Source organism: [Clostridium] innocuum, assembly GCA_012317185.1.
Taxonomy (GTDB): domain Bacteria; phylum Bacillota_I; class Bacilli_A; order Erysipelotrichales; family Erysipelotrichaceae; genus Clostridium_AQ; species Clostridium_AQ innocuum.
Window position 1 is genome coordinate 403701 of the sequence record CP048838.1, and the last position, 115343, is coordinate 519043.

Annotated in this window: 103 protein-coding genes, 3 rRNA genes, 5 pseudogenes and 1 riboswitch (1 of these 112 only partly in view); of the genes and pseudogenes, 83 read left to right on the forward strand and 28 right to left on the reverse strand. The window is 43.7% G+C overall.

The features are described from left to right. Nucleotides 1-153 precede the first annotated feature (153 nt). Together G4D54_02045 and G4D54_02050 are read right to left on the reverse strand one after the other, a co-directional pair. On the reverse strand, nt 154-846 hold the full coding sequence (locus G4D54_02045; GenBank protein QJA01283.1) for an RDD family protein: 693 nt from the start codon (nt 844-846) through the stop codon (nt 154-156). Between the two features lie 11 nt (nt 847-857). Beyond that, complete coding sequence (locus G4D54_02050; GenBank protein QJA01284.1) at nt 858-2771, reverse strand: PRD domain-containing protein; 1914 nt, start codon at nt 2769-2771, stop codon at nt 858-860. A 657-nt stretch (nt 2772-3428) separates the two neighbouring features. On the opposite strand from G4D54_02050, the gene G4D54_02055 reads away from it, so the two are divergent. Further along, complete coding sequence (locus tag G4D54_02055) at nt 3429-4301, forward strand: YitT family protein (GenBank protein ID QJA01285.1); 873 nt, start codon at nt 3429-3431, stop codon at nt 4299-4301. Nucleotides 4302-4564: 263 nt separating this feature from the next. Here G4D54_02055 and G4D54_02060 read toward each other — a convergent pair. The 6 genes and pseudogenes from G4D54_02060 to G4D54_02085 form a co-directional block, all read right to left on the reverse strand. After that, nucleotides 4565-5335: pseudogene (locus G4D54_02060) on the reverse strand (hypothetical protein). Nucleotides 5336-5634: 299 nt separating this feature from the next. Continuing rightward, complete coding sequence (locus tag G4D54_02065; protein QJA01286.1) at nt 5635-5955, reverse strand: ATP-binding protein; 321 nt, start codon at nt 5953-5955, stop codon at nt 5635-5637. Nucleotides 5956-6384: 429 nt separating this feature from the next. Next, nucleotides 6385-6561 (reverse strand): hypothetical protein, encoded by a 177-nt coding sequence (locus tag G4D54_02070; protein ID QJA01287.1) that lies wholly within the window; start codon nt 6559-6561, stop codon nt 6385-6387. 229 nt (nt 6562-6790) lie between these two features. Next, nucleotides 6791-6940 carry a hypothetical protein gene (locus tag G4D54_02075; GenBank protein ID QJA01288.1) on the reverse strand — a complete coding sequence of 50 codons (150 nt, stop codon included), beginning with the start codon at nt 6938-6940 and terminating at the stop codon, nt 6791-6793. Nucleotides 6941-7220: 280 nt separating this feature from the next. Continuing rightward, nucleotides 7221-8051, reverse strand: coding sequence for a Cof-type HAD-IIB family hydrolase (locus G4D54_02080; protein QJA01289.1), 831 nt, complete (start codon nt 8049-8051; stop codon nt 7221-7223). Then, nucleotides 8048-9976 (reverse strand): transcription antiterminator, encoded by a 1929-nt coding sequence (locus tag G4D54_02085; protein QJA01290.1) that lies wholly within the window; start codon nt 9974-9976, stop codon nt 8048-8050. Before G4D54_02085 ends, G4D54_02080 begins: the two co-directional genes overlap by 4 nt. Nucleotides 9977-10314: 338 nt before the next feature. Between G4D54_02085 and G4D54_02090 the strand changes: the two genes are divergently transcribed. From G4D54_02090 to G4D54_02115, 6 genes are all read left to right on the forward strand, one after another. Continuing rightward, nucleotides 10315-10629: a PTS sugar transporter subunit IIB gene (locus G4D54_02090; GenBank protein QJA01291.1), complete on the forward strand. Its 315-nt coding sequence runs from the start codon at nt 10315-10317 to the stop codon at nt 10627-10629. Between the two features lie 113 nt (nt 10630-10742). Further along, nucleotides 10743-11996, forward strand: coding sequence for a PTS sugar transporter subunit IIC (locus G4D54_02095; protein ID QJA01292.1), 1254 nt, complete (start codon nt 10743-10745; stop codon nt 11994-11996). Between the two features lie 14 nt (nt 11997-12010). Next, nucleotides 12011-12349 (forward strand): PTS lactose/cellobiose transporter subunit IIA, encoded by a 339-nt coding sequence (locus tag G4D54_02100; protein QJA01293.1) that lies wholly within the window; start codon nt 12011-12013, stop codon nt 12347-12349. Nucleotides 12350-12360: 11 nt separating this feature from the next. Continuing rightward, a complete protein-coding gene (locus tag G4D54_02105; GenBank protein ID QJA01294.1) occupies nt 12361-13800 on the forward strand; it encodes a glycoside hydrolase family 1 protein in 1440 nt (479 codons plus the stop codon). Nucleotides 13801-13932: 132 nt separating this feature from the next. Continuing rightward, nucleotides 13933-14589: a hypothetical protein gene (locus G4D54_02110; GenBank protein QJA01295.1), complete on the forward strand. Its 657-nt coding sequence runs from the start codon at nt 13933-13935 to the stop codon at nt 14587-14589. Next, the gene (locus G4D54_02115) at nt 14586-16031 is read left to right on the forward strand and encodes a glycoside hydrolase family 1 protein (GenBank protein ID QJA01296.1); all 1446 of its coding nucleotides are present in this window, start codon (nt 14586-14588) and stop codon (nt 16029-16031) included. The genes G4D54_02110 and G4D54_02115 overlap by 4 nt, the downstream gene beginning before the upstream one ends. Nucleotides 16032-16321: 290 nt before the next feature. Here G4D54_02115 and G4D54_02120 read toward each other — a convergent pair whose 3' ends face one another. Beyond that, nucleotides 16322-17572 (reverse strand): AAA family ATPase, encoded by a 1251-nt coding sequence (locus G4D54_02120; protein QJA01297.1) that lies wholly within the window; start codon nt 17570-17572, stop codon nt 16322-16324. A gap of 331 nt (nt 17573-17903) precedes the next feature. Between G4D54_02120 and G4D54_02125 the strand changes: the two genes are divergently transcribed. The 21 genes and pseudogenes from G4D54_02125 (at nt 17904) to G4D54_02225 (ending at nt 38893) form a co-directional block, all read left to right on the forward strand. Next, the gene (locus G4D54_02125) at nt 17904-18932 is read left to right on the forward strand and encodes a uroporphyrinogen decarboxylase (GenBank protein ID QJA01298.1); all 1029 of its coding nucleotides are present in this window, start codon (nt 17904-17906) and stop codon (nt 18930-18932) included. Next, a complete protein-coding gene (locus G4D54_02130) occupies nt 18922-20010 on the forward strand; it encodes a hypothetical protein (protein QJA01299.1) in 1089 nt (362 codons plus the stop codon). Before G4D54_02125 ends, G4D54_02130 begins: the two co-directional genes overlap by 11 nt. Next, a complete protein-coding gene (locus G4D54_02135) occupies nt 20003-20638 on the forward strand; it encodes a cobalamin-binding protein (GenBank protein QJA01300.1) in 636 nt (211 codons plus the stop codon). The genes G4D54_02130 and G4D54_02135 overlap by 8 nt, the downstream gene beginning before the upstream one ends. Then, entirely contained in the window at nt 20635-22095 is a 1461-nt protein-coding gene (locus tag G4D54_02140; protein ID QJA01301.1) for a DUF4445 domain-containing protein, read from the forward strand. Before G4D54_02135 ends, G4D54_02140 begins: the two co-directional genes overlap by 4 nt. A 56-nt stretch (nt 22096-22151) precedes the next feature. Then, nucleotides 22152-22991: a helix-turn-helix transcriptional regulator gene (locus G4D54_02145; GenBank protein QJA01302.1), complete on the forward strand. Its 840-nt coding sequence runs from the start codon at nt 22152-22154 to the stop codon at nt 22989-22991. 249 nt (nt 22992-23240) lie between these two features. Continuing rightward, the gene (locus G4D54_02150) at nt 23241-25331 is read left to right on the forward strand and encodes a PTS sugar transporter subunit IIC/EAL domain-containing protein (protein ID QJA01303.1); all 2091 of its coding nucleotides are present in this window, start codon (nt 23241-23243) and stop codon (nt 25329-25331) included. A gap of 432 nt (nt 25332-25763) precedes the next feature. Continuing rightward, nucleotides 25764-26786 carry a Gfo/Idh/MocA family oxidoreductase gene (locus G4D54_02155; GenBank protein QJA01304.1) on the forward strand — a complete coding sequence of 341 codons (1023 nt, stop codon included), beginning with the start codon at nt 25764-25766 and terminating at the stop codon, nt 26784-26786. A gap of 35 nt (nt 26787-26821) precedes the next feature. Then, nucleotides 26822-27298: a PTS sugar transporter subunit IIB gene (locus tag G4D54_02160; GenBank protein ID QJA01305.1), complete on the forward strand. Its 477-nt coding sequence runs from the start codon at nt 26822-26824 to the stop codon at nt 27296-27298. Nucleotides 27299-27320: 22 nt separating this feature from the next. Further along, complete coding sequence (locus G4D54_02165; GenBank protein ID QJA01306.1) at nt 27321-28085, forward strand: PTS sugar transporter subunit IIC; 765 nt, start codon at nt 27321-27323, stop codon at nt 28083-28085. A 3-nt stretch (nt 28086-28088) separates the two neighbouring features. Further along, complete coding sequence (locus tag G4D54_02170) at nt 28089-28910, forward strand: PTS system mannose/fructose/sorbose family transporter subunit IID (protein QJA01307.1); 822 nt, start codon at nt 28089-28091, stop codon at nt 28908-28910. Nucleotides 28911-29015: 105 nt separating this feature from the next. After that, nucleotides 29016-29429, forward strand: a complete 414-nt coding sequence (locus G4D54_02175; GenBank protein QJA01308.1) for a PTS sugar transporter subunit IIA — start codon at nt 29016-29018, stop codon at nt 29427-29429. Between the two features lie 19 nt (nt 29430-29448). Then, nucleotides 29449-29850: a hypothetical protein gene (locus G4D54_02180; GenBank protein QJA01309.1), complete on the forward strand. Its 402-nt coding sequence runs from the start codon at nt 29449-29451 to the stop codon at nt 29848-29850. Between the two features lie 15 nt (nt 29851-29865). Next, nucleotides 29866-30516 carry an HAD family phosphatase gene (locus G4D54_02185; protein ID QJA01310.1) on the forward strand — a complete coding sequence of 217 codons (651 nt, stop codon included), beginning with the start codon at nt 29866-29868 and terminating at the stop codon, nt 30514-30516. Between the two features lie 204 nt (nt 30517-30720). Next, nucleotides 30721-31614 carry a MurR/RpiR family transcriptional regulator gene (locus G4D54_02190; protein QJA01311.1) on the forward strand — a complete coding sequence of 298 codons (894 nt, stop codon included), beginning with the start codon at nt 30721-30723 and terminating at the stop codon, nt 31612-31614. A 427-nt stretch (nt 31615-32041) separates the two neighbouring features. Then, nucleotides 32042-32460, forward strand: a pseudogene (locus G4D54_02195) (type III toxin-antitoxin system ToxN/AbiQ family toxin). A gap of 281 nt (nt 32461-32741) precedes the next feature. Next, nucleotides 32742-33449, forward strand: a complete 708-nt coding sequence (locus G4D54_02200; GenBank protein ID QJA01312.1) for a response regulator transcription factor — start codon at nt 32742-32744, stop codon at nt 33447-33449. Next, nucleotides 33446-34675: a GHKL domain-containing protein gene (locus G4D54_02205; protein ID QJA01313.1), complete on the forward strand. Its 1230-nt coding sequence runs from the start codon at nt 33446-33448 to the stop codon at nt 34673-34675. Before G4D54_02200 ends, G4D54_02205 begins: the two co-directional genes overlap by 4 nt. A 57-nt stretch (nt 34676-34732) precedes the next feature. After that, a complete protein-coding gene (locus tag G4D54_02210) occupies nt 34733-35422 on the forward strand; it encodes a hypothetical protein (protein QJA01314.1) in 690 nt (229 codons plus the stop codon). A 255-nt stretch (nt 35423-35677) separates the two neighbouring features. Then, a complete protein-coding gene (locus tag G4D54_02215; protein ID QJA01315.1) occupies nt 35678-36352 on the forward strand; it encodes a response regulator transcription factor in 675 nt (224 codons plus the stop codon). Then, nucleotides 36349-37755 (forward strand): HAMP domain-containing histidine kinase, encoded by a 1407-nt coding sequence (locus G4D54_02220; GenBank protein QJA01316.1) that lies wholly within the window; start codon nt 36349-36351, stop codon nt 37753-37755. Before G4D54_02215 ends, G4D54_02220 begins: the two co-directional genes overlap by 4 nt. A gap of 73 nt (nt 37756-37828) precedes the next feature. Next, nucleotides 37829-38893: a peptidase gene (locus G4D54_02225; GenBank protein QJA01317.1), complete on the forward strand. Its 1065-nt coding sequence runs from the start codon at nt 37829-37831 to the stop codon at nt 38891-38893. A gap of 174 nt (nt 38894-39067) precedes the next feature. On the opposite strand, the gene G4D54_02230 is transcribed toward G4D54_02225, so the two are convergent. Then, entirely contained in the window at nt 39068-39730 is a 663-nt protein-coding gene (locus tag G4D54_02230; protein ID QJA01318.1) for a transcriptional regulator, read from the reverse strand. Next, entirely contained in the window at nt 39711-41228 is a 1518-nt protein-coding gene (locus G4D54_02235; GenBank protein ID QJA01319.1) for a DUF1538 domain-containing protein, read from the reverse strand. Before G4D54_02235 ends, G4D54_02230 begins: the two co-directional genes overlap by 20 nt. Before the next feature lie 303 nt (nt 41229-41531). Continuing rightward, nucleotides 41532-41632: riboswitch (purine riboswitch) on the forward strand. A 65-nt stretch (nt 41633-41697) separates the two neighbouring features. Between G4D54_02235 and G4D54_02240 the strand changes: the two genes are divergently transcribed. From G4D54_02240 to G4D54_02280, 9 genes are read left to right on the forward strand one after another with little or no spacing between them, the layout of a single operon-like run. After that, nucleotides 41698-43008, forward strand: coding sequence for a purine permease (locus tag G4D54_02240; protein QJA01320.1), 1311 nt, complete (start codon nt 41698-41700; stop codon nt 43006-43008). Between the two features lies 1 nt (nt 43009). Beyond that, entirely contained in the window at nt 43010-43513 is a 504-nt protein-coding gene (locus tag G4D54_02245; GenBank protein ID QJA01321.1) for a hypothetical protein, read from the forward strand. Between the two features lie 3 nt (nt 43514-43516). Beyond that, nucleotides 43517-44521 (forward strand): ABC transporter substrate-binding protein, encoded by a 1005-nt coding sequence (locus tag G4D54_02250; GenBank protein ID QJA01322.1) that lies wholly within the window; start codon nt 43517-43519, stop codon nt 44519-44521. A 1-nt stretch (nt 44522) separates the two neighbouring features. Next, nucleotides 44523-45491 (forward strand): iron ABC transporter permease, encoded by a 969-nt coding sequence (locus tag G4D54_02255; GenBank protein QJA01323.1) that lies wholly within the window; start codon nt 44523-44525, stop codon nt 45489-45491. Further along, nucleotides 45488-46306 (forward strand): ABC transporter ATP-binding protein, encoded by an 819-nt coding sequence (locus G4D54_02260; GenBank protein ID QJA01324.1) that lies wholly within the window; start codon nt 45488-45490, stop codon nt 46304-46306. The genes G4D54_02255 and G4D54_02260 overlap by 4 nt, the downstream gene beginning before the upstream one ends. After that, on the forward strand, nt 46263-47036 hold the full coding sequence (locus tag G4D54_02265; GenBank protein QJA01325.1) for a 4-hydroxybenzoyl-CoA reductase: 774 nt from the start codon (nt 46263-46265) through the stop codon (nt 47034-47036). Before G4D54_02260 ends, G4D54_02265 begins: the two co-directional genes overlap by 44 nt. Continuing rightward, on the forward strand, nt 47033-47494 hold the full coding sequence (locus G4D54_02270) for a 2Fe-2S iron-sulfur cluster binding domain-containing protein (GenBank protein QJA01326.1): 462 nt from the start codon (nt 47033-47035) through the stop codon (nt 47492-47494). The genes G4D54_02265 and G4D54_02270 overlap by 4 nt, the downstream gene beginning before the upstream one ends. Further along, nucleotides 47491-49767 carry a molybdopterin-dependent oxidoreductase gene (locus G4D54_02275; GenBank protein QJA01327.1) on the forward strand — a complete coding sequence of 759 codons (2277 nt, stop codon included), beginning with the start codon at nt 47491-47493 and terminating at the stop codon, nt 49765-49767. The genes G4D54_02270 and G4D54_02275 overlap by 4 nt, the downstream gene beginning before the upstream one ends. Then, on the forward strand, nt 49757-50305 hold the full coding sequence (locus tag G4D54_02280; protein ID QJA01328.1) for a nucleotidyltransferase family protein: 549 nt from the start codon (nt 49757-49759) through the stop codon (nt 50303-50305). Before G4D54_02275 ends, G4D54_02280 begins: the two co-directional genes overlap by 11 nt. A 209-nt stretch (nt 50306-50514) precedes the next feature. Here the strand turns inward: G4D54_02280 and G4D54_02285 are convergent, their stop codons facing one another. Further along, nucleotides 50515-50769, reverse strand: a complete 255-nt coding sequence (locus tag G4D54_02285; GenBank protein QJA05138.1) for a hypothetical protein — start codon at nt 50767-50769, stop codon at nt 50515-50517. Nucleotides 50770-50970: 201 nt separating this feature from the next. Here G4D54_02285 and G4D54_02290 point away from each other — a divergent pair, with 201 nt between their 5' ends. The 15 genes from G4D54_02290 (at nt 50971) to msrA (ending at nt 64297) form a co-directional block, all read left to right on the forward strand. After that, complete coding sequence (locus G4D54_02290) at nt 50971-51630, forward strand: uracil-DNA glycosylase (protein QJA01329.1); 660 nt, start codon at nt 50971-50973, stop codon at nt 51628-51630. Then, a complete protein-coding gene (locus G4D54_02295; protein QJA01330.1) occupies nt 51627-52865 on the forward strand; it encodes a bifunctional folylpolyglutamate synthase/dihydrofolate synthase in 1239 nt (412 codons plus the stop codon). Before G4D54_02290 ends, G4D54_02295 begins: the two co-directional genes overlap by 4 nt. A gap of 97 nt (nt 52866-52962) precedes the next feature. Next, entirely contained in the window at nt 52963-53778 is an 816-nt protein-coding gene (locus tag G4D54_02300; GenBank protein QJA01331.1) for a MurR/RpiR family transcriptional regulator, read from the forward strand. Nucleotides 53779-54111: 333 nt separating this feature from the next. Further along, nucleotides 54112-54609, forward strand: a complete 498-nt coding sequence (locus tag G4D54_02305) for a hypothetical protein (protein QJA01332.1) — start codon at nt 54112-54114, stop codon at nt 54607-54609. 49 nt (nt 54610-54658) lie between these two features. Then, a complete protein-coding gene (locus tag G4D54_02310; protein QJA01333.1) occupies nt 54659-55396 on the forward strand; it encodes an SIS domain-containing protein in 738 nt (245 codons plus the stop codon). Next, nucleotides 55393-56100 (forward strand): N-acetylmannosamine-6-phosphate 2-epimerase, encoded by a 708-nt coding sequence (locus G4D54_02315; GenBank protein ID QJA01334.1) that lies wholly within the window; start codon nt 55393-55395, stop codon nt 56098-56100. The genes G4D54_02310 and G4D54_02315 overlap by 4 nt, the downstream gene beginning before the upstream one ends. A gap of 13 nt (nt 56101-56113) precedes the next feature. Then, nucleotides 56114-57277, forward strand: coding sequence for a putative C-S lyase (locus tag G4D54_02320; protein QJA01335.1), 1164 nt, complete (start codon nt 56114-56116; stop codon nt 57275-57277). A gap of 19 nt (nt 57278-57296) precedes the next feature. Continuing rightward, nucleotides 57297-57692, forward strand: coding sequence for a PTS fructose transporter subunit IIA (locus tag G4D54_02325; protein ID QJA01336.1), 396 nt, complete (start codon nt 57297-57299; stop codon nt 57690-57692). 23 nt (nt 57693-57715) lie between these two features. Beyond that, nucleotides 57716-58192 carry a PTS sugar transporter subunit IIB gene (locus tag G4D54_02330; GenBank protein QJA01337.1) on the forward strand — a complete coding sequence of 159 codons (477 nt, stop codon included), beginning with the start codon at nt 57716-57718 and terminating at the stop codon, nt 58190-58192. A gap of 18 nt (nt 58193-58210) precedes the next feature. Further along, the gene (locus G4D54_02335) at nt 58211-58963 is read left to right on the forward strand and encodes a PTS sugar transporter subunit IIC (GenBank protein ID QJA01338.1); all 753 of its coding nucleotides are present in this window, start codon (nt 58211-58213) and stop codon (nt 58961-58963) included. Between the two features lie 14 nt (nt 58964-58977). Then, nucleotides 58978-59796 carry a PTS system mannose/fructose/sorbose family transporter subunit IID gene (locus tag G4D54_02340; GenBank protein QJA01339.1) on the forward strand — a complete coding sequence of 273 codons (819 nt, stop codon included), beginning with the start codon at nt 58978-58980 and terminating at the stop codon, nt 59794-59796. A 147-nt stretch (nt 59797-59943) separates the two neighbouring features. Continuing rightward, nucleotides 59944-60657: a GntR family transcriptional regulator gene (locus G4D54_02345; GenBank protein QJA01340.1), complete on the forward strand. Its 714-nt coding sequence runs from the start codon at nt 59944-59946 to the stop codon at nt 60655-60657. A 62-nt stretch (nt 60658-60719) separates the two neighbouring features. Beyond that, nucleotides 60720-62522, forward strand: coding sequence for a DNA helicase RecQ (gene recQ / locus G4D54_02350; protein ID QJA01341.1), 1803 nt, complete (start codon nt 60720-60722; stop codon nt 62520-62522). A gap of 188 nt (nt 62523-62710) precedes the next feature. Next, nucleotides 62711-63625, forward strand: a complete 915-nt coding sequence (locus G4D54_02355; protein ID QJA01342.1) for a carbohydrate kinase — start codon at nt 62711-62713, stop codon at nt 63623-63625. A 165-nt stretch (nt 63626-63790) separates the two neighbouring features. Then, the gene (gene msrA, locus G4D54_02360; protein ID QJA01343.1) at nt 63791-64297 is read left to right on the forward strand and encodes a peptide-methionine (S)-S-oxide reductase MsrA; all 507 of its coding nucleotides are present in this window, start codon (nt 63791-63793) and stop codon (nt 64295-64297) included. A gap of 136 nt (nt 64298-64433) precedes the next feature. On the opposite strand, the gene G4D54_02365 is transcribed toward msrA, so the two are convergent. Then, a complete protein-coding gene (locus tag G4D54_02365; GenBank protein QJA01344.1) occupies nt 64434-64982 on the reverse strand; it encodes a folate family ECF transporter S component in 549 nt (182 codons plus the stop codon). Nucleotides 64983-65499: 517 nt separating this feature from the next. Between G4D54_02365 and pta the strand changes: the two genes are divergently transcribed. The 8 genes from pta to G4D54_02405 all read left to right on the forward strand — a co-directional run bounded on the left by pta (nt 65500) and on the right by G4D54_02405 (nt 74757). Then, nucleotides 65500-66474: a phosphate acetyltransferase gene (gene pta / locus G4D54_02370; protein QJA01345.1), complete on the forward strand. Its 975-nt coding sequence runs from the start codon at nt 65500-65502 to the stop codon at nt 66472-66474. 264 nt (nt 66475-66738) lie between these two features. After that, nucleotides 66739-66993, forward strand: coding sequence for a DUF2007 domain-containing protein (locus tag G4D54_02375; GenBank protein QJA01346.1), 255 nt, complete (start codon nt 66739-66741; stop codon nt 66991-66993). A 232-nt stretch (nt 66994-67225) separates the two neighbouring features. After that, nucleotides 67226-68317 (forward strand): patatin-like phospholipase family protein, encoded by a 1092-nt coding sequence (locus G4D54_02380; protein ID QJA05139.1) that lies wholly within the window; start codon nt 67226-67228, stop codon nt 68315-68317. A gap of 87 nt (nt 68318-68404) precedes the next feature. Further along, complete coding sequence (locus tag G4D54_02385) at nt 68405-69343, forward strand: collagen-like protein (protein QJA01347.1); 939 nt, start codon at nt 68405-68407, stop codon at nt 69341-69343. A gap of 33 nt (nt 69344-69376) precedes the next feature. Further along, nucleotides 69377-70447 (forward strand): glycosyltransferase, encoded by a 1071-nt coding sequence (locus tag G4D54_02390; GenBank protein QJA01348.1) that lies wholly within the window; start codon nt 69377-69379, stop codon nt 70445-70447. A 213-nt stretch (nt 70448-70660) separates the two neighbouring features. After that, nucleotides 70661-71089, forward strand: a complete 429-nt coding sequence (locus G4D54_02395; GenBank protein QJA01349.1) for a MarR family transcriptional regulator — start codon at nt 70661-70663, stop codon at nt 71087-71089. A 52-nt stretch (nt 71090-71141) separates the two neighbouring features. Continuing rightward, the gene (locus G4D54_02400) at nt 71142-72878 is read left to right on the forward strand and encodes an ABC transporter ATP-binding protein (GenBank protein QJA01350.1); all 1737 of its coding nucleotides are present in this window, start codon (nt 71142-71144) and stop codon (nt 72876-72878) included. Further along, on the forward strand, nt 72868-74757 hold the full coding sequence (locus G4D54_02405) for an ABC transporter ATP-binding protein (protein QJA01351.1): 1890 nt from the start codon (nt 72868-72870) through the stop codon (nt 74755-74757). The genes G4D54_02400 and G4D54_02405 overlap by 11 nt, the downstream gene beginning before the upstream one ends. A 116-nt stretch (nt 74758-74873) precedes the next feature. Here the strand turns inward: G4D54_02405 and G4D54_02410 are convergent, their stop codons facing one another. Next, complete coding sequence (locus tag G4D54_02410; protein QJA01352.1) at nt 74874-75188, reverse strand: hypothetical protein; 315 nt, start codon at nt 75186-75188, stop codon at nt 74874-74876. A gap of 124 nt (nt 75189-75312) precedes the next feature. On the opposite strand from G4D54_02410, the gene G4D54_02415 reads away from it, so the two are divergent. Next, complete coding sequence (locus tag G4D54_02415; protein ID QJA01353.1) at nt 75313-75723, forward strand: (deoxy)nucleoside triphosphate pyrophosphohydrolase; 411 nt, start codon at nt 75313-75315, stop codon at nt 75721-75723. On the opposite strand, the gene G4D54_02420 is transcribed toward G4D54_02415, so the two are convergent. From G4D54_02420 to G4D54_02430, 3 genes are all read right to left on the reverse strand, one after another. Next, a complete protein-coding gene (locus G4D54_02420; protein QJA01354.1) occupies nt 75704-76678 on the reverse strand; it encodes an HNH endonuclease in 975 nt (324 codons plus the stop codon). The two genes, G4D54_02415 and G4D54_02420, sit on opposite strands and share 20 nt — an antisense overlap. Before the next feature lies 1 nt (nt 76679). Further along, a complete protein-coding gene (locus G4D54_02425) occupies nt 76680-76904 on the reverse strand; it encodes a helix-turn-helix transcriptional regulator (GenBank protein ID QJA01355.1) in 225 nt (74 codons plus the stop codon). A 222-nt stretch (nt 76905-77126) separates the two neighbouring features. Then, entirely contained in the window at nt 77127-77279 is a 153-nt protein-coding gene (locus tag G4D54_02430) for a hypothetical protein (GenBank protein ID QJA01356.1), read from the reverse strand. A gap of 563 nt (nt 77280-77842) precedes the next feature. Here G4D54_02430 and G4D54_02435 point away from each other — a divergent pair. From G4D54_02435 to G4D54_02445, 3 genes are all read left to right on the forward strand, one after another. Beyond that, a complete protein-coding gene (locus tag G4D54_02435) occupies nt 77843-78844 on the forward strand; it encodes a YHYH domain-containing protein (protein ID QJA01357.1) in 1002 nt (333 codons plus the stop codon). Between the two features lie 138 nt (nt 78845-78982). Then, nucleotides 78983-79891 (forward strand): hypothetical protein, encoded by a 909-nt coding sequence (locus G4D54_02440; GenBank protein QJA01358.1) that lies wholly within the window; start codon nt 78983-78985, stop codon nt 79889-79891. Beyond that, complete coding sequence (locus tag G4D54_02445; GenBank protein ID QJA01359.1) at nt 79872-80276, forward strand: hypothetical protein; 405 nt, start codon at nt 79872-79874, stop codon at nt 80274-80276. The genes G4D54_02440 and G4D54_02445 overlap by 20 nt, the downstream gene beginning before the upstream one ends. Nucleotides 80277-80642: 366 nt before the next feature. Here G4D54_02445 and G4D54_02450 read toward each other — a convergent pair. Then, nucleotides 80643-81616: pseudogene (locus G4D54_02450) on the reverse strand (WYL domain-containing protein). Nucleotides 81617-81798: 182 nt separating this feature from the next. Here G4D54_02450 and G4D54_02455 point away from each other — a divergent pair. From G4D54_02455 to G4D54_02500, 10 genes and pseudogenes are all read left to right on the forward strand, one after another. Beyond that, entirely contained in the window at nt 81799-82134 is a 336-nt protein-coding gene (locus G4D54_02455; GenBank protein ID QJA01360.1) for a hypothetical protein, read from the forward strand. A gap of 12 nt (nt 82135-82146) precedes the next feature. Then, a pseudogene (locus tag G4D54_02460) lies at nt 82147-82613 on the forward strand (hypothetical protein). A 55-nt stretch (nt 82614-82668) separates the two neighbouring features. Then, on the forward strand, nt 82669-84150 hold the full coding sequence (locus tag G4D54_02465; protein QJA01361.1) for a TIGR02677 family protein: 1482 nt from the start codon (nt 82669-82671) through the stop codon (nt 84148-84150). Beyond that, a complete protein-coding gene (locus tag G4D54_02470; GenBank protein QJA01362.1) occupies nt 84147-85277 on the forward strand; it encodes a TIGR02678 family protein in 1131 nt (376 codons plus the stop codon). The genes G4D54_02465 and G4D54_02470 overlap by 4 nt, the downstream gene beginning before the upstream one ends. After that, nucleotides 85274-89309, forward strand: a pseudogene (locus G4D54_02475) (TIGR02680 family protein). Before G4D54_02470 ends, G4D54_02475 begins: the two are co-directional and overlap by 4 nt. Next, entirely contained in the window at nt 89306-90589 is a 1284-nt protein-coding gene (locus G4D54_02480) for a DUF2399 domain-containing protein (GenBank protein QJA01363.1), read from the forward strand. The pseudogene G4D54_02475 and the gene G4D54_02480 overlap by 4 nt, the downstream one beginning before the upstream one ends. Nucleotides 90590-91128: 539 nt before the next feature. Next, nucleotides 91129-92679, forward strand: a 16S ribosomal RNA gene (locus G4D54_02485). 222 nt (nt 92680-92901) lie between these two features. After that, nucleotides 92902-95810: ribosomal RNA gene (locus G4D54_02490) — 23S ribosomal RNA — on the forward strand. A 67-nt stretch (nt 95811-95877) separates the two neighbouring features. Further along, nucleotides 95878-95991, forward strand: a 5S ribosomal RNA gene (gene rrf, locus G4D54_02495). Together the 16S, 23S and 5S rRNA genes form the textbook arrangement of a ribosomal RNA operon. Nucleotides 95992-96276: 285 nt before the next feature. Further along, nucleotides 96277-96462, forward strand: a complete 186-nt coding sequence (locus G4D54_02500) for a hypothetical protein (protein ID QJA01364.1) — start codon at nt 96277-96279, stop codon at nt 96460-96462. Between the two features lie 688 nt (nt 96463-97150). On the opposite strand, the gene G4D54_02505 is transcribed toward G4D54_02500, so the two are convergent. The 8 genes from G4D54_02505 to G4D54_02540 all read right to left on the reverse strand — a co-directional run bounded on the left by G4D54_02505 (nt 97151) and on the right by G4D54_02540 (nt 103360). Next, the gene (locus tag G4D54_02505) at nt 97151-99193 is read right to left on the reverse strand and encodes an ABC transporter permease (GenBank protein QJA01365.1); all 2043 of its coding nucleotides are present in this window, start codon (nt 99191-99193) and stop codon (nt 97151-97153) included. Continuing rightward, nucleotides 99183-99950 (reverse strand): ABC transporter ATP-binding protein, encoded by a 768-nt coding sequence (locus tag G4D54_02510; GenBank protein QJA01366.1) that lies wholly within the window; start codon nt 99948-99950, stop codon nt 99183-99185. Before G4D54_02510 ends, G4D54_02505 begins: the two co-directional genes overlap by 11 nt. Next, nucleotides 99947-100153 carry a hypothetical protein gene (locus G4D54_02515; GenBank protein ID QJA01367.1) on the reverse strand — a complete coding sequence of 69 codons (207 nt, stop codon included), beginning with the start codon at nt 100151-100153 and terminating at the stop codon, nt 99947-99949. Before G4D54_02515 ends, G4D54_02510 begins: the two co-directional genes overlap by 4 nt. 164 nt (nt 100154-100317) lie before the next feature. Beyond that, nucleotides 100318-101331: a HAMP domain-containing histidine kinase gene (locus G4D54_02520; protein QJA01368.1), complete on the reverse strand. Its 1014-nt coding sequence runs from the start codon at nt 101329-101331 to the stop codon at nt 100318-100320. Then, nucleotides 101321-101995 carry a response regulator transcription factor gene (locus G4D54_02525; protein ID QJA01369.1) on the reverse strand — a complete coding sequence of 225 codons (675 nt, stop codon included), beginning with the start codon at nt 101993-101995 and terminating at the stop codon, nt 101321-101323. The genes G4D54_02520 and G4D54_02525 overlap by 11 nt, the downstream gene beginning before the upstream one ends. 81 nt (nt 101996-102076) lie before the next feature. Further along, complete coding sequence (locus tag G4D54_02530; protein ID QJA01370.1) at nt 102077-102295, reverse strand: hypothetical protein; 219 nt, start codon at nt 102293-102295, stop codon at nt 102077-102079. A 44-nt stretch (nt 102296-102339) separates the two neighbouring features. Next, on the reverse strand, nt 102340-102579 hold the full coding sequence (locus G4D54_02535) for a hypothetical protein (protein ID QJA01371.1): 240 nt from the start codon (nt 102577-102579) through the stop codon (nt 102340-102342). Between the two features lie 196 nt (nt 102580-102775). Beyond that, complete coding sequence (locus G4D54_02540) at nt 102776-103360, reverse strand: helix-turn-helix domain-containing protein (protein QJA01372.1); 585 nt, start codon at nt 103358-103360, stop codon at nt 102776-102778. A gap of 146 nt (nt 103361-103506) precedes the next feature. Between G4D54_02540 and G4D54_02545 the strand changes: the two genes are divergently transcribed. The 3 genes from G4D54_02545 to G4D54_02555 are packed head-to-tail and all read left to right on the forward strand — an operon-like array spanning nt 103507 to nt 105460. After that, nucleotides 103507-104757 (forward strand): DNA polymerase IV, encoded by a 1251-nt coding sequence (locus tag G4D54_02545; GenBank protein ID QJA01373.1) that lies wholly within the window; start codon nt 103507-103509, stop codon nt 104755-104757. Nucleotides 104758-104765: 8 nt separating this feature from the next. Beyond that, entirely contained in the window at nt 104766-105032 is a 267-nt protein-coding gene (locus G4D54_02550) for a hypothetical protein (protein ID QJA01374.1), read from the forward strand. 50 nt (nt 105033-105082) lie between these two features. Then, complete coding sequence (locus tag G4D54_02555; protein QJA01375.1) at nt 105083-105460, forward strand: VOC family protein; 378 nt, start codon at nt 105083-105085, stop codon at nt 105458-105460. A gap of 98 nt (nt 105461-105558) precedes the next feature. Here G4D54_02555 and G4D54_02560 read toward each other — a convergent pair whose 3' ends face one another. Next, nucleotides 105559-105735, reverse strand: coding sequence for a hypothetical protein (locus tag G4D54_02560; protein ID QJA01376.1), 177 nt, complete (start codon nt 105733-105735; stop codon nt 105559-105561). A gap of 177 nt (nt 105736-105912) precedes the next feature. Here G4D54_02560 and G4D54_02565 point away from each other — a divergent pair, with 177 nt between their 5' ends. Continuing rightward, nucleotides 105913-107844 (forward strand): ATP-dependent Clp protease ATP-binding subunit, encoded by a 1932-nt coding sequence (locus tag G4D54_02565; protein QJA01377.1) that lies wholly within the window; start codon nt 105913-105915, stop codon nt 107842-107844. A gap of 361 nt (nt 107845-108205) precedes the next feature. Here the strand turns inward: G4D54_02565 and G4D54_02570 are convergent, their stop codons facing one another. Next, a complete protein-coding gene (locus G4D54_02570) occupies nt 108206-109294 on the reverse strand; it encodes a LacI family transcriptional regulator (protein QJA01378.1) in 1089 nt (362 codons plus the stop codon). 310 nt (nt 109295-109604) lie between these two features. Here G4D54_02570 and G4D54_02575 point away from each other — a divergent pair, with 310 nt between their 5' ends. The 5 genes from G4D54_02575 to G4D54_02595 all read left to right on the forward strand — a co-directional run. Beyond that, nucleotides 109605-111050 carry an NAD(P)/FAD-dependent oxidoreductase gene (locus G4D54_02575; protein QJA01379.1) on the forward strand — a complete coding sequence of 482 codons (1446 nt, stop codon included), beginning with the start codon at nt 109605-109607 and terminating at the stop codon, nt 111048-111050. Beyond that, complete coding sequence (locus tag G4D54_02580; protein QJA01380.1) at nt 111047-112309, forward strand: FAD-dependent oxidoreductase; 1263 nt, start codon at nt 111047-111049, stop codon at nt 112307-112309. The genes G4D54_02575 and G4D54_02580 overlap by 4 nt, the downstream gene beginning before the upstream one ends. Before the next feature lie 3 nt (nt 112310-112312). Continuing rightward, nucleotides 112313-112663: a DUF1667 domain-containing protein gene (locus G4D54_02585; protein QJA01381.1), complete on the forward strand. Its 351-nt coding sequence runs from the start codon at nt 112313-112315 to the stop codon at nt 112661-112663. A gap of 617 nt (nt 112664-113280) precedes the next feature. After that, a complete protein-coding gene (gene mgtE / locus G4D54_02590; GenBank protein ID QJA01382.1) occupies nt 113281-114621 on the forward strand; it encodes a magnesium transporter in 1341 nt (446 codons plus the stop codon). Nucleotides 114622-114666: 45 nt separating this feature from the next. Beyond that, nucleotides 114667-115343, forward strand: partial view of an SDR family NAD(P)-dependent oxidoreductase gene (locus G4D54_02595; protein QJA01383.1) — the 5' portion only. Its footprint extends 76 nt past the window's final position; 677 of the gene's 753 nt are visible here — the first part of the coding sequence; its start codon is at nt 114667-114669; its stop codon lies off the right edge, out of view.

The following is a 115343-nucleotide window of genomic DNA, read 5'->3' on the forward strand; positions in this document are numbered from 1 at the left end:
TGAAAAAGCAGCGAAAAGCAGGATATCAAAGAAGGGGCAAAGAAGCGGAGAAAAGAAGGATATCGAAGTATAGGACTAAAAAAACAGAAAAGGATTTTAGAGTGAAAAATTAAGAAAAAACAGGGATTCTCATCCCTGTCGACAGTGCTGCGGCTATAAAGCATGGTAGTCGGATACATCTTCTTTTTGAAGCATATATACTTTTGTTTTACCGAGATAATCATGAAGCATACGGCGGTCGTAATTTGTCAGGGTGATGATAAAAGATAAAAATGTCATGAAATAGGTAATGTAGCCAAAGGAAGCGGGATAATCAATTTTGGCAGTCAGAACGATCAGCTGCACGACATAGGTGGTCGTGAAGGCCGCAAGCTCAAGGAAGGTCATCCCAATGACATTTCTCATAAATAAAGCTTTGGCTGTAGCTTTTGAATTATCCATCATTACGATTTTATAATTTAATAAACGCTTTGCGGGTGTCTGTCCCGGCCATATTTTTAATGGTATATACACATAATAAAACGTATAGAATAAGAATACAAAGAATGTGATAATATATGCCCAATGCAACGGAATGCCAGCCAGTATTTGTGTAGTATTCGTCGAGCCGGTGAGGGAAGCTTGGATGATGACCAATGGAATTACGCAGAATATATTGGCAAGCATGAAATCCATCAGATACCCGAAAAATCTTCTGATATTCGACACGGGAGAATGCTCTGTATCTTTTACAAGGGTATCCTGCTTTTTCAATAATGCAATGCTTAAACGATCAATGAGCCCCAGCTTCTTTTCTCTGTAATGTTTTGTTGGTTTCTTATTATTTTCAGTGATTTTCGCAATCATAATATCTCTCCTCACTCCACGATACGTGCAATAAAGTCATTATAATCATGACTTTCTAAAAGTGTCGCAAACCGATTGGCATCACTCACTGCATTGCTCAGCCAGTCAAAGAACAGCTTCAGCATATAGCGGTCTGCATCATTGATCGCGAGCAGTATGACCAGCTTTACTTCAAAAGGTCCCCATGGAATCGGATTCTTCAAAATAGCAACGGATATGTTGGATTTAATGCTCATTACATTGAAGCTATGCGGTACGGCAAAGCTGTAGGCAAAGGAGGTTGCGGACATGGATTCTCTTTTCAAGACAGATTCCTTGAATCCATCCGGTATATAACCGGATGCCTGCAAATTATCACACATATAATTGATTACGTCCTCATGCGTCGCTATATCAACATCTGTATAGAAGAATCGTGGTTCTATCATACCGGATATACCTTCTTCAAACTCTTTCTGAAAATGCTTCTTATCCAATAGGTTCAGCGCCTGGAAAATACGGCTTTCGTCCTCTAAATTGATAAACAATGAAATTTGAATCGTGGCGATATCCAGATCATGCTGCAGGGGGAGCGTTGTCAGTATCAGATCAGGCCGTGCATTAAGAATTGTTTTCTGTTCGAAGAAGTTCAGACATTCCACGATGGCCATTCGCTCACCGAACCGATTTTCTACTTTTTTGACGCACATATTGCTTAATGCCTGATCGTGTGGATAAATCATAATAACCCGGTATTTTCCCGACAGGTTCGCACGCTCGAAGGCAGCACCGAGATGCAGCGATAGAAAACCTATTTCGTTTTCACCGATCACCTCATTTAATTGCTCTTCCAGATACCGGGCAACACGTATTCCCATTTCAAATACCAGAGGATATTTACGTTTGATCTCCTGCAGATATACATTGGATACATCATGTTTTCTTATCTGGCGTTCCATGAGTGACTGCATGTGCATTTTTAAACCGATACGCAAATCACTGTCTTGTGCGAAATCAATATCAAAATCATCATGAATAACTTCTAACATGCCGTCGATAATATCATCACTTGTTAAGCTATCATGAAATTCATGAACCAGATCCTTTGAGTAACTGGTTCCTTTCTTTCCCATCAATAACAATGCAAGCAGCGCGATTTCATCCTCAACTATTTCTATACGTATCTTCTTGGCTGTATTCTGAAAAAATTCACGTGCTATCTCATATTCCTGACTTTTCTTTAATTCTTCATAATTGCGTTCCGTATGTATATAGTTATGTCGTAAAATTCGTTCGATTGCGATTCCCACATGAACCATCAGCATCGGAAATGCCATTTCACGTACATGGAAATTGTATTTGTTAAACGTTTCTTCAAGTGTATCCTTAACAATCAGTAAATCGAAATCATTATACAATGCCGCAAGGTTATTCAAATTCAGAAAATTACCCTGTGTTTCCTCGGCTAATAAATCTTTATACAGCTTGCGCTTGCTCTCTTCATCACCTTCTAAATGGATAAAGTTCTTAGAGCGTACCAATCTTAACTGCTCATAAGGCTCAATCATTCTTTTTATACGTTTAATATCATTATCAATCGAATATTCACTAACAAATACCTGATCCTGTAAATTGGTGATGCTTAGTTCATTTCGCTGAAATAGAAGCTGCTGTATGATATATATACATCGTTCCTGCGGTGTCTGTGCGATTGGCTGTTCGATTTCAATGTTCAGCGTCCGAAGAATTTCCTGATTCAAATGATATCCATAGCGAAGATTGGACTCAATCAATGCATTCTCATAATAACGATTAATGGAATCAATGTCTGAGCGTATGGTACGATCTGATACATTTAGAAGCTTGGACAATTCTTTACCTGTAATCCAATCGTTAGAGTCATTCATCATCATGATGATTTTTTCCTGTCTTTTATTTAGTCCCATGTTGTCAATCCTCTCTAAATAGTATTATATAGAATAATCTTCAGGAAGTAATTAACATTTTTTCCTAACTCTTAGGAAGTTTTGCGAATTGGTTATTGAAATTTTCTTTTTTACACAGGAGCAGAGGGAAAAGAGAAGCGTTATTCTTTTCTTTAAGTACAACTGGTCTTTCTGTATAGTCAGGGCTGAGACTGCTGTCGTAGCAGTATAGCTGAATAGGAGATATGCTTTTTTCCTCTAATACTATGATAAAGAGTGTCATAATGGATAGGCTAAGTCACAGTACCTAAAATACGCTATGCGGTGCTCCTGCGATAAAGGATTTTATGCGGCTCTGTTTGAAAAGAAGGTCATGCCTGCATAAGGGATAAACAGAAGGATGTTATTCCTCAGGTCTGTATGCCATGCATTTAAAATATTGAAGGAACTCTGCTACAAGCATTTGATCTATTTCTGTAACCCGCATTCAAGGTTATCAATATCCTGTTGATTAGCTGCAATATGTCATATTCAGGAAAAGATTCGGTTCGTGTGCGATGAAGCGGCCTGTCACATGCGGCAGAAGAATGCATTTTTCCTACCGCCTAGGAAACCCTTTTAGCCACTCTCAAATGAAAAGGAATTATAATAATGTAGAAATTAAAGAGGGGATCGTTTATGTTAACACATTCATTGAAGAACAAAAAAGTACGTTATCTATTCAGCTGTATCGCAGTTGTTATCTCAGCATTATTGCAGGCATATGTCATTCAGGTTTTTATTACACCGAGTAATCTATTGAGCAGCGGTTTTACCGGCGTTGCTATTTTGATTGATAAAATAGCTGCTTTATATGGCTGTCATATTTCAACCTCCATCGCTATCCTGATGTTAAATATTCCGGTGGCACTGATTTGTTTTAAAAGCATCAGTAAAAAATTCACCATACTTTCTACCATTCAATTTGTTTTAGCTTCTGTATTTTTAAACTTCTGTCGTTTTCAGCCGCTCTTTCATGACCTGGTGCTGAATGTTGTTTTCGGAGGATTCTTGTATGGTCTTTGTGTTGTCATCGCTTTAAAGGGAAGCGCGTCAACGGGAGGGACGGATTTCATCGCTCTTTATGTTTCCAATAAAATCGGCAGGTCTATTTGGGAACAGGTTTTTATCTTTAATGCTTTGATATTATGCATATTCGGATTTATGTTTGGATGGCTGTACGCAGGATACTCCATTGTTTTTCAGTTTATTACAACAAAAACGATTTCTACATTTCACCATCGCTATGAGCGTGTAACCATGCAAATTACGACAACCTTACCTGAGCTTGTTATTGATCTGTATGTTGATCACTATCGTCACGGGATTTCCTGTATACAAGGGTATGGCGGGTATAGTAAAAAGAAAATGTATCTGCTGCATACCGTCGTTTCCTCATATGAAGTTGCTGATATTGCGAATCTGTTGCGAGAGGCAGATCCGAGGATTATTATTAATGTATTGAATACGGAGGAGTTTTACGGAAGCTTTTATATGGCTCCTATGGAATAGAAATGGTCAGATATATCGAATGATTAGGAAAAAGCAAACAGCACGAAAGACGAATAAATATCATGAAAGCTACATAAAAATCCTTAAAGATAGATAAAAGATATGAATACAAGCATAGAAATTAGAAGCAATCAAACATAATATAAAATAACTTAAATAGAGAAAAGAGCGGTTCTACGACTATATTCATATCTCAAAAAGCAGCTCATTCATAATTTTTTCAGCTTAATATCACATAGGGCAAGACTGTATTCTCTGACTGCTTATGCACATAGGCGGTAAATACGGCTTTTCTTTTCTCCTTGTTCAATCAGGCAGCCATCAAGGACCATCTGTTTCAGGAGTCTTTTGGTTGTAGATTCAGCGAGATTTAGCAGCTTTCTGGCTTCCCGGTTGGAAATACAGCCATGTTCGCGGACATACTCTTTAATTAGCTGCCGTCGTTCTTCGGATAATGGATTTTTATTGGCTTTTTATCGGCTTTTTTTCTTCTTTACGAAATAAATTTACACGGAAGGTATCTCCTATTTCTGTAAATTCGGGAGTACGCAGCTGATATTCTTCTGCTCTTTTAATGATGCGACGTATTCCTGTACCCCATCCTTCTATAAGCTCCATGCGGCTGAATACTTCCGCAATCGCTTTATTTCTTATTTTTGAACGACCATTCACAGCTTCCTTCAGAGTTAATCCGCCATACAGCATACCGGGGGAAGTGATTTCTAAGCGATCGTCATACAACGCGACTTGAACGCAGGAGGAATCCATAAAGCTGCGATGACACTGTGCGTTAATAATCATTTCGCGGATAGCCCCAACCGGTAGTTCGTATCTTTCTTTACGCAACAGCCCGTTAATTTCAGCGCTTCGATTAATATGTCTGAGTACAAAGCGATAAGCTTCTTCAATCTGTTCATACAGGGGTCCGGAATATTCCTTTTTATCAAGAAATTCATCACGATCATTCCCCTTGAATAACGCACATTGTATTTTTGCAAATCTAAAATAATCGCTTGTAAGCAAAATAAAGGAATTGGCGGCCAGCAGCTGATTTCCGCTTTTCTTCAGAAGCTTCCAGTTCAGAAGGTGTTCTACTGTAATTACTGGAATACTTCTTTTTTCTTCCGATGAATCTATAGCGGACTTCATATATTTATGTATATCCTGACAAAGCTTATCTATGGCCTCTTTTGTTACTTCATAGCCATTGCAGATTTGTTCATCCCATGAAGCATACGTTCCTTCCAGCTCCAGCTCTTTGAGCTTGACAGCATCTGCTTGGCGTGAAGTTCCTGCCACACGGATATAAGTGCCGTTTTCCTTGCCTGTATGTTTAAGGACGGTTGGTTCCGGCATATATTTCAACTATAACAATGCATTTACCCTCTATTGTTTGGAAGCTGATATCCGACACTATTTGTGGTTCACAGCTATCCGAAACAGCATTCGCTATGGAATCTATATTCTGAAACACGGAATCCTTATCCACACCAATTTCAGAACGGCTGGAGTCGTCAATTCTGATAATGAGTGTTCCACCACTCGTATTTGTGAAGGCAATCATAGTTTTTATGTATGTTTCACTGCGCTTCGGCAGAGCTGCTTTATATTCCATATGTTTAGATTCACCCTGCATAATTTCTTCTATCGTCATAATAGACCTCACTTTCATATGATAAAAAAATTAAATAATATACAGATGAAAGCTGTGCCGGCTTTTTAAATGAGGCCTTTCTGATAAATTGAAATATGATGTATGTTCATGTCAGAACTTCCTCTTGGTTTTATATATTGTAACATGAATTATCCATGCATTGGGAACATGTTGAAAGCTTATCTTCATTTTTTACATATTAGGGGGTGTTACAGTTTGATTTAGGGATATAATTTGGGGCAAAGAGTCTTAGTCCTTTCGCTTATATAAGGTCTGGCAGACTGTGAAATCATATACAAGCTGCTTATCATGGGTACAATAGAGGTAGCAAAATATTCTAGTAAAGGAAGCGGGCAATACTCTTTTTCCATTCACAAAAGAAAAAAAGAAGCACACGGCTTCCTCTAAGGGACTTTGCATTCAGATGGTTCAGCGAACCAGTGAAATCACGAGGATTATGACACCCAGCACAACCGCACTGATCAGTACATTGCGGAATGTAAAGAAGTCATACGTATAGTTTCCTGTATCCTGTTCCATTTCTTTCTTTTCCCTCAAATTATGTTCTTCAACGCCATTTGGCGGTGAAAGCTTCTCCTCATTCATGGTATCTCACCCCTTACATGCAAAATCTCTTTCCTTTTGTTCCTGCAATCACATTATAGCATAAGTGACTGCTTTTGTATTAAAACTCATAAAATCGTAAGAAACGTTAAGAATTTTTGTCCAAAAGAAGAAATCTCCACCGTGATGCCCGGATGAACAGCACCAGCAGAGAATCTTACAGTTTGGATACGGAAAAGTTTACCACGATTTATGCAGGAAATCAACAAGATCAGAACAGATAGGTACTGAAAATAAATGCCAGCATGATTCCCGCCATAATTAGAATTTTTCGCATACTGATAATCTGTCTGCAGATTGCGCAGTTTTTCAGAATCATCGGTTTTGTCGGTTGCTGTCTCATCAGATTTCTGCTCGTCATACTCTTTATCTCCTTCAGCCTGTATCCTGCTCTTCCATTATATATTAACACAGTGAGCGGGTTCATCGGCTTATGTTACCAAAGTGTAATGGAACTGTAAGAAATACCTGTTCCTATAATATAAACGAAGGAAACAGAGAAAAAGTTTCAAAGTATTTGAGAAAATTATAATTATATGGTTTTTCAATTTTTTGTAGGTGTTTATCTATTTATATTGTACGGCATTTAACTATAATTAGCAATACTTTCAGAAAAAAAAGCAAACTTTATGTTCAGCTTGCTAAATAAGTTTCAATTTTTTCATACAGTTATAAATTCCATCCTCTTTGCTGGTCGTGGTAAACATGTCACTGATCAGCTTCAGCTCTTCACAGGCATTTCCCATCGCCACACCTAAATTGCAATGCCGTATCATTTCCGCATCATTCAAGCTGTCTCCAATCGCTATGGAGGCTTCCAGTGGAATTTCAAAGTGAGACAGCAGACAATCGATACCGGTCGCTTTTGTGATAGCATGATGGTATATCTCACCATTTATACATCCCTCATGAAAACCATGGTGAATGTGCTTCAGCTGTGCGGGAAGCTGTCTGTCAAATTCCTGCAAAAGGGAATCCTCGTTGATAAAGGTTGCGATTTTCATGATTTGCAGGGTGTCTGTTTCCTTTACCTCTTGAAGTGGATGCATGCGGACCGCTGCCATATACTGTCTTGCCAGCTCACTGTTGTCTTCCATGCATCTTTGAAACAGTGAATGAAAGAAGTCATATCCAATAGGGTCAAGAAAAGAAGTACGGCTGCCTTCCAGATTAAATCCGATAGCATGGGCTTGCAGTAAATACATCATGTGAAGTACCAGCTCCTGCGAAAACGGCTTATAAAAAAGGACTTTGCCATGACTCTCTACCATAGCACCGCAGGAATAAATACAGCCGTCAAACGGGATAGCCTGTATTTCATCATCCACCTCCGGCTTGGGGCGTCCTGTCGCAAGGCAGACCCTGTGTCCGTTTGCCTGTGCCTGTGCAATCGCTATTCTGCTGGATTCCTGTATACCGATTTCATGATCCAGCAGCGTACCGTCGATATCGAGAAAAATACATGCTTTCATGCGGCTTCCTCTTCCTGATAGGAAATACTTGCGCACATCATATGCTCAAATTGTTCAAAGGAAGTGCATTCCTTCATCCGTTCCATAACATCCTCCTTACTGAACAGGTCCACCAGTGCCTCGTAGAGATCATGGAAAATCTGTTTGTCAATTTTGTTCAATGCGACAAGCAGAACCACATGGACGATATGGTTATCCCATTGGATACCTTTTTGAGAAATTGCAATGCCGATGCACGTTTTCAGTGCCTCCATTTCCATTGAGTGTGGAATAGCGATATTGCCGAAGGCAGTGGAAGCGGCTGTTTCGCGAATCATGACACTGGTTAGAAATCCTTCATTGACATATTCCAGTTCTTCCATGCTTTTGCACAGCAATGGCAGCACGTCATCTCTGTTCGGGGTGTCTTCATTCGCCAGAAACAAAGAGGAGGAGAAAAAGTCGTGAAATTTCTTTTTCAGAATATAGTTCTTCTTATTTGTACGATAGCGGTCTATGGTATTCTGGATATCCATCCGGCTGTTTGGATTTGGAAAGGGCGGTATCAGACATACCTCCTTATGCAGCGGACATTTTAAGGGTATGGTGGTCAGCAGCATATCGTAATGCTGATGCTTCAACTCATGCTCATAGGAAATCGTCTTGCGTATATTGATCTGATTCCCAAAATCTATCAGCAGCTTATTGTAAATCGAGGCTGTCATATTCATATAGTCCGGACACAGCAGGATACACTGTATTTTTCCGTCATTGGTTTTCTGGCGTTCGATATCCGCACCGATATGAAGGGCAAGGAAGGTAACCTCATCCTCATTGATATCCACATGAAAGCGCTGCATCAGCTCCATAGCGATAAAAATGGCGATATCATAAACTGTCGGACAGCTGGACTTAATAGCATCCACCATGGGATTCTTTGTGTAGGTATCATTGCGGACACGAAGCAGAAGATTTTTTAAATGCAATGCAAAGGGCGTAAGAAAGGTTTCATGATTCAAATCGATGTAATAGCTGTCATTCACCTTTTGAATGATATCTCTGGTTAATGCGAGAATATCCTCGCCAACCAGCTTTTTCAGACTATCCTCAGAGCTTGGCAGTGAATAATTTGCATTTGTCTTAAACAGCATATAGACCTCAAACTGTTCATTGCGGTTAAAGCTGATGGACAATGCCTCCTCCAGACGGGAGCACAGCTCCTCGACTAGTGCACGTTCATTTTCGCTTTCGATGAGAAAGTCGCAGTCTCTTGTTTCAACAAAATTTCCTTCCTTTACACGGTCGATGATAATGGCGAAGTGCAGTAACAGATTAACGAAGGAAAAATCATTGATATAATAGTTATATTTCTGGAAGGTGGAGCGGATGATCATGGAGACCTGTTCCACCGGGAATTCAGGAAAGCTGCTGGTGATGATATTGGCATCCATGAATTGCTGATCTGTTTCCTCATACATAACATAGCTGACAAGTCTGCGCTTGTCTTTTTCACTGCCGTGCAGGCGAACCTCTTCATTTTCACATGTGAATTCAATATGAAAATTCGCAAATGCCTTGTTCATCTTCGCGATATCCGCTTTAATGGTGGAATAGCTGACATATAGGGCATCGCAGAGGTCATACAGATCCATGTGGGAGGAATGCTCCAGCATAATATGCTTCACAATGTAAAAACCGCGCTCCAGACTGGTCTGTGGAATACTTTCCTCTTTTACAGATAAAAGCTCCTTTGCCTGTGCTGCTTGAACGGTATATCCCTGCTTGCTGGAAAGGATCACCTTCTGATTGCCGAGCAGATTGATTTCATTGACATAATTTTTTACAGACCGCGTGGAAATTGATAAAGCGGCGGCCAGCTGCCGACTGGTAACCGCTGTAGCGTGATGTAGCAGAAATTGCAGCAGCTCAACGTGTTTTTTCTTCATGATACCAACTCCCCTTGCAAAGACACTTGTTATATCTATTATAATTTACCCGCAAACACTGTACAACCAGAAGATTTCACCACATGGTGCAAATGTTCATTCTCAGACATTGAATCAGCTGTAAATAATTAAGTTTCGATTAAAAGGTCTGTTTTTTTTATTATGCAGCAGTGTTTTTTTGCCTGTCTATATTATAAAGAAACAAAACAAGGAGTTTACATCCTTCAGGGAAAAGCTTGCACCATGCGGTGCAAAACGTAAGTTGAGAAGCACGTGAATTTTAAAGATAATATGGGTGTACAAGGTACAGCGCTCATAAAAAGCGGAAAGGAGTCATTATGGACAAGATGTTCATCATGCTGTGCTGCGGAGCCGGGATGTCCAGTGGTTTTCTGGCAAATCAGGCACGCAAGGCAGCAAAAAAACGCAAGCTGGACACAACGATTGAAGCACGGTCCCATACAGATGTCAGCGGCTATCTGTCAAGCATCAGTATACTTATGCTGGGACCGCATTACGGAGGAGAGCTGCCGAAATGGAAATCACTCTGTGACCCGTATCATGTTCCGGTTGTTGTCATTCCACAGGATATTTATGCACAGCTCAACGGAGATGCACTGATTCAGCTGGCACTGGATACACTGGGGAAATAAAAAAGCTAAGATGGCACTCTTAGCTTGAAGAAAATCACGCGTTTGTTTAATGATTTCCTCATGATTATTATATAGGGTTCATGGGGAAAAGGAAAGACTGAGGAGAAAGAAAAATGAAAAAGTTTATGAACTGGCTTTCTACAGTGTTTGCTCCAAAGATGAATGAAATCTGCAGCAAGCCCTGGATTGCCGCCGTATCATCATCCATGCAGAAAATCATACCGTTTATTTTAACGGGTTCTGTCATCTACTTCTACAACGTATTCCATTCCTACCTGCCTGCACTTCCGGATCTTGGCATGATTGCCGATTACAGCTTCGGACTGATTTCTTTGATTCTGGCATTCGTAGTCGGACAGCAGTGTATGGAAAAGCTGAATCATCCGTTCTACCTGACCAACTGCGGTATCGTTTCCATGGCAGTCTTCATGATGTTCATCATTCCGGGAACAGATGAAGCAGGAAATATGGTCATTCAGGGAGGACGTCTGGGTGCTACCGGTATTGCTGTCGGTATCGTAGCCGGACTGTTTACATCCATTATCTTCAATCTGTATTCCAAGCTGCATGTACTGGAGGATTCCACATCCATTCCGGATTTCGTTGTCGGCTGGATCAATTACATACTGCCTACCCTGATTACGCTTGGTCTGGGTATGGTTCTGACAAAATATTGTAATTTCGACATATTTGAAATCGTTTTATGGATTTTCTCACCACTGGCAGGCTTTGCACAGACCATGCCCGGTTTCATACTCTGCTGCTTTATTCCTGCTGTTTTGTACAGTATGGGTATTTCCTCCTGGCTGTTTGGCGCGGTTACAACACCGATCTTCCTTGCCGGTATTCAGGAAAATATCAATATGGTGGCACAGGGACTTCCTGCTACGAATATCGCGACGAGTGAGACGGTGTTTACGGCGGCTCTTGTTACCATGGGCGGTATGGGGGCAACGCTTGCGCTGAATGTGCTCATGTGCTTCTCAAAATCAAAGCAGCTGAAAACACTGGGAAGAATCTTCATCGGGCCAAGTATTTTCAACATCAATGAACCAATCATGTTCGGTGCGCCTGTTGTCTTCAATCCGCTGCTGATGCTGCCGATGTGGCTGAATTCCATCGTTGGACCTGCTATCGTCTATATTGTTATGAGCCTTGGATGGCTGAACATTCCGGCAACACTGAATCAGGTAGGACAGGTGCCTGTACCGGTTTCCACCGTTATGATTACACAGGATATGCGTGGTATTTTATGGGCAGTTGTATTGTTTGTTGTCTACTTTGCAATCTGGTACCCGTTCTTCAAGGTATTTGAAAAACAAAAGCTAGCAGAAGAAGCACAGGAAAACGCTCCTTCTCAGAACTAAAGGGGGATTAACCTATGGATATTATGGAAAATGAGCTTGTCAATGTTGCTATGCAGATTATTCTGCATGCAGGTGATGCCCGGCTGCGGGTTGAGGATGCATTGGCACAGGCAAAGCAGTTTCACTTCGATGAGGCGAAACAGAAAATTGCAGAGGCGGAGGAATGTATTCATCAAGCACATGTCGCACAGACCGAGGTGATTCAGAATGAAACAAGAGGAAAAACCTATGAACCCTGTCTGCTGTTTGCACATGCACAGGATACGCTGATGACAATTATGTCAGAGCTTAATCTGGCAAAGGAATTGATTGCATTTTTTGAAATCATGAATAAGAAAATAGAAGAAAAATAGGAGGCTGAACCATGTCAAAGGGATTTCCGAATAATTTTTTATGGGGTGCTGCTACCAGTGCCTATCAGGTAGAGGGTGCTGCCTATGAGGATGGCAAGAAAGCCAGCCAGCAGGATATCATCAATAAAGAGAATTATACAAAGCGCGGCTTTGCTACTGCGGATATTGCCAGTGACCAATATCATCATTACAAGGAAGATGTAGCCCTGATGAAGGAAATGGGCTTTACGACCTATCGTTTCTCCATTGCCTGGTCACGCGTATTTCCTGATGGAGTTGGAGAAGTAAACGAAGCGGGTATTCAGTATTACCGCAATCTGATTGATGAACTGCTGGCCAACGGTATAGAGCCGATTGTTACGCTGTATCATTATGATTTGCCATGGGCACTTGTGGAAAAATATAACGGATGGCTGAGCAGAGAGGTAGTAAAGGATTTTGCATACTTTGCCCGCTATGTCATCAATGAATTTAAGGACAAGGTGAAATACTGGACGACTATCAATGAGCAAAGCATCATCGTTCAATACTGGACACAGAAATGCTACATACCGGAGGAGCTGAGAGACAACAATCAGCTGCGCTATCAGATCAATCATCATATGAATCTTGCACATGCCATTGCCTGTAAGCTGGTCCATGAGCTTGTACCGGGTGGTCTTGCCGGTGCGGCAATCGGGTATTCCCCGGTCTATCCGCTTACTTCCAAGCCGGAGGATGTCATGGCTGCACAAAATGCACACGATTTGCGTAATGCCTTCTATCTGGATATTTATTTTAAGGGCTTTTATACGAAGTCAGCTTTGATTTATCTGGAAGAGCACGGTCTTGCCCCGGTCATCGAAGAAGGTGACATGGAGCTGATTAAGGAAGGCTATTCCGATTTTCTGGCACTGAATTATTATGCAAGTGAGTGTGCAAAGGCATGTCCGATGGAAGAAGGTAAGGAAATTCGTTACAGCGGTGTCAACTGGTCAGGCAAAAAGGGCGACATGTCCGGCTTTGAAACACATCCGGGCTTCTATGAGATGTGCAAGAATCCGAATCTTGATACAACCGATTGGGACTGGGCAATTGATCCGACAGGTCTGGAATACATCTTCCGCGATATTTACACTCGCTATAACAAGCCGCTGATGGTTACAGAGAACGGTATGGGAGCATTTGATACCCTGACAGAGGACGGACGTGTTCATGATGATTACCGTATTAAATACCTGCGCGACCATATCGAAGCAATGCACAGAGCAATTGATTATGGAGTAGAAGTGCTGGCATATTGTCCATGGTCTGCGGTTGATCTGCTGTCAACCAGCAACGGTGTGAAAAAACGCTATGGCTTTATCTATGTAGACCGTACTGATGATGATCCAAAGGAGTGCGCGAGAATTCGTAAGGATTCCTTCTACTGGTACAAGCAGGTGATAAAATCTAACGGAGCTGATTTATAGGGTGCAGGTATTTCCTGCCCCCGGCTTATTGAACATTGGCGTCATCGCATTGCAGAGGGAAGCCTATCCAAAACTACAGAGGCTTTGCGCTGTTGCGATACGCAGATACTTGCCACTTTGGAGGCAACCGGGATGAAAAAGAACACAAAAGGAACCGGGCATCAGAGTTCTTTCTTCTATCGATGCAGTCTCTGTGCTGCCGGCGGTATGCTGATGGGAGTTGCTGCGGTTTTGTTCCTTGCAGGCGGTAATGGTGCAGATTCCATGAATACGCTGCTGCAGGGGATGAGTCAGGCATTGCAGCTATCAGTGGATGCCTGTAACAATTTGTTATCCTTCACATTTGTGCTGGCAGCGTTTTTTATCGATAGAAAACAGATTCACGCGGGAACGATTATATTTCCCGTTGTTACGACGATTACCATACGGATTCTTACACCGTTGATACATGCGGATACACTGCTTCATCGTGTATTGTTCTGCATGACAGGCATTGGCATTATCGCAATGTCCATTGCATTAAGCATTTATGCTGACTGTGGAAAGAATCCCTATGACTGTGTAACCTTTGGTTTGATGAAAAGAACAGGTCTTTCCTATCCTGTGATTCGCTGGATACTGGATGGCGGTATGCTTGTATCCGGTATGATACTGCATGGTACTTACGGTGTGGTGACCATTATCAATCTGCTGGTGCTTGGCAGGCTGATTACGGCGGCGCTTTCATTGCTGAAACGACTGAAATGGTTACGGAGAACGATAAATATAGAGGAGGAGATATTATTATGAAACAGGTACCTAAAACATTTCCTGATAACTTTCTATGGGGCGGTGCTTTTGCAGCCTGCCAGTGTGAAGGGGAATATGATAAAGACGGACGCGGCTTGTCCACAAGTGACATTCATGAGTATACAAAGGGCTTAAACCGTGCCAAAATAGAAAAAGAAGGCGGTGGAACGCTTGCTGAAATCAAACGCAAGGCCGCAGATACAGAAGGCTATTATCCGAAACGCTACGGAATCAATTTCTATCATACTTATAAGGATGACCTTGCATTACTGAAGGAAATGGGATTTAAGTGCTTTCGTACAAGCATTTCCTGGTCACGCATTTTTCCAAACGGGGATGAGACTGAGCCAAATGAGGCAGGATTGAAATTTTATGATGATCTGATTGATGAAATCATAAAGGATGGTATGGAGCCGATAATCACGATGTCTCATTATGATATACCACTGCATCTGGTTACCGAATATGGCGGCTTTGGTAACCGAAAGGTGATTGATTTCTTCGTGAATTACGGAAAAGTGCTTGTAGAGCGCTTTCAGGGAAGAGTAAAATACTGGATTGTTTGCAATCAGGTAAATCTGGTTCCGACGGTGCAGTTTGGTTCTCTGGGTATCTATGATGATCAGGCGGAAAACATGGAGGAGCTGATGTATCAGGCGGTACATAATCAGTTTGTGGCATGTGCAAAAATCAAGGAGGTCGGACATCAGATTGATCCGCATGCTGTCTTTGGTACGATGCTGGCAGACTGTACCTTCTATCCGGCAACCTGCCGTCCAAAGGATGTTGTATTGACCATGAAGAAAAACAGGATGCAGTATTTCTTCTCCGATGTACAGCTGCGTGGAGAATATCCGGTATATGCACTACGCTATTTTAAGGAAAGAAATATCAACATTCAGATGGAGGATAGGGATGAAGAGGTTATTCGCAACAACACGATGGAATTCCTCGCGATCTCTTATTACTACAGCAGAGTTGTAGATTCCGATAAAAATGATATGACGCCGATGCAGGCGGAACAAAATCCAAATCTGGAGCCGACACCATGGGAGTGGAGAATGGATCCGCTGGGATTCTATAACTGTCTGTCTCAATACTGGGATCGCTATCAGGTTCCGCTGATGATTGGAGAAAACGGCTTCGGTGCATTGGACACCGTGGAAGCGGATGGAAGCATTCATGATCCTTACCGTATTGACTTCCTGAAAAAGCATATTGAGCAGATGAAGGAATGTATTAAGGATGGAGTGGATATCTTCGCATACTGTGCATGGGGACCGATTGATATCGTATCTTCCTCCTCTGCGGAAATGAGTAAGCGATACGGCTTTGTGTATGTAGATCGTGATGATTTCGGAAAGGGCAGCCAGAAGCGATTGAAAAAGGATTCCTTCTACTGGTATGCTCACCTGATAGAAACCAACGGATCAGAACTATAGGGTACACAGCGTGTGCCAACCTAATAAAATCAAACAGAGACGAATGATAGGGTACACAATGTGCGACAATGTGATTAAGGTACGAAGATGGACTCAGCTCTAAAGCATCTTCATTCGTGATTTCCCTGCATTTGATGAAACTATACATAAAAATCTTCGGGACTATGGTCCTGAAGATTTTTTGCGTTGTATCTATCGTATATTTTTTATTTGATTATTGTTTGAACAAACCAGAAAGCATTAGATTACCCCTTACGAATGGTATTTTTAAGATGTTTCTTCAAACTTATTTATAAATAATATTTTGTTCCCTTACCTCTTCCCTTGATTTTCACAATACCGTCCTTCTCCATTTTTTTCAATAATTCTTTTACTTTAGACCTGCTAAACGTTACATGTGGCAATATTTCACTAATCGATTTAGGCTTTGTTTTACTCAACACCGCATATAGATGTTCTTCATCTTTTTGTAAAACAGGATTCGAATCAAAAACAGGTAATATGATTTGTATCGTATTTGTGCTTACATTAAAAATAGGCTTTTTAATACTTTCTTCATAAGCATGTAATATTCTGAGTATGCCGGTACCAAAAATTTCAACGATTCCTAATCGATAAAATATATTACTGATAATCGGATTTCTAAGCATTAAAATCATTCCTGTTATATATTCATCCTTTGTAATACCGTTTATCAATCCTCCTGGTGAAGTTATTTCTATTCTATCATCATACATAGAAATCCTTATATTTGCATTTAAATCCCATGCTCGATGAATGAGTGCGTTTGCAACAGATTCACGGAATGCCTCTTCTGGTACAAGGTCGACCTTTTTACGGTAGCTGCCTTCAATTTCTTCATATTGATAATAATCTCTATAAGTTTGGACAGCAACATCATACATTTCTAACACAGACATATTCTCCAGCAGTAGTCTTTTTTTTATAATGTTGATACTATCGCCAAATTTAGCAATATCAATTCCTGGAAATGAGTTGTTATCTGATAGAATATTCGCAGCATTATTGTACCCGATTTGCACATTGTAAAGATTCAGAGTTTTTAAAGTATCTTGATTGAATATTTTAATGTCAATATGCTCTTTTAATTTGTTTTCCAGATAATGAAAGTCCATTTTTTGATTGGATGAAGGTAAATCTTCAAAATTGATTTTCTTTCCTTCTAAAACCAGCCTTGTTAATTCGAAGGAATCCACTTCGATTGTTGAAGTATCATTTCGCTTATAGGCCTTTGAGTTGTATAGATAGGGTTTGTTCTTTCCTTCTTTAATGACAAGTGAAATTGTTTTATTTGTTTCGTCAGTCTTAAGACTGTAGCCTGGCTGAGGAACAATATTATCATTGATTCTATTCTCAATATCAAGACAAGTGCTTTTGGGATCGGAAAGACCTTTTATATTTCCATCATTATCAATTCCAAAAATGATTTCTCCACCATCATAGTTTGAAAAAGCGCTTACTGTTTTCAAAAATGATTTTGTTATGGATTCTTTGAACTCCAGTGTTTTTGATTCTTTCATGAAATCACCTCTTAGATTTAGTATACTCACTTTCAACCATATTTTAATATGGCCAATTTATGGCCGGCCATAAATTTGTGCTAAAAATTACGATTTGATAATATCTACGTTTCTCATATAAAAAAAGCATGTGGAACCATTTTTAAACGAATATGCCATGTTTCACTGCTAAATATGGCATAGCAGCGTTTTTGTCATACTGTCCCTGAAAAAATGGGAAGCTTCTGATGCAACTGGGTGAAACCGCAATTTTGGGAAGATACCCGACAAGATATACCATGTTCAACTGCCGCTTTTTTTCTATCATTAAGGTAGAAAGGATGTGGTGCTTATGAATTACAGTTATACGCAATGGAAAAAGCATTTAATGGATGAGGATGTGCATGCCATGGCAATCTTGTCATTTCCTGCCGTTACACAATGCGCTACTACCGTACAGGAGCTGGTACAGAACGCTGAAATGCAGAGTGCTGTCATGCGCAGAATCAAAGAAGAATTTCCTTTGCAGGAAGCGCTGGTCAGTATGATGGATCTGTCTGTAGAGGCGCAGGCATTCGGTTGTCCTGTCAGCTTTCATGAGGGAGAGATTCCTGCTGTAACAAGCGGAATCATAAAAAATCGAGAGGATGGTGAAGCATTGCGTATTCCGAAAATGGAAGAAGGGCGCATGTCTGTATATCTGGCAGGTGTGGAGAATATCACAAAGGAAAGCGACCGTCCAGTATTCGGCGGTGTCTGCGGGCCCTATTCACTCGCAGGAAGACTGATGGATGTGAGTGAAATCATGATGCAGTGCATCATGGATCCAAAGCTTGTACATCTGGTATTGCAGAAGGTTACCACTTTTTTGAAGCAGTATATACAGGCATACAAGGATGTGGGTGCGTCAGGTGTCATACTGGCGGAACCACTGGCGGGTCTTTTGTCACCAGCGATGGTTCAGGAGTTTTCCAGCAGCTATATCAGAGAAATTACGGAGGAGCTGCAGGATGATACCTTCACGGTCATTTATCATAATTGCGGCCCGAATACTGTGCAGAGCCTTCCGGAAATATTATCATCCGATTGCGGGGCATGGCATTTTGGAAATGCTGTTTCTTTGAAAAAGATATTGGAACAGGTACCGGCAGACTGTCTGATTATGGGGAATCTGGATCCGGTTGGCTGCTTCTGCGGCTGCAGTGCGGATGAGCTGGAACAAAAGGAGAGGGCTTTGTTGAAAGAATGCGGTGCATATTCCAACTTCGTCCTTTCGACAGGCTGTGATTTGCCACCCAAGGCAAAATGGGAGAATATACAGAGATTTTTCAAGACACTGGAACAGGTGAATAGTAAACGGAGGTTACCATATGGTATGTGATCGCAGGAAATTTCCAAAGGCGGAAATGCTGCCGCTGACAAGAGAAGAAATGATATCTCTGCTAAAGGGGAATGGTACACCGCGCGTCGGTGTGGCATGTGGAAACTGGCTTCATATTGATGAACTGGCTTTTCAGGATCAAAAGCCGGTAGAAGATTTGCTGGAACGTTTTCCGGAGGATATGCAGGTGTTTTATTTAAAAAAGCCAAAGCTGTTTGCGGAAGATGGAGATCGTTATACATGGTGTGATGTAGCAGGGGCCGATCCATCTATCGGTCGTAAAGAAATTGTAGGTGTAGATGAGGAGCATGCACTGGACTGGGAGGTGATTCGCCGAATCAGTGAACATCTGCCGGATGCGGAAGAAGCGACAATGTATTGCAATGCGCCGGTTGAAGACGGACGTTATCGTCTTGCATGGTTCTCCGATGGTCCATGGACAAGACTGTGGGACTATCGAGGCATGACAAACTCTTTAATAGATTTATATACGAATCCAGAGGATGTGCATCATGTATGCAGAAGAGTTGTGGATTTCTTTAAACGCGCCGCAAAGCGCGGTGTCGAAGAGGCGCATATAGACGGTATAGCCTTCGGCGACGATCTTGGGATGCAGAAGGGGCCGTTCATGTCACCTGAGATGTTTCGGGAATTCTATTATCCGTATTACGTTGAGCTGTGTGAGTATGCGCATTCCCTCGGTCTGCATGTCTGGCTGCACAGCTGCGGTGATGTGAGAAAGCTGTTGCCGGATATAATTAAAAGTGGAATTGATGTTCTGCATCCGATTCAGAAGTATGCGATGGAAGAACAGGAAATTGCGGACACCTTCGGGAATCAGATTTCCTTTTGGGCTGGAATTGACCTTCAGCGTGTGCTGCCGTTTGGTAGCGTAGAAGAGGTACGGGAAGAAACAAGACATTTCATTGATGTTTTCCATCAGCGGGGAAAGGGGCGTATGGTGTTTACGCTGAATAACCGTATGCAGGATAACGTACCGATTGAAAATTTTATCGCATTCATTGAAGAAGCCCACCGGTATGGTGCAGCGATTGAAGGAGTGAAGGAAAATGAGTGATAAGCTGGAAAAGATACAGCAGCTGATGCCGCTTGGAAAAATGCAGGAGGTGAATGCCCTGGTGGAGAGTGCCCTGCAGGAGGGGATATCGCCACAGGAAATATTGAAGGGTGGATTATTGGAGGGCATGGATGTCGTAGCAAAGAAATGGGCGGAAGGAACGGCATTTATACCGGAGGTTCTAATCAGTGCCCGCTGTATGAATGGTGCTATGGAAATACTGGAGCCTTATCTTGTGAAAAAAGAAGAAAAATTCAGTGGAAGGGTGGTATTCGGAACGGTGCAGGGGGATTTGCATGATATTGGGAAAAATCTCTGTACACTCATGCTGAAGGCGAAATCCTTTGAGGTGATTGATATCGGTGTTGATGTATGCGCCGAGAAGTTTGTGGAGGCTGTAAAGACCTATCAGCCGGATGTACTCTGCATGTCTTCTTTGCTGACAACCTCCATGGGATATTTTAAGGTGGTTTTGGATGCCTTACAGGAAGCAGGTGTCAGAGATTGTGTGAAGGTTGCTATCGGCGGTGCACCTGTGACACAGGCTTACGCAGATGAAATTGGAGCAGACCTGTTTACGGAGGATGCTGTATCCCTGGCAGGAAGACTGCTTGAGGAATTTGCGTGACAAAATTTCAGAAGCATGACGATATTCTGGAGCTGCTGCTTCAAAAACATCCGCAGCTGGATCTGTCCTGCGGAGGCAGAGGACAATGCGGAAAGTGCCGGCTTCAGGTCACAAAGGGCTTTCTTCCTGTTACAGATGCAGAAGGAAAACTGCTGTCCAAGGTACAGCTTGCACAGGGAATTCGTTTGGCCTGTGAGCATCGGAATTGTGAGGCGGCTATTGAAGGAGAACTGCTGCATGAGCAAAGGGATATGCAGATCGTGGGAGTGGAAGAGCTGCATCTGGCTGGTCATCATGAGGAAGGCTGTGTACTTGCTGTTGATATCGGCACGACAACTGTCGTTCTTGTATTGCTGGAAATACAGACAGGAAATGTCTTGCTGGAAAAAAGCTTTCTCAATCCGCAGCGACGGTATGGTAGTGATGTGATCAGCAGAATACAGCATGCTCATGAAAAGGGGCCTACACTGCTTCAGGAGCTGCTGCTGAAGGGATTGCGTGCACAGCTGAAAGCTGTTGAGAATAAGGATATACGCCGTATGTGCGTCTGCGGAAATGCCGTCATGACACATTTGTTTCTTGGGATAGACCCTATACCACTGGCAGCTGCACCATATGAGTGTGTACAAAAGGAGCTGGTCATTTGTTCATCAAAACAGTTTTTTCCGGATTTTATACCGGAATTTGAGATACAGGTTCTACCTCCGATTTCCGCATATGTTGGTAGTGATATTTTGATGGGAATTTATGCACAGGATATGGAAAAGACCAAACAAAGCTCACTGCTGCTGGACTTGGGAACAAATGGAGAGCTTGCTCTATACCATGAGGGCATGCTAATTGTGAGCAGTGCCGCCTGCGGACCTGCCTTTGAAGGAGGAAACATGAGCTGCGGCTGTGGTGCTGTAACAGGGGCAGTCAGCGAGGTACGCTGGGAGAATGGCTTTCGACTGCAGACCATTCATGACGGTAAGCCGGTGGGAATTTGCGGAAGCGGATATCTTTCTCTCATCAGCTGCCTTCTTACCGCTTCACTGCTGGATGTCAGTGGATATCTGAATCAACAGGTTACCCTCTTCGACGGACTACTTCTGACCCAGAAGGATGTCCGGGAGTTCCAGCTTGCGAAAGCTGCGATAGCTGCCGCACTGGAACGGGTATGTGCTGGAGCACAATGCTCCTATGAGCAAATTGAAGCAGTTTATCTTGCCGGAGGCTTCGGCCGGCATCTGCATGTAGAGGATCTGTGTATAACAGGAATTCTTCCGGCAACCTTGAAACAAGCTGTACGGATTAGCGGTAATACGGCATTAAAAGGCTGCTGCAGATATGCTCTGGAACAAAATCGCACACGTATGGAGCTGCTTTGTAAAAAAGGACACTGTATTCTACTAGCTTCGGATACCGGCTTTTCGGATGCGTTTATCTCACATATGCTGCTGGAACCATTCACATAAAAAAACACACAGGTCTTTTCCTCATAAGATGCTATAATACATATGAGGTGATGCCTGTGTTTTCGAATGGAAAAAACCATATCCTGCGTGAAGAAACAATACAAGTAACAGAATTTGCACAGGTACATATGCAGATGGTAAAGCATGTTGCACATTTTACATGTATAGAAGCTCATATTCTGCATTTTCATAAACATGACAATCGCCAATATCTTGTGCTGTATCTGCCACAGGGTACAGGTATCCTGGTAAAGGGCAGCGATTATACGGCGCTGACTGGCTCCTGCACGCTGATTCAGTCCTATGCTTCTGTGTTTTCGATTTATCTGGATGAAGGCTGCGAGGTATATGCCGCACTGTTAACAGGGGAAAGTATTCAGGGATATATAAAGCAGGAAACAATTCTTCAGGACCTTCGTTTTCATAAGAAAACAGAAATTTTCTTTCACTCCGTTTTTCAGAGTCTGGATAAATATCATTTGGTGGACGAGTATTCCATCAGCTCTTCCGTGCTTCGCCTGTACAGTGATCTTCACTATCAGCTGCACGAGGCACAGCCTGGCAGTATGAAACAGGAAATGGTGGATAAGGCAGTTTCTTTTATCGAGCAGAATTATCGCAGAGATATCGGTCTGAAGGATATTTCAGAGGCTGGCGGCTACAGTGAATACTATTTTTTAAGAGTTTTCAAAGAGGTTATGCGGATGACTCCATACGAATATCTTATACGTAAGCGGCTTTCACAGGTGAAAATCCTGCTTTTGTCTACAGGGAAAACAATCGAGGAAATCGCGCTGGAATGTGGATTTAAATCAGATATCAGCTTATATAAGGCATTTAAGAATATGTATTCCATAACACCCGGGGAATATAAAAAATGCGTAGGCAGGGGATAAGGCTCTTGTGCTTTCAGTAATTCAAAGAAACATTATCAAAAAGGATCAACTTTGATATTTGCCTCAAATGAAGTGTGTCCTGTTCATTTCAAATAAGAAAGGGAATTTGCGTAAATCAGGAAAAATCTGCTATTTCTATATCCTTTGCTTTTTCTGAAGATACACAGGTGCTGTGCTGCTGGTTCTATTGAAAAGCGTTGTTGCATCCCTGGTTCTATGGTAAAATAGAGATATTGTAGAGGGCAACGTATGAAAAAAGGGTACCGGAAATTTTTTGATTCGATATTTATACTGTCAATTAAACGCGGATTGATGCTGGCAATCCCTTTTCTTATCCTTGGAAGCTTTGCTTTGCTGCTGTCCAGCTTTCCACTGGATGCCTACCAGTCATTTCTGACCTCCTTTCATCACGGAGCTCTGCTTACCGTTTTTAACAGTCTGTATGAAATAACACTGAATTCGCTTGCACTGATTCTGATTATCACGATTGCACTTTCCTATGGGCAGCTGCATGCGCTGGATGATGTTTTCTTTTATCCTGTGGTGGCCATGGTTTCCTATCTGGCATTCTGCGGAGGAATGGAATATGCCAATGAGATTTTCCATCCGGAATGGGTGTTTACAGCTATGTGTATCACAATGCTGTCCTGCTGGCTGTTCCACAAGGGTATGCATTGCGGCAGGCGTTTTGAAAAGCTGCATACTGCCGGTGCGGACTATACGTTTAACAAAGCCATACAGGGGATTTTTCCGATTGCTGCAATTGCTCTGTTCTTCGCTGTTATCGGTGCAGTGCTGCGTGCACAGTTTGGAGAAGTCAACATTACAAATTTCGGTGCCTATTTATTTATGGGATTGTTTGAAAAAGTGGGAAAAGGGCTGCCCGGTGCTCTACTGTATGTATTCTTTGCACATTTTCTCTGGTTTTTTGGAATACATGGTACCAATACGCTGCAGATGGTCGCAAAGCAGTTTCTGGAGCCCGGTATTCTGATCAATCAGCAGCTGGTACAGGCCGGACAGCTTCCAACGGAAATATTCATAAAGACTTTTCTGGATACGTTTGTCTTTATGGGAGGCTGCGGTGCTGCATTATGTCTGATTTCGGCGATGCTTTTAAAAGCGAGAAAGAGTAATAACCGCAAGCTCGCCAAGGTAGCGGGGATTTCCGTTTTATTCAATATCAATGAAATTGTAATATTCGGTTTTCCGGTCATCTTCAATCCGCTGATGCTGCTGCCGTTTCTGCTTGTTCCTCTGGTTCTGACACTGACCAGTGCGTTTGCCATGCAGCTGCAGCTGGTACCTCTGCCCACACATTCCGTGGAATGGACGGTTCCGATTCTCATGAGCGGATACGAGGCATGCGGCTCTGTTTCCGGCAGTTTGCTGCAGCTGTTTAACCTGATTCTGGGGACTTTGCTGTATATTCCATTTATTCGTCTGAGCGAAAACCAGCAGAGTGAGGAATTTGGAACGGCGGTGCGAACAATGGAAACCGATATGGCGGTAGGTGAGGCAAACGGAGCACTTCCGGATTTTCTTGATGATCACTACTTATATCATTTCCCTGCCAAAACACTGGCGATGGATTTAAAGAACGCCATGCAGCGAAATCAGATTCATATGCATTATCAGATACAGAGGGATAACGCCGAGCATATACACGGGGCGGAAGCTCTTCTTCGCTGGGAGCATCCGGTAGCCGGAAGAATTTCCTCGCCGCTGATGGTAAAGCTGGCAGAAGAAGAAAGCTTTCTGGATGAGCTTGGACTTTATATCATAAAAGAAGCATGCAAAGACGCACAGAAATTACAGAAGGAAGGTACGCCCCTGTCGATTTCTGTAAACATATCACCGAAGCAGCTGGAAAGCGCTGTATTCGTCAGGGAGGTGCGCAGAATTCTTCAGGAAGTCGATCTGCATGACATCCAGCTGATTCTTGAGGTTACGGAGCGTTCCCTGCTCAGTACCTCCGGACGTATTCTGGAGCGCATCCGGGAATTGAAGCAGCTGGGAATTCAAATGAGCATGGATGACTTTGGCATGGGGCACAGCTCGATGATGTATCTGCAGGAAAATGCATTTGATGAAGTTAAGCTGGATGGCAGTCTGGTTCGTCAGATTCTGGAAAATGAACGTTCGCGTGATATCGTGCGCGGTATCACAAGGCTTGCGGCCTCTATGCAGTTTCATGTCGTTGCGGAATTTGTAGAGACCAGGGAACAGATGGAGCTGCTGAAAGCTCTGCATTGCGATATTTATCAGGGATATTATTATGGAAAGCCATGCAGCTGTGATGAATTTATTATCAAATATCTAAAACAGGAATTTCGCTGATTCCTGTTTTTTTTATGATAAGGTAACTTGTCAGTTCCAACAGCGCTACAAAAGGATCATCAGATGTGTCATGATGGGAAAAGCCCTACGGTCATAGTTGAAATGGCAGGGGTAGTAAGCTGAATGCGTGCTGCAGGAAATCTTTCTGTAAAGGATGGAATACATTCGTAGTTGACAGTACCGTTTGTGTATGGATACCGTTATTCAATATTTTTCTTTTTAAAGCAAAACAAATCCTAAGCTGAAGCATACATACTGAAGCATTACTTCATACAGAGTTGCATATACGTGATGAAAGGTCTTACAAATAGTTTATACAGGCTGTTTTCGATTTAAAAGAAGTAAAACTACAAATTTATAAAAATATATTGAAGTATTACTACTTTTGTGATATATTCAATGTAGCAATACTTAAAGGAAGGTGAGCAACGTATGAAAAAACTGAATATTGCTGTTGTAGGCGCGGGGATTTACGGAAAAAATCACCTGGATGCCTACACTTCAAATCCCAACGTTAATCTTGTTGCAGTCTGTGATTTAAAAAAGGAAATCACGGATAAAGTGGAACAGGATTATCAGGTGAAAACGTATAACGACATGGAGGAAATGCTCAAAAGTGAGGAAATTGATGCTATTTCCGTAGCAACACCGGATCCGTATCATAAGGACCCTGTGATGACCGCCATACGCTATGGAAAGGATGTTCTGGTGGAAAAACCACTGGCAACTACTTCTGCAGATGCCTATGACATCATCGAGGCAGCGGAAAAAGCCGGTGTCCGTGTTATGGTGGATTACCACAAGCGCTGGGATCCGGCATCCATAGCGGTAAAAAACAAGCTTGCGGATGCAGGGACAGGAAAACCGGTACGCGGCTATATGCGTATGGATAATGTCTATGATGTCGCAATCAACTGGCTGAACTGGTCATCCGATTCCAGCCCGGTCCACTTTGTTGGAACGCACTGCTATGATTTGATTCGCTGGTATATGGGATGTGAGGTCGTACAGGTGTATGCTGTGGGACATAAGGGAATCCTGCAGGAAAAGGGTGTGGATACGTATGACAGTATTACAGCAATTCTGGAATTTGAAAACGGCTGCACTTGGACTGTGGAAAATGCGTGGATTCTGCCTAACGGCTTTGCGAAGGCAGATGACGGATGCTCTGAGATTCTCTGTGAACATGCAATGATTCGTGTGGATTCCCAGAAACGCGGTGTTGAATTCTTTGATGATCAAAAGCAGTATACCCCGAATATCTGCTTTATCCAGAACCATAACGGTCGTGCGATCGGCTTTGGAATTGATCCACTGAACGATTTTGTGGATTGCATTCTCCATGATAAGCCGTTTGTCGCAAATCTGAATGACGGTTTGGAAGCAGAGCTGATTGCAGAGGCTGTGCATAAGAGTGCGGATACACGTCAGGTAGTAAAAATCGAAAGAAGATAAAGTCCCGACAGGGTAAAAGGAAAAGAGGAAAAGCTATGGGCAAACTGAATATGGTTCGTGTTGATTATCGTATGGTACATGGACAGATTGTGGCAAAATGGATCAAGTTCCGTCCGGTTGATCGTTTGATACTGGCAGATGACAGCCTGGTGGATGATCCTTTCATGGGTGATATTTATCGCATGGCAGTACCGGATCGCGAGGTTGATATTGTCAAGCTGGGGGATGTGCAGACAGCGATTGACCGAAAAAATGATACCGTGCTGCTGATATTCAAGGATGTAGCATCTGCATATACGGTATACAAAAACGGCCTTCAGCTGCCGGAGCTGAATGTCGGTGCAGTGCAGAACAGTGCACAGCGTAAAGCGGTTGTTCAGGGGGTTGCGCTTTCCGTTGAAGAATACGAAAAATTAAGCGAAATGAAGGCGGAGGGTGTAAACGTGTTCCTGCAGCCGATACCGGAAAATGATCCGGTAAGTCTTGGATCGATTGAAAAGAAGCTGAAATAATGAAAGGGAGTGTGAGGTTATTATGAGTGGTACACAGTTGGTTATCATGGCGGTGGCAATGGGTCTGATGTATTGGATCGCCCGGGGAATGATTGGTGGATATTTTGCATTCTTCTTTATTGCAAGTCCTATCGTAGTAGGGGTTGTTGCCGGTTTGATTTACGGGGATTTGACAAAGGGATTGATTATCGGCGGCGGTATTGCCGCAGCGTTTGCAGGAATCATTGCGCCGGGAGGCAATCTTCCGACGGACTCGGCACTGGCGGCGACAACCGTCATACCGATTGCTTTGGCAACGGGGCTTACGGCGGAGCAGGCGATAGCATTTGCCGTTCCGATGGGACTGCTGGGCTCCTTTGTGACAAACCTGCGTAAAATGATCAATGTTATCTTTGTGCATAGAGCTGATGAATTTGCGGCAAAGGGAAACCTTTCCGGCATTACCAGATGTGCAGTGGTGTATCCGCCACTGATTGAGATTCCATTGCTGTTTCTTCCTGTATTTTTAATTGTTATGTTTGGGCAGGATGCTATGCTGACCTTCATGAATTCCGTGCCTAGCTGGGTTATGCACGGTCTGGAGGTTGCAGGCGGTGTTATGCCGGCAATCGGATTTGCTCTGATTATGAACATGATCGGAAAGCCGAAGATGATTCCTTATACGGTACTGGGCTTCATTGTTGTAAAGGCAGTAGGTCTGAATACCCTGACAGCTGGTCTGGTCGCAGGCTGTGTTGCAGTGCTGGTTGTACTGGAAAAACGTGAAAGAGAAAAGGAGGGTGCATAGAAGATGGCTGAGGAAAGAAAAACATCATTGACAAAACGGGATGTCAACCGTGTAATCGCCAGATGGTATATTACAACGGAAATGTCACTGAATTATGAACGTATGCAGTCTATTGCATATACATATGCCTTGATTCCGGCTTTGAAAAAACTATATCCGAACAAGGAGGATATGATTCCTGCGCTGCAGCGTCATCTGGAGCTGTTTAATACCAATGCGACAGCCGGTGGTCTGATTCTGGGAACTACGCTGGCAATGGAAGAGGAAAAGGCAAACAATCCGGATGCGATTCCTTCCGAATCCATCGTCGCCGTTAAGACCGGGTTAATGGGGCCGGTTGCGGCGCTGGGGGATTCCTTCAGTGCAGGGACCATTACCACTCTATTCATTCTGGCCTCCTGCTCTCTGGCACAGGGCGGCTCAATTGCCGGCTTCTGGCTGCTGCTTCTCGGTACGATGTATACGCTTGGCGAATTGATTATTTTTACCAAAATGACCTATACAAAGGGACGCTCTGCAATCAAGGATATCATGTCAAGTAAGCTGATGAGCAATATCATTGAAGGTGCGAACATCCTTGGTATGGCAATGATGGGTGCACTGACTGCTTCCATGGTTAATCTGGCAGTTGCTATCACAGCAAACTTTGATGAGGCAACCTTGAGCGTACAGGAAAAAATCGACGGTATCATGCCGGGTGTTCTGTCCATCGGTGTGTTGTTTATCTATTATTATCTGATCAGCAAAAAGCATGTCAGTGTAGCGAAGCTTGTCTTCTTCACCATTGTGATCGCACTGCTCTGTGCTGCAATCGGATTATTTTAAACACATAACAACATGGGAGAATACTCTCTCAGGTAATGAAACATAATCCGTATGAGCATTCCGAAAATCGGATGCCCATATGGTGCAAAATGAGGAGGAACACACATGAAAGGAATATTATTGGCAAGTCATGGCCGTTTGGCGGAGGGATTGCTGGATACGCTGCAAATTTTCTGCGGAGAGCTGCAGCAGATGCAGGCGCTGTGTCTTCTCCCCGGTGAGGAAATCACAGAATTTATGGAGAAGCTGGAAGCTGCTATACAAAAGGTGGATACCGGAGAGGGTGTTGTGATTTTCTGTGATCTGCTCTTTGGCTCTCCCTGCAACTGCAGTGCGAGATTGCTGCAGAACGCGAAGTATGCGGAGAAAATCAGTGTGATAACGGGGATGAATTTGTGCATGGTACTGGAATATATCGGTTCCGGAGCTGCCGGCATGGACAGGGAAGCGCTGGTGGATACCGGACATAAGGGAATCGTGGATTTCAATAAGCTGCTGAGGGAACGTCAGGCAGCATAATGCAGGAGGAGGTGGAGCTATGAAGGAAGAGGAGATCAGAGACATATTAAACAGCCATCAGATCTGCTTTGCGCAGCATGGAACCCTTTGTGCAACAGTGAAAGCAGGAATTGGAGCCTACCAAAACGGATTGGGTGAAATCATGCATACGATGAAGGATCATATACTGCATATCAATGCGCAGGGAATCGCTATTCTGGCGGTTGATGATATCAATGGAGCGCCGCAGGAGCATACCCTGCTATTTCTTCCGCATAAGGATATTGTATCGACTACTATCAAAATCAAGCTGCTTCATTTTCTTTTCACGATAGAGACAAGGAAGGGGACCATCGTGTACAAGCTACATAAAAACGTACTGGCATCACCATGGCATAAAGAAAATCTCTCCTTCCTTCTGCTCAATGCACCTTCTGCATAGGAAAAAGGAGGCAGTATGAGGGCTGGAGCTATTTTTGATATGGATGGTCTGCTGTTCGATACAGAGCTGGTATATAATCAGGAGTGGTATTATATTGCAGAGCTTTACGGTCTAAAGGTTGATCCTGCGATGCTGGATGAGCTGCGTGGTACGAACGGTACCCGTATGAGTGAAATTGTGAATACATACTGGCCAAGGGTTGATGCAAAGAAGCTGACAGATGAATTGTTTGCACATGCTATCGTAACATTATCCAAACAGGTTCCCATGAAACCGGGTGTTGTGGAGCTTCTGGAGTATCTGAAGCAGCATGCAGTTCGCATGGCAGTGGCAAGCAGTGCTCCTATGGAGCTGATCAAAAGCAATCTGCGTCTGGCAGGAATAGCAGACTATTTTGACGCTGTAGTGAGCGGGGAGCAGGTAGAGCATGGAAAGCCGTTCCCGGACATCTTCCTTCTGGCTGCACAGAAACTGAATCTGCAGGCACAGGACTGCTATGTTTTTGAGGATGGTATCAATGGTGTTAGGGCAGGCATACAGGCGGGCTGCTCTACCATTATGGTTCCGGATCTGGTGCCGCCGACAAAGGAGCTTTATGAGCAATGTACGGGTATTTATCCAAGTCTTCATGCGGTTTTACATGCGTTGCAGACAAATACGTGTTAGGATACAGTCTGCCTGTCATATAGCTTTCAGCGATGATTGCAGAGGCTTATAGCGCGCCTTGTATAGAACATATGGTACCCTTTGCCGGGAACATATTGCATTTTTTTCACTCCGTTGGTAGAATGTGATATGTAAGTGTATGCTTCATTACAAGCATCACAGATGGTTTCACCCGATGTGTGGAAGCCAAGTGAAGGAGAGTTTATGCAAGCAGTTAATATCATATCAAGTCTGGAATCGGTCATGCCGTTTCTATCCGCAAAAGAAAAAAAATTAGGAAATTATGTATTAACCCACAGTCAGGAGATTCTTTCGCTAACCTTAAAGGATCTTTCATTGCAGGCGGAGGTTAGTGAGGCAACCGTGATCCGGTTTGCGCGCAAGCTGGGCTGTGAGGGCTATTCCGATTTCAAACTCTCTCTTTCGGCAAATCTGTCTGCCAATTTCTATAATGAGAATTCAGACATGATTCTGGATAAAATCATGCCTACAGACACACCGGATTCCGTATTGAAGAAGCTGAGTGCCTTTATTGTTACTTCTATTCAGTCTACTACGGATATCATAGATTCACAGGAGCTGGATAAGGCGATAAAGCTGATTCGGGATACAAATGAGCATAAACGTAAGATATATCTGAGCGGACTGGGCGCAAGCAGTACACTGGTGAAGCAGCTGCAGATAAAATTCATGCGGCTGAATATTCCGGTAATCTACTATGAGGATGTGCATCTTCAGCTGGAGTCCAATCTGAATATGGGAGAGGATGATTTGCTTATCTGCTTTACGACTCTGGGGAAATCGGTACAGTCACATCAGTATATCAATATTGCGAATCAGAAAAAGGCAAAGATTATTCTCATCACCCAGTATGGCAATCAGGAGCTGGCAAGCAAGGCAACGGTAACGCTGTTTGTATCGGCTGTGGAAAATAATCTGCGGCTGGCAAGTCACACGGCACTGATTGTACAGTCCCTGATCGTTGATACATTGTTTTTATCACTGGCACTTGACAATTTGCCTGAAATTCAGGAGGGTGTGGCAGAAAAGAATCGGATTTTTTCAGAGCTGGGTTATAATATGAATGATTACAAATAAGGTTTAGAAAGTGATGGTAAGCGTAACGGATAGGAAGGTAGCGATTACTTTCCTTTTTTAATTTCTTATCCGTACGGATGTATTTGAATGTTCTTATAAATAATTCCAATTTTATTTGTTTTATAAGTGTCGCTTGAAATTTTTAAAAGTTTTTTCTAAAAAATTTTTAACAGATGTGACATGTCTTCGTTTCTGTAGTACTATAATAATGAAGGTAAAAAGCGGTGTACTCTACTTTGGAGAAATCTAAAAGTGAGAGCTAAAAAAGTGGCTGGCGCAAGCTGGCTTTTTTAAATAAGGGGTGGTTATATGTGGCGGTTCAAAAATAAAAGGGTACAGTTTATACAAATAGATGTTGCATATACCGATTATCTAAGAAAACACATTGATTTGAGAATACCCTGAATACCGGGAATCGGTGAGTGAAATGCGTCCATTTATCGGTATTCTTATGACACATGATGATATTGGATATGTCATTCCTTTAACATCACCTAAAGATAAGCATAAAAATATGAAAAATACGATGGATTTTCATAAAATAAATGGGGGAAAGTGGGGAGCGATAAATTTCAATCATATGTTTCCTGTTTTGCATGATCCTTCTGTTTATAAAATAATAAGGCCATTAAAAGATGTGAATACATACAGTAATCTGTTAATAAACCAAATCTCGTGGCTGAATAAAACAGAAAATAAGGAAATGGTTTAAAAAAAGCAGAGAAGCTTTATGAAGCATATGTAAACGATACCTTACAGGATAAAATAAAGAAGAGGTGTTGTGATTTTAAAAAGCTTGAAAAACACTATAAAGAATATATAACACAGACATTATCACAGAAGTAGTAATATGATGAAAAAGCTTCAATAGGAAGTTTTTTTGTTTGAAATAAAACAATTTACAAAGTATGCATAAGTATTTGTATTGTGCGTTGATTTCCGTAAGCTTGTGTCTGATCATTCTTTTACCTATAAGCATACCACGGCGTAATGGAATGAAAGGAATGTGTAATCGGAAAGAAGCAGGAGATTTATGACAGGGACAGAAATTTCCATACTTGAAAAATAAGGGGTAGAAACAAAAGGGAACATGGTATAATAAACTATAAAGACAAGGGGAGATACCGATGTATCATATAGCAATTCTGGATGATGAAAGAAAAGAAGCAGAGCATATAAAAGAACTGGCAGATGTATATTTTGACAGGAAGGAACTGATGCAGCGGCGCATTGATATCTTCCATAACGGAAATGAGCTGCTTGCACATGTAAAAGCCATCCCCTGTGATCTGCTGTTTCTCGATATTGAGGTGGGGCAGGAAAATGGTATAGAGATTGGCAGAAAGCTGCGTCAGGTAGCACCGGATATGATTATCGTTGTTATCACAGGATATTTAAAATACAGTGTGGAGGGCTACAAAATTCAGGCTGCACGCTATCTGTTGAAGCCGGTGAATGCACAGCTTTTATACAGTGAGCTGGATGAGGTGCTCTCTCTGGATGACCGACAGACACTTGTTCTGGAGGAACGTGATACGTATCATAGAATCAAGCGAAGAGATATCCTGTATGTCGAAACAATGGGAAGAGGCACCCGCTTTCATACCCCGGAGGGAACATTTGAAAGCAGAGAAAGTCTGAGTATATGGGAACAACGTCTGGATGCTGCCTTGTTTGTGAAATGTCACAAGGGTATCCTCGTCCATGTACGCCGCATCGTATCGATGGAGAAAGACACGATTCTGCTTGAATCTGGTGAAACACTGCCTCTGGCAAGACGACGTGTGGAAACTGTGAAGGCGGTATGGCGCAGCTTCCAGGAGAAGTACGCATGAGCTTGTTCCTGCGGGTCTTTGAGATTTTGATGATGTGCACGCTTTGCTATTCCTACCATGAAACTATGCGTTCGCAATACCGTTCCTCGCTGGCCAAAATCCTGCCCTATCTGATAACCGGATTCTTTCTGATTCTCATATCGCCCTGGCTTTCTATAACCATACTGCGGATTTTGCTGGCGGCTCTGCTCTGCCTGTCCATCCTGCTGTATCGCAACGACTGGCAGTCCCATCTGTTTTTTATCGGTGACCTGATAGCCGGTGCGATTATCGTTCAGATCATCAGCACGCAGAATCCAGCCTTTCATGCAGAGCCTGCAGACTGGCTGCAGGGCTGTCTGTATTGCGGAGTCGTATTTCTCATACAGCTGCTTCTGTTTTACTATCGGCATGTTCAATATGAACAGCTCTATGTGCCTGTTTTTGCCGGTGCGGCTTTCCTCTATTTAATCATTTGTGCCTATATAGGAAGTCAGGGGATACATGAGGATACCGGTATCATCTGCAGCCTGCAGGTGCTGGTGATACTGGTGATGAAGCTGTATCGAATCTGCTTCTGTCTGGAAATCCGTCGGGAAAAGGAGCTGCAGGCGATGGTGAAGACACAGCATATGGTGGAAAACAGAGAGCGCTATGAACGCATTCAAAAAGAAAATGCATACATCATGAAATCCATGCATGACTTAAAAAAGCATGTGGAGCTGCTGGAACAGATGAAGCAGGGAAGTCCTGCGGTTGATGACTATCGCAGTGATATTATTGTGAAAACTGAGCATATGCTGAATGTACAGAAAACAGGTGATGAGCTGATTGATAAGATATTACAGCTGTATCATCCGCGTTTTCAGGCGGCAGGGATTCGCTTTCAGCTGGAAAGCGATGTGATAGATTACAGCTTTATGGATCCAATTGATCGCTGTGCGGTACTCTGCAACATGCTGGATAATGCACTGGAAAGCTGTCTTGCCGCAGAGGAGCCGTTTATTTTATTGCGTATGGTGGAACAGCATTCCACGATTCTGTGGAAAATGAAAAACAGCTGTATACGCATGGAACAGGAAAAAGAGGACGCATTTGCACATGGCTTCGGCATGCAGAATATAAGAGATATCGCCCGTCGTTATCAGGGAACACTCAGCGCCGGCTGGGAACGCACACATCTGCTGTTTCGTACAACGGTAGCCTTCGATAAACCGCTGATGTCGGAAAATGAACCGCTTATGTAAAAACGCGGGCAAGGTGAACTTTTACGGATATAATGATAGCGAAAGAAGGGATATATCATGTTAGAAAATATGAAATTCAAACGAAAGGTATTAAGTAGAAAAAAGATTATTTCAAGCTTTCTGGTTGTTCTTGTTTTGTCATTATGTCTGGGTGGCTTTATGTACGGTCTTGCGGATAGCTTTGAGGATTTTGCGGATATCCGTATCCTGCAAATCGGCTTCCTTGTACTGTTTCCGCTTTTTACTGTGATTATGTGGGTGCCGCTGTGTCTGGGCGGCGGTCAGATTTATGATATGCGTGAGGATGCACTTGTCATTATTCCGGCATATAAGGATCGTCAGAAATGGAATATGATCCTGCATGTGTTATGCAGTGATGATGTAACACCGTTTCTGCAGGAAATACGATATGAGGATATTGATCATGCGACCTTCACGGTGGATCGCAAGGCCGGTGTATGGGGTCTGTCCAGATACACCTATCTGTTGAAGCTGTATAAGGAAAAGGATCTGTTTGTGACTCTGTATATCAATCCTATGGATAACGGTATTCTGCTGCCTGCCGGTAAAGGCGGAATATTGCTGACCGGCTTTCGCACAAGTGAGGATATTCTGAATATGATGCAGCTGATCACGGCCGGCGGTATGCGCCTGGAGGATCCACACCATATCCTGGATGCGATGAAACGAAGGGATATCGAAATCTACGATTATCTGGAAAGTCTGCAGATCAAAAGAAGATATTAAGCAACAGAAAGCGTCACCCTGTGTAATTCGCAGCAGGGTGGCTTTTTTTGAAGTAAAGCTGTTTACAGTAAAATAAAAGAATAAAGATAAATTGCTGCTGTTGAAAAACACGTAACCTTCAGAGGACGCAGGTATCAAATTCTTGAAAAGACTGTGGAGAATGGAGCATAATACTGCTAAGATAAAAGTGATAGCTTTCTCATGTTACTTTCATATTTGTATGATACCATGGAAGCAAAGGAAGGAGATGCAGGAATGAGACTATTGTTTGCAGAGGATGAACGTGATCTGAATGATATCGTATGTCAAAAACTCAGAAAGGAAGGCTATACGGTAGATGCCTGCTTTGACGGAGCGGAGGCTCTGGAGTTTCTGGCTGTTGCCGATTACGATGCTGTTATTCTTGATATCATGATGCCGGTGATGGACGGCTATGCGGTTTTGAAGCAGCTGCGTGCTGAGGGAAGAATGACACCTGTATTGTTTCTGAGTGCGCGGGATTCCATTGAAGACCGTGTTCTGGGGCTGGACAGCGGAGCTAACGATTATTTGATCAAGCCGTTTTCCTTTGCTGAGCTGATGGCCAGAATCCGAACGATGATCCGTCTGTCCAAGGGAAGTCAGACCTCCCTTCTTCAGGTCGGTGATTTAACTCTGGACACGGCTACGCATACAGTGCACCGTGCAAATAAGCTGATACTGCTTTCCGCAAAGGAATATGCATTGCTGGAATATATGCTGCTGAATAAAAATATCGTGCTTTCCAGAGAAACTATTGAGGAGCATATCTGGGATTTCGATTATGCAGGAGGCACGAATCTGGTAGATGTTTATATCAGCTATCTGCGTAAAAAGATCGATGGCGCATCCACCTGCAAGCTGATCCATACAGTACGAGGAAGCGGTTATGTAATAAAGGAGCCTTCATGAAGCGTCTGAGTATTCGTGCGAAAATCACGCTGTGGTTTGCACTGGCCATGAGTGTTCTGGCTGCCCTGACACTGGGCTGTGTGTGGATGATCAGTGATAATGTCGTACAGAAAAACATCAAGGACTCTCTGGTGGAAATGGTCAGTGACAATGTGGACGAGGTAGAGTATTACAGAAATAAAGAGGATGCCAATCCGGATGGCGACAGAGATATTTACATACAGTATAAAAACGGGTATCTTGAAATTGATGATGACTATCTGGATCAGATGAATGGAATATATACCACCTTATATAAGGAAGATTATGAGCTGCTGTATGGAGAAAATCCAATAGCAGAGGCAAGCGGAGATATTGCCTTTGCTGATAATAAATTGCAGACACTTCGCTATAAGGGAACAATGTATTATCTGTATGATCGCTCCTTGAAGGGAGAAGGCATGGAGGATCTGTGGCTGCGCGGCATAGTATCCCGCAGTCAGGGAGCACGCTGGATGGATGCAATCGTTATCCTTTCCATGTGGCTGATTCCCGTATTGATTTTACTGGCACTTGCGGGCGGGTATTTTCTGGCAGGCCGGTTTCTGCGCCCGATTCAGCAAATGATACAGGCAGCCTCCGGTATTCAGCAGGGACAGGATCTGAAGAAGCGGATCGAGCTGAATAAGGGACAGGATGAATTGCATCAGCTGGCAGATACCTTTAACGGTATGATGGATCGGCTGGAGGCGTCCTTTCAGGCGGAAAAGCAGGTTACCAGAGATATGTCCCATGAGCTTCGCACTCCGGTAACGGTGATTCTTTCCCAATGCGAGCTGTCACTGGAGGAGGAACAGGACAAGAGTACCTATGCGGATGCGTTGCGGCTGATTCAAAGACAGGGACAGAAGATGTCCGTCCTTATCAATGATATGCTGATGATGACACGCATGGAGCAGAAAAGGGATAGCATATGCATGGTGCAGCTTGACTTCAGCAGTCTATGTGCTTCCGTTTGTGAGGATCTTCGCTTGATACGCGAGAAGAACATCGCGCTGAGCTGGCAGCTGGAAGAGCATGTGATGGTCATGGGAAACAGGGAGCTGCTGCAGCGTCTGCTTGCAAATCTGATTGCCAATGCGTATCGCTATGGAAGAGAGCACGGGCATATTCAGGTTGATCTGAAGCAGGAACACGCAGAGGTCTTATTATCGGTGACGGATGACGGCAGGGGAATTGCAGAGGATCAGCTTGCACATATATGGCAGCGGTTTTATCAGGCGGATGCTTCCCGCAGCAATCAGGGGAGCGGTCTGGGACTGGCGATGGTACAGGAGATTGCGCAGCTGCATCATGGCTATATGAAGGTGGAAAGTGTGCAGGGAAAGGGCTCCTGCTTTACCTTCTGTGTACCGATGAAATAAATATGTTTTCTCATATTGCTTTCATCTTTCTCTGCTATACTACTGGTGTAAAGGAAATAAAGGAGTGAATGAGATGATGAAAAAAATACAACAGCTTTCCACATCTGTGAAGGCATTACTGGCAATCGGCGGTATCTCTGTTTTAGCAGGCGGTGGTGTTATAATAACGAACGCGATGGAAGCAGACAGCCGTATCGATGCGGACAAGGCAAAGGAAATTGCATTGCAGGATGCCGGTGTGAAGGCTACAGCGGCACAGTTTGAAAAGGCGGCATTGGAAAAGGATGACGGACAAAGCGTATATGAGGTGAAATTCCATACGGATGAGCATGCCTATGAATATACGATTACCGCAAAGGACGGACATATCCTGGATCGGGATGTGGACACATTGAAACAGGGCCCCGCAGCAGATACGTCCCCGATTTCGCTACAGGAGGCAAAGAATAGGATGCTGAAGAATGCAGGGCTGAAGGAACGTGACGGAACCTTTCTCAAGGCTTCCTTAAACAAAGAGGATGCGCAGGAGATTTACGAGCTGAAATTTAAAACTGCACAGAAGACATATGAATACAAGCTGCTCGCAAAGGATGGGACGATTCTGGAAAAGGATATGGAAACGAATGCAGCTTCAGGCAGTGAACCAGAAAACAACAAGGGCAATTCAACAGCCTCACAACAGTTGATCAGTAAAGCAGATGCCAGAAGCAGAGCGCTGCAGGATGCCGGTGTGAGTGCAAAAGCTGCGACCTTTACGAAGACAAAGCTGGATTATGAAAATGGCAGGCAGGTATATGAAATCGAATTTGTGACTGCGACTATGGAATATGATTATGAGCTTGATGCAGAAAGCGGGGCTGTCAGAGAACGAAAATCTGAACGGCTGGAAATTCAAAATCAGGAGCAGTCAAAGCCATCCGCTTCCTATATCGGAGTGGATCGTGCAAAAAGCACAGCACTCTCACACGCCGGTCTGCAGGCAGGCAGTGTGACCTTCACCAAGGCGAAGCTGGAAAACGATGACGGTATGTCGGTATATGAAATTGAATTTCGCAAAGGCTCCACAGAATATGAGTATTCGATTGATGCATACAAGGGGACAATTCTGGAATGGGATAAGGAAACGGATCACGACTAAGCGGCAAGCGGACGACGTGAGATAAGACAGGGGACGTTGCTGCACCTTGCTTATCGCTGAGGGGCTGGAACACTTCACGTTGAAACAAGATGAAAAAAGGGTCAGCATTGACCCTTTTCATCATGATGTAACAAACCTGCATTGAGCAAAGGCATGAGCTGAAGCTTTTTTAGTTTACATTCCGATGAATTCATCCACCGGCATGGAGAAAATAAGACCTTTGGCTTCGGTTTGAAGACCTGCAGCCATATTGATTTCATGCATGATCTGCTTGTAATTCTCATAGACGGATAAAATTACAACGATATCCTTTTCACCCTGCAGCCTGATACCGAGAAAGGAGGTCGCATCATCCTCATGCAGAGAACGGGCATGGAGAACCGTACCACCGGTGGCGTTCGCTTCCTTGGCAGCTTCCATAACCTGATCACGCCAGCCGTGTTCTACGACCGCAATAACAAGCTCATACTTACGTTCCTTCTGTTCCATCTCTTCCTCCTCATAGATTCTTCCACATAAAATTTTACGTTGAAACAGGCTGCTGATTCCACTCAGCGGCATGGTAAACATAATACCGTGCCCCATTTTTCTGATTTGTGTTTCCTTTGCGATCCGATGCATAACCTCATGCTCCAGCTGTGCAGGAAGGCAGCAGAATAGCAGCTCCTTATCCGTTTCACCGATTCCCAGATAATCCAGTAGATCAGAGCCTGCTGTTCCCAGTGCGAGAATGCCATAGGTGAAATACAGCTGGTATGATCGGCATAGCTCTGCGACCTGCTCTCCTTTATCCCGGTTTACAATAATCACCAGACACTTAATTTTCTGTCCGCTCATTTATGACCTCCTCAAACTCCATGATGCTATCCTCCTGCAGCTCCCCGGCAGCTGTCTTTTTATGCTTTGTCATCACCAGACCAAGAATCTGGATGGTCAGAAGCGGTGTCATTGCCACCATCGCTACAATGCCGAATGCATCCAGTAAAACATTTCCCCCAAGCTGCTCACAGGCACCCATGGCAAACGGCAGCAGGAAGGTGGCTGTCATCGGACCGCTGGCTACACCGCCGGAATCAAAGGCGATGCCTGTAAATACGTTAGGTACAAAGAAGCTCAGTATAATTGCTGTAAGATACCCCGGAATCAGAAATACCATGATGCTGATTCCGCTCAATATGCGCAGCATGGCGATTCCAAGCGATATGCCAACACCGATTGAAAGAGAATACAGCATGGCCTTCGTCGATATGGTACCTGATGAAATATCCTCCACCTGACGGGTAAGCACATGCACAGCCGGCTCCGCCTTCACAATGAAGAAGCCGATCAGCACGCCGATGGGGATTAAAATCCAGTTATAGGACAAGGCTGCTATCTGCGTTCCTATGAAATAACCGGCGGGCATGAAGCCGACATTGACTCCGCATAGGAACAGAATAAGACCGAGAAAGGTATACAGAGCGCCAACGAGAATTTTAATGATGGCACGTTTGTTGAAATAGCTGCTGATAAGCTGAAACAGGAGAAAGAAGCACAGGATGGGAAGCAGTGCCTTGCTTACCTCCCACATGTAATGCGGCAGCTCTGTCAGAAAAATCCGAATGACATCCTTGCTTGTTTCCACATAAGCCATTTCAAACGGTGTATATGTCGCACCCTGTGGCTCATACAGAATGCCCAGCAGCAGGACAGCCAGAATCGGACCGATGCTGCACAGCGCTACGATACCAAAGCTCTCCTCTTCTGCATGCTTCTGCGTGACATTGGCCATACCAATGCCCAGTGCCATGAGAAAGGGGACCGTGATTGGACCGGTTGTAACCCCGCCGCTGTCAAAGGCCACTGCCATGAAGGTATCCATGGAAAAGTAGGCAAGTATAAATACCAGTGCATAAAACAGCATAAGCAGATATTTCAAATTCCAGTGAAACAGAATTCTCAGCAAAGCCATGACCAGAAAGAAGCCGACACCGGCAGCGACTGTCCAGATTAACGTGTTGTCCGGAATACCGGGAACCTGATGTGCAAGCACTGTGAGATCAGGCTCTGCAATCGTTATGATAAAGCCGATGACAAAGGTGATGCATACCATAAGACATCTTTTTTTTGACGTGCTGAGCATGGTGCCGATGCCCTCTCCCATTAGCATCATGGACATATCCGCACCCAGGGAAAAAAGTCCCATGCCGATAATCAGCATTACGGCACCACAGGCAAACAGCAGCATGGTACCCACCGGCATCGGAGTGATTGTGATACTTAATAAAAATACAATACAGGTAATCGGCAATACAGAGGATACTGCTTCTTTGATTTTGTTTTTCAGTTTTGTCATTGATTCACCTCTCTTTTCATTCTCTATACATCTTATAGTTCTATTTTAACATGTATGATTGTCTTGTGACTGTTTACATATAGTTCAAATCAATGGATGGTATACATTATATGGATAAGTATCCATTGATTTCTAACGGCTTGTATTCCACAATCGTTCGGATAGGGGTCAGCATTGTCAGCTGTTGTATACAGGAAAAAGAAAGCTTGCAGATTGTAATATCGGATATCCTGTACGGTGTGGTCACACTTTTTTTAAAGCTGACAGGTAAAGTGTTTATTTATGTAGAAAAATAATACAATATGTGGTAAAATCTTTACGTTTCGTATAATTCGCGTGGTATGGTGCGAATGTCTCTACCCCAGACCGATACCTCTGGGACTACGGAACTGATCATTTTATTATATCTATGATAAAAGATTGGTTCCCGCATAATCGACGGGAACTTTTTTCATTGAAGGAGAACGTAATGGAAGAGAAAAAGAAAGACTCCATCTATGAACTGGATGGAACGGTACCGCTGAAAAAAGCGCTGCCACTTGGGATTCAGCATATTCTTGCGATGTTTCTGGGGAATGTATCCCCGCTGATTATCGTCTGCGGTATGCTGGAAATGAGCGGTGTATTAAAAATGACACTGATTCAGAATGCTATGTTTGTCGCAGGTATTGCGACCCTGTTTCAGCTGTATCCGTTTTGGAAAATCGGAAGCGGACTGCCAATCGTAATGGGTACCAGCTCCGGCTTTATCGGAACAGCAAAGGCCATTGGGGCGGCGTTTGGGTACGGTGCCCTGATGGGGGCGAGCTTTATCGGTGGTATTTTTGAAATGGTAATGGGGTATTTCATCAAGCCGCTGCGTAAGCTGTTTCCACCGGTTGTGACCAGTCTGGTCATCATTTCGATCGGACTTTCCCTGCTGCCGGTAGGAATCAACTACTTCGGAGGAGGAAACGGCGCTGCAGATTTCGGAAGCACCAATCATCTGCTTGTTGGAACCTTCGTTATCATTGTCATATTGATTGCCAAGCAGTTTAAGGGAGCAATAAACAATGCCTCTATACTGATTGGTATCGTCGCAGGCTATATTCTGGCTATTATACTCGGTATGGTGGACTTTACACAGGTGTCCTCTGCCAGCTGGTTTGCACTTCCGGCCTTTATGCCGGTAGCCTTTGAGTTTAATTCGCAGGCAATTATAGCGATGGGAATCATGTTCATCGCAACGACTGTGGAAACGATCGGAGATGTTTCCGGTGTCGCAAACGGCGGGTTGAACCGGGAAGCCACAGACAAAGAGCTGCAAGGCGGTGTTATGGCTGATGGTCTTGGTTCTATTCTGGGCGCAATCTTCGGTGTACTGCCAAACACCTCCTTTTCACAGAATGTCGGTCTTGTCGCTGTAACAAAGGTCGTTAACCGCTTTGTTATTATGACAGGTGCTGTATTCCTGATTCTGTGCGGATTCTGTCCGAAGCTGAGTGCCTTATTCTCCGTTATGCCGCAGTCTGTGTTAGGTGGTGCCGCTGTCATTATGTTTGCCATGATTTTGGTCAGTGGTATCCAGTCTTTAACAAGAGAGCCGCTGGATGAGCGTAACGGTCTGATCGTTGCTCTGGCCATCGGTCTGGGCGTGGGAATCGGAAATGTACCAGCTGTTCTTGCACAGCTTCCTTCCTGGGTTGGAAACATCTTTGCACAGAACGGTATCATCATGACCTTTGTGATTGCTACGGTATTGAATCTGATTCTGCCAAAGAAAAAGAGCGAAGAGGAATAGTATGAAGATTTTCCTGACTGGACAGAAACAGATTGGAAAATCGACCTGCATTCAGGAATGTATCCGGGAGTGTCATAAGTCTGTCTGCGGCTTTCTGACACTCCCTTTTTATGAGGAACAGCGGCGAGCCGGCTTTTATCTGCATGCGCTGCATGCAATGGAGCACAACGATCAGCGCTTTTCGATGCAGCATGAAACGTGGAACGAAGTGATACCGGGAATATTCAACAGCTTTGGCACACAGCTGTTACAGCAGGCGTGCAGGCTGCAGGAGCATATCCTGATTCTGGATGAAATCGGACATCTGGAACAAAAGGAAACCATATACCTGCAAACACTGCTGGATAGTATAGATAAATTTCCAAACATTCTTGGTGTTTTAAAGAAATATGATATACAATATATTCATGAAATAGCAGCCAGAAAAGATGTGATCGTCTTTGATTTGGATGTGATGGCATATGAGGATGTAAAAAAATACATTCTGAAAGCAATGGGAGGCTAAGATATGAAAAGGTTTTTAATGACAGCTATGTCTGCTATTATGGCGCTGTCTCTGATGGCGTGTACGGATACAGGCAAGGAAGATGAAAAAAAAGTAAGTGAAGGCTTTATCATTACCGATCAGGCCGGCAGAAAGGTAAATTTCGATAAGCCTGCAGAGAAGGCGATCAGCGGATATTATATCGCAACAAGTACGGTGATTGGTCTTGGTCAGAAGGACAAGCTTGTCGGTGTGGAAATGAAAGCGGATCAGCGTGAAATTTATAAGCAGGCTGCTCCTGAAATCCTGGAGCTTCCGGCAATGGGAAATAAAAAGTCCTTTAATGTAGAGGCTGCCATCAAAACGCGGGCGGATGTTGCATTTCTGCCGATTGCTTTGAAGAGCTATGTCGGAAAGCTGGAGGACGCTGGAATGAAGGTTATCCTGTTGAATCCGGAAACACAGACGGAATATGATGAAGCGGTCAATCTCATCGCAATTGCACTCGGTGCAAGAGAGGAAGCACAGAATTATTTCAACTATCGTGATGTACTGATGGAAAAATACATAACGGATACCGGAGTAGCAAAGAAGGTGTATATGTCCGGCAGCAGTCTGCTGGAGGGAGCAGGCTCCGATATGTTCCAGAACAGCCTCCTGAAGAGTGCGAAGGCTGAAAATGTCATGGCAAAGGCTGGAAAGGGCTGGAGTACGATTGGGAAAGAAACCCTGCTGGATATGAATCCGGATGTGATTTTCCTTGAAAACGGCGGTGCAGATGTGAAGCGTGTTTTGCAGGATTCCGCACTGTCTTCCTTAAACGCGGTAAAGAAGAAGCAGGTGTATGAATTCCCAAGTCCGCTGGAAACCTGGGATACCCCGAATCTGTCCAGCTGTCTGGGTGCACTGTGGGCATATGCAACGCTGTATCCGGATAATCTTTCCATGGATACAGTAAAGCAGGAAGCAAAGGACTTTTACCGTACCTTCTATCACATAGAAGTAAAGGACAGCGATCTGGGCCTGTGATATGAGACGCAGATTCTGGCTTGGACTGCTGCTGGCAGTGCTGGCTCTGGGTTCTCTGTGCGCAGGCAGATACGGCAGCAGCCTTTCGGATATCGCAAGGGCGCTGCTGTTTTCCGGTGATGAGCTGACACAGTCACTGGTGTGGAATCTGCGGATGCCAAGGATTCTTCTGGTCAGTATCAGCGGTGCGGCACTGGCGGTATCCGGCGTTGTCTATCAGACGATTTTCCGAAATCCCCTGGCTAGCGGTGATGTTATCGGTGCAAGCAGCGGCTGTTCTCTGGGTGCGGTGTTTGCGATACTTTTCTATCAGGAATCCTGGTTTATCGAGCTGTGTGCCTTTCTTACAGGTATGCTGCTGGTTATTCTGACCTTTCTGCTTGCCTCCCGCGTCAGAGGGAACAGAATCCTGAATCTGGTGGTTGCCGGATTGATTCTGCAGGCGGTTGCGACCTCTCTCATGATGATGATGAAGCTGTATGCAGATCCTGCAACGCAGCTGGCAAATATGGAATACTGGCTGATGGGCGGGTTCTCCGATGCCTCGTGGTCTGCCGTCTTTCTTACCCTTGTGCTGTGCACACTTGGAATGAGTGGCTTGTATCTGCTGCGCTGGCAGATACAGCTGCTTTCATTTGGAGAAGAGGCCTCTACCCTTGGCGTCAATGTGAAGCTCATACGATGGGTATCCCTGCTTCTGGCTACCCTTCTGATTTCCAGTGTGATCAGTGTTGCGGGAATCGTCAGCTGGGTTTCTCTGCTGATACCCCATATTATCCGTATCGCCTGTCGCAAGCCGATTTCACAGACGATGGGAATTACAGCAGTCAGCGGAGCGATCTTTCTGCTTCTGTGCGATACACTGGCACGGACCCTTATGACGATTGAAATACCCATCAGCATACTTACCAGTCTGTTCGGTGCTCTTGCACTTGTAGTACTATTCGTGAAGGGAAGGCTGCATTTATGATTTCCATACAACATCTATCGGTACAGCTGCAGGGCAGAGACATTTTAAAGGATATCAGCTTTGCGATACCAAAGGGCCGCATCGTTATGCTGCTGGGAGAGAACGGCAGCGGGAAAACAACACTGATTCGTTCCCTTCTGCAATATATTCCCTATAAAGGCTGTATCTTGCATGACAAGAGCGATATACATTCGCTGAAGCAGCGACAGCTTGCCGCTTTGTTCAGCTATGTTCCCCAGATTAAGGAAACCGTAGAGGATCTTGCGGTGGAGGAATGTATCGTAAGCGGCTTTGCACGTACACTCTCCCCGTTTGCCCTGCCTTCGAAAAAACAGTACGAGCAGGTGCATGCACTGTTAAAGGACTGGAACCTGTCCCATATTGAAGGAAAATTATTACAGGAAATCAGCGGTGGAGAATTGCAGATGACCTATGTTGCCAGAGCCTTTTTACAGGATGCCGCCCTTATGGTGATGGATGAGCCGTGTACCTATCTGGATTATCGGCGCCAGCATCAGTTTCTGCAGGAGATGCTGCGGCTGAAGCTTCAGGGAAGAAGTATGCTGATCAGTATGCATGATCCCAACCTGGCCCTGCAGTATGCGGATGAGCTTGTGCTGCTGCATCAGGGAAAGCTGTATGCACATATACGCGGGCCGCGTCCAGAAATGACGGCAGCCTGCTGTACGTATTATAATGAACTGTACGGGGATACCTTTACAGTGATTGGAACTAAGAGTGAACCTACTCTTATATGGAAGGAGAATAACTATGCTGACGATTCAGCAATACTGCAAGGCAAAGAGCCTCGATGAAGCATATGAGCTTCTGCAGAAAAACCGAATGAATCAGATTATCGCTGGAATGCTGTGGCTGCGTATGCAGGAACGTACGATTCCGGTCGCCATTGATTTATGTGATTTGCATCTGGATATGATTGAAGAAGATGAGGACAGCTTCACGATTGGTGCTATGACCTCTTTGCGTGCACTGGAAACCCATGAAGGTCTGCAAGAAGCATTCGGATCGCTGTTAAAGGATGCACTGAAGGATATCGTAGGAGTACAGTTTCGAAATACTGCTACGCTGGGAGGCTCCTTGTATTCCCGCTTCGGCTTTTCTGATGTACTATGCGCATTGCTTTGTCTGGATGCAGAGGTGATTCTGTATAAACAGGGAAGAATTTCCTTACAGGAGTATGCAGCCATGCCGTATGAACGGGATATTCTGACGCATGTCGTGCTGAAAAAGGAGCCGGTAAACACAGCCTTTGCCTGTGTGCGAAGAAGTGCTACGGATCTTCCGGTTCTGAATATGTCTGCCGCAAAAGCAGGGGAATCTCTGCGTATTGTCGCAGGTTCCCGCCCAAAACGTGCGCAGCGTTTTACCATGCCCTGGAGTGAGGATCAGGAAATGATCGCAAAGCATATGCAGGCGTGTGTGGAATGTGAAGATAATATGCGGGGGAGTGCAGAATATCGTTCTGCTTTGATCTATGCATTAACGCTGCGTCTTTTGAAACAGCTGAAGGAGGATGCCGCATGAATGTAACAATTACCGTAAATGGAAAACGAATACAGGCAGATGTTCCTGCAGGGCAGACGCTGCTGCAGTTTCTGCGCGAACAGGGCTACAGGAGTGTGAAATGCGGCTGTGAAACGACAAACTGCGGCTTATGCAGCGTATGGATGGATGAAAAAACAGTGCTGTCCTGCAGTGTGCCTGTGGGACGCGCGGATGGTCATCGCATTACCACGCTGGAGGGTGTGGAAAAAGAGGCAAAGGAATTTGCGGATTTTATGGCAAAAGAGGGGGCGGAGCAATGTGGATTCTGTTCACCGGGAATGATGATGCAGGTGCTTGCCATGAAAAAGGAAAACAGGACTTGGACAGATGAGGAAATCAAGCACTGGCTGGCAGGGAATCTTTGTCGCTGTACCGGCTATATGGGACAGCTTCGTGCCATCAGAGCCTGGCTTTTGAAAGGAGGGGAAGCCGCATGAAGTACATCAATCAGCCCGTTATAAAGAAGGATGCCTATGCTCTGCTTAGCGGGAAGCCGGTGTATACGGATGATCTGGCTCCTGCGGACTGTCTTGTCATCAAGCTGCTTCGCTCACCGCATGCGCATGCGAGAATCAAATCCATCGATACCGGTGCTGCGAAACGCATTCCGGGTGTCGAAGCCATATTTACTTATAAGGATGTTCCTGCATCGAGATTCACGCTGGCAGGGCAGACCTATCCCGAGCCATCCCCATACGATCGTCTGATACTGGATGAGGTTGTACGGTATGTCGGTGATGAGGTTGCCATCATTGCCGCAAAGAATGAAGCGAGTGCGCTGCAGGCGATGAAGCTGATTCGCGTTGAGTATGAAGTATATGATGCTGTGCTGGATTTCACAAAGGCACTCGACCATCCGGTTATCGTTCATGCGGAAGAGGACTATAAGCTGCTGTGTGAAATCGGGAATGAACGGCTGCGCAATCTGCACTCTCATGATGAAAGCATCGTTGGTGATGTCGATCAGGCGTTTGCGGAATGCGATGTTGTTTTGGAACGTGAGTATCATACAAAAGCCAATGCACAGGCGATGATGGAAACCTTTCGCTCCTATGCCTATATGGATACCTTTGACCGCCTGAATGTGGTCAGCTCCACACAGGTGCCTTTCCATATCCGGCGCATGGTTGCCAATGCGCTGGAGCTACCAAAATCACAGATCAAGGTGATCAAGCCGCGAATCGGCGGAGGGTTTGGCGCCAAGCAGACAGGCTGTACCGAAATCTTTACAGCCTTTGTTACATGGAAGCTGAAGAAGCCGTGCAAGCTTGTGTATACCAGAGAGGAAACCTTTATGGCGAGCAACTCCCGCCATGAAATGAAGATGCATGTGAAAATCGGTGCCATGAAGGATGGGGAAATCCGTGCAATCGATTTGTACACCCTGTCCAATACAGGTGCCTATGGAGAGCATGGGTCAACGACTGTCGGTTTAAGCGGACATAAGTCACTTCCGATTTATAATCATGTAAAGGCAAGCCGCTTTGTTTCGGATGTCGTTTATACAAATACAATGACAGCAGGTGCATACCGCGGCTATGGCGCTACGCAGGGACAGTTTGCAGTAGAATCTGCAGTGAATGAACTGGCGGATACCCTGCATATTGATCCATGTGAGCTGCGTTTGAAGAATATGGTGCAGGAAGATGAAGTTATGAAGCAGTATTATGGCGAGCATTTAAACAGCTGTGCACTGGATCGCTGTCTCAGGAAGGCTATGGATATGATTGGTTGGAAGGAGAAGGCACTGTGCCGTGACATGGGAGATAAGGTGCGCGGTCTAGGTGTAGCTTTGTCCATGCAGGGAAGCGGTATTGCCAACGTGGATATCGCATCAACCGTGATCAAGCTGCAGGATGACGGATTTTACACCTTGTCGATCGGCGCAACGGATATGGGTACCGGATGTGATACGATTTTGGCGCAGATGGCTGCGGAATGTCTGGACTGTGATGTGGATAATATCATAACACAGTCTGTGGATACGGACGCATCTCCATACGATACCGGCTCCTATGCTTCTGCAACGACCTATGTAACCGGCATGGCAGTTGTGAAAACGTGTGAGGAGCTAAAGAAACAGATTCTGCGTGAGGCGGCAGTCCTTCTGGACGTGGAAGAGGAGCATATCACATTTGATGGAAGTATGCTTCGTGCAGTGGAGGATGATAAAGAAATCACACTGGCAGAGTTTGCGAACCGCTGTTTTGCGGGCGGCAAGGGTGCGTGTCTGATAGCGAGTGCATCCCACTGTTCACCGACTTCTCCTCCTCCGTTTATGGCAGGAATCGCAGAGGTGGATGTAGATAAGCTCACGGGAGAGATTACGCTGGTGGATTATGCGGCTGTTGTGGACTGCGGGACGGTTATCAATCCCAATCTTGCCAGAATTCAGACAGAGGGTGGTATTGCTCAGGGAATCGGTATGGCGCTCTATGAGGATATCACGTACTCCTGTAAGGGCAGGATGCGCAACAATTCCTTTCTGCAATATAAAATCCCGACACGGCAGGATGTCGGTACAATACGGGTTGATTTTGAAAGCAGCTACGAGGATAATGGTCCGTTCGGGGCGAAATCCATCGGCGAGGTTGTTATCAACACACCGGCACCGGCAATTGCGTCGGCTGTAGCACATGCAAGCGGTGTGCAGGTTCGCACATTGCCGATCACGGCAGAAAAGGTTTTACTAAAGAAGGATGAAGACTGACCTCATTCTGTTAGCCTCCGGATATTCGCGCAGGTTTCAGGGAAATAAGCTGTTGTATGAGCTGGACGGGATGCCGCTGATTGCACATACACTGCAAAAGCTTTCGACTTTAAATCCGCATTCTCTCATCGTGGTAACACAGTATGAAGAAGTTGAAAAGCTGGCAAGGGACTATAACGCAGTTGTGGTTTTCAATACGCAGGCCCGAAAAGGACAATCGTTTTCCATACGACTTGGAATTGAAAGAAGTACTGCTGATCAGGCAATGCTGTGTGTTGCGGATCAGCCGTATCTGCGCTTACATACATTTAAGAAGCTGCTGGAGCTGGCAGATGGAGAACATATTATCTGTGTTACCTGTCAAGGTATTTTAAGAAATCCTGCTATATTCCCCAGGAAATATTACAAGGAGCTGTTAGCCTTGTCGGATGAACAGGGTGGAAAACAGATTTTGAAAAAATACAGGGAAAAGGTCATCGCTGTGCCATGCGATGTGGATGAGGTATGGGATATTGATAAAAGAAGTGATTTGAAATAATAGAATTGTTAAAAAGGAAAGTCATGACGGTTGGAAATTGCTTGGAATAAAGCTGAATCCACAACTATTCATAGACTTTCTTTTTTATGAAAATAAGCAGTCATTGTACAAGATATACAGTTTCTCCGGTTCCTGTAAATGGATGTATACATCGCATTGGTATATCGGCCATGTGTAATTTTTTCTATCTCATAGGAATGGTATCTTATTCATTCGATGGAAGAGTCTTTTTTGAAGATTTCAACAAAGGAGTATACATTGGTCGCATCATCCTTTTCCCCAGCATGCTGGATACATATCCAAATAGAATACACTTTTTTAATCTTATCATAATCAGAATGCTGAAATCCATCTGGTGCATTCATCTGCTTTGATAGAAGTCTGCTGCTATAGTAGATGGCTCGACTAACCAGTGGATAGCCCGGGTTATCCTTATGCTGTGCCTCAAGATTTGTGAACTTCATCTGTGAATCGAGGCAATCTGAAGGCATCCCTTTTATCATTCTGTGTACATCTTTCTAAGAGAATCATGCTTTATAAAGGATATGGTTTTCTTTTCTTACAGTTTCGGCTTTTATACCGTTTCAGAATTTTATCAAAGGAATGGTACTGTTACCTCTCCTTTAATTATGATATGATTATACCGTTTGAGGAAGTGATAAAACATGAAGCAATGGAAGGAACTCTTCCAGCAGGAAGAACAACAGGAATATTACCAGAAGCTGATGCAGTTTCTGGATGAGGAATATGCACATAGGACAATCTATCCTCCAAGGGAGGATTTATTCACCTGCTTCACAAGCTGCCCCTTTGAAGCAGTGAAGGTGGTGATACTCGGACAGGATCCATATCATCAGCCAGATCAGGCGCACGGACTTTGTTTTTCTGTTCGAAAGGGCGTACAAATACCACGCAGCCTGAAAAATATTTACAAGGAATTAAAGAGTGATATGAATATTGATGCACCATCTCACGGATGCTTAACAGACTGGGCGAAGCAGGGAGTCTTTTTGATGAATACAGTTATGAGCGTACGTGAGGGACAGGCGGCATCACATAAGAAAAAGGGCTGGGAAACCTTTACGGATACGGTTATTTCAGCTTTGAATGAGCAGGAAAAGGGAATTGTTTTCGTCCTATGGGGGAGCCATGCACAGAAAAAAGCAGAGCTGATTACCGGTAGACAGCATCGCATCCTGATGTCTGCACATCCATCCCCGCTATCCGCATCCAGAGGCTTTTTTTGCAGCCGGCCGTTTTCCACTGTGAACAGATATCTGGAGGAAATGGGAAGAACTCCGATCGACTGGAGGCTGAGTGAATGAGATTTCAGAAAGCAGAGGATGTTATTGCCATCATCGAACAGAGGAAAAACCGGGGCTATGGCCTTGACCATTTCAAGGCCTATATGGCATCACTTGGAAATCCGCAGGATCGTTTGCGGAGCATTCATATCGCCGGAACGAATGGCAAGGGCAGTACGACAAATGATATTCGCAGTATCCTGCAGACAGCCGGCTACAAGGTAGGAAGCTTTACATCGCCATTTATGATTACCCATCTGGATCGTATACGAATCAATGATCAGGATATAAGAGAGGATGCGTTTCTTGCAATTACTAACCGGTTTTATGACAGCTGGATGGAATGGGACCTCAGTATGTTTGAAATTGATATGTGTATTGCGGTTTTCTATTACCTGGAGGAACAAGTGGATTTCTGCGTGTTTGAAACAGGACTTGGCGGTCGAAAGGATGCAACCAACATCCTGCAGCCGCTCGTGTCGGTGATTACGAATATCGGAATGGATCACATGGAATTTCTCGGTGATACTCTGGAAAAAATTGCAAAAGAAAAGGCTGGAATTGTGAAGGAAGGTATTGATTTGATCACTGCAGAGGATAAGGAGTGCTGTCTGCAGGTGTTTCAGAAGCATACCGCTTCGGCTCATGCACAATGTATAAAGGCAGGGGAAATTTCAAATATACAGGAAACAGCTGACGGGTTGTCCTTTGATTATGGGAATTTAAAGGATGTTGCATTATATGGAAAAGCAAGGTATCAGTGTCGAAATGCTGCCCTTGCGATAGAGGTATGCTTATATCTGCAAAGACAGGGGCATATCCGGCTTACAGAAGCACAGCTGCGAACAGGTCTGCATCAGGCTGTCTGGATCGGACGGTTTGAAACAATTTCGAAGGAGCCTCTCATCATTTTGGACGGCGCACATAATGCGGATGGTATTCATGCCCTGTGTGAAACGTTGAAGCAGATGGAGGATGTGCAGGTACTGTTTTCTGTGTTGAAGGATAAGAATTTCGAAGCGATGCTGCAGGAGCTGGAAACGGTATGTGGGGAAATTCTTGTCGTACCCTTTTATAATGAACGAGCATTGGATGTGAAGCTGCTGGAGGGAAGAAAGCATATACATCTGATGGAGAGCTATGAACAGGGTATCGCGTATGCATTACAAAAAGCGAAACCTCTTGTTATTACGGGTTCTCTGTATTTTATCAGTGATGTGCGTAAATATCTGATTAAGAAAGGGTATGCAGGATAGAAAGGTATGGAACACATCTGTTTTTTCGTGAAATTAAATTGTTTTCATGTATAATGAAAGCAGATAGACATGAAAGAATATAATAGAGGTGAGGTTCATGCAAACATTAGGCATTATTGAGTCATATTATCCATCCTTCACAAAATCAGAGAAGCGAATAGCGGATTTCATAATCGAGAGTAATTCCAAGGTTATTGATTTAACGCTGTCCGAGCTTGCCGTTATGCTGAACGTGGGAGAAGCGACAATCGTACGATTCTGTCGGAAAATGAAGCTGAAAGGATTTCAGGAATTGAAATTTTTATTGGCAATCGACGATGACGGAAAGCAGCAGGAGACAGATAAGCACGAATGTATAAAGAATAATCTGATACAAACAATTCAGATAACGGATTCCATGATTCAGCAGGAAGAAATCAATCATGCAATACAGTTGATTGAGGAAGCTGAATATATCTATTTTTTCGGTATCGGTACAAGCGGTCTCGCGGCTTCCATGGGCGAATCAAGACTTTTTCGATTCGGTAAACAGACAAAGGCAGTGACGGATTCACATCGACAGTTAATGCAGGCGAGTCTTTGTAATGAAAAGAATTTGATTATCATTGTATCGGTATCCGGTGAAACCAAGGATTTGATCGAAGCGGCTGAAGTAGCAATAAAAACAGGCTGCAAAATAATAACGATAACCAATCACATAACATCGACGCTTGCCAAATTGTCAGATTGTGTAATTATCAGCTATGGAAAAGTGAATTTAATGAATGCAGGAACCTTCTCATCCATGGTCTCACAGCTGTTTATTCTTGATATACTTACCAGTGGATATGGATTGCATAATGCCGGAAGTGTCCGTATTGCCAGGGAAAATATTGCTAGAGTTATCTATGGCAAAACAAGAGATGAATCTTAGTAATAAATTCATTTCGGGCTTTATTGTCAAAATAGTTTTCATGATAAATCAGTTATAAAGAACAGTACGATTGTCTATATGGTCGTATTGTTTTTTTTATGTTGAGGTTGAGAAAAACCATATAGGGGCAGGACACAACAATGCTTTGTATCATCAGATATGCATTTATCATACTTTTATTATTATAACGGTTACGAGTTTTGTATAAAAAATAGAAAATAGTGTTAGTTTACTATTTACATGTATATACATCCATGATATCATATGGATGTGGAGTTAAAACTCAAAATAATAAAATAATATGGAGAAAACTCCATAAAGGAGGGTGTGCGTATGCAGATATCCTATGAATTAGATTATCGCGATGCTGCACGCTTTACGCTGTATAGAAGTTTGGAGAATGCAGATGTAAAGCGGAGGAAAACGGTGCTGCGATGGATGGTCACAATTATGCTGCTTGCTATTATTCCGGCATTTCAGTTGAAACATACGGCAGCGATATCTCTGGTTCTGGTGATTTGTTTTTTATGGCTGGCTTTTTGCGATACATTTATGAATCATATACTATTAAAGCAGATATTAAAAGAACATAAAGAAATAACTTATGAGAGAATCGAGATAGTTTCAGCCAAAGAGTCATTGCTGATACACACAGGAAAAAAGCAACATTCTTATCCGTATGAGGAAATTACACATTTCTTATATTTCAAAAAGCTTCTGCTGCTGACACTCCATGACGGATCCAGCATATTGATACCAAGACATGCGTTCAACAGCAACCATGATTATAAGGCTTTCTATATGCACATTCTCAACCATTGCCCGCAATGATAAAAAATTTTACGGTTATTACATGTATATACATGTTAAGGAGGAAAAAATGATAACTAAAGTATTTGAGACTGGATTTGATGTATTAAACAAGGTAAGGGAAACCCAGCAGGAACAGCTTGACCAGGCGGCAAAGCTGATTGCAGATTGCTTTCTGGCACACAAAACGTTTTACGTTACAGGAAGCGGTCATTCCCATACACTTTGTGAAGAATTCTATGGACGTGCAGGAGGTCTGGCATTTGTAGTTCCCATTATGACTAGTGAGCTGACGATGACAGAGCATCCTACAAAAAGCTCGTTTTTGGAAAGACTGAGCGGTTATGCGGCTATACTGGCTGATCTGTATGATATAGAGGAAGGGGATGTCGTATTGATCGCATCCAATTCCGGAAGAAATGCCTACCCTATAGAAATGGCAATCGAAGCAAAGAAACGAGGAGCTTCTGTCATTGCAATCACCAATATTGCACATTCAAACGCTGTTTCATCCCGTCATGAAAGTGGAAAAATGCTGATGGATATTGCAGATATCGTGATTGATAACTGTGGTGTGCCCGGAGATTGTGCAGTACAGATGGAGGGGGTAGCTGCTGCGGTGTGCCCGACTTCATCTATGGCCAATACCTTTATCGCACAGGCAATCAGTGTTCAGTGTGCCTATTATATAAAAGAAAAAGGAGTAACACCACCTGTATTTGTAAGCTTGAATAGCGAAGGCACTGAGCATGTCAATGATGAATATTTCGAGAAATATACAAGAATGTATAAAAAGGCGCGCCTATGACAAAACGGGAAATTCTACAGCGCCTGAAGGGACAACTAATCGTTTCCTGTCAGGCATACGAAGATAATCCATTGTATGGCACAGAAAATATGGTCACGATGGCAAAATGTGTGCTGGCAGGCGGAGCCAAAGGGATCCGGGCATGCTGGCCTGAAAATGTAAGAGCCATACGTGCACTTACAGATGCACCGCTGATAGGAATCAATAAAGTCATGCCATCAGCGGACACGGATTTTTATGACAGTGTCTTTATCACACCGAATTATGAATCAGCTGTAGCTGTTATTGAGGCAGGATGTGATGTCGTCGCACTGGATGGTACCTTGCGGGGTAGAAATGAGAAAGAATTAACTGAGCTTGTACAAAGATTGAAAGCCGCATATCCCGATATCGTATTGATGGCGGATCTGGCTACGGTTGAGGAAGGCATCATCTGTGAAAAAGCAGGATTTGACATCCTTTCCTCTACATTAAGCGGCTATACAAGAGATACGATGCATAACAACCTGGGCGGACCGGATATTCAGCTGATTCGCGAATTGAAAAGCAGGACGAGCTGTCTGGTGAATGGAGAGGGTAAAATATGGGATAGTAAACAGCTTCGTGATGTATGGGCGGCAGGAGCTGATATGGTTACAATGGGCAGTGCCATAACGAATCCTATGAAAACCACAGCTTATTTGATTGATCAAATGAAAAAATGAGAGAGATGATGATATGTATACATTTGATGAGCTGATAGATAGAAGACATACAGAGTCTACAAAATGGGATCGTTATCAGGATAAACTGCAACGCGATGATCTTCTGCCTATGTGGCTGGCAGACATGGATCTGCCTGCCTCGGATGAAATAAAAGAAGCATTGATGAAACGTGCTTCTCACCCTATTTACGGCTATAGTGATCGAGGCAGACTGTACTATGAAGTGTTCGCAGAACGCTTTCAAAAACAATATGCTTATGATATAACCGCAGATGATGTTATGTTATCCACCGGTGTCATGTATTCCATTGCCGCTGCCATACATCTGTTTACAAATCCGAAGGACGGTATTCTATTGCTGATGCCTTGCTATCACCCGTTTGTAACGTGTGTGGAAAACAGCGACAGAAGGGTGATACCAGTGGATATGTGTGTACATGATCAACAGTATGAAATTGATTTCGAACAGTTGGAAAATCGATTGAAAAAAGATGATACTGTAAAGGCCTTGATCCTGTGCAATCCGCATAATCCCAGCGGACGTGTTTTCGGATATGAGGAATTGAAGCGGCTTTCCGAAGTCTGTGAGAAATATCATTTGCTCATCATCTCAGATGAAATTCATAGTGATTTTGTTTATGAAGCAAGATTTATACCGATTATGAAGGTAAGCACCTACGCACGGCAGCATACGATTGCCTGCGTATCACCGACCAAATCCTTCAATCTTGCAGGCTTGAAAGTATCTGCAATTCTTGTGAAAAACGAATCAATGAAAAAAAAGCTAAAAGATTATTGTTCACTCATTGGAATCAGCAGTATCAATATCTTTGCCATGGAGGCGGTGAAGGCAGCGTATTTGAAATCCAATGACTGGCAGCAGGCGCTGCTTACATACCTGAAGGACAACAGAAACCTTATAACTGCCTTCGTGAAGCGTCATGCTGATCAGATAGTTGCATTTCAGCCGCAGGGAACATATTTTTACTGGATGAAATTCCATACCGATATACATGAAAGGCTGCTGAATGAAGCAGGTTTGATTTTGAATCATGGTGCAGAATTCAGTTCTTCCTGCGCTGCATATGAGCGTTTGAACTTTGCCTGTCCAAGACCGCTGTTACAGGAAGGACTAAGACGACTGGATACATTACTAAAGGAAATAGAGAAAGAATAACGAACAGAAAGGAGGATTTATGATAGGAGGAATTATAGCCACACACGCCGGGCTGGCGAATGGTTTGCTGGAGGCTGTTGAAATGATTGCCGGTAAACAGGAAAATCTGTTAGCAGTTTCATTGCGGGAAGGAGATGGTCTGGAGATACTGATTGAGCGTCTTCAAAAAGCTGCCGCTGCCATGGAGGGAGAGGAGCTTGTGATTTTTACGGATCTGTTTGGTGCTACCCCCTTCCATGCGGCAAGTGTGCTAAGTGCTCAGACCGGCTGTCATGTTGTGTGTGGTGTCAATTTGCCGCTGTTACTGGATTTTGCAGTAAAACGGGAAAGTATATCGCTGGAAGCTATGAGAGACAGTTTGCAGGCAGTGAGCAAAACCGATTATCGCTGGATTGAACAAAGTGATATCATCTAATCTTTTGAAAGGAGAAATGAAGTATGGGAATTACTGTATTACGGTGTGATGACCGCTTGATTCACGGACAATGTATCGTAAAGGTTCTGAATGATTACAAAATTGATTATATTATTTTGGTTGATGCATTCACTGCATCCAATCCGGTCATGAGCAATATTTACAAGATGTCTGTACCTCCGAATGTACATCTGGATGTGGCATCTGCGCAATCGGCGATTGCTTTGATTGAACAGGCGGAGGAGAGTAGTGAGCGTACACTGGTTTTGGTAAAGGATCCGATAATTGCTTTAAAGCTTCAGAAGAACTGTACCGTGCTGCCAAAGGCTTTGAATATCGGGCCGATGAGCAATCGAAAGGGAACGAAAAAGGCTACTTACTTTTCTTATCTGCTGGATAGTGAAGCGGCTGCGTGTGAAGAACTGCATGCCATGGGAATACGTGTTTATTTCCAACAGGTCCCGGGTGAAAAAGAAATGGAATGGAAAGAAGCATTTTAGTGAAAGGAGAATAGGACTATGACTTTACTACAAGCTTTACTAATCGCGTTACTTGGGTATCTGGGCTCCATTTATGGAACCTTTCTGTTGGGGACAGTTGGCGGATGGAATATGATTGGCCGCCCGATTGTTGCAGGGGCTCTGATAGGTCTGATTTTGGGGGATGTTAAGAATGGTGTTTTAATTGGAGCAGCAATACAGGCGCTTTATGTGGGACTGGTAACGCCGGGAATGTCGGTGCCGGGAGATGTGAATTTTGCATCCTATATAGGTATACCGCTGGCGCTGGTATCCAATGCATCTCCGGAATATGCAGTAGGAATCTCTGTACCGCTGAGTCTTCTTGGTGTAGCGGCTGTATATAGTGTGGCGACCTTTAATGCAGTCTTTGTCCATTTACAGGATCGCTGGATCGAGGAAGGTAAGCTGAAGCAGGCAACAAGAATTCCGATCTATTCCAATATTTCACAATTTGTCGTCCGCTTTATTCCAATTTTCCTTGCCTGCTATTTCGGGGCAGATTATGTTCCAAAAATGATTGCGTTGATCCCTGATCAGCTGGGTGTTATATTCCAGGTGCTTGGTGGTATTCTGCCGGCGGTTGGCTTTGCATTGTTGATTAAATTCACTTTAAAAAAGAATATCGAATTACTGTATGTTCTCGTTGGGTTCATTATGATGGCAGTATTGAAAATGCCGATTGTGGCAATCACGGTGCTGGCAGCATTTATTGCATATCTTGACTATCTGCGCTGCGTGAAACAGTCTTAGGGAAGGTGAAAAGTATGACAATTTTATCAAAGAAAGATGTACGAAAATGTTATGTGAACTGGATAACATTTGCATTGGGCTGTCAGAATATGGAACGAATGATGGCTCCGGCATTTGTCCGCATGTTTGGTCTTGTATCCGAGAAGCTATATGATTCCAAGGAAGAACAGCAGAAGCTGTTGGACAGACATACTCAGTTTTTCAATACGGAGGAAGCTTTCGGCTCTATTATTCCAGGCGTGATTTTGGGAATGGAGGAAAAGCGTGCTGAAGGTGAGGAAATACCGGATGAATTGATTCAAAGTACGAAAACAGCATTGATGGGACCCTTTGCCGGTATGGGAGATTCCTTAATAGGTGGAACCCTGCGCCCTATTTTATGTTCGATTGCCATGGGATTATCTGCATCCACAGGCAGTATTGCCGGACCGCTGTTCTACTGTGTTGCCTGGCTCGGCATTATCATTCCCGGAACCTGGCTATTATTTTCAAGAGGCTATAAGCTTGGTATCAATGCTGCTGATGTGCTGTTTGTCGGCGGACGTAAGGATATCATCACAAGAGCGGCAAATATAGTAGGTCTGATTGTGGTTGGTGCTATATCGGCCCAGTATGTCAGTGCGGTATCCGGCTGGTCCTATCGCAGTGGAGATATGCTATTCAGTCTGCAGGGGATTCTCGACAGTATTATGCCGGGACTGCTTCCATTGGGACTGACACTATTGGCTTGGATTCTGCTGGATAAAAAGAACATGAAGATTACGACGGTTTTCATCATTTTCATTCTGATTGCAATTGTTGGTGGTTTAAGTGAGCTGCTGATTGTTGCCTGAGTAGATATTCTGTAACATACATGAACAACCCTACACAAAAGCTCCTTAATGGAACGAATGCAGGGTTGTTTGTATCTGTTCTTCCAAAGAATGGAAATTGTGCAAATGTTATGTTAGAATGTCTGTACATTAACAGGAGATGAACGTATGGAGAATAAAATACCAATCTATCGACAAATTGAGCAGTATATTATGAATAACATTGAAGATGGAATTTATGCAGAGGGAATGATGATACCGAGTGAGGAGGACTTCTGTGAGAAATTTCATACAAGTCGTATGACGGTAAGAAAGGCATTTGACATATTGCAAACAAAAGGTATTTTGCATAAGAAAAAAGGAAAGGGAACTTTTGTAAGTACGTTCAGCATTGAGAAAAACATGCAGACCATACATGGCTGGAAAGAAACCATGCAGATGGCAGGCTATCGTACACGGTCAGATCTATTGAAAATTGCAATGGAAAAGGCAGATGAGAAAATCGCAAAAAAACTGCATATGAAGGAAGGGGACTTTGTATATATCATCATTCGACTACGTTATGCTAATGATACGCCGATTTTGATTGAGAAGGCACATCTCAATGCGTTTATGTTTCCAAATCTGCTGCAGATTACCTTTGAGGAGCAATCGCTTTATGAGATATTGAAGAGGAATTATCAATTACATATACATCACGTTTGTCAAAAGGTTCTCACACAGAAACTATATGGAGCTTATGCACAGCAGCTTTTTCAGGAGGATGAGGCAACAGCACTCGTTATGGAAAATATATCCTATGACGATAGAGAGATTCCTTTAGAGTATACGATCAGTTATATAAATGGAGAGCTGTATTCATTGAATTATTACGTAACTTAATGTTACTATAATAGGCAGCAGACTGTTGGTTAAATAAACAGGACGAGCTGTGGGGATGTGAAATGATGAAGGATTATGAGGTTTTAAAAAAATATTTCGGTTATGAAAGCTTTCGGGAAGGTCAGCAGGAGCTGATAACAAATATTCTGGAGCGCCATGATGTGTTGGGAATCATGCCAACCGGGGCAGGTAAATCTATCTGCTATCAGGTTCCGGCCATGATGCTGGAGGGAATCACACTGGTTATCTCTCCTTTGATTTCTCTGATGAAGGATCAGGTGGGAACCTTAAACGAAGCTGGTATTCGTGCAGCGTATTTAAACAGCTCCCTATCCTATGCCCAGTATCACAAGGCACTTTCTCTTGCACGCGGATATACCTATAAGATCATATATGTAGCTCCGGAAAGACTGATGAGCGATGAATTTTTAAGCTTTGCAAAAGAGATGAAAATCTCCATGGTATGTGTGGATGAGGCGCACTGTGTCAGCCAGTGGGGGCAGGATTTTCGACCGCATTATTTACATATTCGGGAATTCTTAAAGGAAATGCCGCAGCGACCGATTGTTTCTGCATTTACTGCAACGGCAACCACACAGGTAAAGGAAGATATTCTTCAGCTGCTGGATATGAAGGATCCTTATACTATAACGACAGGCTTTGATCGTAAGAATTTGTACTTTGCTGTGGAAAAGCCGAAGGATAAATACCAGGCACTTCTGCATTATGTAAAACAGCATACGGAGGATGCGGGCATTGTCTACTGTCTGTCAAGAAAAACAGTGGAGGAGGTCTGTGATCGACTATGCGCCGATGGCTTTGCGGCAACACGCTATCATGCCGGTTTGAGCGATGCAGAGCGTATGAATAATCAGGATGATTTCATCTATGACAGAAAAACCATCATGGTCGCTACCAATGCGTTTGGAATGGGGATTGATAAATCCAATGTGCGGTTTGTCGTTCATTTCAATATGCCTAAAAATATGGAAAGCTATTATCAGGAGGCGGGAAGAGCCGGGCGTGACGGGGAACAGGCTGATTGTATCTTGCTGTACAGCGGCAAGGATGTCCGTTTGAATCAGTTTTTGATTGAACAGGGAAGCGGTCATGAGGATATGGAAGAGGCTGTTCGCATGGAGCTGCAGCAAAAGGAAAAGGAACGGTTGAAATCCATGACCTTCTATTGTACGATTCCCAGCTGTCTTCGTCATTACATGTTAAAATACTTCGGTGAGGAAAGTGATGGCTTCTGCGGCAGCTGCTCAAACTGTCTGACACAATATGAGGAATGTGATATCCGTATGGAAGCATCCCGTCTTGTGGAATGTATCCGTCACAGCGGAGAACGCTTCGGGAAAACGATGATTGTAGATATTGTTAAGGGCAGTGCGAACGCCAAAATCAAAAGCTATCATCTGGATAGAAATCCGGCTTATGGTTCGTTGAAGGACAGCTCACGCAATCATCTTTATGAAATCCTTCAGCATCTGCAATTTCAGGGTATCCTGAAACAGAGTGAGGACGGCTATTCGGTACTGTCGATTCATCAGGAGGAGCTGCTTCCTACAGATGGACCGCTGATGATGAAAATTGTCAAGGAGAAGCAGGTGCAGACCCCTGTGGTACAGACAGATAGTGGCGATAACCGGCTGTTTGAATTGCTGAGAATCTGCCGTTCCCAGCTGGCACGAAAAGCCCATGTTCCTCCGTACATGGTTTTCTCCGATAAGACACTGCATGATATGTGTGCGAAAGCACCGCATTCAAGAGAAGAAATGCTGGGAGTCAGCGGTGTCGGTGAAGTGAAATATGATAAGTACGGAGAAGCCTTTTTAAAGGTCATCGCATCCTTTGACTCATAAAGACTTAAACACCTTGCGTTCATGAAAAAAACGCAGGTGTTTTTTCAAATGATAAATCTTATCAGGGAAATACCTTTTTCCTCATAAAGATGAATGGCAATTCAACCCGCTGTACTTGTAAAGCGGCATGATTATGATATCATGGTTATAGCATTACAATGAGGTATTGTTAGAAGGAGGATACAGCCATGAGTATCATATGTATTGGTCAGTGTGCCTATGATTTAACATTTCCCATACAGGAGCCATTGATAGAAAATCAGAAATATCGGATTATGGAGCCATTCTCCTGTATTGGCGCACCAGCGGCAAATGCGGCATATTTATGTGCCCTATGGAATGCAGAAACCGTATTGATTTCCAGATGTGGCAAAGATTTCTACGGTGCGGAAATCCGAAGAGTTTTAAAGGAAGCAGGGGTTGATACAGCATACCTTATGGAGGATGAAAGCTTTTCAACACCGGTAAGTGCTATTATCGCCAATTCCTTTAACGGGTATCGCACCATATTCAACTGTCCCGGTATACAGCGAAAGCTGGAGTTCCATTACCCAGAGCAGGCAGAAATTCTCTTACTGGACGGTCATGAGCTGCAGGCGTCATTGGAGGCACTCAGCCGTTATCCGGATATTGACAGTATAATGGATGCCGGAACCTTTCACGAGGAAACAAGCGTACTTGCCCAAAAGGTGACCTATCTCGTCTGTTCTCAGGATTATGCAAGACAGTTCAGCAATATCGAGGTGTCCATACAGGATGAAAACAGCTGGAGACAGACCTTTGATGCCCTGCATGCACTGAATGCGGGATATATCGTTGTAACTCTGGGAGATCAGGGATTATTGTATGAGGATACGCAGGGGATACACCATATAGAGGCCTTCAACGTATCGGCAGTGGATACGACCGGAGCCGGCGATATCTTCCATGGCGCGTTTACATACTGTATTCATAAGAGCTATCCGCTGCAGGATGCATTGATAATTGCTTCCGCAACCAGTGCGATTTCTGTGCAGACTCTGGGAGGACAGACATCCATACCCACAAAGGCGGCTGTGAACAGGTTTTTGAATGAGCAGTGTTGTCATCTTATTTTAAAATAGCCATATACTTTATGCACGGATTGTTTTCAAGTGACCTGCTGTTTTAACTTTTTTTAATGAATGCGGCTGGAATATGATAAACTATAATTATTAACCTATCTGCAGGAATGCGTGTGACTGCGCATATGAATTGAGCTTTCACAAAGCTGTATCGGAGGTGTGAAAATGAAAGAAATCTATCTGGCAGGCGGCTGCTTCTGGGGAATGCAGGCATATTTTGAACAGCTGCAAGGTATCGTGGCAACAGAGGTCGGCTATGCGAACGGACATGTGGAAAACCCAACCTACGAAATGGTTTGCGGCGGTACTACCGGGTATGCAGAAGCCCTGCATATTCAATATGATGCATCCGTGATTACATTGCGCTTCCTGTTATCCTTATACTATGATGTCATTGATCCGACCAGCTATCATCGTCAGGGAAATGATATCGGGGAACAATATCGAACAGGTATTTACTATGTGGATGAAGCAGATCAGCCGGTTATCGAGGCTTCCCTGCAGGAGCTGGCAAAATGTTATGAGGAACCGATTGTTGTAGAAATGAAGCCATTGACGAGCTTCTGTTCTGCGGAGGAGTATCATCAGGAATATCTCAAAAAAAATCCAGGCGGATATTGCCATATATCCAGGGAAAAAATACAGACAGTAAAAGATAGGAAACTGGGATAAAACCCATTTCTATCATGTGTCTGCATTTCGTTTTTTCAGACTTGATTTAGAGAAATACATTTCATATGAATGTTTAAAGGGATAGTATAAAAAAACTACGTTACCATTCAAAACGTAGTTTTTCAATATTGCAAGGCTATGTTCTACGTACTCTTTCTGCGCCCTTGAGCGCTGCATACAGCAATGCTACATCCACAGGAAACATCACCACATTTTTAATCAGCCGCACCATGGTAAAGAGCGGACTCTGGTACATCATGTTCAGCCATAGAGATGTCAGAATCAGATTGATAAATACAGTGATGCAGGCTCTGGCAATGATCACTCTGGGAAGGGTGATTTTTTTCTTATAAAAGAAGCAGCCATATATCATTCCGGTTAAAAATTCGTTGACAGCAAACCCCGGGAAGTAGGGACCATCAGGTCGAATGATATATTTCAGCGTATCTGCAATGACACCGGCAAAGCCCGTACAGATCGGCCCGTAATACATGCCGCATACAGCAGCCGGAATACTGGAAAATCCAATACGAAGCGTTGGTGTTATGGGGATGAACAGTGTGCCGACAACGACATTCAATGCGGTCAGCATGGCGGTTCCGGTAAGTGCGGGAACCTTGCGCAGCTGTTCTGCGCTAGTTTTCATCAAACCGGGAAGCCCGGCGATTTCTTTCGCAAAGTTCATAAAAAAATACCTCCTTTCCGATATTGCATATAGAAAAGAGATATGAAAAGTTTTCTCATGCAACAGCGGGATGCGACCAGGAAACCGCAAGATAAACTTTTCGCCCGTCTGACAACTCCCCGTTCAGATGGTACTTAACGCTTCCTGACCTACTCTGCTTATGGGTAGATTATAGAGCAGCAGGAAAGAAAATACAAGTGTTTTTTTCAGAACTGTATGGATGAAGCACTGACGGTATCTGAACGGCAAACGGAACATTGAATTTGTTTATGGAGAATGAACGACATTGTGAAAAAAGCTTTTTTATAAACAAACGATGAGGCGTAATTTCAAGTGCAGATAAATTCAGGAGGCTTTCATAGATATCGGGAAAAAAGCACTGTATATATGTAAATAATGCCGGAATACCTGTTATCCTGCATTTTCACTTGTGAAATCATTGATTTGTGAAAATTTCCTTTTTTTATGCAAAGTGTCGGTGTATAATAAAATATGGCAAGGAAAGTGAGGATTTTTTATGATCAATACATTAATTGAAAAAATCAAGGGGAAGGGAACACGTATCGTATTTACGGAAGGCTCCGACCCGCGTATTCTGGAAGCAGCAATCCGTCTGCATAAGGAAAATATCGTAGTACCTGTTCTGCTGGGAAACCGTGCGGAAATAGCCGGTTCTGCAGCAGCAAACGGATGGGATATCGAAGGCATTGAAACACTGGATCCAATCGAATACAAGAACATGGATATGATGGTTACAAAGGTGATCGAGCTGCGTAAGGGTAAGCTGGATGAAGCACAGGCAAGAGAAGCATGTCTGCACAGAAACTTCTTTGGTACCATGTATGTAAAGCTTGGTTGTGCGGATGGTCTGCTAGGTGGTGCTACATACTCAACAGCAGATACTGTACGTCCTGCATTACAGCTGATTAAGACAAGACCGGGAAACTCCATCGTTTCCAGCTGCTTTATTCTGATGAAGGATGGCGAAGAAAATCTGGTTATGGGAGACTGCTCCATCAATATCGACCCAAGTGCAGATGATCTGGTTGAAATCACTCTGCAGACTGCTCATACCGTACGTCAGTTCGGCATTGAGCCAAGAGTCGGATTGCTGTCCTACTCCACACTGGGCTCCGCAAAGGGTGCCAGCGTTGCGAAGGTAAATGAAGCGGCTACCCGCTTAAAGCGTATGCCTCTGGATTTCGCAGTCGAAGGTGAAGTACAGTTTGACTGTGCGGTTGCTCCGGAGGTTGCTAAGCTGAAAGCACCGGACTCCAAGGTTGCAGGAAATATCAATACATTCATTTTCCCGAATATTGATGCAGGAAACATCGGCTATAAAATTGCATCCCGTCTGGGCGGATATGAAGCAATCGGACCGATTCTGCAGGGTCTGAATGCACCAATCAACGATTTGTCCCGCGGATGTAATGCGGAAGAGGTCTTTAAAATGGCCATAGTAACTGCTGCACAGAAATACATGGATATCTAAGCAGTTACATCATAAACTCATAAGGTATGATCGCATACAGGCGTTGATGATGATCAACAAAAGGACAAACGGAGATTCCATGTTCTGTTGAAAAAGCAGCAGAGCAGGGAATCTCTTTTTTGCATTCCGAACAGGAAAAGAAACGTTTATTTTAATATAGATAGCTTTGGTGAGGAATATCGGCGGTAGCTATGATTACCTTTATATATACATAGGCGGGAAAAGAGGATATAATGAAGGAAAGAGGATTGGAGGCGATATGCTATGCTTGCTATATGGAATCGAAAAGAAGTTATGCTGACAAATGATATGGAACGGCTTGCGAAAGCGCGTTATGCTCTACAAGGTGCAGGAATCGTCTACACATTGAAAACAAAAAATTTTTCGGCAGTTCATCATGGAGGTCCGGCTATTGCCCAAAATTCAAGACATCAGGATGTCATGTATTATCTCTACGTGCATAAAAAGGATGAGGATAGGGCGCTGTACGTTATTCAGGAAGCGCTGCGCAGCTCCTGATCATCCGCCCTTTAACGGGCTTCAAAAGAGTTTGCTGGTTCTTGCAGTCATGTCAGTGCGAAGCTGCAGAGTCAGATACTGCTTTAACGGATAAAGTAAAACTGCGTTTCATAATGGATGCATGAAATATTGATGATTACATAAGCATCCATCTCTTCATACGAAAACAGGCGGTACTGCAGCCGTCTTTTTTGCATACGTTAGTAAGGGTGAAATTTTGAAAAAAGAACAAATGCATATCGGACTGGCATTGTCCGGCGGTGGTATGCGCGCAGCGATTTATCATCTTGGCGTGCTGAGATATCTTGCCCAACAGGGGCTTATGGGCAGGGTTTCCCATATTTCAACAGTATCCGGTGCCAGTATCTGTATGGGGCTGATCTACGCCTGCAATGCCAATCAATGGCCGAGCGATACACAGTTTCTGGAACGGGTATTACCTGCTGTTAAGAAGTGTATCACACAGAAGGATATTCAGTGGCATGCGTTGCTTCGTCTGTTTTTGCAGCCCTATTACTGGGATAAAAAGGTCAATCTTCTGGCGAAGGTGATGGAACAGCGCTGGGCAGTGAAGGGCTGTCTGCAGGATATTGCAAGCTGTCCGGCATGGACCATCAATACAACAGCTTATGAATCGGGTAAGGACTTTCGCTTTTCCAGTGCAAGAATGGGGGAACGGGATTCCAGCTATGTCATGCATCCGTCCTTTGCATTGTCACATGCTGTTGCGGCAAGTGCCGGATTTCCGGTACTCATCGGTCCCTACAAGCTGAAAACAGACAAGTATATCTGGACGGATGCTACCGGAACGATCACAGTCCGGCCGAGGGATCGTGTACTGCATCTGTGGGATGGCGGTGTCTATGATAATATGGGGCTTGACCCGCTTTTCACCACTGAGCAGGATGGCTGTCTGCACAGGAATATCAACTATCTGATTGTTTCCAATGCATCCGGCAACATCGAGCATAAGACAAGAAAGTATTCCTTTTCCATTGAAAATCTCAAACGCCTGCTGGATATCAATATGGATCAGGTGGAATCCTTACGTTCTCAGGAGGTTATTGACTTCTTCCGCAGATATCACAATGGTGTCTATCTGAAAATCGGTACAACAGTAAAGGAGATCATGCAGCATTGTGCGTTGTCAGAGGAACAAAGGGATGCATGGATCCGCAGCAGTATGAAGGAGGCTGAGGTACAGCGGGTTGCTGATTATAAGACAACACTGGAGAAGGTATCAGCATCTGATTATGATGCTATTTTACAGCACGGCTACGAAATCGCCAAAGCAACACTGTCATGTTTTGGGAATATCGCCTAAGTGTGTGCATTTTCACTAACACAAATGCCCGGTTGCGCATATAGTGAAGTGAGTAAGGAAAGAAAAGCTCTTGAAAGGGGAATAGCTATGTATCGAAACAGATATGACGATAACTGCGAATATGACGACTACGATTCCTACCGTGGATTTGATGAGCCAAAAGCTGGGCAGGACTGTGGCTGCAGATGCGACCGGGATTTTGACGATAACCGCTCTGCAGAGGATGAGCAAGGCTTTGCACAGGAATATTACAACTGCAATAGTGATGGCGGTTCAGCTTGTGACTGCGGCTGTGACTGCAACCGACCGCCGCGTCCGCCACGCCCGTATCCTGGTATCGGACCTACCGGTCCCATGGGTCCAAGAGGTCCAAGGGGTCCGCAGGGACCAAGAGGTCTGCAGGGTCCTCAGGGAAGAGAAGGCCTGCAGGGCTTACGTGGTCCTCAGGGAAATACCGGCCCACAGGGAGTAGCAGGCGTTCAGGGTCCTACCGGATCAACGGGTCCTCAGGGAATGCCGGGTGAGCGTGGCGCAACCGGCGCCAGAGGGGCAACCGGAGCCCAGGGTCCACAGGGACCGCAGGGGGCAACCGGACCAGCCGGAGAATCTGCGCCCCTTGTACAATTTGCTTCCGTCAGTCTTCAGTCCTTTACAGATAAGCAGTTCTGTGCACAGGATGCCTTTGTATTTGATGTAGGCACCATTCAAAGCGGATTTACAATTTCTGAGGACTATCAAAGTGTCATTGCAGGACATGCCGGAACCTATGTGGTGCAGTTCGGCTGTCTGCTCGCTTCACAGCCATGTGAGGGGGATGCTGTTGCTCTGGAGCTGAACAGTTCCATGATCATCGAGGAATCCAGAATACCGATGCTGTGTGAAGGAAGCTTTGTGCAGGGCAGTTGTATTGTCGAGTTAGGTGAGGGAGATAGTCTGCGCATGGTCAGTGATACTTCCCAGGGAGTCAACGTATGCAGCTTTAACAATACAGTCAATGCCTATCTGATTGTTTATCAGATTAACTGATAAGCAGCTTCGGATAGGGAAAGGGGTCGATGTATGGCGGGAATTAGTGTTTGCATGATTGTCAAAAACGAAGAGGAGGTTCTGGCACGCTGTCTTGCCTGTGTAACCTCCTTTGCGGATGAAATTATTGTTGTGGATACCGGAAGTACAGATAAGACAAAGGAAATTGCGGCCGGCTTCACGGATAAACTTTATGATTTTGCATGGTGCGATGATTTTTCCAAGGCGCGTAACTATTCCTTTTCCAAGGCAACACAGGACTTTATCATGTGGCTGGATGCGGATGATGTGATATTGCAGGAGGATCAGGAACAGCTCGTGGAGCTGAAGCAGCGACTGCAGCCGGAGGTTTCCATCATAATGATGAAATATCATACAGCGTTTGACGATAAGGGAAATCCTACCTTTTCCTATTATCGGGAGCGCTTGATGAACCGGCGTATGCAGCATCGCTGGACCGGTGTCATTCATGAGGTGATACCATTAACAGGAATGGTACAGTATGAGGACATTGCGATTACACATCAGAAGCTGCATGTCAATGATCCGGACCGTAACCTTCGCATTTTTGAAAAGCTACTGGCACAGGGGAAGCAGCTGGACGCAAGAGAACAGTTCTATTACGCAAGGGAGCTGTACTATCATGCACGTTACTATGATGCTTTGCAGGTGTTTGAAGCCTTTTTGGACGGAAAGCAGGGATGGGTGGAAAACAACATTGATGCGTGTGAAATGATGGGCTACTGTCACAGTGCGCTGCAGCAAAAGGATGAGGAGCTGCAGTCCTATCTGCAGAGCTTTCGATATGATGCACCAAGGGCGGAGCTTTGCTGTGATATCGGAAAATACTTCTTTGATGAAAAACGCTGGAAGGAAGCGGTGTTCTGGTATGAAACAGCATTGCATCGGACACGTGATGATAAAAGCGGTGCCTTTGTTCGTGTTGACTGCTATGGTTATCTTCCGGCAATTCAGCTCTGTGTCTGTTACTGGCAGCTGCATGACCGACAGGCGTCCATGCATTACAACGATATCGCAGGCAGATACAAGCCGGACAGCATCGCAGTACAACAAAATCGAAAATTTTTCGGGAATGCATCCTAGTAAATTCGGGATGTATTCTTTTTTTGATAACAGGTGTGTTGGCTGCATGCGGCAGTCATCTACCCGTAAGGATAGAAAAAAGTCGGGATATATCATATATATAAGGAAGCATAACGGAAAAAAGGAAGAGTGGAAAATATTTGACAGGGAAGAAAAGCTGGTGTATAATTCATAGCGTGCTATATATTAGCTGATAAAGTGCGAGGTGAAAGCATGGCGGATATGCATATCGGATATCTCATAAAACAGGTGTTTCTAATGAATCAGGCCAGATTGAATACCATATTTGCGGAATTTGATTTGACGGCTTCCCAGACCTTCACGCTGATTTACCTGTTTAAGGCTCATGAACGCGGAGAGCAGGTACATCAAAAGGACATTGAGGATGCAATGGATATATCCAATCCATCCGTAACCGGTATTCTGAATCGTCTGGAGCATAAGGGACTGATCCATCGTGTCGCAAGCACAAAGGATGCGAGGGTGAAAAATATCGTGGTCAGTGAACAGGCGCTGGAGCTGGACAAGATTCTCAGAGAGAAATTCAAGGAGAATGAAGAGGAGCTGGTGACGGCACTGAATGATGAGGAAATCGCATGTATGCAGAGCTGCCTGCTGAAAATGCTTGGGCAGAAGAGCTGATGCTTTTCTTTTCACAAAATACATAGCATGCTATCGAAAAGGAGATGACAATATGATTAAACGGATTTTACAGGAAGTAAAAGAATACAGGAAAGCCTCCTTTCTCGCTCCGATCTTCATGGTGGGAGAAGTTGTACTGGAAATTTCACTGCCGTTTCTGATGTCCTTTATCATTGATAAGGGTGTGAGTCAGGGCGATATGACGGAAGTGACAAAATATGGTGTCATTATGATTGTGGCAGCCTTCGGCTCCTTGTTCTGCGGGGCGATGTCGGGGAAATATGCAGCTTATGCATCGGCAGGCTTTGCCAAGAATCTGCGCAGAGCAATGTTCTACAATATTCAGGATTTCTCGTTTCATAATATCGATAAATTTTCTACAGCCGGTCTGGTGACTCGCCTGATGACGGATGTGACGAATATACAGAATGCCTATCAGATGGTGCTGCGGATGTGTGTGCGTGCTCCATTGACGCTGGTTTGTGCTATGGCAATGACGTTTGTGATCAATGCCGAGCTGTCCATGGTATTTCTGTATGCGATCGCCTTTTTGGGAATCGTTCTGATTTTTATTATGAAATTTGCCCATCCGATTTTTCTGCAGGTATTCAACAGGTATGATGATTTAAATGCAAGTGTACAGGAAAATATTACGAATATGCGTGTCGTAAAGGCATATGTAAAGGAAGATTATGAGATTTCAAAATTTAATAAGGCATCCTATAATATTTACCGTATGTTCAAAAAGGCGGAGAATATTCTGATTTTTAATTCTCCGGCAATGCAGCTGTCCATGTATGCCTGTATCCTGGCGATTTCCTGGCTGGGGGCAAGAATGATTGTCGGTGGTTCTATGACAACCGGTGAGCTGATGAGTATGATGACCTATACGACGAATATCCTGATGTCACTGATGATGCTGTCTATGATCTTTGTCATGCTGTCCATGAGCTTTGCCTCCGTTCAGCGAATTGATGAGGTACTGGATGAAAAGAGTGATATCGTTTCACCGGAAAAGGCTGTTACCGAGTTGAAGGACGGTTCCATTGATTTTCACCATGTCAGCTTTGCATACAGTGTGGATCAGGAGGCTGATTCACTGGAGGATATTGATTTGCATATCCGCTCAGGAGAAACGATTGGAATACTTGGAGGTACGGGAAGCGGGAAGTCCTCTCTTGTGCAGCTGATTCCCCGACTGTATGATGTGACAAAGGGAAGTCTGAATGTTGGCGGTGTGGATGTAAAGGAATTTGATTTGGATGTACTGCGGAATCAGGTATCCATGGTATTACAGAATAACGTGCTGTTCAGCGGTACGATCAAGGATAATCTGCGCTGGGGAAATCCCAATGCGAGTGATGAGGAAATGCTGCAGGCATGCAGGCTTGCCCAGGCGGATGAATTTATCCAGCGGTTTCCGGATGGCTATGATACGCATATAGAACAGGGTGGAAGCAATGTATCCGGCGGTCAGAAGCAGCGTCTTTGTATTGCCAGAGCCTTACTGAAAAAACCGAAGATTCTGATTCTGGATGATTCCACAAGCGCGGTGGATACGCGGACGGATTATCTGATACGAAAGGCGTTTCGCGAGGATATTCCGGATATCACGAAGCTGATCATATCCCAGCGTATCTCCTCTATTGAGGATGCGGACAGAATTGTGGTTCTGGATGATGGAAAAATCAACGGTATTGGAACTCATGCGGAGCTGTTAAAAACAAATGAAATCTATCAGGAGGTTTATCGTACGCAGGTGAAAGGAGGCGATGAGAATGCAGATTAAGAAAAACAAGGTAAAAGCGGACAGGGATTCTCTACAGGTGCTGACGCGGCTGTGCGCTTATGTTATTCGCAATTACAGGGTTTCCTGTTTCTTTGTGTTGATTTTCATTATCATCAGTTCTCTGGCAACAGTGGCAAGCTCCCTGTTTCTGAAAAGTCTGATTGATGATTATATCGCACCGATTCTGGCATCCAACGGACCGGCGGATTTCGGACCTCTGTTTCAGGCGCTGTGTGCCATGGCTGCCATTTATGTATGCGGTATTGCTTCCACGTATCTGTATGCCAGAATTTTGATCAATGTGGCACAGGGGACGATGAAACGGATTCGTGATGATTTATTTGCACATATGGAAAAGCTGCCCATCCGCTATTTCGATACGCATCATCATGGCGATATCATGTCGGTATATACGAATGATACGGATACACTGCGGCAGGTAATTTCACAAAGTATTCCACAGCTGCTGTCGAGCGCGATTACTGTCGTGAGTGTCTTTCTTTCCATGTGTGTGCTGAGTCTTTATCTGACGGTCATTGTCGTGGTTATGGTAATCGTCATGAAGACGGCAATGTCTAAAATCGCAGGACAGAGTGCTGTTTATTTCAAGCGGCAGCAGAGTGATCTCGGTGTTGTGAACGGCTATATTGAAGAGATGATGAGCGGGCAGAAGGTCATTAAGGTGTTTACGCATGAACAGGAAACAAAGGATGGCTTTGATCAGGTGAATGAGCAGCTGTTTGACAGTGCTTATCAGGCGAATAAGTTTGCAAATATCCTGATGCCAGTTATGGGAAATCTGGGGAATATATCCTATGTATTGACGGCATTGCTCGGTGGACTAATCGCTATCAACGGCATCGGTGGTCTGACATTAGGTGCTCTGGCATCCTTCCTGCAGTTGAATCGATCCTTTACTATGCCGATTACGCAGATATCCCAGCAGTTAAATTCCGTTATTATGGCATCCGCAGGTGCTTCCCGCATCTTTGCATTGATGGATGAAGACCTAGAGCCGGATGATGGCCTGGTGACGCTTGCACATGTGCAGGAGGTTGACGGTGAGCTGATTGAGAGTGAGGTGCCGACAGGAAAATGGGCATGGCGGCATCCGCGAGGAGATGGTGCTGTGCAGTATGTTCCTCTGGTTGGAAATATCATTTTTGATGATGTGGATTTTGGCTATCATGAGAATAAGCAGATTCTGTATAACATCAAGCTGTATGCTGATCGTGGTCAGAAGGTGGCATTTGTCGGTGCTACAGGTGCAGGAAAAACCACAATTACCAATTTGATCAACCGATTCTATGATATACAAAAGGGGACGATCACGTATGATGGCATTGATATCAAGCTGATCAAGAAGGATGATCTGAGAAGGTCTTTGGGCATCGTTTTGCAGGATACGCATCTGTTTACCGGAACAATACGAGATAATATTCGATATGGTAAGGCGGATGCTACGGATGCGGAAGTGATTGCGGCGGCAAAGCTTGCAAATGCACATGGCTTTATACGACATCTGGAGCATGGCTATGATACGGTGATCAGCGGAGATGGGGCTTCTCTTTCTCAGGGGCAGCGGCAGCTGTTGTCAATTGCCAGAGCGGCACTTGCGAATTCACCGGTTCTTATTCTGGATGAGGCGACAAGCTCGATTGATTCCCGTACCGAGAAAATTGTGCAGGATGGTATGGATAAGCTGATGGAGGGAAGAACGGTGTTTGTCATTGCGCATCGGCTTTCCACAATCAGAAATTCCGATGTGATTATGGTGATGGATCAGGGGAAGATCATTGAGCGTGGAAATCATGAGAAGCTGATGAAGGAGAGGGGAACATATTATCAGTTATATACCGGGGGACTGGAGCTGGATTAGGTAGTGTTTTGAAATGAAAAAGGACTGTCTGTTTGAAGAAGAATAATATTTCTTTGACAGGCAGTCTTTATCATATTGGATTCGTATTTTTTGTATATGTATAGATGTAAGACATCTTAAAGCTTTGATACAGCGTCCTCAAATTCCTTCAGGATATTGTGATGCGCTAAGAATTCAAATACTTCTTCATTGGTTAAATCCTTTTCGTATTCATCAATTACATTGCATACGGTGTTACTTAATGGATATGGCTCACCGCTTTGGGTGCGGATGAAGTGCAGGTGCCAAGTGTTTTCCATCACTGACAATGTGATGGAGGCGGTATCCTCGCCCATATCACCCCAGATGGGCTTGGTGAAGATATCAGTAAAAAATGAGTAATTTGAAATGATAAATTTATTTTTATAATCGTTAATAGTTTGTATCGTCATATCGTCCCTTCCTTTATTTCTTTATCATTTTAGCATTATTTAAGCTTAAGTACAAATATTACAGATATATAAGAAGATTGTAATCCTATACTTGATTTGATATGATACATACAGGTGATGTAGTATGAAAAAAATAGAAGTCGTAGCCGCAATCATAAAGAAGGATGACTTTTATCTGATTGCTCAGCGATTGAAAGGTGAATTTTCTGGACTCTGGGAGTTTCCTGGAGGCAAGCTTGAAGAAGGAGAAACACCGGTTCAAGCTTTAAAAAGAGAAATAAAAGAGGAGATGGATATAGAAATTTATAATGTGCAGTATTTTGAAACAATTCAATATGAATATCCTACATTCCATTTGAATATGGCATGTTATTTCTGTGAAATAAGAAAGGAACCCTCTTATTTATATGATCACGCAGCTATTAGGTGGTTCCATATAAATGAGGAAACTATAAAAAGCATCCACTGGGTTCCAGCTGATGCTTTAGTTATAGAAAAGCTAATGAAAACATATGTTAGAAATAGTATTCATTAAATATTTCTAGCATTTTTTGTTTATTGAAGCCAGCCTTTGCGAAATCCCTTTTTCGTTTGTGATAGATACTCCAAAATACCGCTTCTTTAGATGATCGATCACCATAATGTATTTGAGCGTGACATAAAGGACAAAGACATATAAGATTGAACATATCATCCAACCAAAGATTGGGAAAATCCTTCTGTGCTTTCATAGGTATTAAATGGTGACATTCCATATACTGATGAAGGCCAGTGGTATTTGAAAAGGTTTCATGATCATTGCTTATTTCACATTGATAATTATGATTTTCTAAGCATGTTGCTTTGAAATGTGGGTCTGTTGTTACTCTCTTATGTATTGTGGTATTTTCAAATGGCTTTTTGTGTTTACGCTGTTCAGCGATCTCAGCTAGCTGCTCCTTACTATACCCTTTCGTTTTTCCAAGGTGGATGTCTTGGAATTGTTTCTCATCCTCAGCTGTTTCTTTAAAATCAAGAAAATCCTCATTCGCTATCTTTTGTACAACGTCAATCTTAAAAGGGGTGTTATTTACTAAATTAAATAAATAATCAAATTGTCCCTTGCTTAATGTAAATAAGTAACCTTCGTTTATGTGAAGACCTTTGTTGAAAGCACCTTTACTCGCTTGTAAATATAGTAACTGTTGAATATGTTCAGAATATTTAATAGCAGGATTAATTTCATAATAATCAACATCTACCTTACGCCCATCTGAATCCCAGTCCTCAGTAGGAAATGGATTTTCAAAATCATAACATGCTCCTCTTGCTATGCCATAGTATGATAGATATCCACCTTTATTACTGAAAATAATGTCTCCCTTCTCTATTTTCAACATAGTGTCCCAATGCCGTTGTTTACGCCCTTTTTTATCTTTAGGTGCCCAAAGATAACCTCCAGATATTTCTTCTTTTTGTGTACGATTTTGATTAACAATAAAATATTTCATATCAGTCAAAAAACTCCTTTACATTCACATCTAATACCTCGGCAAGTATGAATAATGCATCAAGAGAGAAGCTTTTATTACAATTAGGCGCTTCAATCTTGCTGATATAGCTTATACTTAAACCTGACAGTTCACTCAACTGCTCTTGTGTTAAATGCTTAGCAGTACGCAATACTTTTATTTTTGATGCAATCCGATTATATTCCTCAAAATAATTTTCTTTCATTTTATTATGTTAACAGTACATTCATGTTATCTCCTTACTTCCATTATAGAAGTAATTAAATAGCCTATCCTTTCACTTATAGTGAAATCCAATCGAGATAATAGCTTTCTATGCAGTTTACTTTATGATAGATTCTATGAGGATGTAGTAGGATGCTTGAAAAGAGCTGTCACTAGAATTTTACTTCTTAGTAACAGCTCTTTTCACTATTCACTTTTCAAATCACCAGCAGCCCTTATCTTCAGCCTGCTTGTTTTTTGGATAATACGCCAATGGTTCATTATCATATCGATACTGCACAGTATCACGAACCGCTCCAGCCGTAACAGCCAAATCAACCGCCTTCGCCTTTTCAATTGCTTCCTCACAAGGCACCTCATCATCTGAAACCTGCTGCTCTCATGTACCACTTACCTTTGAAATGGCAGCACCAATTGCATTTGCTACTCCAAAATGCTCTGGCTTCGCCTCCTGCCTGCAACAAGACAACGGCTTTGACACAATCACGGAGCCACCGCCTACAGCACCAGATCTACATCTTGGGTACTGATTTTCATGCGGTCAATGCTATTCTCCAGCATGACCGCCATTGCTCTTTTCGTAAACGCCATAATGATATTCTTTGTCAGGGCTGTATATCCAACATCCGTCATACCTAAGTAAACCGCGGTATCATAGTATCACCATATCCATGAAATTCTGATATGAAAGCTTATCCTAATAGCTATGTCATCCCATTTATATCTGAAACCAGCTTGCTTTAGTATAAGAAATTATCAGGATAACCCAATTTCACAATAAAGCCAGTATACAGTCGAGTAATTGTATTCCTATTGATTTAAATAAATTACAAAAGTTTAAATGTAAGCGTTATAATTAAAGCATAGGGAAGGAGGGAAGAGGTTTGTAATTTACTCATAGTCTAGGAGGGTGAAAAAATGAGAAAATTATTTGTATTCGCAACATTCGCATTACTTCTTGTATTACCAACGTCTACTTCCATTCAGGCACATCCAGGAAGAACCGACAGTAATGGCTGTCATACATGCCGGACAAATTGTGAGAAATGGGGATTGGCTTATGGCGAATATCACTGTCACAATGGTGGAGGTACGAGTTCCTCAGGTGGAACATCAGCACCATCAACGAGTGGATCCTCAACACCATCTCCAAGTACACCGCAACCTGTTCAGGAGGCAAAACCAAAGGTTGAAGTTCCGGCACAGCCGAAAATTGATTATGCAAAAGAAGGGGCTACGGATGGATATTCGTTCAAAATGAAGAATCCGGACAAAACGCTGGAAGATGTAACCTATACCTACTCTCAAAAAGCCTACAAAACAGCCTTTAATAAATCCTATGAAAAAGCAGAAACCGAGCTTATGAACAATTCATCCTCACTGGCAGAAACAAACGGAAAGAAAGATGCTTTGGAAAAGGAAGCGTATCAGTTGAAGGAACTCCCATCCAAAATTATAAAAAATGAATATATAGAATATTATAAAACAGCCTTTGATGATGCGGAACAGGAAGTGAAAACAGTTCTGCAGGGTACGGCAGAGTACAATGCCTATGAATATGTATACAATGACAAAAAGATATCCGATGTAGAGGATTATAACTTGAAGAAATTTAAAGCAATCTATAAGGAAGCATATGATACATCCGTCAAGAGCTATGAAAAAGAAAAAAAGCAATTGCTTCAGCTTGCAAAAGACAATGGAAAAAAGGACGGAGAAGAAGGTGAGGATCAGAATCTTGATTTTCTGGATGCTGTGAAGGATACTGCTTTTTATCCAGCCGCGAAAGAAGCTTATGAGGAGGCATATGAAGAAAATAAAAAGGAAAGCAGTCTGTTGATAGGAATGGCTGCGACAGCTGTTCTTATTCTGGGTGTGTATCTGTTTATTAAAAAACTGCGGAATCGAAAAAAGGCATAGAGGCAAGACTTTGAACGAGACTATAGATGAAGAGTCCCTACACAGCTATGCTTTTTGTTAAAATAATGATGTAAAGGAGGAAAGGCGTATGACAAGCTTACTGTGAAGTGTAAGCTGTGGTTATACCAGGGACATACTATGAATTATTTACATAAGAAAGACGCAAAAAAACTGATAAAGCTTCGAGAGGAATATTTGAAGTTTGTTTATAAAAACCATGTATACAGTGTATTGCTCATGCAGGAACCGAATAAGCATCAAAAAATGAATCAGGCATTAGCCTATATCGGCTCCCATCCACAATGTCTAAAGGAGTTTTTCGACAGCAGAAAGTGGAATGAAAGTGACAGCAGTATACTGAGAGGCTGGAAGGAAGAGCACTATGGAGAATATCGTATTATAGATGTTACACCGGACTATATAGAACTGTATGATGAAGATAAGGATAACCTGTATCGGATGAAAGCGATTGGTATGTATCTTCTTGCTGATGTATGGAATGTATTACCTGAGCATCGCTGGAAAGGGTCATTTTTTCAATATCGAAATGAGTTTATTTTGGATTCTGTTGCGGAAATCCTCATTAAGCAGAATGCTACGCTGGAAGAAGCGGAAGATTTCTATGAATCTATTGTACGGCATAGAAATGTAAAAGGTGCCTATATCAATGATCAGGATGTAACATATGATCCTTTACCGGAACGTATAGAGCATGACAATTTTTCGGAGCTTATGCATGACTTTATCGCTCCAATTGGCAATGCGAATAATTTAAGCTTTCAAGAATTTGTCGCAGTAATCAAATTAGCATCCTTAGGATGGAACATTGCCCAAATAGGTAAAGATGCCCTGCAAACAGAATTGGCACAGCTGGAGCTGGATGCCCTGGATATCGTTGAATTCTTCCGGCAGAGAAAAAACAAATATTTCAAGGAAAACAAAACCTTAATTCAGTCAGCAGAGGCACATGATGGAAATGAAGGCTTTGAATTGCGGCTTGTCGTGGGAAATATGGAGGATTTGACTATTGAACAGACAGCAGATTGAAAAGAAAACTGCCGCTGTTATTGAAAGGCAGCTGTATCAGAGAGGCTATGCAACAGTTGAGGACTCCCTCATACTAATGGGATGGCTGGAAGAGAAATATTTGACACATTGGAGGAAGGGACAGGTGCCTTATCTCGAAAAGGTATGCTGTACGAATTTATCCAAGCTCAGTTATTTTATGAAGCAGTATTTTGCATATGCAGCCAGAAAAGGCTATAAACTCAGTCTAACAAAGTCTTATCAATCCAAGACCAAAAAACTACTCAGATTTAGTAAATCGGGTAACGCCTCAATAGAACGCCGCTATAGCACCAGAATTATTGCATCTTATAAAAAGAAACCTCCACTCGATAAAATAAATGATAAGGAAGCCTTAAAAAAATAAACGATCAATGGGAGAGAACGATCGGTATCCTATGAAAATTAAAACAGACTTGTCGCAAATGGGAATGTACACGTTTGTGACAAGTTTTTTTAGTACGCTATTTTTTTTATGATTTGAACAGCCAGCTGATATAAATTCATTATCAGGCACTATCATGCAATGCGTGAGCTACTTATTTAGGTCTTTCTTGCTTTAGGGTGTTCATAATAGAGAAAATTCAACTTCTATTGATAATTCAATAGGGTTGAATTCTCTCTGTTAAATTTACCTGCAATTGAGTAAGAAGCCTTACTTATGGTTCTTTATTACATTGCTATTTGTCATTTGCACTGTGCTGAATAATAGTTTTGATATATCGTTATCTATCTATGCTTTATCTTTTTCATAAACAGAGAGTGCTTTCCTTAAATTATTTCTTACACGCTCTCGCAACTCGCTGGGCTCCAGTATTTCGCAATATAAAGCATATTGCATGGCATAGTACATAATACCGGTTTCCGTAGAATAAATACGTGCGATGAAATAATCGGAATCCTTTGTTTCCTGCAATATGATTTCCTGTCCAAACTGATCAATGACATCATTCAGTATCATTTTATGACAGCGAAGGAAAACCGCTACGGGCTCCCCTGAATACATATACATTTTGGTTTTGGAATATGCGTAAGGATCAAAGGAATTACGAAGTGCATCTGCGGATGTATCCAATTTTCTGATATCCTGCATACGGTCAATGCGATAATGCGTAAAATCATCATGCTTATCTGTTTTACAAATCAGATACAGATTTCCGTTTTCCTCAACAATATAATACGGATGCAGAAAATACGGTTTCTCTCTTTTCGTATCAGCTCCTTCTTCAGATTGTAGGTCAGATAGTACATCTGGATCATTTTATTCTCCTGTATTGCTTCCAAGAGGATATCCACATTCAGAAACAGCTGCCGGTTTTTCGTTTTTCGTGAGTTCTGAATATATACGGCGTTTTTAAAATCTTTACGATGATATCTGCTCTGCGTCTTCAGCAGCTTGTCGATGAGCTGAAAGCTGGAGCTGTCGCATATGAAATGTGAGGAATGAATCAGATTACACAAAACGTGTACCTCACTCTTTTCTAAATCCCGGTCAATCAGATAATAGCCCCGATTGGTTGTCTGGATGTCGATTCCAAAATTACGCAGCTGTTTGATATATGCAGAAAGCGTTCCGCGATTGATTTTAATATCATATACCTGCTCCAGTAATGGAATACAAGCATTACTGGATAAAGGATGTGCCTCATCCGAATACTCTTTCAATATATATAGTATCGCTATGGCACTCATTCTACTATCTTCCATATAACCATCCCTCCCATGTAGCTATAACAGAAAGGTATAAATATGCACCTTTTGGATGTTATGCTCTGTTTTCCCGTATATCATCTTTTCTATATTGTAACATGAAATGTTTATCGTCACTGTTTATAATTTTATACAATCCTTATCTTATAATGTAATTGTAAAGAAAGAAGGAGATTTTTATGACCTACATAACAATTGTTGGATTACGCTATTACTTTGGCAATGAGGTGTTTCGCGTGGGACAGAGGTTATTGATTGAAAAGGATATTGATAACGAAGAGGACGATGAAGCCATTCGCGTAATATCAGATGCCGGTGTGACGTTTGGCTATGTCGCGAACAGTGTGAGAACCGTCGCAAGAGGCTGTAAAAGTGCAGGACGCATTTATGATTGGTTTGAAAAGCAAACGGAAATTAGAATCATGTTTATTCTAAGCCATGTGGTAATTGCAAGTGTGGAATTGCCTGCTGTCATGTCCATTATGAATAAAGATACAGAAGACCTGTCATTTTAAGGAGAGAACAATATGCAATTCAATCAAGGGAATCATAATCACAATGAGAATACAGAATATCATTATTATGGTGACTATGTACAGCGGGAAGAAACGCATGTTCATATGCATGGGGAGGCATGGACAAAGCAGGGCCGGGAATATATGATATTTCAGCACTACACGGCATACGAAAGCTCCTGTTTGTAATCGTATTTGCTGCAGCTAATTGTATCAGATTATGCAGCTTTGGTTTCTTTGCCATCCTGCATCTGGCAGCTGTGATAATACAGAAATTTGTGGCCTTGTATCTTGTTCTCATGGGGATTATGCTGATCAGCGGACTGATGGGGGATGCAATACCGTGGATTTCTGTCATTGTGCTCACAATCACACTGGGTATTCTCTATCTGCTTTGTAATGATACAGAAGCCTGGTATGGATACTTTGTACAACTTATCAACAGAATGCTGGATGCTCTGTATCGGCGACTTGTATAATTTGTAAAAGAATAGGAAATATATGGTAGAATGATAGAGAAAGACGGTGAGGGATATGGAACTATATGATAAGCTTTTAAAACCGATAACCGAGGTGAATTATCTCAGAGCCGAGAATGTGGACCGTTACCGCATTATCATTCGCTATTTTTATCAGGAGCATGAAAAAATACATTACTGGATGTTTAAAGAGGATATTTATGACATGATATCCGCATTACCAGGATATGAAGACTATACCATGGAGAACTGTCAGAATGATTTGCAGGCACTGTGCGACTGGGGGAACCTCGTTGCTACACAGGATACCTCCGTTCCCAATACCTTACAGGAATTTAAAAATAAGAAATTTCGCTATCAGCTAAGTGAATATACCGTTGTAATTGAACGAATGACAATAGAGCTGGAGCATCTTGCTGTGGAAGGGGCATCCTTGGAACCGACGCTGCTGGAGCGGATTCGTAAACAGATTCTGCAGCTGCTTGCTGTAAGGGATAAATCCCATATGGAGGTCGCTGACTGGTGGCGAAGTCTGAACGATGATTTCATTCGTTTGAATCAGAACTATCAGGATTACATAAAGACATTAAACAGTGCCAAAGCAGAACAAATGATGAAGTCAAGAGAATTTCTGGTATTCAAAGATAAGCTGATCACCTATCTTCAGACATTTGTAAAAAGCCTGCAGGAGCACGGTATGATCATCGAGGATTATTTGAGCGGTGTAAAGGATGAAGATATGGCGCTGATTTTCGATAAGGTCGCAGAATATGAACTATCGATTCCCCGCATCAATTCCCATATCACAAAGACTGCCGTACTGGAAAATTGTCAGGGACGGTGGCAGAGTCTTTTCAACTGGTTTGTCGGAGAAAATGATAACAATGAGGTAAACCGCCTGTTTGAAATTACCAATGAAATCATACGGAAAATTACACGGTATGCACTGCAGATCGGTGAGCTGCACAATCAGGGGGCAAACCGTAAGGAGGAATACCGGCGTATAGCGGAAATATTCGCAAAATGCAATTCTATGGATGAAGCGCATCGCTTAAGTGCACTGGTGTTTGGGGCAGATACCTGTATGCATTTGAAAAACATCGCACCAAGGGATACGGAAAGCATTCACAGCGGGGTGTATCAGGAAGCTTCTGCCTTCCTTGCACTGGAGCCGCGTACAAAGGTGGCAAGAAAAAAGCATGAGCGAAAGCCTGCGGTGGATTACGCGCTGGACCGGCGAATACAGCGTCTGGAGTATGAGGCACAGCGCGAGGCTGAACAGAAGAAGATAAAGGAATTGAGTAAAAATGGAGAAATCATCTTTTCTCAGCTACCCTTACTTGACAAGGCCACCAGAAAAGCCCTTCTTAGCTGGGTATCCAAGGCACTTGCTGCAAGTGAGCGGCGAGCCAAAACAGATCAGGGGCAGTATTATCACATAGAGAAAGAGCGCGAAGGGGATTGCGTGCTGCAATGTGAGGATGGAAATCTGATAATGCCATGCTTCAAAATCCTGTTTGATGAGGAATTATCATGAAAATTATAGAAGAACTGATGAATCATCGCTGGATTCTGAAAAGTCAGGATCCGCAGCTGTATTATGAAATAAAGGATAATGCGAAGGAATTGAAGAAGAAGCTGCAGGAGAAATTCGGCTATGCACTCATCATCAATCCATATCTTGTAAAGCTGGAAAAAATCCCAGGCAAAGCGGAAGGCTGGATGGGGATTACTGAATTTGAAACGCTGATGGAATACCAGATGTTCTGTTATCTGCTCATGCTTCTGGAAGACAAGGAAGCAGGGGAACGCTTTATCCTGAGTAATATCTGTGAATTTATTCAGGTGCAGTTTCCAAAAGGCGAGCTGGAATGGACAAGTCTGCGAGCAAGAAGACAGCTTGTGCGGGTACTGCAATATGCTCTTAAAATGGGGATGATCATTTCCCGTGAGGGTGATGAGGATTACTTTCTAAAGGATGAAACCAGTGATATATTATATGAAAACACCGGGGTATCACGCTATTTCATACGCAACATACCCAAAGATATTATGGATTTTCATGAACCGGAGGACTTTTTACAGAGTGAGTGGTTTGATATGGAAGAGGATCGCGGTATTGTCCGCCGGCAGCGTATTTATCGTAGACTCATGCTTTCCTGCGGTGTCTATCATACAGCAGGAGAGGATAAGGATGATGATTTCGGCTATATTCGTAATTACCGCAGAAATATAGAAAATGATTTTCAGAGTCTGTTTCCCTGTCAGCTGCATGTGCATTCCTCCAGCGCCTTTCTGGTTCTGGAAGAAGACTGCTCTATGGGGAAAGTCTTTCCAAAGACGCATGCCTATTATGATTTGCTGTTGATTGTCCATGACGATCTGCGCAAACGGGTAAAGACTTTCCGTCTTTCTCTGGATCAGCATGAGGGTATCACACTGCGGCTGGAAGAATATCTTGCCATCGTTCAGCGTCTGATCAAGAAAAACAATGCGTTACTGCCAAAGAAATATCAGATTGAAAATCGCAGAGTGGAAGACAGTGCAGTGGATGTATGCAATCTTGCACAGACCTTGGGCTTTGCACAGGTACAGCAGGAGAATATTTATATCTATCCGATTGCCGGAAAAATAACAGGAACATATGCGGAGGTAACAGAATGAGTGAACTAATTAGCAAATGGCACATGCACCGGCTGGGGCTGGTTGATTTCTGGTATTATGTAAACGAGGAATTTCCCTTTAAAGATGGTCACATGCTGCTCAGAGGAAGCAACGGTTCCGGTAAATCTGTCACAATGCAAAGCTTTATACCACTGCTGCTGGATGGAAATAAAAGCAGTGAGCGTCTGGATCCTTTTGGTACACGCTCCCGTAAAATAGAAAACTATCTATTGGAGGAGGGCGGTGAACGAACAGATCGCATCGGCTATCTGTATCTGGAATTTAAACGCTCGGACAGTGAGGTTTACAAAACCATAGGGATGGGTCTGCACGCGAAACAGGGGCGACCGCTTGTATCCTGGTATTTTGTAATTGAGGATAATCTGAGAATCAACAGGGATGTGCAGCTGCTGGATCATAACCTGGCAATTACAAAGCCGGTGTTGAAAAACCGTATCGGCGACACGCAGGTCATGGATTCGCAAAAAGAATATATGGACAGAGTGAATCAGGCACTGTTTGGCTTTGAAACCAGCGAGGAATATAAGGAAGCTATTACATTGCTGCTGCAGCTGCGCTCACCTAAGCTGAGCAATTCCTTGAAACCAACCATGATCAATGAAATCCTGAGTGAATCCTTGCAGCCGTTGAGCGAGGATGATCTTCGTCCAATGAGTGAAGCAATATCCAATATGGATAATATCAAGGATCAGCTGGATGCCTTAAAGCAAAGCTATGCTTCTGCAAAGGCGGTTTATCAGGTGTTTGAGCAGTACAGTCATGCCGTATTGTTTGAAAAATATCATATCTACCAGACTGTCAGGCAGACGGCCGTAAAACTACACGAAGCTTATCAAAAACATGAGGAGGAATTGCAGCAGCATCAACAGGAAACAAAACAGAAGCAGGAAAACCGTACGCAGCTTGCACAGGAACAGGGACTGTTAACAGAAGAAAAACTTTCTCTGGCAACAGACGATCTGCAGCGGCTGGTGGAGGATTGCACAAGACTGACTGCTGAGAAAGAAGATAATTTACAGAAGCTTCAGCATAAGGAAAACCAGGAAGAGGAAAAAAGTAATCGTCTTCAGGAACTTAGAGTACAGCATAAGACACAGAATGATCGATGTGAGCAAGCCTTATCTGAAATGAAGGATGCCTTTGCCCAGCTGGATGAACTGCAGGAGGAGCTGCTGCTGGAGGATCATCTCCTGTTAAAAGAGGAGCTCTTTGAGCACCCGGACACTCCATATGATTTTACATATATCGGAAAGTGACTGGATGCAAAGCTTCGCTTACTTGAGGAAGGACTGCAGCTGTTTAATTCGTATGATGTTGCAACGTCACACCACAAGCAGCTGGTGGAAGAATTAGAGCAGCAGAAGCAGACGAATGAGCAGCAGGAACAGCTGGTGGCACAGCTTGATGAGCAATATGATCGCATCGTGGAGGAGTATAAAGAAAGAATCAGTCAGTGGTCTGCAAACAATCGGCATCTAAAGCTGACGGATGAGGAATTCCATGAAATGATGCATCTTCTTATGCAGTATGAGGAACAGCCGGACTTTTATAAGCTGACGGATATCGTTCAGCAAAGCTATCAGACGCTATATAAGGAAATCATTCACCTGCAAATTGAGCAAAAGGATATAGCGGAAACCTGTAGGATGAATTTGGAACAGAAGAGCGCAGAGCTGCACATGTGGCAGACACAAAAGGATCCATCTCCTGCAATTGCTGGGGAACAGGAGCAGGCACGCCAGCTTCTGAAACAGCATCAGATTGAAAGCCGCAGCTTTTACACCCTTCTGGAATTTGATGAGCAGATGGATGAGGAACTGCGCGCATTGTGTGAAGAGGCATTGCTGCGTCTGGGAGTACTGGATGCACAGGTGGTACATGCGAGCTCCCGACCATGGATTGAAACCCTATCATCTGGAAGCGGGGATATGTATTTCTTTACACAGCGCAACGTAAGGGATTTACAACCGTATTATCTGAAGGGGGCAACTCCTGAGCAGCTTGCGGATGAAATCAATACCGTTCTGACATCCCTTCATATCACGTATGACGGTAAACTGCAGCTGCACGATGCCATGTTTCAAACCGGAATCGTACAGGGAAAGCTTTATCAATCTGTACCGGCAAGATACATCGGAGAAAATGCAAGACAGAAATACAGAGAACAAATGATTCTGCAGTTACAGAAAGCATGTGACATGCTGAAAAAGGAATATGATCAGGAAATGCAGAAACTCACGGATCTGGACAAACGATTGGAGCAGCTGGAACAGGAAGCATCCGCTTTTGTAAAAGAAGATGATCTGCATCTTGCCCTACAGCAGTTAAATGAGGGGCGAAGAATATTGCAGCACGATATTGCCTGCTATCATCAGATGGAGGAGCGTCTGCGTAGACATTTGGAAGCGATGCAGGTAATTGAAAAGCAGCTGCGGGAAACTGCAGGTAAATTATCGATTACGCTGCGCCGCAATGTATTTGAACAACAGAAGGATGGTTATAACAGCTACAGAAAACTGTTACAGCTGGTACAAACAAAACAGCCGATATTCATACAATCTCTCGACTTTGTGAAAAGCTGTGAAACGCAAATAGAAGATGCCTTTCGGGATGTTTCGGAATTCAAAGCAGAAATCGATACGTTAAGAGAACTGATAAAAAAACAAAACCTTCTTCTGCAGCAAAAGGAAAAACAGCTGAAGGATTTGGGGTATGAGGATAAACAGAAACGGTTACAGCAGATCGAAGAACGATTGCATAAGCTGCCGGATCTTATGCAGGAACTGGATACACGTTTGGGACAGCTGCAAAGTCTTGTAGCCGCAACGTCACAGGATCTGGAACGCACAAAGCAGGATATCGAACATCAGGATGCTCTGGTTTCAACGTATTTTGATGTTGTGAAAAACGAAGCTGCACTCGGATATACGAATATTCCTTTATGTGAAGATGGACAGCTGATCAAGGAAATACGGAATCTGGAAAAACAGACAGAAGTCCTAAAGAAACCGGAAGCATTGAAAATGGATCTTCAGACAGCTTATTACAATCATCGAAGCAATCTGCAGGAATACAATCTGACCTTCACAACGGATGATACATGGGAAGAACTCACAGATATCAGTGCCAGACTGGATATCAATGCGCGATATCAGGGAACCTCTCTTTCCTTTCCAGAACTGCTTGACTGTCTGCAACGTGATGTTGATTTACAGAACAATCTGCTTGTAGACTCGGACCGTCACCTGTTTGAGGATATCCTGGTGAATATTATCAGTAAAAAGGTACGTATCCGTATACAAAACAGCCGTGCGTGGGTGGATACCATGAACCGCTATATGAACGCAATGAATACCAGCAGCGGACTGCATCTGAATCTGCAGTGGAAGAGCAAAAAAGCGGAAAGTGAAGAAGAAATGGATACCAGACAGCTGGTGGAAATCCTGCAAAAGGATGTCAAAGTCGTAAAGGAAAGTGATTTAAAACGTCTGTCTTCCCACTTCCGGTCAAAAATTGCTGCCGCAAGAAATCTGCAAAATATTGAAAACAACACCTTAAGCTTTCATCAGCTGATGCGTCAGGTTATGGATTATCGAAAATGGTTTGAATTCAAAATCATGGCACAAAAAAACCGGAGAAGCTAAAAAAGAGCTTACGAACAATACCTTCTATGCTTTTAGCGGAGGTGAGAAAGCAATGGCGATGTACGTGCCTCTGTTCTCAGCCGTAGCCGCAAAATTTGAAAGTGCCAGAGAGGATGCGCCGTTGCTGATTGCCCTGGATGAGGCATTTGCAGGAGTGGATGAAAAGAACATATACAATATGTTCGATTTGATCAGCAAATTTAAATTTGACTATATTATGAATTCACAGGTTCTATGGGGAGACTACGCTTCCGTAAAAGGTCTTGCCATTTATGAACTGTTTCGTCCGGAAAACGCTCGTTTTGTAACTGTGATTCCATATGAATGGGATGGGCATATAAAACGCATGAAGGGAGATTTATCATGATAGAGGATGCATTTGCACAATATCTTTTACAGGATACCGGCTTTCGACGTGTGACTGATCTATGGATTCGTCAATATCAGAAGCTACAGCATTTTGGAGGAACAATATGTATCAAGGATCCTGAGGATGATGAGCGTGAGGCAATTGGGGGCTTACTCGGTAAGGATTACTGGGGAGTCCGTGACATTTCCATACCTTATTCTGTCTGGGAAAAGGCAATCGAGGACAGCCGGTTTGCCGGAAGTGATTTTCTTCGTGTACTCGAAATTTATAAGGGAGAAAGCATACTGACGAACAAAGAACAGAAAGAAATAAAGGCTCAAAAGGAACAGCAGGATATGCGATCTCTATCCAAACGCTATGCATGCACAAAAGCTGGAGAGTGGCTAAACTGGATGCAGGAAACAAATCATAAAAGCTATGGAAATATCCGTCAGCTGCTAAACAATAATAAGTGGCAGACAGTATGTTTTATATTGGACGCAATTAATCAGCTGCCTGTTTGGAAGCAGGAAATAGAAACTATGGCAGTATTCGCCTCCTCAGTGACCCAGGATCCACATTTCTTTGATAAAGGCATTGAGAATACGCTGCTGTTTCAGGGAATCTGTTACTTCCTTAATGTCGAGGAACAGGATATCAGTCTGGCAGAGAAGAACAAGCTGTATTATGAAGCCGGTTTATTAAAAGATGATTTATCAAACAGCTGTATGATTGCGCATCTGAATGCAGAAGGCAGAGATGGAAAAGTACATGAGGCATGGAAAGGATTCTTTGACCGCTATGAGGCATGGACAGTGTCTTTGTACAATCTGCAGCAAATCCATAACATATCTGACGCTATTAAAGCAGTTTATATTGTGGAGAATCCATCGGTATTCCGTTCTTTGTTTTTGGAGGGGAAAAGGCTGGGCAAGGAACAGATCGGCTTTGTATGCACAAATGGTCAGCTAAATCTGTGCGGCTATGTATTGCTGGATCTCATACAGAAAAGTAACATTCTCATGTATTATGCAGGGGACTTTGATCCTGAGGGAATTCTGATTGCGGATAAGCTAAAGCAGCGTTATAAAGATGATTTGCATTTATGGAAAAGTACAGTGGAGGAATATCATAGGATTATGTCAACCTCATCCATCAGTGAAAAGCGTCTCTTGTCATTGCAAAACTGCAGGAGTGAAGAATTACAGGCACTTTGCAGAGAACTTGAAAAGCACGCATACAGTGGTTATCAGGAGGCATTGCTATCCTTATATATTGAGGAAATAAAAAATTCTTAAAATAAATGTTCTATCTTGTTTTAAAGTATATTCAAAAAGGAGAATTCAAATAAAAAATGATTTCATTGTGTTGAGTTCTCCTTTTATGAATTACTACCATCGTGTATAAACGAAAGCAGTGAGCCTTTTTCTTATACCCCTCTATGTTTGATAATGAATAGAATGTGAAAATTGAGAATATCGTTTGAGAAATATATGGATTGCTGTATCTTTTATTTATTCAGGTTAAATAAGATATGTGTTGGAAAACATATGAACGTTGACTGTTTATTTATATGCCTTCCTTATATATGGAGGCAGCGAGCTTTTAGAGGTAATACATTGGTAAATAAAAATATTAAAAAAATGAAATTTATTGTTGACATAGTGTTTGATTCGTTGTATTATATACGAGCGCTGATGAGTACAGCGGCAAACGAAATAGAAATTTCGGTCTTTGAAAACTGAACAGGAAACGTCAATTATTTGAGAAAACAATATTCTCGGTATAACGATAACAAAAATGAAATTCAAACGCAAGTCATGCGTTAGAGCTAAATCAAATGGAGAGTTTGATCCTGGCTCAGGATGAACGCTGGCGGCATGCCTAATACATGCAAGTCGAACGAAGACTCTAGGAAGCTTGCTTCCAAAGAGACTTAGTGGCGAACGGGTGAGTAACACGTAGGTAACCTGCCCATGTGTCCGGGATAACTGCTGGAAACGGTAGCTAAAACCGGATAGGTATACAGAGCGCATGCTCAGTATATTAAAGCGCCCATCAAGGCGTGAACATGGATGGACCTGCGGCGCATTAGCTAGTTGGTGAGGTAACGGCCCACCAAGGCGATGATGCGTAGCCGGCCTGAGAGGGTAAACGGCCACATTGGGACTGAGACACGGCCCAAACTCCTACGGGAGGCAGCAGTAGGGAATTTTCGTCAATGGGGGAAACCCTGAACGAGCAATGCCGCGTGAGTGAAGAAGGTCTTCGGATCGTAAAGCTCTGTTGTAAGTGAAGAACGGCTCATAGAGGAAATGCTATGGGAGTGACGGTAGCTTACCAGAAAGCCACGGCTAACTACGTGCCAGCAGCCGCGGTAATACGTAGGTGGCAAGCGTTATCCGGAATCATTGGGCGTAAAGGGTGCGTAGGTGGCGTACTAAGTCTGTAGTAAAAGGCAATGGCTCAACCATTGTAAGCTATGGAAACTGGTATGCTGGAGTGCAGAAGAGGGCGATGGAATTCCATGTGTAGCGGTAAAATGCGTAGATATATGGAGGAACACCAGTGGCGAAGGCGGTCGCCTGGTCTGTAACTGACACTGAGGCACGAAAGCGTGGGGAGCAAATAGGATTAGATACCCTAGTAGTCCACGCCGTAAACGATGAGAACTAAGTGTTGGAGAAATTCAGTGCTGCAGTTAACGCAATAAGTTCTCCGCCTGGGGAGTATGCACGCAAGTGTGAAACTCAAAGGAATTGACGGGGGGCCCGCACAAGCGGTGGAGTATGTGGTTTAATTCGAAGCAACGCGAAGAACCTTACCAGGCCTTGACATGGAAACAAATACCCTAGAGATAGGGGGATAATTATGGATCACACAGGTGGTGCATGGTTGTCGTCAGCTCGTGTCGTGAGATGTTGGGTTAAGTCCCGCAACGAGCGCAACCCTTGTCGCATGTTACCAGCATCAAGTTGGGGACTCATGCGAGACTGCCGGTGACAAACCGGAGGAAGGTGGGGATGACGTCAAATCATCATGCCCCTTATGGCCTGGGCTACACACGTACTACAATGGCGACCACAAAGAGCAGCGACTTGGTGACAAGAAGCGAATCTCATAAAGGTCGTCTCAGTTCGGATTGAAGTTCTGCAACTCGACTTCATGAAGTCGGAATCGCTAGTAATCGCAGATCAGCATGCTGCGGTGAATACGTTCTCGGGCCTTGTACACACCGCCCGTCAAACCATGGGAGTCAGTAATACCCGAAGCCGGTGGCATAACCGTAAGGAGTGAGCCGTCGAAGGTAGGACCGATGACTGGGGTTAAGTCGTAACAAGGTATCCCTACGGGAACGTGGGGATGGATCACCTCCTTTCTAAGGAGAAAGTACAAAAGAAGAGTTATCGAACATTTCCTGTTCAGTTTTGGAAGACTGATCTTCCAAACGAAAAAGAAGTCGATCTTTGAAAACTGAATAACAGAAGACATATGAAGGTCTATAACGAAAGTTGTAAACGAACATAGATATTCACGAGTAGAAAGTTAAACAAAACAGAAAACTCAAGCAAAAACCTAAGCAAAGAAAAGAACGCTTTAGAACTTAATCGTGATTAAGTGAATAAGGGCGTACGGTGGATGCCTAGGCACTTGGAACTGAAGAAGGACGCAACAAACGGCGAAACGCGACGGGGAGTGGTACGTACACAAAGATCCGTCGATATCCGAATGGGGAAACCCGGCAGCAGTAATGAGCTGTCACCCATGAGTGAATACATAGCTCATGAGGGAGGTACCCGGAGAACTGAAACATCTAAGTATCCGGAGGAAAAGAAAATAAGAATGATTCCGTAAGTAGCGGCGAGCGAACGCGGAGGAGCCCAAACCAGATCTTGATCTGGGGTTGTAGGACCACGAGATGGCAAGAGCAAGGCTAAGAGAACGGCATTGAAAGGCCGACCGGAGAGGGTGCAAGTCCCGTAACTGAAAGTCTAGCGAAGCCTAGTGGTATCCTGAGTACGGCGAGACACGAGAAATCTTGTCGGAAGCAGGCGGGACCATCCGTCAAGGCTAAATATACCCAAGTGACCGATAGTGAACCAGTACCGTGAGGGAAAGGTGAAAAGAACCGCGGGAGCGGAGTGAAATAGAACCTGAAACCGTATGCTTACAAGAAGTCAGAGCCCGTTAAAGGGTGATGGCGTGCCTTTTGTAGAATGAACCGGCGAGTTACGTTATCGTGCGAGGTTAAGTAGAAGATACGGAGCCGAAGCGAAAGCGAGTCTTAATAGGGCGACAGTACGATGATGTAGACCCGAAACCGTGTGATCTAGCCATGACCAGGTTGAAGTTCAGGTGAAACTGAATGGAGGACCGAACCGACCCCCGTTGAAAAGTTGGCGGATGAGTTGTGGCTAGGGGAGAAATTCCAATCGAACACGGATATAGCTGGTTCTCCCCGAAATAGCTTTAGGGCTAGCGTCGAGGTAGAGTCGCATGGAGGTAGAGCACTGAATGTACGATGGCCCCATCCTGGGGTACTGAGTATAATCAAACTCCGAATGCCATGCAGACGTACTCGGCAGTCAGACTGTGGGTGATAAGGTCCATGGTCAAAAGGGAAACAGCCCAGACCGCCAGTTAAGGTCCCAAAATGTATGCTAAGTGGAAAAGGATGTGGGGATGCACAGACAACTAGGAGGTTGGCTCAGAAGCAGCCATCCTTCAAAGAGTGCGTAACAGCTCACTAGTCGAGTGACCCTGCGCCGAAAATGTACCGGGGCTAAGCATACTACCGAAGCTGCGGATTTGCAGTAATGCAAGTGGTAGGGGAGCGTTGCATGCACGTAGAAGCTGTACCGTAAGGAGCAGTGGAGAGCATGGAAGAGAGAATGCCGGTGTGAGTAGCGAGATGTAGGTGAGAATCCTACACACCGATAGCCCAAGGATTCCAGGGGAAGGTTCGTCCGCCCTGGGTAAGTCGGGACCTAACGCGAGGCCGAAAGGCGTAGTGGATGGAAAACAGGCAGATATTCCTGTACCCGCGATGGAAATGAAGGAATGACGGAGAAGGCTAGTGTGAGCCACTTAGTGGATTGTGGTCGAAGCATATAGCAGGCTGACAGTGAAATGCGTCAGCGGGATGTAAGATGTGATAGGTAAGGGAACGCCCTCGGGCAAGTACTGAAGCACATGATGCCAGCTTCCAAGAAAAGTTTCTAGTATTAATTCCATAGCGGCCCGTACCAAAACCGACACAGGTGGGCAAGGAGAGAATCCTGAGGTGAGCGAGAGAACTGTTGCCAAGGAACTCGGCAAAATGACTCCGTAAGTTAGCGATAAGGAGTGCTCTTGTAAAAGAGAGCCGCAGTGAAGAGGCCCAAGCGACTGTTTAACTAAAACACAGCTCTCTGCAAAGTCGCAAGACGAAGTATAGGGGGGTGACGCCTGCCCGGTGCTGGAAGGTTAAGAGGATTTGTCATCCGCAAGGAGAAGCAATGAATTGAAGCCCCAGTGAACGGCGGCCGTAACTATAACGGTCCTAAGGTAGCGAAATTCCTTGTCAGGTAAGTTCTGACCCGCACGAAAGGCGTAACGATTTGGGCGCTGTCTCGGCAGCAGACTCGGTGAAATCTTAGTACCTGTGAAAATGCAGGTTACCCGCAACTAGACGGAAAGACCCCATGGAGCTTTACTGTAGCCTGATATTGAATTTTGATCAAAGATGTACAGGATAGGTGGGAGGCTGTGAGACGTGTACGCCAGTATACGAGGAGCCGCTGTTGGGATACCACTCTTGTTTGATTGAAGTTCTAACCTGCATCCATGAACTGGGTGAGGGACCGTGTCAGGTGGGCAGTTTGACTGGGGCGGTCGCCTCCTAAAGAGTAACGGAGGCGCCCAAAGGTACGCTCAGATTGGATGGAAATCAATCGACGAGTGCAAATGCAGAAGCGTGCTTGACTGTGAGACAAACAAGTCGAACAGGGACGAAAGTCGGGATTAGTGATCCGGCGGTGCCGAATGGAAGGGCCGTCGCTCAACGGATAAAAGCTACCCTGGGGATAACAGGCTGATCTCGCCCAAGAGTTCACATCGACGGCGAGGTTTGGCACCTCGATGTCGGCTCATCGCATCCTGGAGCTGAATTCGGTTCCAAGGGTTGGGCTGTCCGCCCATTAAAGCGGTACGCGAGCTGGGTTCAGAACGTCGTGAGACAGTTCGGTCCCTATCTGTTGTGGGCGTTGGAGATCTGAGGAGAGCTGTCCTTAGTACGAGAGGACCGGGATGGACCTACCGCTGGTGCACCAGTTGTTCCGCCAGGAGCATAGCTGGGTAGCTAAGTAGGGAAGGGATAAGCGCTGAAAGCATCTAAGCGCGAAGCCTACTCCAAGATGAGATCTCCCATTCGTAAAACGAAGTAAGACCCCTTGAAGACGACGAGGTGGATAGGTCAGAGATGGAAGTGTAGCGATACATGGAGTTGACTGATACTAATAGGTCGAGGACTTAATCACACGTACCAGATGGTACAAAAAGAAACTGTCAACTGTTATTCAGTTTTGAGGGGTAGACCTCAAAGTGATCTGGTGGCGATAGCGATGTGGATACACCTGTTCTCATCCCGAACACAGAAGTTAAGCATATCAGCGGCGACAATATCTGGACTGGCTCCAGTGAAGATAGCACGCTGCCAGGTAATCTGACTCATCTTACGATGGGTCTTTTTTTGTTTGGAATTTCTTTGTTGCTATAAGCGTCAGGTATCAGGAATGCATAGCATACCAGTAATGATAATTCATGATGTAAAATCAGATGACTGATAAGAAAAAAACACACGCTACCTGAAGCAAAAAGGAAGTGCAAAATTATGCATGATAAAAGGTGATGAAAAAGAATAAAACTGGGAGGTTGTCATAAAACGGTTTAGTATTGCCAGCCAAGGATATCTGTAAATGAATTCTGCAGTAAGCATAACGTAACAGTGACAGAGCTCCAGTCTCATTATAAACAGGATAAGCCTGCAGGAGTTGGAGAAATCGTAGAAGTCAAACCATACAGGAAGATGAAAGGAAGCATTCTTCTTCTTGATACCAACGGTGTTCGTAACAAGGGCACTCCGGTTCCGGATAAGCAGTTCCTTAAGGAAATCAACGCAATGCTGCTCTAATATTGGTAAGCGGTTTGAACTCAGCGCAGATAAAAGAAATGGAAGCAGTTATCTTAATCGGATTCCTTCCTATAATGGTTGATGGATACCGCTGTGAAGCGAAGAGGAAATAAAGCCTGAACTCACAGAATTTACTTCTTCTTTCTTAGTCTTTTACAAGGACGATCCAATGCGTGTAGGAAGTGCTTCATCATATGGTATCTGTCTTTATCATGTTATACGATTTCTGTAAATCGCATATACACAACTGACAAAATATTGTAGTTCGCATATTTAATAATTTATAAATTCAGTATACAGTAGTCGTTCTTCTCATCTTATTTTTTAATTATTTTCAGTAGAAGCTTTAATGGTTTATGCTTTTGATTCTTCAATTAACTTGGTACTCACTTAAATGTTACCGAAGGGATAACAGCTCTAATGGCTCCAATACAAAGGCAATGACAAGCATGACTCTTGTATATGTGAAATATAATGAGATACCATGTATATCTATACCGCATATATACTCAGAATGGACTGTTTCTGTGCTAAATCGAAAGCCCTGCTGATTGCAAGCTGCGTGCTGTGAAATGTGGCAGAGTGTATGAAGAAGCGTTCTGGATATTACAGTTTGCAGATTTTCTGCTGTTTAATGGAGATTGAGGTTGTAAATAAAAAGCTCTGTTTTTTATGCAGAGCTTTCATTTTAGGATTTCAATATGTTTTTATACCCGGCATACGTTACCAGGAAATATGAGCCATAAATGACCAGGATGATAGCAGCTGTGAAGAAGGATGACATCATAATATCTCCCCGGCCGAACATTGTCACCAGTGTGTTTACCATCTTGATTCCTACAACACTATGCACAACGGCAAGTGCCAGCGGCATCATAAAGTAAATGGCGATCTGTAATAATATAGAGCGATTGATCATACGCTGCTCCGTTCCGATTTTATTCAAAATCAGATAGCGCTTTTTATTATCATTGGCCTGAGACAGCTGCTGCAATGCAAGAATTACTGCACTGGCAATCATAAAGACGGTTCCCAGATAAATTCCAATGTACGTAAAGGTTACAGCCATTCCCTTATTCATATCATAAACATCCTGCTTGGTGGCACGCATAAAGGAAGGGAATACATCTTCATTAGGTGACTCTTCATATAGCTTGTCACGCTGCTGATCAAAATATTTATCAAACTTTTCACAGCTTGTTTTACTTGAAAGATCAATATTCCAGTAGATCTCATTGATTTCCGCATTGCTAGGTATGGCGGCATCTGGTACAACCATGGCAAGCATATAACCATTCATGCTGCTGTTTGTTCCTAGAGAAATCGTCTCATAGGAATCGTTGGCAACACGAACTTTATTATGAAATACAGTAACCTCAGGCTTGGCATCCAGAATATCATTTACCGCGGGAGAAAGTGTTTCAACAGAAGTATAGAGATATATTTCATTATTCTTGAGCTTGACTGGTTCGTATCCAAGTCGTTTTCTAACTGTGTTATATGAGGACAACGGTATAGCAATAACAGACTCCTTTCCATTATCCTCTATCAACTGGCGGCCTGTCTTATCTGATATATGAGCCATCAGGTTTTTATCACTAACCTTTAACTCAGAAGTGTAGGTAGTCAGGATGCTTTGTGATTTTATATAGGAAGGATCAATCTGTAAGCGCGGTATTACATCCGGTAGAAGAAGGTCTCCATCGTTCTTTTTTGTACCATTTGGATAATACCCATATTCCGCGATGATTGTATAATCATATGGAGTATTATTTTTAATGGATTTATTCATAGTGTTATTCAAGCTTAACCCGGTGGATAAGGCACCGATACTTAAAAGCAGCATAATACACACAATGCTCATAGAGATGAAGTTCGTATTGATGTTGGAATTGATCTGACGCAGTATAAAGCAATTCAGATTTTTGAAGTAAATTCCCTTGCTTGATTTTACGACTGTAAGCAGGAAGCCGGCAAGCGAAAGGAAGAAAAGTACAGTACCGATACTTCCAACCAGTATGATGGTGCCAAGGGAATTGAACGCCATGATGCCGTTATCAAGAGCCTGATAGTAAGCCCAGCTCAGACATCCGATGGAGATTGCAAATAGAAGCAGAGACATCCAGACCTTCTTTATTTTTAAATCATCATTTCTTCGATCGGCATTCAGCAGGTCAATCAGCTTATAGCGGTTCAATACCATGGTATTGAATATCATCGTGATAAAGAAGATCATAGAGAAGGAGAATACGGTCATGATCGTTGCCGAAGGGGAGAACACGAAGTGATAATCAAGAGGCACAGCAAACAAATTTGCCGTTACGGCAGTCAGAACCTGTGAGACGATCAGTCCCAAGATCATTCCGGATATAAGAGAGATGATGCCGATGGTCAATGTTTCGTATACCAGTACTCTGGAAATTTTCCCTCTCGGCATACCCAGCATCGTATATAGACCGAGCTCTTTTTTTCGTCTTCGAATCAGAAAGTTATTTGCATACAAAATTAAAAATGCGAGAACAACTGCCACAAAGATTGAAACCAATCGCATGAGCAGTGTCAGCTGCTCCACAATCATAAGCTGTGAATCATTCAGCTTCATAACCGCTTGTTGGGATTGAAAGGAATTGAATGTATAGAATAGACATACGGAGAAGGTCAGGGTCAGGAAGTAGACAAGGAAGTCCTTAAAACTCTTCTTGACATTGCGCAGGGCCAGTTTAAAGTACATTGCTCGTGTCACCTCCCAGCAGGGTCACAACCTCCATGATCTGGTTGAAGAAATCCTTACGGGAGCTTTCACCACGTACAATCTCATTGAATATTTTTCCATCCTTTATAAACAGAATACGGTGCGCATAGGACGCGGTGAAGGCATCGTGTGTTACCATCATAATCGTTGCATTGTATTCGATATTCAAGCGCTCCATGGAATCCAGCAGCATGCGGCTTGACTTGGAATCCAGTGCGCCGGTTGGCTCATCCGCCAGAATCAGACTCGGATTTGTAATCAATGCTCTCGCTGACGCCACACGCTGTTTCTGACCGCCGGACATCTGATACGGATACTTCTGCAGTACATCCGTTATGTCCAGTTTTTTTGCGACACTTTCAATATGTTTTCCAATCTGTGACGGCTTTACCTTCTGAATCGTAAGAGCTAGTGTAATATTTTCATAGGCAGTCAAAGTATCCAGCAGGTTGAAATCCTGGAATATGAAGCCCAGCTCTTTCCGGCGGAAGCTGCTCAAATCATTTTTCTTCAGCTTTGTAATATCCTTGCCATTGATATAAATGTGACCGCTGGTGACATTGTCAATGGTGGAAATGCAATTCAGCAGGGTTGTCTTACCGGAACCGCTGGGTCCCATAACACCGATGAATTCACCTTCATCTACAGAAAAGCTGATATTGTCAACAGCCTTTGTGATATTGCTTCGGTTTCCGTAATACTTTTCAATATTTTCTACAGTTAATATGGTTTTCATAAAATTCCTCCTCTGTTTGTTTTATCTTTCATACGTTCACTGATATTGGACAGCTTCAGCAGCAGAACGCTTACCAGAAACAGAATCAGCATACAGCTGTATATTCCTTCACTGAGAAAGGTGGGAAAGAGTAGATTGATGACAAGCAGAATCCCCATCATCACAATTCCGATTTCAAATGCATAGGCCCATATCCGTTTCATGGGATCACCTCCTGTATACCTGTATTGTACAGGAGCTGTGGTATATGCGCCATGGATAACGATTACATTATGCTTACAAACTTGTAAGCTTCTTCGTAAGAAAAGCAGGGAGGATTCCCTGCTCAACAGCATCAACAACAATAAGAGCAATGCATACAGTCTTTTTATTTCAGAAGCATAAGCTTGGAAATCGGGAAATCAAGGATAATTGTCGTTCCCTGTCCCTGTACACTTTCCGCACGAATTCCCAGATACAGCTTATTACAAAGTGTTTTGCATAAATACAGGCCCATGCCAGTCGCTTTTTCATTCAATCTGCCATTGGTTCCCGTGAAGCCCTTTTCAAAGATTCTGCCCAGCTCGCTGGAGGATATACCGCTTCCGTTGTCCTGAATATGAAGAGAAATCATATTATCAGTGGATGTGGTCCATATATGAATGGTTCCAACTTCCTTCGGCGTATATTTCAGGGCATTGGAAATAATCTGGTCGAGGATGAATTCCAGCCATTTGCTGTCACTGTAAACGGACAACTCCAGATCATCCAGCTGAATTTTTATTTTCTGATAAATAAAGCTCTTGGAATGCTTGCGAATGACCTTTGATACGCATTCCTGCAGGGAAAGCTCCTTGATAATATAATCCTTTTCAGGATTCGTACTGCGCGCATAAAAGAGTGCCTGTTCCACAAAGCCCTCAACCTTTTCAATTTCCTCCTGCAGACTCAGTGTCACTTCACTGGGATTGTTGGAGATAATCAGCTTGCTGGCAGCGAGCGGTGTTTTGATTTCATGAACCCACATTTCAATATAATCCTTGTACTCATTCTGTGATATCCGATAGCGGTTCACATTATCTGCCATGGATTTATCCACAATGCGCAGGGTTTCATATAGAATTTTGCCGTCCATAAACAGCGGCTCATCAATGATTTCTGTCAACAGGTATTTCTGATCCAGGCCGTCCAATGTCTGTTCCAGGCGGTGATAATAGGTGGAACGCCGCAGATATTCAATGATCAGACAGGCAAGCACCATCCCCCATTGCAGCAGAGAGATGATGAGAATGACCTGTCCGTTAACCTGAATGGCATATAGAAACAGAATCGTGATAATACTTGTCAGAAAGGAAATCATAATCAGATACAGCTTTTCCCGAATAAATTCATTAGTCCTCATATATGATGTATCCCATACCGCGCTTTGTCTGAATCAGATCATCCAGCCGCAGATACTCCAGCTTTTTACGCAGCCGGTTGATATTGACGGTCAGGGTATTGTCATCGACAAACAGATCACAGTCCCACATATGCTGCATCAGCTCGTTGCGGGAAACGATCTTGTTTTTATTTTGAAACAGACAATGCATGATCCGTAATTCGTTCTTGGTCAGATCAATGCTGTTTCCCTTCCAGGTTAATGTACTTTTCGATATATCCAGTGCAATATCATGAATGGTCAGTATATTGCTGCTGGCATGCTCATAGGTGCGTTGCAGCACCCGGGCGATGCGGGCAAGCAGAATCTGCAGATTGTAGGGCTTGGTCACAAAGTCATCAGCTCCCAGGTTCATACTGATCAGCTCATCCATATCGGAATCTCTGCTTGTCACAATAATAATAGGCATATCACTGCTTTTGCGCACCTCCCGACAGATAAAATGACCATCCACAACTGGAAGATTCAAATCCAGTAAAAGCAGATCCGGCTGCTCCTTATGAATGATATCCAGGGTATGCTCAAAATCATCCGGCCCCAAAGCTTCATAGCCGTTTTTACCAAGAAAATCACAAAGCTCGTTTCTAATTTTTTCGTTATCTTCAATAATCATAATACGATACATGATTGTTCACCTCTTCTGTATTCTTCTTATAGCTTACCATAAGCGAAAGAAAAAAGAAATCCGCTTGCTGCGAATTTCTTGTCAGGATACATGCTCCAGAACCTGCAGATTCACTTCCAGAATTTCATAGGACTGGGTTGAGAGATGATTGAGCAGCAGCTCCACTCTGGCCATTTCCTTGGTGCGGAACAGTGCCGGCAGCATATCATCCATCTGAATGCGCAGGGAGCTTCCTGCACCTGCCTGTGCATTGATACCGTGAAACCATCGGTTTGTTTTTTTACTGCGAATAGCGTACATGACGATGACCTCCTGTAGCTAGAGGATTGCCATTTTCTGTATGTTTATACACGATGAGAGAAGGAATTGATTATTTTTCGAATAGCATCAATAGCAGAGGAACTGCATTCCTGTCCGGTGATATATTCACAAAGATACCGCCATTGCTGTATGGTAAATGCATCATCGTCAATTTCGTTAAGAAAAGCAAGACATTCTTTCAGATAGATTGGATTTCGTATATCGGATATATAATTCAAATTACAATGTAGCTGTATATATTCCAGCATTTCATCTGTTTTCAATCCAATTCCTCCTTCTGTGTTAAAATCTATACTATATGAGATGGATGCTTTTGCCCTGAAAACATCCATTTTTTTTATTTTATCAGGTAAAAATTAACCAAATGTGCAAGAAATGTATATATACATAAAAGTATGATATTATATACAAACCTACTCCACTAGTATGACATAATTTCCAAATTTTTACAATGATTTTTTAGAACCGTATCTTCGAATGCAGGACTTTACCTATGATCTTAAGTTGTCCTTCTTCGATTTCCTCCTGTGTGAAAACCCTTGGTTCTACTACCGGATTTGTTGCCATTAAAATAACAGTATGCTCCTTTTTTAATATTTTCTTGATAGTTACTTCGCTGTGATTCAACAAAACAACTGCTATGTCTCCGTTTTCCACATCACTGCAGCTTTTTACATACACCAGGTCACCGTCATAAATACGGGAGCCAGTCATGGAATCTCCCTGTACACGAAGATAATAATCTCCCTGTGCGGCTTCTCTTGCGCTCACCTCTTCATATCCCAGCAGATTCTCATTCGCAAACAGATCATAGCCGGCCTTCACATAGCCAAGAATCGGTTTAACATGTCCCTGCAGACATGCCGGTACATCAATTCCAAACAGCTCGGAAAGTCTGTCTAACCGGGCTTGTGGAACATTGCTGGATTCTCCGGACTCCCAGCGCTTCACAGTTGATTTTGATACACCGACAAAATCCCCGACACTTTCCAGACTGAGGCTGTCCCGATGCCGATAGTAGGTTAATAGCTCACTTAATTTCATGAAGATGTCCTCCCGTATATAGTATAACATAAAAATCCAAAATTTATATGAAAACGGTATTTATTAGCTGCCAATTTCTGGTAACGTTCCATTATTTATTGAAAAACGGAACAAAATGCATATAATAGTTTTGTGAGGTGAGTCCTATGCAGAAGAAAGACCGTATTATTGTACACAGTGACATCAATCACTGCTATGCGCAGATTGAGGAAATGAAATATCCCGGGCTGCGGGATGTCCCGATGGCAGTCGGCGGAAACGAAGAAGAACGCCATGGAATTATCTTGGCAAAGAATGATAAGGCCAAGGCGTTTCACATTAGAACCGGGGAATCTCTGCGGGAAGCACTGGCAAAGTGTCCGCAGCTGCGTATTTTGAAGCCGGATTATGAGGAGTATATGTATTATACAGAAAGGGTTAAGGATATTTATCGCGAATATACGGATAAGGTGGAGTCCTTCGGATTGGATGAGGCCTGGATAGATTTGAGTGAATCAACCGCATTGTTTGGCAGCGGGATGAGCATTGCGAGAAAAATTCAGAACCGTGTTGAGCATGAGCTGGGAATGACGGTATCCATGGGCGTCAGCTATAATAAGATTTTTGCGAAGATCGGATCTGATATGGACAAACACAAAGGCCTGGTGGAGATTACAAGAGAAAATTATCGTGAGAGAATCTGGCCCCTGCCGGTACAGGATTTGTTTTACGTGGGAAGAGCGACGAAGCATAAGCTGGCACACTATTCCATTGAAACAATCGGACAGCTGGCACAGCTTCCTCAGGGATGGATGAAGGATCGCTTTGGAAAGGTGGGAGAGCTGATCTGGTGGTTTGCGAACGGAGAGGATGTATCCGAGGTTGCTCTATCCTCGCATCAGGAACCGGTGAAATCAGTGGGAAATGCTATTACTGCACCTAAGGATATCAAGAGCTTTGAGGATGCGAAAATCGTGTATTATGTACTTGCGGAATCCGTTGCCTCCCGTCTTCGGGAGCAGGGACTTCGGGGCAATGTGATTTCGGTTACGCTGCGAAGCACAGAGCTCACGTGGTTTAGCAGGCAGAGAAAGCTGGCACAGGCAACCAATATCGCTTCTGAAATCATGCCGGTGGTACTGTCTTTACTGGAAGAAAACTATGATTTTTCCATACCGCTTCGCACGATAGGGGTAACGCTTGGCGGAATTGAAAAGGATAGCGGGATGACACAGCTGAATCTGTTTGTCAGTGAGGAGGAGCGGCACCGGCAGCGGATGCTGGAGGAAACAATGGATGCCATACGGGATCGCTTCGGGTTTTCTAAAATACAGCGCTGCTCTCTGCTGAAGGACAGACATCTCACGGATTTCAATCCCAAAGAGGATCATGTCGTGCATCCGGTCGGTTTCTTTTGAGGTAGCCTATGCAGAAGCTGCATGAGCCAAGACAGCGCCTGTATAAGAAATATGTGGATGTGCTGACTGTTATGGGAAAGAATGAAGTATTGAAGCCGGTTGCAGTGCTTTGGGACAACGGAATAAAGTATGAAATTGACAGGGTGCTGCAAATTCGCAATAAAGCCTCCTCAGTAGGTGGCTGCGGTCTTTGCTATGAATGTGTGATTCAGGGACAGAAGCGGGATTTGTATTTTGAACGCACCCGCTGGTTTCTGGAGAGTACAAAGCCATAGACCGTATGGAGAAAAAGAAGTGTGTGCATACTAACAGCGGAGGGATAACCATGATTTCCAATATAGCAAAAATAACCGTGTATGTAAAAAACAGTGCAGAAGCAAAAAAGTTTTGGACAGAGAATATGGGCTTTGTCATCCGTGAGGAACAGCTGATGGGACCCGGCATGACATGGCTGGAAACAGCACCGGATTATCATGCACAGACAACGATTGTCCTGTTTGAACGCTCCCGTATGGAAAAAGCCAATCCGCAGGTATCTACAGCACATCCGTCTGTTATGTTTACCTGTGCGGACATTGAAGAGGAGCATCGCCGTTTACTAAGCAACGGTGTCATTGTGGATGACATTCAGAAGTACCCCTACGGAAGGATGTTCAGCTTTTATGACCAGGATCACCAGGTGTATCTGCTAAGAGAAGCATAAGGGACAGGCGAGGGCCTGCCCTTTTTAAACAACACAGATCATGCGCTATACAAAACAGCTTCCTTACAACTCATGCGCGCGTTCATAAGCAAAGTTAATCAGCACCGTGGATTCTGATTGCGGCTCAGCAGGAATATAACGACTGCCACCAGCAGAATACTGCCGATTCCCAAAATCGGAAACAGTACGATGCCGCCGATAATTGAAACACTGATGATGCTGACAGAAAGAATTACCGAGGATGTTCGCGGACTGGAACGGACACGTTTTGCCATGCTTTGACACCTCCTTCCACTTTACTATATGATTTCCTTTGTTTTCCTGTCTGTATTCGTCGAACGTTTTGTAGAGCTTCTGCTTCGGAACGTGAAATATTGTGAAATAAACTGGTTATACTAACAAAAGCAGCGTATGAAGTTCATATGCTATAGAATGACGAGGATGGTGAAGATATGAAGTATCGTTTAAATACACAGGTTTCCGCAATTCTGGATACAGCAAGAGAGGAAGCCAGAGAGATGGGCAACAATTATGTCGGAAGCGAGCATCTATTGCTTGCGATATTAAAGGATACCGCAACACCGCTGTCACGGCTGTTATGTGCACAGGGTGTATATTATTTTCAGCTCAAGGAGGATTTAATGGTTCTTTTTGGACTGAAGGATCAGGATGTGGAGGAGCTGCAGATTACACAGGTCGTGGATGATATCCTAGAGCGCGGAATGTCACTGTCTTCCAGAAAACAAAATACAATGATGGATGTGGATTCCCTGACACTGGCACTGCTGCAGACAAACAGCTGTGTGGCAACGGAGATACTGCATCGCTATGATGTGGATGAAGAGGTGGTGTTGCTGCAGATGGAGCATGGCAGTATGAGCGAGCTGGATAAAATCAGTGAGCTTCGCAATCTGAATATGTGCGGAGCGAATCAGGATATCGTGGGAAGGGATGCGGAGCTGAATTTTATGATTTCCGTACTGTCGCGCAAGGATAAGGCAAATCCGCTGCTGATTGGTGAACCCGGTGTCGGAAAGACCGCTCTGGTGGAAAAGCTGGCCGGTATGATTCAGCAGAATCTGGTTCCTTCGCTGAAGGATGCCTGTATTTATGAGCTGCATTTGAATTCACTTGTGGCAGGCACCAAGTACCGCGGTGATTTTGAGGAAAAGCTGCAGAATATCATCCGTCTGCTAGAGAAGTATCCCAATGTTATTTTATTTATTGATGAAATCCATCTGATGATCGGTGCCGGAAAATCCGAGGGTTCAATTGATGTTTCCAGTGTGCTGAAGCCGTATCTGGCAAGAGGTGTTATCAAATGTATCGGGGCAACCACCATCGAGGAATATGAAATGTATATTGAAAAGGATCGTGCGCTGGAGCGCCGCTTTCAGATCATTACCATACGGGAGCCGGATGTTGAGGACACCATTAAGATGCTAAAGGCAAAGAAGAAGGAATACGAGGATTTTCATAATGTAAAGATTCAGGAGAAGGTTCTGGAACAAATCGTGAAATACTGTGCATATTACATGCCGCAGAGGAAGTTTCCGGATAAGGCGATTGATGTGCTGGATCTGGCCTGTGTCGGTGCTAAACGGCAGAGTGAGCGCAGTGTCAGTGAGGACATGGTACGGGATGTCATAGAAAAGCTGACGGATATTCCGCTGGCTTCCCGTAACCGTCTGCAGGAGCTGAAAAAGCATCTGGAAACGACCATGGTTGCGCAAAAGGAGGTTATCCGCAAGCTGATGGGGCAGCTGGAGTGGATCGAACAGGGAATCATCAGTGAACGTCCCCTTGGTGTATGGCTCTTTCTGGGGAATCAGGGCGTTGGAAAAAAGACGCTGATTCATCAGTTTAACCGTCTGTATTTCAATCAGGAGGATATGGTGGAGCTGGATATGGCGGCATTGGAGCACAATCTGGATCATAACCTGTCCAAGCTGCGCAGAAATCCCTATACCATAGTGAATGTAACCAACCTGCATATGGCAAATGAAGCAATGCTGCAGTTTTTAAAGCAGGGCATTGAACGCGGTTATCTGGAGCGTGACATACAGAAAATTGATCTGCGCCACAGTATAATGATTATGAGCGGTGATTTTCCTTGTTCCAGTGTGAGTGCGCTGAAGTTTCAGGAAACTAGTGATCCGCTGCTGCAGGTGAAGCGCAGTCTTGGCGCTTCCTTTACGGCACTGTTTGACGAGGTATTTGTATTCCATGATCTGGAACAGAAGGATAAGGTTACTGTCATGAAAAATATACTGAAAAAATGGGAAAAGACGATGGAGGAAACTGCGATTCTGGAGGCAATCGAATCCAGCAGTACGCTGGATGAGGCCGCAAAAAAGCTAAAGAAAAAAATCGTAAAGGCCTGATGCCGTGCAAGGTTTCTAAACGGAAAAGCCTCTGTAGTCCTATAGAGGCACCCTTTGATACAGCAGCCTTTCCTATATAGCTTCTGCTTCTTTTCGGAAGCTGGAAGAGGAACAGAGGATTTTTATGTCTTTCATAGATGCCGTGCAGATTTTTGAAAGTAACAGGGCATAATAGAAATTGTTATGCTCTTTTTCATTTCTTTGTTCAATTAAAATCAACAAGCATCATGACTAAATAAAAAGGCGACAGACATCTGCTGTTATTAAGGCAGCTGTACAGTCGTCTTTTGCTGTATCTCATCTTATATTGTCTCCCTATTCATGATCATATCCAGTATTTCATATCACTTTTTTCACAGGTTCACCTGCTTCGGTTACGGCATTTGCCTGTCGATTTACGAATTATCAGCTCCGGTTCATATTCCAGCCGCAGGATATATTTATGTCCCCTGCTGCGGGTGTCCTTGTTATTTTTCTTATAGATCATGTCAACGGCTTCCTTCCCTTTGAGGATGGAGGCATGTTCAACGCTTGTTAGAGAAATATTTGGCATAGAGGAAAGATGGATGTTATCAAAGCCTGCGACAGAGTAATCCTGCGGTATCCGATATCCCTGCTGCGTGAGAGCGGCCATGACACCAAAGGCAGTCATATCATTGTTTCCTACAAAGGCAGTTGACGGTGTATGCTCCTTTAGTGCTTCCAGAGCCAGATCAAAGCCGGTCATATACTCGGAGGATTCCGATGGATATTGCCTGTAGGTGGCAATGGAAGGGGTTTTTACAAGAATATTATCCTGGCTCTGTCCATGCTCCTCAAATGCTGCTTTTAATCCTTCTAGACGATGCAGCCTGGATATTTCCTTTGCTTTGATGGGGGTGGATACAAAGGTGATGTGCGTATGCCCGAGTCCCACCAGATATTCTCCCATAAGATATCCGGTTTTTCTGCCATCCAGCTCAACGGAATCAAAGGTACAGCCTTCCGGTTTGTCACCGATGGATACAACGGGGATCTGCTTTGCCAGTGCATTGGCTTTGGTAATTCGCGTTGGAGGATACAGACAGATGGCTCCCGCCAGCTGCAGTCCTGCGAGCATATCAAAATAAAACTCTTCCTGTGCAGCATCCCGCATGGTCGTTACCGTGAAAACCGAATAGCCATACTCACCTGCCTGCTCCGTAATGGAATGCACCAGTGTGGCGTAATAGCCGTTTGATAACAGCGGAGTCAGAACAACGATGGTTTTATCCATCTTACTGGAGGCACTCAGCTGTTTTTTTACCGGCTTTTGATATCCCAGCTTTTTTGCGGCAGAAAGCACCAGCTCTCTGGTTTCATCAGAAAAGGATACATTCTGTTTGTTGCTGAGTATCATGGAAACACTGGATTGCGAAACACCTGTATATTCTGCAATATCGCGTGTTGTTACCTTATTTCTTTTTCCCATGGGACATCTCCTTTAAAAATTATGATTTATTTTGATTAACAGCAGATTAGTAATCAGATTATCAAATGATTACTAATATTATATATTTGATTAACAGGAAAAGCAAGCAGTCATGCACAGGAATTCAACCAGGGGGGACCAGTTACAGAGGGAGAAGAAAGAGGAGGGTGTTAATCAAAGCGCTGTGATTGATAAAAAAGCTGTAGAAAGCCTTTGTTTAAAGGGATACAGGGGTTTGACAGTCTGTGTTTTATGGAGTAAATTTAAGGTGGTTAAGGAAGTCTGAAAAGGCTTACAGGAGGTTGGTAGAATGTATGATGTAGCAATTATCGGAGCAGGAATTGCCGGCTGTTCTCTTGCATATGAGCTTGGGAAATATCAGATCAAGGCGGTACTGATCGAAAAGGAGAATGATGTATCGGTAGGGACGACAAAGGCGAACAGCGCCATCATTCACGGCGGCTATGATCCGCTGCCGGGTTCGAAGATGGCGAAATACAATGTCGCAGGAAATGCATATATCAAGGAGCTGTGCGGAAAGCTTGATATTCCATACAAACAGATTGGTGCACTGATTATGGCATTTTCCGAAGCGGATGAAAGCACGCTCGAAGAGCTGAAGAACCGTGGCATCCGGAACGGTGTAAAGGACATGGAAATCTGGGATAAGGAGCGTTTGCATAGGGAAGAACCTCATGTATCTCAGGAGGCGAGAGCTGCACTGTTTTCACCGAATGTCGGTATCGTCAGTCCATGGGAGCTGGCACTGGCACTGGCAGAAGTTGCGGTAGAAAACGGTGTTGAGGTAAAGCTGAACACGGAAGTAAAAAATATAGAGAAAACGGATACAGGGTATTCCATTGAAACCAATCAGGGTGTTATTGATGCGGTTTGCGTATGCAATGCGGCAGGTGTGTTTGCGGATGAGGTTAATGAAATGGTGAATGACGCCACCTTTAAGATAGAGCCGAATAAGGGAGAATACTATCTGCTGGACAAGAGTCAGGGAAATCTTGTCAGCCATGTCATCTTCCAGTGTCCAAATGAAAACGGAAAGGGTGTTCTGGTTGCCCCGACAGTGCATGGTAATCTGATTGTCGGACCGGATTCACAGCCAACCTCCAGGGAGGATGTATCCACAACCGCGGAGGGCTTAAGCTATGTGCGTAATACCGCATTGAAGTCCATTCCGGATATCAATTTCCGTGAATCCATTCGTAACTTTGCAGGTGTTCGTGCAAGAACGAAGGAGGACGATTTCTTTGTATATGAAGATCCCAAAAACCGTCTGTTCTACAATATCGCAGGGATGGCATCTCCGGGCTTATCATCTGCCCCTGCCATTGCGCTGGACGTTATTGAAATGATGAAGGAATCCGGTCTGCCTCTGACAAAAAAGGAAGCATGCATGGATACGAGAAGTGTTGTGCGGTTCCGTGAAATGAATCATGAGGAGCGCACGGCGCTGATCAAGGAGCATCCGGAGTATGGGAAAATCATCTGCCGCTGTGAAACAGTGACAGAGGGAGAAATCATTAATGCCGTGCATCGTCCGATTCCGGCTGTATCCATTGATGCTGTAAAACGCCGCTGCAATGCGGGGATGGGACGCTGTCAGGGTGGCTTCTGCGGCCCTCGTGTTCAGGAAATTATCGCAAGAGAGCTGAAAAAGAATTTGAAGGATGTACCGCTGGATCGGGAAGGTATGATTCTGATTACAGGGGAAACAAAAGCAGCTGGAGGTGAACAGGAATGAAATATGATGTTATCGTTGTCGGCGGAGGGCCGGCAGGTCTGGCATCTGCGCTGGAAGCCTGGAAGCAGGGGGCAAAGCATATTCTGATACTGGAGCGTGATCAGGAGCTGGGCGGTATATTGAATCAGTGTATTCACAACGGGTTTGGTCTGCACCACTTCAAAGAAGAGCTGACCGGGCCGGAATATGCAGGAAAATTTATCGAAATGCTGAAGGATACCAATGTCGAGGTGCTGCTGGATACCATGGTGCTGGATATTGATGAGGAAAACCGCTGCATTCATGCAATGAATAAAAAGCAGGGCTATATGCAGCTGGAGGGAAAGGCAATCGTGCTGAATATGGGATGCCGCGAGCGTACCAGGGGAGCCATTGCGATTCCCGGAGATCGCCCAGCCGGTGTCTTTACTGCAGGAGCAGCACAGCGTTATGTAAATATTGAAGGGTATATGGTTGGAAAACGGGTATTGATTCTCGGTTCCGGTGATATCGGTTTGATCATGGCGCGCCGTATGAGTCTGGAGGGTGCGAAGGTGGTCGGCTGTGTGGAGCTGTGTCCGTATTCCAACGGTTTGAACAGAAATATTGTGCAGTGTCTGAACGATTATGATATCCCGCTGTATCTCTCTCATACCATTACAGATATTCAGGGAGATAAACGCGTGGAGCGTGTCATTGTTCAGGAGGTTGATGAAAAGCGGCAGCCAATTCCCGGAACAGAGATCACCTTCGATGTGGATACTGTCCTGTTATCAGTCGGTCTGATTCCGGAAAATGAGCTATCCAGAGCTGCCGGACTGCAGATGGATCCGAGAACAAACGGTCCTGTGGTCTATGAGAATATGGAAACCAGTGCAAAGGGTATTTTCGCAAGCGGAAATGTTGTGCATGTGCATGATCTTGTGGACTTTGTGACAGCGGAGAGTGAGCGTGCCGGAAGAAGTGCCGCAATCTATGCGATGCAGGGAAATCCGAAAGCTGGAAGATGTATTGAAGTGAAGAACGGGAACGCGGTGAATTACACAGTGCCGCAGAAAATCCGTATGAATAACGTGGATAAGTTTGTGGAAGTGATGTTCCGAGTGAATAATGTATATAAGGATATGGAAATCTGTGTCATGAGCGGGGATCAGAAGCTGGCAGGATTCAAACGCGAGCATATGGCTCCGGGTGAAATGGAAAAAATCGTTATACCGAAAATGCTGCTGGAGAAGGCAGGCGATGAAGTGATCATCCGTGTGGAAAAGGCAGGTGCATAGGATATGAAAAATTTAATATGTATCGTATGTCCGAAGGGATGTCATCTGTGTGTTGATGATGAAAACGGATATACCGTTACCGGCAACAGCTGTCCAAGAGGGGCGGAGTATGGGAAAACAGAACTGATTGATCCAAGACGCATTATCACATCAACAGTGCGCATTACTGCAAAAACGGCAAGACGAGTTCCGGTGAAAACCGAGAAGAGCATCCCGAAGGGCAGGATTATGGATGTCATGAAGGCACTGGAAAGCATCGATGTCAAGGCACCGGTATCTGCGGGAGATGTTGTCTTAAAGGATGCTGCAGGTCTTGGTGTAAATATTGTTGCGACAAAATCGGTGGAGCAATAAATAAAGCAAAGTATAGGATACAAAACAGACACATAGCTGTTTCAGCGGATGTAGAAAGACGGTCGGCGGTTACCCGTATTGGAATAGCTTGAACCGTTATAAATGAGAAGATCAGAGTCTATTGCAGCGAGCAATAGAAGCAGATCTTCTTTTTTTCATATTTATAGATTAGAAACAGAAGGGATTTACAAGGAGCTGCATGGCTTTGGTCCCCTTACAGGAAAGGAAGTGCAGGTTTTCTATACCCGATATTCTTTGTATAATGAAACCCAGTGGAAGCGTATAATTCAAACATAAAATAATGCCAGTGCCCCAAGGATATGGAAGCGCAATACGATGCATAATGTGGAGTAGGCATCATAATTTATATCTTGTATTTACTTTCCCTCCTATGATGGAAACACTGAACAAAGGATAGTTTAAAATCTATTCGCTGCCTTCTGCAGCATATACAGAGACCCTTGTTTTCTGGTATAATGAAGCTGCAAAGAAAAAGAAAGCGTGGTGGTTATGAATGAGTCCCAAGCCCGAGGGTATACAGATACTAGATACAGGGGATGATCACTTGCCGCCATCGTGCAGATGATAATTCTCCCATTTTAGAAAAGGAGAACAGAATGAAACGAACGATAACAGAAGAAAACCTGCTGGATCTGCTGCTGCATGGAACAGCACAGGATCTGCAGGATACGATTGATACCATACACCCGGCGGATATTCTCGATCTGCTGCACAAGCATAAGGAGCATGCACAAAGTATATTAAACCGTCTGCCGGATGATATTCTTGCGGATATCGTCGAGGAAGAGGACGATGAAGACAAGTATGAGCTGTTAAAGCGCTTCTCTGACAGCAAGCAGCGTCATATACTGGATGAAATGAGCAGTGATGAAATCACCGATTTGATGGGAGAGCTGGAGGAAGACGAGCAGGCTGACATTCTGAAGAAGATGGATTCTGAGGATCAGGAGGATGTCCGTAAGCTGATGAGCTTTGATGCTGAAAGTGCCGGTGGTATCATGACAACCGAATTTATTCGTATATTCGCAAAGAATACTGTAAAGGATACCCTGCAGTTTTTACAGAAGAATACCGATGAAGAAACGACCTATTATTTATATGTCGTCGATAGGGAGGATGTGTTAAAAGGAGTTGTGTCACTGCGCGATATTGTAACATCATCGTTTGATACACCAATCATGGATATCGTGAATCCCAATGTAAAGACGGTGTTGTACAGTGATGACCAGGAGGAGGTTGCCCATCGATTTGAAAAATACGGCTTTATTCTGATGCCGGTTGTAGATGAGCAGCAGCATATGCTGGGAGTCATTGAGTTTGACGATATCATTGATGTTATTCAGGAAGAAAATACCGAGGATATCCATCATCTGGGTGGTGTCAATAAGGAGGAACGGGTGGACTCCAGTGTAAGGGAATCCTTTTCCAGCCGCATTCCATGGCTGATTGTAAATCTTTTTACTGCAGTTCTTGCGGCAGCCGTTGTCAATATGTTTGAGGCGACGATTGCACAGGCGGTTGCACTTGCGACGGTCATGCCGATTGTAACTGGAATGGGTGGCAATGCGGGAACACAGACATTAACCATTGTTGTACGCGGTCTTTCCCTCGGTGAGCTGACAAAGGAAAATGCCGTCGAGATTCTGCTGAAGGAGATCGGTGTCGGTATATTAAGCGGTATCGTCATAGGTATTGTCGTGGCATTCGGGGCAATGCTGATGGAAAGCAATCCGATCTTCGGACTTGTCACCGGGGCAGCTATGTTTCTGAATATGATTCTGGCAAATCTGGCAGGATACTTTATACCGGTCATACTGGAAAAGCTGCATGTGGATCCGGCTCTTGCCAGTGGTGTGTTTGTTACTACAGTTACGGATGTCATGGGGTTTTTCATGTTTCTGGGACTGGCCACATTAGTGCTTCCGTATATAATATAGCGAATGATGCACAATATGAGTAGATAATTGGAAAGGAGTTTTAGAATGAAGGCGTTGATTACAGGTGCCAGCAGTGGAATCGGGCGTGATATGGCAAGGGTTCTGGCTGCTATGGATATTGATTTGATTCTGGTCGCAAGGAGAGGGGATCGGCTTCGTGAATTAAAGAGGGAGCTTGCTGTTTCCGTTAATATCGTCATACTGGATGTTTCTGTGAAAGAAAACTGTCTTGCACTGTATCAGCGCTTCCGTAATGATTCTGTCGATATACTGATCAATAATGCAGGCTTCGGTGATTTTGGTGAATTTACACAGACGGATTTGGATAAGGAGCTGAATATGATCTCTACCAATATTCAGGCAGTGCATATACTTAGTAAACTGTTTCTGCGGGATTTTGTTAAAAAGGACCGTGGTTATATCCTGAATGTCGCATCCAGCGCGGCATTTCTGCCGGGACCTTTGATGGCTACCTATTATGCGACAAAAGCATATGTTGAGCGTCTGACACTGGCTATGCATAAGGAGCTTCAGAAAAGAAACAGCCATGCTTCTGTCGGTGTTCTCTGTCCGGGACCTGTACAGACTGAGTTTGACCGTGTCGCAAATGTCAGGTTTATGATGAAGGGAAAGACAAGCATGGATGTCGCCAGCTATGCAATCCGCGGCATGTTTAAGGAGAAGGCAGTCATGATACCGGGAATTCTGATGAAGGGAAGCTA

Bases quoted from the DNA above. Each gene is read 5' to 3' on its own strand.
- G4D54_02045 (QJA01283.1), bottom strand. From the start codon at position 846: ATGATTGCGAAAATCACTGAAAATAATAAGAAACCAACAAAACATTAC.
- G4D54_02050 (QJA01284.1), bottom strand. From the start codon at position 2,771: ATGGGACTAAATAAAAGACAGGAAAAAATCATCATGATGATGAATGAC.
- G4D54_02055 (QJA01285.1), top strand. From the start codon at position 3,429: ATGTTAACACATTCATTGAAGAACAAAAAAGTACGTTATCTATTCAGC.
- G4D54_02065 (QJA01286.1), bottom strand. From the start codon at position 5,955: ATGACGATAGAAGAAATTATGCAGGGTGAATCTAAACATATGGAATAT.
- G4D54_02070 (QJA01287.1), bottom strand. From the start codon at position 6,561: ATGAATGAGGAGAAGCTTTCACCGCCAAATGGCGTTGAAGAACATAAT.
- G4D54_02075 (QJA01288.1), bottom strand. From the start codon at position 6,940: ATGACGAGCAGAAATCTGATGAGACAGCAACCGACAAAACCGATGATT.
- G4D54_02080 (QJA01289.1), bottom strand. From the start codon at position 8,051: ATGAAAGCATGTATTTTTCTCGATATCGACGGTACGCTGCTGGATCAT.
- G4D54_02085 (QJA01290.1), bottom strand. From the start codon at position 9,976: ATGAAGAAAAAACACGTTGAGCTGCTGCAATTTCTGCTACATCACGCT.
- G4D54_02090 (QJA01291.1), top strand. From the start codon at position 10,315: ATGGACAAGATGTTCATCATGCTGTGCTGCGGAGCCGGGATGTCCAGT.
- G4D54_02095 (QJA01292.1), top strand. From the start codon at position 10,743: ATGAAAAAGTTTATGAACTGGCTTTCTACAGTGTTTGCTCCAAAGATG.
- G4D54_02100 (QJA01293.1), top strand. From the start codon at position 12,011: ATGGATATTATGGAAAATGAGCTTGTCAATGTTGCTATGCAGATTATT.
- G4D54_02105 (QJA01294.1), top strand. From the start codon at position 12,361: ATGTCAAAGGGATTTCCGAATAATTTTTTATGGGGTGCTGCTACCAGT.
- G4D54_02110 (QJA01295.1), top strand. From the start codon at position 13,933: ATGAAAAAGAACACAAAAGGAACCGGGCATCAGAGTTCTTTCTTCTAT.
- G4D54_02115 (QJA01296.1), top strand. From the start codon at position 14,586: ATGAAACAGGTACCTAAAACATTTCCTGATAACTTTCTATGGGGCGGT.
- G4D54_02120 (QJA01297.1), bottom strand. From the start codon at position 17,572: ATGAAAGAATCAAAAACACTGGAGTTCAAAGAATCCATAACAAAATCA.
- G4D54_02125 (QJA01298.1), top strand. From the start codon at position 17,904: ATGAATTACAGTTATACGCAATGGAAAAAGCATTTAATGGATGAGGAT.
- G4D54_02130 (QJA01299.1), top strand. From the start codon at position 18,922: ATGGTATGTGATCGCAGGAAATTTCCAAAGGCGGAAATGCTGCCGCTG.
- G4D54_02135 (QJA01300.1), top strand. From the start codon at position 20,003: ATGAGTGATAAGCTGGAAAAGATACAGCAGCTGATGCCGCTTGGAAAA.
- G4D54_02150 (QJA01303.1), top strand. From the start codon at position 23,241: ATGAAAAAAGGGTACCGGAAATTTTTTGATTCGATATTTATACTGTCA.
- G4D54_02155 (QJA01304.1), top strand. From the start codon at position 25,764: ATGAAAAAACTGAATATTGCTGTTGTAGGCGCGGGGATTTACGGAAAA.
- G4D54_02160 (QJA01305.1), top strand. From the start codon at position 26,822: ATGGGCAAACTGAATATGGTTCGTGTTGATTATCGTATGGTACATGGA.
- G4D54_02165 (QJA01306.1), top strand. From the start codon at position 27,321: ATGAGTGGTACACAGTTGGTTATCATGGCGGTGGCAATGGGTCTGATG.
- G4D54_02170 (QJA01307.1), top strand. From the start codon at position 28,089: ATGGCTGAGGAAAGAAAAACATCATTGACAAAACGGGATGTCAACCGT.
- G4D54_02175 (QJA01308.1), top strand. From the start codon at position 29,016: ATGAAAGGAATATTATTGGCAAGTCATGGCCGTTTGGCGGAGGGATTG.
- G4D54_02180 (QJA01309.1), top strand. From the start codon at position 29,449: ATGAAGGAAGAGGAGATCAGAGACATATTAAACAGCCATCAGATCTGC.
- G4D54_02185 (QJA01310.1), top strand. From the start codon at position 29,866: ATGAGGGCTGGAGCTATTTTTGATATGGATGGTCTGCTGTTCGATACA.
- G4D54_02190 (QJA01311.1), top strand. From the start codon at position 30,721: ATGCAAGCAGTTAATATCATATCAAGTCTGGAATCGGTCATGCCGTTT.
- G4D54_02200 (QJA01312.1), top strand. From the start codon at position 32,742: ATGTATCATATAGCAATTCTGGATGATGAAAGAAAAGAAGCAGAGCAT.
- G4D54_02205 (QJA01313.1), top strand. From the start codon at position 33,446: ATGAGCTTGTTCCTGCGGGTCTTTGAGATTTTGATGATGTGCACGCTT.
- G4D54_02210 (QJA01314.1), top strand. From the start codon at position 34,733: ATGTTAGAAAATATGAAATTCAAACGAAAGGTATTAAGTAGAAAAAAG.
- G4D54_02215 (QJA01315.1), top strand. From the start codon at position 35,678: ATGAGACTATTGTTTGCAGAGGATGAACGTGATCTGAATGATATCGTA.
- G4D54_02220 (QJA01316.1), top strand. From the start codon at position 36,349: ATGAAGCGTCTGAGTATTCGTGCGAAAATCACGCTGTGGTTTGCACTG.
- G4D54_02225 (QJA01317.1), top strand. From the start codon at position 37,829: ATGATGAAAAAAATACAACAGCTTTCCACATCTGTGAAGGCATTACTG.
- G4D54_02230 (QJA01318.1), bottom strand. From the start codon at position 39,730: ATGAGCGGACAGAAAATTAAGTGTCTGGTGATTATTGTAAACCGGGAT.
- G4D54_02235 (QJA01319.1), bottom strand. From the start codon at position 41,228: ATGACAAAACTGAAAAACAAAATCAAAGAAGCAGTATCCTCTGTATTG.
- G4D54_02240 (QJA01320.1), top strand. From the start codon at position 41,698: ATGGAAGAGAAAAAGAAAGACTCCATCTATGAACTGGATGGAACGGTA.
- G4D54_02245 (QJA01321.1), top strand. From the start codon at position 43,010: ATGAAGATTTTCCTGACTGGACAGAAACAGATTGGAAAATCGACCTGC.
- G4D54_02250 (QJA01322.1), top strand. From the start codon at position 43,517: ATGAAAAGGTTTTTAATGACAGCTATGTCTGCTATTATGGCGCTGTCT.
- G4D54_02255 (QJA01323.1), top strand. From the start codon at position 44,523: ATGAGACGCAGATTCTGGCTTGGACTGCTGCTGGCAGTGCTGGCTCTG.
- G4D54_02260 (QJA01324.1), top strand. From the start codon at position 45,488: ATGATTTCCATACAACATCTATCGGTACAGCTGCAGGGCAGAGACATT.
- G4D54_02265 (QJA01325.1), top strand. From the start codon at position 46,263: ATGCTGACGATTCAGCAATACTGCAAGGCAAAGAGCCTCGATGAAGCA.
- G4D54_02270 (QJA01326.1), top strand. From the start codon at position 47,033: ATGAATGTAACAATTACCGTAAATGGAAAACGAATACAGGCAGATGTT.
- G4D54_02275 (QJA01327.1), top strand. From the start codon at position 47,491: ATGAAGTACATCAATCAGCCCGTTATAAAGAAGGATGCCTATGCTCTG.
- G4D54_02280 (QJA01328.1), top strand. From the start codon at position 49,757: ATGAAGACTGACCTCATTCTGTTAGCCTCCGGATATTCGCGCAGGTTT.
- G4D54_02285 (QJA05138.1), bottom strand. From the start codon at position 50,769: ATGAAGTTCACAAATCTTGAGGCACAGCATAAGGATAACCCGGGCTAT.
- G4D54_02290 (QJA01329.1), top strand. From the start codon at position 50,971: ATGAAGCAATGGAAGGAACTCTTCCAGCAGGAAGAACAACAGGAATAT.
- G4D54_02295 (QJA01330.1), top strand. From the start codon at position 51,627: ATGAGATTTCAGAAAGCAGAGGATGTTATTGCCATCATCGAACAGAGG.
- G4D54_02300 (QJA01331.1), top strand. From the start codon at position 52,963: ATGCAAACATTAGGCATTATTGAGTCATATTATCCATCCTTCACAAAA.
- G4D54_02305 (QJA01332.1), top strand. From the start codon at position 54,112: ATGCAGATATCCTATGAATTAGATTATCGCGATGCTGCACGCTTTACG.
- G4D54_02310 (QJA01333.1), top strand. From the start codon at position 54,659: ATGATAACTAAAGTATTTGAGACTGGATTTGATGTATTAAACAAGGTA.
- G4D54_02315 (QJA01334.1), top strand. From the start codon at position 55,393: ATGACAAAACGGGAAATTCTACAGCGCCTGAAGGGACAACTAATCGTT.
- G4D54_02320 (QJA01335.1), top strand. From the start codon at position 56,114: ATGTATACATTTGATGAGCTGATAGATAGAAGACATACAGAGTCTACA.
- G4D54_02325 (QJA01336.1), top strand. From the start codon at position 57,297: ATGATAGGAGGAATTATAGCCACACACGCCGGGCTGGCGAATGGTTTG.
- G4D54_02330 (QJA01337.1), top strand. From the start codon at position 57,716: ATGGGAATTACTGTATTACGGTGTGATGACCGCTTGATTCACGGACAA.
- G4D54_02335 (QJA01338.1), top strand. From the start codon at position 58,211: ATGACTTTACTACAAGCTTTACTAATCGCGTTACTTGGGTATCTGGGC.
- G4D54_02340 (QJA01339.1), top strand. From the start codon at position 58,978: ATGACAATTTTATCAAAGAAAGATGTACGAAAATGTTATGTGAACTGG.
- G4D54_02345 (QJA01340.1), top strand. From the start codon at position 59,944: ATGGAGAATAAAATACCAATCTATCGACAAATTGAGCAGTATATTATG.
- recQ (QJA01341.1), top strand. From the start codon at position 60,720: ATGATGAAGGATTATGAGGTTTTAAAAAAATATTTCGGTTATGAAAGC.
- G4D54_02355 (QJA01342.1), top strand. From the start codon at position 62,711: ATGAGTATCATATGTATTGGTCAGTGTGCCTATGATTTAACATTTCCC.
- msrA (QJA01343.1), top strand. From the start codon at position 63,791: ATGAAAGAAATCTATCTGGCAGGCGGCTGCTTCTGGGGAATGCAGGCA.
- G4D54_02365 (QJA01344.1), bottom strand. From the start codon at position 64,982: ATGAACTTTGCGAAAGAAATCGCCGGGCTTCCCGGTTTGATGAAAACT.
- pta (QJA01345.1), top strand. From the start codon at position 65,500: ATGATCAATACATTAATTGAAAAAATCAAGGGGAAGGGAACACGTATC.
- G4D54_02375 (QJA01346.1), top strand. From the start codon at position 66,739: ATGCTTGCTATATGGAATCGAAAAGAAGTTATGCTGACAAATGATATG.
- G4D54_02380 (QJA05139.1), top strand. From the start codon at position 67,226: ATGCATATCGGACTGGCATTGTCCGGCGGTGGTATGCGCGCAGCGATT.
- G4D54_02385 (QJA01347.1), top strand. From the start codon at position 68,405: ATGTATCGAAACAGATATGACGATAACTGCGAATATGACGACTACGAT.
- G4D54_02390 (QJA01348.1), top strand. From the start codon at position 69,377: ATGGCGGGAATTAGTGTTTGCATGATTGTCAAAAACGAAGAGGAGGTT.
- G4D54_02395 (QJA01349.1), top strand. From the start codon at position 70,661: ATGGCGGATATGCATATCGGATATCTCATAAAACAGGTGTTTCTAATG.
- G4D54_02400 (QJA01350.1), top strand. From the start codon at position 71,142: ATGATTAAACGGATTTTACAGGAAGTAAAAGAATACAGGAAAGCCTCC.
- G4D54_02405 (QJA01351.1), top strand. From the start codon at position 72,868: ATGCAGATTAAGAAAAACAAGGTAAAAGCGGACAGGGATTCTCTACAG.
- G4D54_02410 (QJA01352.1), bottom strand. From the start codon at position 75,188: ATGACGATACAAACTATTAACGATTATAAAAATAAATTTATCATTTCA.
- G4D54_02415 (QJA01353.1), top strand. From the start codon at position 75,313: ATGAAAAAAATAGAAGTCGTAGCCGCAATCATAAAGAAGGATGACTTT.
- G4D54_02420 (QJA01354.1), bottom strand. From the start codon at position 76,678: ATGAAATATTTTATTGTTAATCAAAATCGTACACAAAAAGAAGAAATA.
- G4D54_02425 (QJA01355.1), bottom strand. From the start codon at position 76,904: ATGAAAGAAAATTATTTTGAGGAATATAATCGGATTGCATCAAAAATA.
- G4D54_02435 (QJA01357.1), top strand. From the start codon at position 77,843: ATGAGAAAATTATTTGTATTCGCAACATTCGCATTACTTCTTGTATTA.
- G4D54_02440 (QJA01358.1), top strand. From the start codon at position 78,983: ATGAATTATTTACATAAGAAAGACGCAAAAAAACTGATAAAGCTTCGA.
- G4D54_02455 (QJA01360.1), top strand. From the start codon at position 81,799: ATGACCTACATAACAATTGTTGGATTACGCTATTACTTTGGCAATGAG.
- G4D54_02465 (QJA01361.1), top strand. From the start codon at position 82,669: ATGGAACTATATGATAAGCTTTTAAAACCGATAACCGAGGTGAATTAT.
- G4D54_02470 (QJA01362.1), top strand. From the start codon at position 84,147: ATGAAAATTATAGAAGAACTGATGAATCATCGCTGGATTCTGAAAAGT.
- G4D54_02480 (QJA01363.1), top strand. From the start codon at position 89,306: ATGATAGAGGATGCATTTGCACAATATCTTTTACAGGATACCGGCTTT.
- G4D54_02505 (QJA01365.1), bottom strand. From the start codon at position 99,193: ATGTACTTTAAACTGGCCCTGCGCAATGTCAAGAAGAGTTTTAAGGAC.
- G4D54_02510 (QJA01366.1), bottom strand. From the start codon at position 99,950: ATGAAAACCATATTAACTGTAGAAAATATTGAAAAGTATTACGGAAAC.
- G4D54_02515 (QJA01367.1), bottom strand. From the start codon at position 100,153: ATGAAACGGATATGGGCCTATGCATTTGAAATCGGAATTGTGATGATG.
- G4D54_02520 (QJA01368.1), bottom strand. From the start codon at position 101,331: ATGAGGACTAATGAATTTATTCGGGAAAAGCTGTATCTGATTATGATT.
- G4D54_02525 (QJA01369.1), bottom strand. From the start codon at position 101,995: ATGTATCGTATTATGATTATTGAAGATAACGAAAAAATTAGAAACGAG.
- G4D54_02530 (QJA01370.1), bottom strand. From the start codon at position 102,295: ATGTACGCTATTCGCAGTAAAAAAACAAACCGATGGTTTCACGGTATC.
- G4D54_02540 (QJA01372.1), bottom strand. From the start codon at position 103,360: ATGAAATTAAGTGAGCTATTAACCTACTATCGGCATCGGGACAGCCTC.
- G4D54_02545 (QJA01373.1), top strand. From the start codon at position 103,507: ATGCAGAAGAAAGACCGTATTATTGTACACAGTGACATCAATCACTGC.
- G4D54_02550 (QJA01374.1), top strand. From the start codon at position 104,766: ATGCAGAAGCTGCATGAGCCAAGACAGCGCCTGTATAAGAAATATGTG.
- G4D54_02555 (QJA01375.1), top strand. From the start codon at position 105,083: ATGATTTCCAATATAGCAAAAATAACCGTGTATGTAAAAAACAGTGCA.
- G4D54_02560 (QJA01376.1), bottom strand. From the start codon at position 105,735: ATGGCAAAACGTGTCCGTTCCAGTCCGCGAACATCCTCGGTAATTCTT.
- G4D54_02565 (QJA01377.1), top strand. From the start codon at position 105,913: ATGAAGTATCGTTTAAATACACAGGTTTCCGCAATTCTGGATACAGCA.
- G4D54_02570 (QJA01378.1), bottom strand. From the start codon at position 109,294: ATGGGAAAAAGAAATAAGGTAACAACACGCGATATTGCAGAATATACA.
- G4D54_02575 (QJA01379.1), top strand. From the start codon at position 109,605: ATGTATGATGTAGCAATTATCGGAGCAGGAATTGCCGGCTGTTCTCTT.
- G4D54_02580 (QJA01380.1), top strand. From the start codon at position 111,047: ATGAAATATGATGTTATCGTTGTCGGCGGAGGGCCGGCAGGTCTGGCA.
- G4D54_02585 (QJA01381.1), top strand. From the start codon at position 112,313: ATGAAAAATTTAATATGTATCGTATGTCCGAAGGGATGTCATCTGTGT.
- mgtE (QJA01382.1), top strand. From the start codon at position 113,281: ATGAAACGAACGATAACAGAAGAAAACCTGCTGGATCTGCTGCTGCAT.